Here is a 113588-nt window from a genome sequence, read left to right on the forward strand (position 1 = left end):
TAGCGGGGGTGGAACCAGGTTCCGGCGTCGAGGCGGCGTAGTTCGTTCCAGGTGAAGTCGGAGACGCGGTAGCGGGGGCGGTCGGGGTAGAGGTCCTCGATGTCGGTGGTGCGTTCCATGGTGCAGTCGTGGAAGTTGACGAGTTTGCCGTCCTTGGTGCGTTGGACGTCGATCTCGACGTGGTCGGCGCGTTGGCGGACGGCGAGGTCGATGGCGGCGGCGGTGTTCTCGGGTGCCATGCCGGAGGAGCCGCGGTGGGCGATGACGTCGGGGCCGGTCGCGGCGTGCGCACCGGTCGACGACAACGCCAGCACCACACCGCTCAGCACCGCCACGGCCAGCCCGGCCGCCCTGCCGCTCGCGCGCCTCACCGCGCCGTCCCCGACGCGGCCGGCCCCGAGGGCGCCGCAGCGGGCAGGGCGTCGAGCACCGCCGCCGCCATGGTCACCGGGTCCCCCGAAGGCGCGACCGGACAGGGATCGTGCCGCTCGTTCCAGGCGTTCTCCAGCCCGAACCAGTCGATGGCGGCCGGTGGCCGGCCGGTGACCAGCGCGGTGTCGAGGGAGTTCAGGAACTTCGTCCAGCGCACCGCGTAGAAGCCGGAGACCAGCCCGGACCACTCCCGGTTGGCGTAGTCCCGCAAACCGCCCGCGTCACTGCCGGAACGGTGGCCCCAGGTGGTGAGGATGGACCGGGCGTCGAACTCGGCGGCGGCCTTCTCCGCCGCGGTGCGTCCCCAGGACCTGGCGTCCTCGAGCCAGGGGCCGAGGAGGAAACGGGTGTCGGTGGCCAGCAGCCGGTCCAGCAGAGTCATGTCACTCTTCCATTCTGCGGCCCCCGCGCGGAAGCGCGGCAGGTCACCGGTGTCGTAGGCGGCCTTGATCTCCGGCAGCAGGGAGCGGCTGCGGTTGGCCAGCGCCTGGCGGGCCAGGTCGACCAGGTCGAAGCGGTAGGCGTCCGTCGTACGCGGCTCCGGCGCCACCTGAAGCAGCTCGGCCAGTGCCTCGCGCACCGCGGCCGGGTCGTACCGCATCGCGCCGGGACTCCAGCTGGCCGCCGAGGTGGCCGTCAGCCGGGGGCGGGCGGTGAAGAGGCTGTCCTGCGGCTCGCTCCAGGTGCCGGACGGCGTGCTGTACGGACCCGTGCGCAGCAGCTCCCAGGCCCGCGCCGCGTGCGGGTCGGGCCCGCCGTAGCGGCGTCGCGCGTACGCGGTGAACCACGCCGCATGGTCCACGGGGCCCGTACGCCAGGCCAGTTCGGTGAACAGCTCGTAGGCGACGGGATTGCCGCCGGTGCCCTCCGGCAGGTAGGCGATGCCCGACAGGGCGCTGCCGGGCTTGGTGCGCCACTGCTCGAAACGCTCGGCCCACACGGCGGTGTTGGCGCCGACGGTGGTGTGACCGCCGAAGTTGGGGATGGTGCCGAACGCGTACGGCGCGCCGTGCCAGGTGGTCTCGCGGTCGAGGCCGTCGTAGCGGTCGGACAGGCCGTCGACGATGAGCAGCCTGCGCTTGTCGACGGCGTCGATGATCTGCGCCGACGGGTTGTTCTGCCAGCCGATGAGGGTCCACACGGCGCCGGGACGCGCGCTCTGGAGCGCGTTCATCACGGCCCGGGCGGCGTCCCCGACGGGCACGTTCCCCGGCCGGCCGCCCTCGTGCAGGAGGTCCATCTTGTACATCGCGGAGTCGCCGAACAGCTCACGCTGGTGGCGGTAGAAGGAGGCGGCGACCCTGGAGAACACCGTCGTGCGGGGGTCCAGCCAGTCGGGCCGCTCGAAGCCGACCCAGGTTCCCTGCGGGACGACCGTGCCGCCCGGGTTGCGCTCCGTGAAGCCCGGGGGGACGGTGCCGTAGTAGCCGGGCAGCACGGGCGTCATGCCGAGCTGACGCAGGCGGTTCGCGATCCTGCGGCCGAGTGCCGCCCGGTCCTCGATCAGCCGCTGGGACACGGGGCCGGCGAAGCCGGACATGTTCTGCATCAGCCACCAGGGCTGGTGCGCCGGACCGGGAATCCAGGCCCTGAGTTCCCCGGCCGAGTAGCCGAACTCCCGGAGCGTCGCGTAGTAGACGGCGTCGGCGCCCATCTGGACGAAGACCTCGTTCACGCCGTGCAGGGCGAGGAGATCGATCTGCTTCTCGTAGGAGGCCCAGTCGCGGTAGGCGCCGGAGTAGCCGTCGTCGGTGTCGTTGAGGGCGAACCGGTGCGGCACCGAGGCCTGCCGGCGCACCGGGCCGTCGGGCGCGGGCAGGGTGCGCGGCAGCTTCGCCGTGCTGCGGCCGGGCCACCCGACGTCCACCTCTGCCGAGTACTTGAGGTACCAGTTGACTCCGCTGAGGAGCACGGCGGGGCTGGTCCCGGTGACCTGGACACGGCCGGCCCGGCCGGAGACGCCGAACCAGTCGCCGGAGGCGGGGCGGCCGACCGGGACCAGCGTGAACTGCGAGGCGTGCCGCGGCAGCAGCCGGGCGAGCGCCGCCCGGGCGGAGTGCGTGGAGAACGCCGGCCTGTCGGGCGGAGCCGCCGCCGCGGGGGTGAGTGTGGTGGTGAGAAGGGCGAGGGCGATGGCTGCGCAGACGGCAGCCCAGGGTCTGAGGCTTCTCACGGTCACCTCTGGGGAGTTGTCGAGGGGGTGTTGGTGAATATGGGGGCGGGCGAGCAACCAGTCAAGGGAGCCCCGCCGTGCGCGGGTGGGTCTTCGGCCACCGCCCCCCGCCGGCTGACGGGGCCGACGCCGACGCGTCCGTACCGTGCGTGAAGGACTGGCCAAGCCGTCACGGAAGGTAGTGCCGGTGTCTCAGGCCGGGCGTCATGGGGTTCTCCCGCTGTCACGGCGACCGCGCCGGAGATCCCTGCGCTGCGTGACAAGGGGGCGAACGGACGATCGACCGAGAGGGGAACCGGCAGGTCGGGCGACCGGACAAGGGACCCGCCGGTGTGTGCCGAGGACGCCTCCTGCGCACCGGCTCGGACGGCTCCGCCGTGCGGGTTCGGCCATTCGGGTCCATGCTGGAAGCCGGCCACGAAGCCCACAGACCGAGCCGCCGGGAGGTCCTGTGATCCTGCTCGCGCTGCTCATACCGGTCGTGATGATGGCCTTCCTCTTCGCCGCGGACGCGCTCGAGGACCTGATCTTCCCGCCCCCGGCGGCCCCGGACGAAGAGGCTCCCGGTACCGACGTCGCTCGGACGACCACGCCCTGAGACGACCGGGCATGCCGGGAGGAGCGCCGGCACGCGTCGCCCGGTCACAAAGCCCGTGAGGCCGTGGACCGGGCGACGCGCGCGGAGCGGGCGACGCGCGCGGGAGGCGCCGCCGGGGAGTGGCGCCGCCGTCGCTCGTCAGCCGCCGCTCGTGCTCACCTTCACCTCGTCGACCACCAGCTGCTGCGGGAAGGTGGTCGAACCGTCGGGGTCGCCCGGCCAGTAACCGCCGACCGCGAGGTTGAGGATGAGGAAGAACGGCTTGTCGAAGACCCACTCGTTGCCGTTGAGGTCGGCCGGCGTACGGGTCTGGTACGCCGTGCCGTCCACCGACCAAGTGATCTTGTCCGGCGCCCAGTCCACCGCGAAGGTGTGGAACGCGTCGGCGAACGCCTCACCGTTCGGCAGCGTGTAGCCCGCGCCGATGCCGCCCGAGCCGGAGTAACCGGGGCCGTGGAGGGTGCCATGGACCGTCGACGGCTCGAATCCGACGTTCTCCATGACGTCTATCTCGCCCGAGTTCGGCCAGCCGACCTCGCCGATGTCCTGGCCCAGCATCCAGAACGCGGGCCAGATGCCCTGTCCGCGCGGGATCTTCATGCGGGCCTCGACGTGCCCGTAGGTCGCGGTGAACTTGCCGGAGGTGTTGAGCCGCGCCGAGGTGTACTCGCACGTGCCGTACCAGCACCGGTAGTTGCCCGGGTTCTCGCGGCGGGCCTCGATCACCAGGTGGCCCTGGCCGTCGAGCTTCGCGTTGTCGGTGCCCGGGGTGTAGTACTGCCGCTCGTGGTTGTTGACGTTGTCACCGGTTTCGAGCTGCCACTTGGCGGAGTCGACGCCGGATCCGGCGGGTCCGTCGAAGGTGTCGGAGAACGTCACCGCCGCGGCGGACGCCGGCCGGTGTTCCGCCTGGGCGGGGGTCACCGCGGCGGCCGCGACGAGGGTGGCGGACAGGGTGGCGAGCAGACAACCGCGAAGCAGTCCTGGGGAGGTCATGTCTCTCCCTTTCGTGGGCCCGCTCCCACGGTGGGGGAGCGGGCGCCGAGGTGGGGGGAAGGGGGGTACGGCGCGGGTGGGGCCGGCCGGGGTCATTCGAAGGACTCGAGCGTGATCGCCGCGTCCCGGGGGTCGCCGTCGTGCACCAGCGACTCGTGGTTGCCGACGTCGTCGAAGGCGAAGGCGTACGCCTGACCGTCCCGCATCTGCGCGTGGATCAGACGGGCGTAGTGGTTGGTGACGTCGTCCTGGTAGAAGCCGGAGGCGTCGGCGTCCGGCTGCTCGGGGTTGACGAGCAGCGTGGAGCGGTTGTACGCGGCGCACAGGGTACGCGAAATGGGGCCGCGCACCTGGTCGTTGGGGGCGTCGAGCTTGTTGTAGCAGCCGAAGACCGAGTCGGAGTCGGGTTTCTCGAACGAGGTCACCACCGCGCCGCTGCCGTCGGTGAAGTCCATCCTGTCGCCGTTGACCCGGCCGAAGAACTTCGTGTCCGGCTGCTCCTTGAACGGCGTCACCGTGAGCGTCTCGCCGGCGTACTTGGACCAGACCCGGTCGATGTAGTCGTCCATCACGCCGGTGGGCAGGTCGCCGGAGCCGACGCCGTGCCCGGGTGCCAGGACGCGCAGGGGCGAGCCGTCGGCGCGGGTCTGCACCAGGCCTTCCCAGCCGCCGCCCTGCTGCACGAGACCGTCGGCGACCGCCTTGTACCCGCCGGGCTTGAGCGATCCCGTCTGCTTCGCCGAGCCGTCGCCCGCGGTCAGGCCGACGGAGTAGGGCGCCGAGAACATGTCCACCTGCGTGGAGTTGATCCACAGGCCGGAGTCGTTCAGCGTGTACTCGGTCCAGTTGAACAGCGTGTCGTGGTTGGGGTCGGCGGCGTTCTGCACCGCGGGCTGGACGAGGCCGCCCTCGGCGAGCCGGAAGTCGAGCTTCTCGCCGTACGAGAAGTAGACCCGTCCCGAGAACTTCGGAAGCTGAACGGTCTTTGACCCGCCGTTTGCGGGGCCGGTGAACGAGGCGTCGGGTGCCGGGACCGGCGGGGCGCCCCCGGCGGGCCAGGCGTGGAAGGCGCCGCTCTCGTCGGCGTAACCCTGCCGGCCCGAGGCGAGTTCGGTGCCGATCACGTACACGTAGACCTGTTCGCCGCTGCCCGAGTCGTTCTTCAGGGTGAGCGGGATGGTGTCCGGTACCGCCGAAGCCGGTTCGGCCGGCCCGACGACGACGGCGACGGCGCCGATCGACGCCGCGACGGCCAGGGACGCCGTCAGCTTGCGTGGGGAAAGCACACGGTCCTCCTTGGTGTGGGGGACTTGCAGCGTTGTAGTCCTTCCCTGTGCATGTCAACTAGTTGAACGAGATCAATCGGAAGAAGCCCCTCCAGGTTCGGAAGGTGAAGCAGGGGGAAGACGGCGCCTGCCGATTGCCGTGCGTGCGGGGAGCGTTGCGGTGGGTTCATTGACATGTCCGCCACTAGTGACGACCCTGGATCCGTTGCCTACTTCCATCGATGTACACCACGGCCCGTGGAAGCGGAGGGACATGCCGCGCCTGTCTGCAAGCCCACCGACCGGGACCGGGAAGCGCCTGCGCGGTGCCGTCGCCGCCCTGCTGTCCGGCGTTCTCGTCGCCCTTCTGCTCGTGGTGTCCTCGGCCGGGCCCGCGCAGGCGGACCGGACCGGCCTGCGGGCCGCCGACCCGAGCGTGATCCGGGTCGGTTCCACCTACGTCTCGGTGCAGTCCACCGGGGGCGGCATCGCCGTGCGCCGGGCCGCGTCCACGGCCGCCCTGGCGGCGGCGCCCGCCCGGCAGGTCTGGTCGGACACCCGTGGCCACGGCGAGGTGTGGGCCCCCGAGATCGTGCGGGACGGCGGCCGCTACTACATCTACTTCTCGGCCGGCCGCGGAGCCGCCCACCGGATGTACGTGATCAGCTCCGCCGCCGCGGACAGCGGATACACGGCCGAGACGAAACTGGCGCTGCCGGACGACAAGTGGGCCATCGACGGCACCCTGTTCACCTTCGAGGGGCAGCGGTGGTTCGTCTGGTCGGGCTGGGCCGGCGACACCAACGTCGAACAGAACCTCTACGTCGCGCGGATGAACAGCCCGACGGCGCCGACCGGCGCGCGGTACGTCATCTCGCAGCCGCGCGAGAGCTGGGAGCGGGTGGTCGGCGACCCGTTCGTCAACGAGGGCCCCGAGCCGGTCGAGGACCCGGACGGCCGGCTGCACATCGCCTACTCGGCCAACGGCAGTTGGAGCGACCAGTACTGCCTGGCCGACCTGAGGCTGCGGGCCGGCGGCGACCCGACGTACGTGTGGGACTGGTACAAGTCCAACGGCTGCCTGTTCGGGTCCCACCGCGAGACGATGATGTCCGGCTGGGACGTCACCCTGCACGTCGAGGGTCCCGGCCACCACAGCTTCGTCCTGCTCGACGGAGACATCGCCACGAGTCCGCCCGCCGGCCCGAGGTTCCCGCTGATGTTCCACGCCGTCGCCAAGGGGACGCCGTACGCGTGGGAGAACCGGTACTGGTACACCGGCACCTTCTGCTGGTGGGGCGGGACCACCTACAGCCGTGCCGGCGTCCCCGGTCCCGCCAGCGACACCGGCTGGAGCCTGAAGTACTTCGAGTAGGACCGTGCCGGCGGCGACGCCGGGGAGCCGAAGGGCCCGGGCCGGTACCGCACAAACGTCCACGTCGCAGGGGTGCCCCCGGTCGGCACCTCGGCCCGCGCCGAGGTGGTGCCGTCGACCAGACTGTCCGCCATGAACCGCTTCCTCTCGCCCCCGGCCCGCACCGCATCGGCCGTGACCGCTTCCGTCCTGGCGGCCTGTTGCCTCACCGCGTGCTCCGGGGACCGGGAGGAGGTGCCGGCGGTCATCCGCGTCAACCAGGTCGGATACGCGGCCGACGAGCAGAAGTACGCCTACGTCATGGGGGACCGGGACGCCTTGGCCGACGCCGGGTTCGAGGTCCTGGACGAGCACGGCGACACGGCAGGGCACGGCAGCCTCGGCCCCTCCCTCGGCGGCTGGAACGGCAGGTACACCGCCGTGCGCGGCGTCGACCTCTCCTCGCTGCACCGCACCGGCACCTACCGGCTGCGCCTGACCGGTGCGGACGGCGGCCCCGAGGTCCGCTTCCGGGTGGCGCCGGCCCGGCGGTTGCTGGATCCGCTGCGCGCGGACACCGTCCGCTTCTTCGGCACCCAGCGGGACGGCGAGGACGTCCTGACCGCCGAGACCGGGCGGGAGCCCTCGCACCTGACCGACCGGCGGGCCCGCGTCTACGAGCCGCCGCCGGCCGGTGCGTCGGCCGATCCGGCGACGGCCGGACCCGGGCTGAACGAGGTCGGCGGGCCCGTGGACGTCTCGGGCGGCTGGTTCGACGCGGGCGACTTCCTGAAGTTCACGCACACGGCGTCCTACGTGGTCGCGCAGATGCTGAGCGCCGTGCGCGACACGCCGTCGGTGCCCGGGCTGCGGGAGGAGGCACGGCACGGGCTGAGCTGGCTGGACAGGATGTGGGACGGGAAGACGGGCACGCTCCACGCCCAGGTGGGGCTCGGCTCCGGCGGCAAGGAGGCCCGCGGCGACCACGACGTGTGGCGGCTGCCGGAGGAGGACGACCGGCTCACCGTGCGGCCGGGGGACCCGGACTACCTGCTCAAGTACCGGCCCGTCTTCCGCGCCAACGAGCCCGGCGAGCCCATCAGCCCCAACCTCGCGGGCCGGGTGAGCGCGGCCTTCGCTCTCGCCGCGCAGACCGAGGCGGCGGACGACCCGGCGCAGGCCCGCGCGTGGCTGGACAAGGCGGCCGCGGTCTACGCCCGGGCGGACACCGAGCCGGACGGGGGAGACCTGGTCACCACCACGCCCCCGGACTACTACCAGGAGCACACCTGGCGCGACGACCTGGAGTGGGCGGCCGTCGAACTCGCCCGCGGCGCGGACGCCCTGGGCGACGCACGCTCGGCACGGTGGAGCGGCGAGGCGGCCAACTGGGCCCGCGCGGCCCTGCGGGAGGAAGACGGCGGCACCCTGGGCCCCGCCGACGTCAGCGCCCTCGCACACGCCGACGTGCTCACCGCGGCGGACCCCGACGCGGGCCTCGCCGCCGACCTCCGGGCGGAACTGAGGCGGCAGGTGGAGACGGGGAGGAAGCGCGCGGCCGCGGACCCGTTCCGGTCGGGCGTCATACCCGGTGACTTCGACGCGGTGCCGAACACCTTCGGCCTGCTCGCGACCGCCGAGCTGTACGCCCGCGTCACCGGGGACCACCGGTACGACGACTTCGCCGCGCGGCAACGGGCCTGGGTCTTCGGGGCCAACGCCTGGGGGACCAGCTTCGTCGTGGGCGCGGGCGACCTCTACCCGCACTGCCTCCAGCACCAGGTCGCCAATCTGGCCATGAGCCGCACCGGCCGCGGCGACATCCTGCGCGGCGCCGTCGTCAACGGTCCCAACGACGCGGCGCTGCTGAAGGAACGGGACACCTTCGACGGGGCCCGCGCCTGCTCCCACGCTCCGGACGGCACGGCGTGGGCGGAGTTCGACGGCCACGGCGCCGGGTACGTCGACGACGTCCGGGCCTGGCAGACGGTGGAGCCGGCCGACGACTTCACCTCGACGGCCCTGTACGCGCTCTCCCTCACCGTCGGGCGGCCCTGACGCGAAGGGCGGGTTGCCGCGGAGGCCGGGCCGCGGGTCGGGCCCCGTGGCGGGTCAGGACGTGGTCGGCCAGGTCCGGAGCAGCACGTCCAGCGCGTCGAGGATCTCCGTCCAGCTCTCCTGGGAATCGGGGGCGCTGTGGCTGAACCCCCCGGCGGCCTCCAGATTGACGTAACCGCTGAAGACACTGCCCAGCAGCCGTACCGCATGGGTCTGGTGCGGTTCCGCCAGGTGGTACCCGCGCAGGATGGCCCGCGACATCCGGGCGTGCCGGACTCCGGCGCTGGAGGCGGCCGCCTGGGGATCCAGGGGGAACTGGGTGGCGGCGAAGCGGCCGGGGTGTTCGCGCGCGTAGTCGCGGTAGACGTTCGCGAACGCGGTCAGCGCGTCCTTGCCGGCCCGGCCGGCCACCGCCTCGGACGCCCGGTCGGCCAGCTCCTCCAGGGCGAGCAGCGCGATCCCGGTCTTGAGGTCGTGGGCGTTCCTGACGTGCGAGTAGAGGCTCGCCGTCCTGACGCCGAAGCGCCGGGCCAGCTCCGTCGGAGTGGTGCGCTCGAAACCGATCTCGTCGGCCGTCTCGGCCCCGGCCCTGATCAGGCCCTCGGTCGTCAGCCCTACCCGAGCCACACCGTCCTCCACATCCGCTCACCTGGCAGCCGTGGAAGATTATGAGCGTGCCTAACCCCCTTAGGCAAGCCGTGGAGGAGCCGGACCGGTGACGGCCGGCCCGCATCGCTCCCGGCGGGGCGGCGCAGCGCTGCCGTTAGCATGTTCGAACTCGCGACGAACCGTACGAGCACCCTTGTACGTCCGACCCCTAGCAAACGGGCCAAACAGTTGAAGACCCTCCCCGCACGAATACCCCCGGGCAGAGACCGCGGCCCCCTGCTCGCCGCCCGGCCTCGGCCACGGACCCTGCTGTGGACCGCGGCCGGTGTGGTGACCGCCGGTTTCCTCGTCGCGTTGGAATACGCCGCACGTCACTACGGCGTACGGGGCCCGATCACCGAGCAGGCGCGGGAAGTGGTCTTCTCACCCCGCTCGGGACCGCTGCTGTACGCCGGTCTCGCCCTGACGATGGTGGTGCTGACCTGGCGGCAGCGCCTGATCGCGGCCGGTGCCGCGATCGGCATCGACGTCGTCTTCCTGCTGGTGCGCTGGGCGGTCGGCGCCGAGCTGAACTTCGGCAACGGCGCGCTGTGGGTGGTCCTGGGCTGTGCGGTGGTCGCCGTGACCCGCCGCAGAGGCGGCGAGCGCACCCTGCTGCTGAAGGGTGTCGGACTGGGGCTGCTGCTGGTGGCCGGCCACAAGACCGGCGACACCTGGCTGCTGATCACCTCGGAGACCCGCAAGACGGTGCTCGACCCGTACGTGGCCACCGCCGACCAGGCCCTGGGCAACCCCTCGTGGCTGGCCGGCCGGTTCGTCGAGGCCACCGCACCGGTCGGCGGTCACGTGCTCCATCTCGTCTACGGCCAGCTGCCCTTGGCGGCCGCCCTCGTCGGGCTGTACCAGCTGCGTCACGTGGCCGTCGAGCGCCGCTTCCCGAGCCACCACCTCGTGCGCACCTTCCTCGTCATCGGCCTGCTCGGGCCGGCCGTCTACATGATCTTCCCGGTGGTCGGACCGGTCTTCGCCTACGGCGCCGAAGGCGGCCAGTGGGCGGTGGCCAACCTGTGGCCGGGCACACCACCACCGGTGGGCGCACCGCACGCCGTCCCCTTCGACGACATCACGCCGCGCAACTGCATGCCCAGCCTGCACACGGCATGGGCGACGACGCTGTTCGTCCACTCCCGCAGGGGATCGCGGGCCGTGCGGGTCGCGGGCGCGTTCTGGCTGGTCGCCACCCTCACCGCGACACTCGGCTTCGGCTACCACTACGGCGCCGACCTCGTCGCCGGAGTCGTCTTCGCGCTCACCGTGGAGGCCGCGATGCGCGCGTTCGCGCGGGGCTGGGACCGCGCGGCCGTCCGGCTGGTCGCCCACGGCACGGCGGTCTTCGCCGCGCTGCTGGTGGCCTACCGGTACCTGCCGGCCGAGATGGCCGGGCACCGATGGGCCGCCGGACCGCTGCTCGTCCTGGCGATGGCCTCCGTGATCGCCGCCTACCTGCGGACCACGCGGCGGTGGGAGCCGAAGACCGTGCCGGTGCGGCAGCCGGAACCGCCGCGCCCCGCGGAGCCGCAGCCCGAGCTGGTCTGACGCCCGGGCCGGGGCCCCGCTGCGAGGCCGGCCCCGGGCTACTTGAAGTAGTGGCCCTGCTCCAGGTCCTCGACGAGCCCCGGCTGGACGGGCTCCCACGCCAGCAGCTCGCGGGTCAGGACGCTGGACGCCGCACGGTTGGCCGCGAAGGGGCCTGCCATCCAGCCGAAGTGGGCGTCCGCCTCCGAGACCGGGACCGACACCGCCGGCAGGCCGAGCTGCCGGCCGATCACCTCGGCGAGGTCCCGCGCGGGCAGCCCCTCCTCCGCGACGGCGTGCAGTGTCGAGCCCGCGGGGGCCTCTTCCAGCGCCAGTCGGAACAGGCGGGCGGAGTCCAGCCGGTGCGCGGCCGACCAGCGGTTGACGCCGTCCCCGAGGTAACCGGACACGCCCTTCTCGCGGGCGATGGCGATGAGCGCCGGGACGAACCCGTTGTCCCCCTCGCCGTGATTGGTCGGGGCCAGCCGGACCACCGAGGACCGGACACCGCGGGACGCGAGGGCCAGGGTGAGTTCGGCGGTCACGGCCCGCACGTGCTGGGCGTCGCCCCGGGCGGCCGCTGCCGGGTCCGGGTCGTGGCCGTCACGTTCGGTCGCCACCCGGCCGGCGATGGCAGGGGTCCCGGACGCGATCGTCAGGGGCCGTCCGGACCCCACGAGCGCCTCGCCCATCACCTCGACGGCCCGCCGGTCGGCCTCCCCGGCACCCTTGAAGTCCCCCGAGAACGCGATGTCGTGCTTGAAGGCCAGGTGTACGACTCCGTCCGCGTCCGCGGCGGCGCTCCGCAGCACGTCGAGGTCGTCCAGGGTGCCCCGGACCACGTCGGCCCCCGCCGCGGTGAGCGCCGCGGCCGAGGTGTCCGAACGGGCGAGGCCGACGACCTGATGACCCGCGCCGATCAGCTCGGGAACGACGGCCGAGCCGATCCAGCCTGAGGCGCCGGTGACGAAGACACGCATGAGATTCCCTCCAGATGTGCCCGTACGGGGCGACCGCCGACGACGCCGGCGGGGGCCACGAGCGGCGAGCGCAGGACCCCGCGAGCCCCGATGACAGCCGCTGTCATCGAAGGTAACACGCTATGTCAGTCACTGTCATCGCGAGAGGTCTGCGGGCGGGCGGGAGGGAAGGCCGCCCGGGGAAGGCGCGGAGGCGTCCGTTCACCGTCGACTGCGGCCGCGTCCCTCCCGGTGGGTTCCGCGCCGGGAGGGGGCGGTGGCGGTGGCGCGGGTCAGGACGCCACGAAGCGGGCGATCTGCCCCAGGACCACGGTGTCCGCCAGGTAGCCGATGTGGGTCTGGCAGAGCACGTTGTTGTTGGTCGCCCCGCTCAGCCGGGTGCTGGTGTAGGGGAGGATGATGCCGTCGCACGCCGAGTACCAGGTGGCGTACTCGGTGCTCCCCGGCGTCTCGTCGCCCGAGGTGATCTGGGCGATGAACGACGAGCCCGGATACATCTGCCGGCAGGTCGTGTAGATCAGGCACGCGCCGGCGTACGTCGTCCCGTGGTTCGCTCCGGCTATCGACGCGAGGTGGCTGACACTGGAGTTCCCGCCCAGCACCTTCAGGTAGTACTGGCTGACGAGACCGCCCATCGAGTGGTTGACGATCGCCACCTTGCTCGCGCCGGTCCGCGCCTTGACGTTGTCGACGAACGTGGCGAGGCCGCGGGCGTTGGTGACGTTGTCGCCGTAGGAGTCGTACTCGTAGGCGAAGAGGTCGGAGCTCGACCAGCCGTTGAGCCGGAAGACGCTCATGGCGGTGACCCAGTTGGCCGCGCTGCCGGTGTAGCCGTGGACGAAGACCACCGGCGTGCTGGTGGACAGGGGCTGGGCCGCGGTGCCGGCCGAGGAGGCCGCCGCGGTGCCCGTGGGGGTGAGCGCACCGGCCGCCGGTGCGGAGGAGAAGAGGCCGAACACGACCGCGGCGGCCGCGAGCACGCCGAGAAGCCGGCGCGGGGAACGACGACGCATGGAGCCCTCCAGGAGGGAATCGGGTAGCTGACCCGATCAGAGTCCTGGGGCGGGGCTCCGGAGCCATCGGCAGAATCACCAGCGCCGAAGAAGTGACGGAGAACGGGGCGTGCGCCGACCGGTGCACGCCCCGCGGGAGCACAGCATCACGGCAGGCGTCAGGCCTTGTCCTGCATCGACTGCCGGGCCGGGTTGCGCTGCTCGGCGGCCTTGAAGTCCTTTTCGCCCGCCTTGGCCCGCACCCCCTTGGCGATGCGCTCACCGATGGTCCTGTCGATGTTCGACCAGTACTCGAAGGCCCGCTGGAGCACGGGTTCGGTCACCCCGTTGAGGAGGTGGTCCACCACGTTGTCGACCAGCCGGTCCCGGGCGGCGTCGTCCAGCACCTCGCGCACCAGGGTGCCAGGCTGACCCCAGTCGTCGTCCTCGGCGTGGCTGACATAGGCGGTGCGGGTGATGGCCCCGTCCGTCTCCCAGCTGGGCGGGGTGCCGAAGCGCTCGGTGTCGGCGGCCGGCCCGCCCTTTGAGTTCGGCGCGTAGACCGGGTCGGTCGTCTTCCGGTAGGCCATCGCACCGTCCTTGGAGTAGGTGCGGACGTCGACGACCGGGGCGTTCACCGGGAGTTGCTGGTAGTTCGCGCCGATCCGGTAGCGGTGTGCGTCGGCGTAGGAGAAGAGCCGGGCCAGCAGCATGCGATCCGGGCTCGGACCGATTCCGGGGACCAGGTTGTTGGGCTGGAAGGCCACCTGCTCGATCTCCGCGTGGTTGTCCGTCGGGTTCCGGTCCAGCGTCATGCGGCCGACCGGGATGAGGGGGTAGTCGCCGTGCGGCCACACCTTCGTCAGGTCGAACGGGTTGAACCGGTAGCCCGCGGCTTCCTCGTACGGCATGACCTGCACGTGCAGGGTCCAGCTCGGGAAGTCGCCGTCGCGGATGTGCTCGAAGAGGTCCCGCATGTGGTAGTCGGTGTCGGCCGCCGCCATCTGGTCGGCCTCGTGCTGGGTGAAGCACTCGATGCCCTGGTCCGTCTTGAAGTGGTACTTCACCCAGAAGCGTTCGCCGGAGGCGTTGATCCACATGTAGGTGTGCGAGGTGTAGCCGTTCATGTGGCGCCAGGTGCGCGGGATGCCGCGGTCCCCCATGAGCCAGGTCACCTGGTGCGCGGACTCCGGCGAGAGGGTCCAGAAGTCCCACTGCATGTCGTGGTCGCGCAGGTTGCTGTCCGCCCGCCGCTTCTGCGACCGGATGAAGTGCTGGAATTTCATCGGGTCCTTGACGAAGAACACCGGCGTGTTGTTGCCGACCATGTCGTAGTTGCCCTGGCTGGTGTAGAACTTCACCGCGAAGCCGCGCGGGTCGCGCCAGGTGTCGGGGCTGCCGCGCTCGCCCGCGACCGTCGAGAAACGGGTGACCAGATCGGTGCGGGTGCCCGGCTGGAAGACCGCCGCCTTGGTGTAGGCGCTCACGTCGTGGGTCACTTCGAAGTGGCCGAAGGCACCGCTGCCCTTGGCGTGCGGCTGGCGCTCGGGAATGCGCTCCCGGTTGAACTGCGCCATCTGTTCGATGAGGTAGGCGTCCTGGAGGAGGACCGGACCCGCGGGGCCCGCGGTGAGCGAGTGTTCGTCGCTCTCCGCCGGTGCGCCGGAGTCCATGGTGGTGGCAGGCGGGGTGTCCGTCATGAGGCTGCCTTTCGTCGGGGAGTGGCTGACGCCGAGGGGCCGCGCGACACGCACTCGGGGCATCGGCCCCGCCCCGCCCGGTCCGGCACGGCGGTCCTGCCGGCGCCCGGGCCGTGCGCCGTCCTCCGGCCTCCGCGGTCCCCGGAGCGCGCGTGCCCCGCCGCGGCCGTGCCGGCCCGGAGCGGGTGCGGGAGCGGGTGCGGATGCAGGAGCGGGTGCGGATGCGGGCCGGGCCGGACGAAGCCGGGCCTCGGTCCATCGGCCCGCAGGCCGTGCCGCGTCCCGGCGCCGGGACGCACATCGTGCTCGCCCATCCGTCCAGGCCTCCGGAGTGCCGTCGTCCGTATCAGTCTCCGCCGCCGTCCGGTCCTCGCAAGCGGAGACGGCGCCGGAGGTGACGCGAACCGGCACCCCGGACGCCGCGGTGCCCTCACCGTCGTACCGCTGACGTACCGCCGACCCGCAGACGCGGCCGCCCCGTTCGCACACGGGCGGACGGCCGGGCACGCGGGGCGCGGTGGAACCGCGGCCGCGCTGCCAGTGATGTGTTCCGTCGGTGGTGCGCCGGACCATGCGGGTGGCCACGGGCGCAGCGGGAGGCCGGGGAGGTGCGGCCCGAGGGCCGGCGCTCCTCGGCACGCTTCCACGACACGGGTCTCCGCCGTCCGCGTCACCGGCGTCCGGGCAAACGAAAAGGCAGGGGGAACACTCTCCTCCTGCCACTATCAACCTATAGCGCATGGGGGGCCTTGCGGCAAGGCCCCCCACCTGGCGCAGAATCGTCGCTCTCGACCGCCGCTCGCGCACAGCGGGCGGCCTCACCCGACGTTTTCGCTCCATGGGGGACTCATGATCGACGTACTCGTCGTCGGCGGCGGACCGACCGGCCTGATGCTCGCCGCCGAACTGCGCCTGCACGGCGTACAGGTACGGGTGCTGGACAAGGAGACCGCGCCGACCCAGGTGGTCCGCTCACTGGGCCTGCACGTGCGCTCCATCGAGGTGATGGACCAGCGCGGTCTGCTGGGGCGCTTCCTCGAACACGGCAAGCGGTATCCGGTCGGCGGCTTCTTCGCCGCCATCGACAAGCCCGCGCCGACACTGGACACCGCACACGCCTACACCCTCGGCATCCCGCAGCCCGTCACCGACCGCCTGCTCGCCGAGCGCGCCACGGAACTCGGCGCCGAGATCGCCCGCGGGTGCGAACTGGTCGGCCTCAGCCAGGACGACCAGGCGGTCACCGCCGAACTCGCCGACGGCACGCGACTGCGCTCCCGCTACCTCGTGGGCTGCGACGGCGGCCGCAGCACCGTGCGCACACTGCTCGGCGTCGGCTTCCCCGGCGAGCCCTCCCGCACCGAGACGCTGATCGGCGAGATGCGCACGACCGCGGACCCGGAGACGGTCGCCGCCCGCGTGAGCGAGGTCCGCCGGACCCAGAAACGGTTCGGCCTCGGGCCCGTCGGGGACGGGATGTACCGCGTCGTCGTCCCCGCCGCCGGGCTCGCCGAGGACCGGTCGGTCGCACCGGCCCTGGAGGAGTTCAGGCAGGCGCTGCGGGAGTGCGCGGGCACCGACTTCGGTGTGCACTCACCGCGCTGGCTGTCCCGTTTCGGCGACGGCACGCGCCTGGCCGAGCGCTACCGTACGGGCCGGGTGCTGCTGGCCGGCGACGCGGCGCACATCCACCCGCCGGTCGGCGGACAGGGCCTCAACCTCGGCGTACAGGACGCCTTCAACCTCGGCTGGAAGCTGGCCGCCGAGGTGAACGGCTGGGCACCCGCCGGGCTGCTGGACAGCTACCACACGGAACGGCACCCGGTGGCCGCGGCCGTGCTGGACAACACCCGCGCCCAGATGGAACTGCTGTCCACCGAGCCCGGGCCCCTCGCGGTGCGCCGGCTCCTGACCGAACTGATGTGCTTCGAGGACGTCAGCCGCCACCTGACCGAGAAGGTCACCGCGCTCGACGTCCGCTACGACTTCGGACCGGGCCACGCACTGCTGGGCAGCAGGATGCGGGACGTCGAACTGGAAGGGGGACGTCTGTACGACCGGATGCACTCCGGTCGCGGGCTGCTCCTGGACCGGACCGACGCACTGTCGGTGAAGGGCTGGTCGGACCGGGTGGACCACGTCGTCGACGACGGTGCGAAACTGGCGGTGCCCGCGATGCTGCTGCGGCCGGACGGTCACGTGGCATGGGTCGGTGACGACCAGCAGGACCTGTACGACCGGCTGCCCCGGTGGTTCGGCGCCGCCACCGGCTGACCTCCCCGTCACGGGCCCTGCCCGACCCCGCTTCCCCACGGAGAACCCCATGAACCACGTCGCGGACCCCAGCCGCTACGACGGCACCATGCAGTACCGCCGCACCGGACGCTCCGGGCTCGACCTGCCGGCGCTGTCCCTGGGCTACTGGCACAACTTCGGCGACGACAAGCCGTTCGAGACCCAGCGGCGGATCGCCCTGCGCGCCTTCGACCTCGGCATCACCCACCACGACCTCGCCAACAACTACGGCCCGCCCTACGGTTCCGCCGAGACCAACTTCGGCCGGATCATGCGGCAGGACCTCGCGCCGTACCGCGACGAGCTGGTGGTGTCCACCAAGGCCGGGTGGGACATGTGGCCCGGTCCTTACGGCCAGGGCGGCGGCTCGCGCAAGTACGTGCTCGCCTCCCTCGACCAGTCCCTCAGGCGCACGGGTCTGGACTACGTCGACATCTTCTACTCCCACCGCCTGGACGCCTCCACCCCGCTGGAGGAGACCATGACGGCGCTGGACACGGCGGTGCGGCAGGGCAAGGCGCTCTACGTCGGCATCTCCTCCTACGACGCCGAACGCTCCCGGCAGGCCGCCGCGATCCTCCGGGACCTGGGCACCCCGCTGCTCATCCACCAGCCGTCGTACAACATGCTCAACCGGTGGATCGAGACCGAGGGCCTGCTCGACGCCGCGGCCGACGAGGGCTTCGGCGTCATCGGGTTCACCGCGCTGGCGCAGGGGCTGCTCACCGGCCGCTACCTCGACGGCGTGCCCGAGGGGTCGCGTGCCACCCAGGGGAAGTCCTTCGCCACCGACTGGCTCACCGAGGACACGGTCCGGCGGCTGCGCGCCCTGAACGACATCGCCGCCCGCCGGGGCCAGAGCCTGGCCCAGATGGCGCTCGCCTGGGCGCTGCGCGACCCGCGTGTCACATCGCTGGTGATCGGCGCCTCCCGGCCCGAGCAGCTGGAGGAGAACGTGGCCGCCCTGACCAACCTCTCCTTCGGGGACGACGAACTCGCCGAGATCGACAAGCACGCGGTCGTCGACGGCGACGTCGACCTGTGGCGGCAGGCCCGCACCGGCGACCTCGGCTGAGACACCGGGGCCGCCGTGGAGCCGGCCGGTCAGGACGGGGCCGCGCCGGTGACGCGCAGCATCCGGGGCGAGCGGCCGGCCGGCTCGGGCAGCCGCAAGGGCTCCCGCCCCGGCGTGACGGTGCCCAGCAGCGCGGCCCGGCGCGCCCCCGTCCCCGAGGGGATCGCGCCGGGCAGGCCGTTGACGGTCAGGAACCCCAGCAGGGCGAAGGCCAGGGCCTCCTTGGCGTCCGGCGGCAGCCCGAGCGCGTCGCTGGAGTCGAGGGTCACCCCGGGCAGCTCCTCGGCCAGCATGCCCATCAGGACGGGATTGTGCGCACCGCCGCCGGAGACGACGAGCCGCGTGACGCCGTGGGCGCGGCAGGCGCCGGCCACCGTGACGGCGGTGAGCCTGGCCAGGGTCGCCAGGACGTCGTCGGGCTCCGCGACCGGCGCCGCGGCGAGCGCGTCGAGCAGGTACGGCAGGTGGAACTGCTCCTTGCCGGTGCTCTTGGGAGCGGGCCTCGCGTAGTAGGGATCGTCCAGCAGCACCCTGAGCAGCGCCGGGTCGACCCGCCCCGCCCCCGCCCGGCGTCCGTCCTCGTCGTACTCGGCCGCGCCGCCGGTGAAGTGCCGTACGGCGGCGTCCATCAGGGCGTTGGCGGGCCCGGTGTCGAAGGCCAGCGGCTCGGCGCCGGGAGCGACGACGGTGACGTTGGCGATGCCGCCCAGGTTGAGGGCGGCGGGGACGCCGGGCAGCGCGGCCAGGGCGAGGACGTCGGTCATGGCGACCAGCGGCGCCCCCTGACCGCCGGCCGCGACGTCCCTGCTGCGCAGGTCGGAGACGACGGGCAGACCGGTCGCCTCGGCGATCCAGGCGGGCTGGCCGAGCTGGAGGGTGCCGTGCACGGTGCCGTCCTCGACCCAGTGGTACATGGTCTGCCCGTGCGAGACCACCAGATCCGCGGCGCCCCCGCACAGCTCGCGCACCGCCCGCACGGCCACGTCGGCGAACGCCTGCCCGACCCCGGTGTCGAGCCGGGCGACCGTCCGCATCGTCGCCGCCGACGGCGGCAGACTGCTCGCGATCAGATCGCGCAGCTCGTCCGGGTAGGGGGCGGAGAGATGGCCCAGCGGGCGCATCACCAGGACCTCACCCCGCAGTTCGAGGTCTGCGGCGGCCGCCTCGATGGCGTCGTAGGACGTGCCTGACATCAGGCCGATCACACGCACGGGGTACTCCTGCGGGGGTTGGACGAGCCGGACGGGATCCGCCCGGTCAGTTGCGGCCGGCCGTCGTGGTCAGCTGGTCGGGTCCGGCGCCGGGCTCCTCGTCGAGGGCCGGGCTCCCCGTGGCCTGCGGCGCCCGGTGGAACAGGCTCAGTACGCCGCCCACGAGCAGGGTGATCAGCACGCCGATGGGCACCAGCCACTGGGCCGCGATCGCCTGGGACACCGTGGTCCCGCCCGTGGTGACGTCGATCTTCACCTCGCGCACGATGTACGTCATCACCCCGATGGTGACCAGGAAGGCCACGATGGAGTCGACCTCGTTGGCCCGCTTGACCAGCCGCCCCAGCAGGAAGGCGCCGAGCAGCGCCCCGTAGGTGTACCCGGCGATGGTCAGACCGGTCAGGTACACGTTGCCCGTGCTCGCGCTGAAGGCGCAGGCGAAGACGGCCATGAGCGTCGCCCACACCAGCGTCATCCAGCGGGCGAGCCTGAGCAGCGCCTCCTCGGACGGTGTGGTGCGGAAGAAGCTGTGGATGATGTCGGCGACCGTCGAGTTCGACATGGAGTTCAGCGCCGAGGACAGCGACCCCATCGCGGCGCCCAGGATGCCGGCCACGAGCAGGCCCGAGACGATCACGGGCAGCCCGTGCAGGATGAACTCCGGGTAGAGGTTGTCCGAGCTGGACAGCCCCAGCTCCGAGAAGGACTTGCCCTGGTTGTACGACCACAGCAGCGCGCCGACGAGGGAGAAGGCGGCGAACTGGACGGTGACGAAGACACCCGAGGCGATCATGGCCTTCTGGCCCTCGCGCAGCGTCCTCGTCGCCAGCACGCGCTGGACGATCAGCTGGTCGGAGCCGTGCGAGGCCATGGCGAAGATGGCGCCGCCGATGATGGCGGTGGGCAGGGCGAACGGGCTGGTGAGGATGTGGGCGAGGTCGAAGTCGGTGTCGAAGAGGGTGAACTTCCCGGCGTCCAGCGCACGCGCGTAGCCGTCACCGCCGACGTGGGCGGAGAGCACCGCCACGGCGAGGACCGCGCCGCCGAGGTAGAGGACCATCTGGATGGCGTCGGTCCAGATGACCGCCTTGATGCCGCCCAGGTAGGTGTAGACGACGGTGATCAGCGTGATCACGATGATGATCACGCGGTAGCTCGCGTGCACACCGAACTCGTCGAGCAGCAGCTTGATCGGGATGGCGGAGGCGAACAGCCGCACGCCCTCGGCCAGCAGCCGGGTGAACACGAAGGTCACCGACGCGAGCCCCTGCAGCTTCAGCCCGAACCGGTCGCCCAGGTACTGGTAGGCGCTGACGAAGCCGCCGCGCTTGTAGAGGGGGATCAGCACGGTGGCGACGACGACGCGTCCGATGACGTAGCCGAGGGCGAGTTCGACGTTGCCGAAGGCCTGGCCGCTGTAGGCGCCGCCGGGCACGCTGATCACGGTCAGCACACTCGTCTCGGTGGCGACGACGGAGAAGGAGACCGTCCACCACGGCATGTGGCCTTCACCGACGAAGTAGTCCTTCGCCGACTTCTGCCGGCCTGCCTTCCGCAGGCCGATCCAGGCGATCCCGATCAGGTAGACCACGATCACCACGAGGTCGAGCTGGCGCACGCTTGCTCCTAGGCACTGGCCGGTGGGGTCGCCGGCGTGGGGAGAGGGGGGAGGGGAGAGGTCCGGCGGACGCGGACGACGAGGGAGGTGCGCGGGGTGCTGCGGTCCACGGCCAGCAGCCGGGCCCCGTCCAGGGGGTCGCCGAGCGGGGCCGTGAGCCGCACGGGCAGTCCGGAACCGGTGAGGGCGGCCGTCAACGGCGCCATCAGGGCCGGGCCGAGACCGGTCAGCCCGCCGGTGACGGCCAGCGGCAGCGGGGCGCCGCCACAGGTGATCCGGCCGGCCGCCGCGAGCGCGGTCTCGGCGAGGTCGGCGGCCGCGTCCCGGACGATGACCGCGGCCACGTCGTCCCCGGCCTCGGCGAGGCGGGCCACCTCGGGGGCGAACGAGGCGGCCGTGCGGGCGGGATTCCCGTCCCGTGCGACGGCCGCCGGAAGGCGTTCGAGGTCGCCGAAGAGGCCGGCGGCGGCGTCCAGCAGAGCGGTGGCCGGGCCCCGTCCGTCGTGGGCGCGCAGGGCCGCGCGCAGTCCGGCGGTGCCGATCCGGGCGCCGCTGCCGTCGTCGCCGAGCAGGGGACCCCACCCGTCGACGCGGGCGTAGGCCCCGTCGGCGCCGATGCCGACCGCGACCGATCCGGTGCCGATCGCCAGGACCACCCCCGCCCGGCCGCCGAGCGCGCCGGCGTGCGCGGTGACCGCGTCGCTGGTGACGGCGGCCTCCTCGACGGGCAGGTCGTCGAGGAGGGCATCGGCCAGGGAACGGGACGCCGCGGGGGCCGAAGCCGCTCCGGCGGCGCCCACCAGGACCGCTTCCGGCCGGGAGCCGTCCCGCTCCCCCAGGAGCGGCTCGACGGCGGCGCGCACGGCGGCACGGGCCGCCGCCACACCGTCGGGCGCGGCAAGACCCGGAGCACCGGCCACGGAACTGACGGCCCGTGACGAGTCGGCGCTGTTCCACAGCACGGCGCGGCAACCGGTCTTCCCGAGATCTACCGCCACTACTGAAGTCATACGGCTCGCCCTTTGCCCGAGGGACCCGGCACGTCGAGAGCCACCGGGTCGTCGGTGACCGGTGCGGATCGCCGTCCGAGTATGGGAACGCCGCCCTCCGTATGTCAATAAGTAACGTCGCGTCGTTCTCCACGTAACTTTTTGACCCCCTCGGGCCGCCCCATTACTCTGTGCGCATCACTCCCAGGAGGGGCCATGGTCCGCCAGTCCTCGTCCCGTGAGCCGGAGCCGTCCGCCCAGGACGCCCCGCTCGCCGACATCCTCACGCGCGTCCGCGCCGCCCGGCCCTCCCTGGCCCCCTCGGAACGCCGGGTGGCCGACGTGGTCCTCGCCGACCCGGGGCAGGTGGCGGAGCTGTCCATCCACGCGCTCGGGGAGCGGGCGAGCACCTCGGCGGCCACCGTGATGCGGTTCTGCCGCACCGTCGGCACGGGCAACTACCCGCAGCTGCGCCTGGCGCTGGCCGCGGCCGCCGCGCGGGAGCACGCGCTGGGCGGCGACCGGGCGGCGCAGGGCGGCACCGACATCAGCCCGACGGACTCGCTGGACCGGATAGTCAGCAAGATCATCTACAACGAGGTCCGGGCCCTGGAGGACTCGGGTGCCGAACTGGACATCGACGCGCTGGGCCGGGCGGTCGACGCGGTGGCCAAGGCCCGCAGGGTCGACATCTTCGGCGTGGGGGCCAGCGCGTTCGTCGGCCAGGACCTGCACCAGAAGCTCCACCGCATAGGCCGGATGGCCTTCATCTGGAGCGACCGGCACGCGGCGCTCACCGCGACGGCCCTGCTGGGGCCCGGCGACGTGGCCCTGGCCGTCTCCCATTCCGGGGAGACGGAGGACACCACCGAGCCCCTCCAGGCCGCGGGCGAACGCGGAGCCACCACCATCGCCCTGACCAACGACCCCGGCTCCACCCTCGCGACCAGCGCCGACCTCGTCCTCACGACCTGCGCCAGGGAAACGCCGTTCCGCTCCGGCGCGACCGTCAGCCGCATCGCCCAACTCGCCGTCATCGACTGCCTGTTCGTCGGCGTCGCGCAGCGCTCCTACGACGCGGCGACCACCGCCCTCGAAGAGACCTACGGGGCCGTCCAGCGCCGTCGGCGCCCCACCCGCCGCACCGGGTGACGGCGGGGCACGGCCGCACCGGGTGACGGAGGGGCACGGCCGCACCGTCCCCACGTCTCCCGTCAGACGGACCCGTCCTCGCGCAGACTCGTCACCAGGTCGCGCGGCAGACCGTGGGTGTCGTGGAGGTAGGCGAAGTCGTCCTCTCCCAGCGGGCCCCGGAAGCGGGGCCTGGCGAGCACGTTCCGGCCGCGTCGCAGCAACCGCCGGAAGCGGTGCTCCTCGTCCACCAGCAGGCGCCGTACGAGGTCGGGGTCGACGTCCTGCCGGAAGTGGTCCGAGGTGTGCGTGATCAGCTCGTCCGGCAGGTCGCCGATCCCGCGTGCGGGGTCGTCCCGCCACAGCACGGTGAGCAGCCGTCGCACCAGGCGGCGCAGCACGTAGCCCTGGCCGGTGGGGGAGGGGCGGACTCCGTCGCCGACGACCACGACGACCGACCGGAGGTGGTCGCAGACGATCCGGAAGGAGGGTTCGTCCAGCGGCCACAGGGTGGGCAGCACCCGCCGCCACGGCTCGAAGACGTCGCAGTCGAACACCGACGGCTTGCCCTGCAGCAGCGAGGCGAGGCGCTCCAGGCCCAGACCGGTGTCGACGTTGCGCTGCGGCAGTGGCACCAGACGGCCGTCGTCGAGCCGGCGGTGGCGCATCATCACGTGGTTCCACACCTCCACCCAGCGGTCGTCGCCCGTGGGCGTGGACCGGGGAGGGGTGTCACCGCTCCACAGGAAGATCTCCGAATCGGGCCCGCACGGGCCGACCGGCCCGTTGGACCACCAGTTGTCGTCCACCGTCAGCTCCACGGGAACACCCCGTTCCTGCCACAGCCGCAGGGACTCGGTGTCCGGCCCGACCTGCTCGTCACCTCCGAACACGGTGGCGTGCAGGAGGCCCGGGTCGACGCCGAGACCCTCGGTGAGCAGCCGGTGGCCCCAGTCGAGACTCCGGGTGCCCCCGTAGTCGCCCAGCGACCACGTGCCGAGCATCTGGAACACCGTCAGGTGGGTGCCGTCGCCGACCTCGTCCAGGTCCGTGGTGCGCAGGCAGCGCTGGACGTTGACCAGCCGCCGGCCCAGCGGGTGGGGGCGGCCCTCCAGGTACGGGGTGAGCGGGTGCATGCCGGCGCTGGTGAACAGCACGGGGCCGCCGGGTTCGGGCAGCAGCGTCGAGCCGGTGATCCGGCGGTGACCGTGGTCCTCGTAGTACTCGACGAACGTGCGGATGATCTGCTCGGTGTCCATGGGGTGACTCCTTCGCTGTGCGACGGGAGGGGCACCGGAGAACGGAACCCGGCGGTCGTCGCTGCGCGAGGCGAAGGCGTCGGAGCGCCACGCGGAACACCGGCGGGCCGTTTCCGGTCGCCGGTGGAAAGGGGGAAGGTCAGACGGCGGCAACCGGCGAGCTGGTCGCTCGCGCGGTCGCGGAGATGCTGCTGCCGGTGACGTTCATGCCACGAAGGTAACTCGTCGGGCGTCCGGACGCACGCGACTATGCGCGGGACAGCGTGTGTGGTCGCGCCCGGTCGGGAAGCGGGCGTTCCTCAGAAGCCGGGCCCGCCTTCGCCGGCGCCGTCCGGTGGCGAAGGCGCCCAGGTGGGGAGCCAGGTGTCCGCGGGCAGCGGGTCCAGGGTCGCGAAGTGGCCGACGACGGCCCGCAGGCCCGGGTGCGGATTCTCCCGGGGGAGGAGGAGGGAGAGCGGGTAGGCGAGTGTGGGACGCGCGACGGGGATGCGGCGCAGGTCGTGGCCGGCCGGCCAGGCGTACCGGTCGCGGGAGCCCACCAGGGTGGCCACGTCGTCGGAGTCGGCGAGGATGTCGAGGAGTACCTCGTTGCCGAAGTTCGGGCCCGCCGCGTCCACGCGGAGACCGAACGCGGCGGTGAGCTGATCGTAGAAGTCCGCCCATTCGCTGCCCGGTGCGATCCCCGGCACCCAGATCCGGTGCCCGCGCAGCCGCTCCGGGGTCAGCGTGCGTGCGGCGGCGAGCGGGTGCTTCGGGCCGACGAGGAGTTCCAGTGGGGAGTGGAACGCGTGGATCATCCGCACGTCGCTCGGCAGGGCGGCCGGGTCGGTGACCGAGCGGAACGAGGCGTCGACGTCGCCCGCCTGTACGGCGGCCACCGCCAGACGCGGATCGTCGACCCGGAGCGTCACCACGTCGAGTGCGGTCCCGGGGTGCGAGCGCCAGTAGTCGTGCAGGACGACGGCCTGAGCGCTCCGCAGACCGAGGACGTCGATCCGCAGGGCCCGCGAACCCCGCGCGATCGCGGCGACGGCGCGGTCGGCGTCCGCGACGATGTTCCGGGCGTGTGCCAGGAAGGCCTGTCCGTCGAGCGTCAGCTCCACTCCTCGGGCGGTGCGGGTGAACAACCGGACGTCGAGCGTGCGCTCCAGCGCGGCGATGCGCTTCGAGACGGCCTGCTGCGTCACACCGAGTTCGTCGGCCGCGTGCCGGAGCTGGCCCAGTTCGGCCGCGCGGACGAACGACCGCACCGCTTCGGTATCCATGGCGGTGAGCATAACGCTGCCCTTCGACAACCGATGGTTGTGGCCGGCCGGCAGCGGCCGTGGCCGGAGACGACAGGCCGCCGGCCTCGTCCCGTCCCGCGTGCCATAACCTCGTTGGTGGAAAGGTCAGTTGTCATGGGTGTCCGCACAAGGAGGCGACGGTGCTCACGAGGAGCGGCTCGCGATGGCTCGTGGGCGCCGTGGCGCTGGCCTGTCTGGCACTGACAGGACCCAGCGCCCCCGGTGGTGCCCTCTCCGGCAGGTCACTGCCCGCGGAACCCGTCAAGGACATCGTGCCGAACCGGGTCATGACCTGGAACCTCTGCAATCCCTGCGACGCGAGCAATATCGACCGGGCCGCCGAGATAGCCGCGCACGCGCCCCAGGTCATCGGCATGCAGGAGGCGTGCGCACGCGACGTCGACAAGATCCGGGACTACCTGGAGGCCTACCACGGGCTCGTCTACCACGTCGCGTACGGGACGGTCCTGCAGAACTGGCGCCGTTGCGGCGGGGCGCCGTGGAACCCGGGGGGCTTCGGCCAGGCCATCCTCTCGGCGGCACCGATGACGGACGCGGTCAAGGCCGAGTACCCCGAGGGCGGTTCCGAGGACCGTGGCTATCTCGCGGTCACCACCGAGGTGGGCGGTCGCTCCGTCCGCGTCTTCAACACGCACCTCGCGCAACGGCGGCAGGAGGAGTTTCGCGAGGGCCAGGTCCGCGCACTCGCCGGGGAAGTCGGCCGGCACGACCGCGCCATAGTCGTCGGCGACCTCAACGCCGTACCCGAGGCGTCCGAACTCGATCCCCTGTGGGCGCTGGCCACGGACGCCGACCCGCAGTGCCGGCCCGCACCCGTCGGCACCTGTGAGCCGACCACGGACTGGCGGAGCAAGTTCGACTACGTCTTCCTGCGCGGCATCGCCCCCGCCGAGCACCGGGTGGTCCGCACCCGGTACTCGGACCACGACATGCTGTACGCCGACCTGGACGTGACCTGAGCCACCACCGCCGGACGCCGCGCGGCCACGGGGCGGCGTCCCAGCCGGTGACTCGACTCGCCGCCCGTCCGGCCGACTTGGCCGGCGCCCTGCCCCCGCGGGGGCAGGCGGTCGCATAAGCGGTTGCCCGCAGGTGCCGCCGGCGGATGCAATGGCCGCATGGTCACCGAGGTGCGCCCGCCGGCGCGAGACGACACGAACGCCCCCGTCCGGATCGGTGCTCTCGCGCCGCTGAGCAGGCCCGGCTGGGACGAGGCGGGCCGGCACCTGCTGGCCGGGATGGAACTGGCCGTGCACGAGGTCAACGACACCGGCGGCATCGCGGGCAGACCTCTGGAACTGGCGGTCCGCGACACGGCGGCGGATCCGGACCGGGCCGTGGCGGCCGTGGACGAACTGGCCCGGCTGGGCGTGGCCGCCCTGGCGGGGGAGTACCACAGCGTCGTCGCCCGCGCCGCCGCCACCAGGGCCGACGCACGCGGTCTGCCGTTCCTGTGCTCGTCGGCCGTGCTCGACGCACTCACCGACCGGCCGACGCGCTGGGTCGCGCGTCTGCCTCCGGTCCAGTCCCGCGGCTGGCGGATCTACGCGGACTTCCTTCTCGCCGCGGGGCACCGTCGCGTCGCCGTGGTGGCCGCGCCGAGTCTCTACTGGGAGACCGGTGTGCGCATCCTGCGGAACCACCTCGCCCCGCGCGGCGGCACCGTCGTCGCTCTCGACGCGCGCGAGCCGGACCCCGCGTCGGTGTGCGACGCACTCGTCGAGCAGGACGCGACCGTCCTTCTCGTCCTGGTCGGCCACCCCGAGCCGGCCGTGCCGATCGTCAGGTCCGTCCGCCGGGACCCGCGCCTGACCGGCGTCCTGATCGGTGCTCCGGCGGGACAACCCGAGTTCGGGACGTGGGCGGCCTCGCTGGGCGCCGACGGTGCGGCGGTCCCCTTCCTCCGGTATCTGCCCGAGGAACTGGGCCCGCTCGGCGCGCGCGTCGGTACGGCCCTGCGCGAGCGGCTGGCCGGCGCACCCTCCTTCGTCGCCTTCGAGGGCTACGACACGGTGGCGGTCCTCGCCGACGTGCTGCGCTCGCACGGCGTCGACCGGTCGCGCACCGCCGAGTCATGGGCAGGCGTCTCGGTCGACGGCACCCGGGGACGCATCCGCTTCTCGCGGGCCGAGGACACCGGCGTGTGGCAGTGGGCCGGAGCGCCGGTCCAGGTCGTCGACCGGGATCCGGCGGACCCCGGTCGCTTCCGCGTCCTGCACACCGGCTGACGCGCGAGCCCGCGGACGGTCGGGGCACTGGCCGGCTCGGGGAACGTCAGCCGTACAGCGCCAAGCGGTGCAGCGCCGCGAGCGCGTCGTCGATGGGATGGCGCCGCGGCCTGCCCGAGGCGTCCAGCACGTTCCACCTCTGGAGGTTCACCGCGACGGCCATGCGGCGCCCGCCGTCGGCGCGGATCCCCGCCAGCGCTCCCGCACCCCAGGCGGTGCCGCCGTGGCCCCAGAACACGTCGGGACCGGTCGTCTCGATCGGATGCAGTCCGAGGCCGTACTCGATCGTCCGCCCCTCCTGCGACACCACCGGCACGGTGCGCCGCATCTCGGCCAGCGACGACCGGCTGACGATCTCACCGGCCAGCAGCTTCCCGAAGAAGCGGTTGAGGTCCGAGACGGTGGATGTCAGGGAGGCCGCCGGTCCCACCCACGACATGTCGAAGACGCTGTAGTCGCGGGGCGGGTCGATCATGCCGAACCAGGCCTCGTAGAGGCGCGAGTGCGGCTCGCCCATGTACGGACCGGTGGGCAGCTCGGTGTGCCGGAGCCCGGCGCGTTCGATGACCTCGCGGGTGATGTACCGCTCGGCGGTGGTGTCTGTCACCCGCTCCAGGAGCCGGCCCAGGAGCAGGTAGTTGGTGTTCGAGTACAGGCCCGGGGTGGCGCCGGGGGCGCCGACGGCGGGAGCGGTGACCCCCAGCCCGATCAGCTCGGCGGGGTCGAACCGGGTGAACCGGTGGTCGTCCAGGCTCTCGGGCCCGGTGTCCGCGAGGGCCGGGAACGCCTTGAGGGACGGGTAGGCCCGGGGAAGGTACTCGGCGAGGCCGCTGGTGTGGTTCAGCAGCATCCGGACCGTGACGGCCGCGCCGCGGTCACCGGGGAGCACCCCCGGGAGGTACTGGCCGACGGGCGTGTCGAGACCGATCCGACCGCGATCGACCTGTTGCAGGACCGCGGCGGCGGTGAACGTCTTGGTGATGCTGCCGACCCGGTGGCGCATAGCGGCGTCGGCCGGGCGGCCGGTGGCCGTATCGGCGACCCCGGCGGCGCCCCGCCAGACCTGATCGCCGTCGATCACCTCGGCGAACAGGCCCGGCATCCCGGCGCGGTGGACGCCCTCGAGGGCTGCGTCAAGTTTCTCCGGATCCAGTGAGGCATTCATGACGCGGGTCCTTCCCCAGCTCTTCGACTGCCCTTGTACCCATTATGCACGCACCGCGTGCAACACCAAGTGCTTCAAGGGGAAGAAGCGATCGGGAGCGCCGAGCACCGGGTATGGCCACCCCCGCCTCGGGTAGGACCTTCCGTACGAGGGGGATGGCCAGGGCCTTGAGAGCGAGGAGTGCCGGACGTGATTCGAAAGCTGCAGGCGGTCGCGCTGGACTGCGCCGACCCGCTACGGCTCGCGGAGTTCTACGCGGAGCTGCTCGGCGGGCGGGTGGTCGCGGACCCGGACGAACCCGAATGGGTCGAGGTGCACGGCTTCGAGGGGACGCCCCTGGCCTGCCAGCGGGTGGACGGCTACCGGGCGCCCGAATGGCCCGGTCAGGACCGGCCCCAGCAGCTTCACCTGGACTTCGACGTGGACGACCTCGAAGGCGAGGAGAAGCGGGCGCTGGCGCTCGGTGCGACCGTCCTGGAGCGGACGGACCAGCTCCGACCGGACGCCAACTGGCGTGTCTACGCCGACCCGGCCGGCCATCCCTTCTGCTTCTGCCTGCACTGAACCCGCCGGGGGCTCCCGAGCGCCACCGCCCCCGCCGGCTCCGCCCCTGCTCTCGATCACGGCCACGGCTACGGCTACGGCCACGGCTCCGGCTCAGACGGAACAGTGCCGGTCAGGGCGTCTCGGTGGCCGTGCTCGCGGCGCGCTTCACCGCCGCCGTGCCGAAGGCCCGCGACGCCCGCCCGCCGACGCCGTGAGGCGGCTTCCGGACTCGCCGCGGCCGAGCGCCCGTGCCCCGTGCCGTTCCCGCCCGCCGACGACTGCGGCCGGCGGGCGGGAACGGACTCAGGAGGAGCGGATCGCGGAGATGTCGAACTGGAGGCGTACCTTCTCGCTCACCATGCTCCCGCCCGCCTCGAGCCGCTGGTTGTAGACCAGGCCCCAGTCCCTCCGGTCGATGGTGGTCGTCCCGTCGAAGCCCGCCCGCTCGTAACCGAAGGGGTCCATGACCGAACCGAGGTAGTCCAGCTGCAGCTCGACGGGCCGGGTCGTGCCGCGGATGGTGAGGTCCCCGGTCATGCGGAACGCCTCCGCCGACTCCTGCGTGGTGGAGGTGGAGCGGAAGGTCATCTCGGGGTGGCGGCGCGCGTCGAAGAAGTCCTTGCCGACCAGGTGAGCGTCCCGCTGTTCCACCCCGGTGTCGACCGAGGCGACGCGGATGACGATCTCGGCCCGGGACTCGGAGGGGCGGGCTCCGTCGAAGTAGAGCGTGCTGTCGTAGTCGGCGAAGGCCCCGCGGACCGTGGTGACCATGGCGTGCCGCACCGAGAAGCCGATCCGGCTGTGCGGGCGGTCGATGGTCCAGTGCCCGGTCAGCGCGCGGAGGGCCGGGTCGGGCTCGGCCGGCGCCGTCGCCGACCGCGCGGCGAACCGGTCGTGGTCGGCAGCCGTGTGCGGCTCGGCGGTGGCGGTCTGGCGGCGGCTGAAGATACCCATGAGTCGTAGGCCTTTCGAAGTGATCACTTCGTGTTATCACGAAGCGGATCAGCCGCCCATGGCGAGATGGGCGGCCTCGTCCGGCTTCCATGACCCCAGCCGCAAAGCTGCACCGGTTCGACACGTGGTCCTTCACACCTGCGCGCGTGAAACCCCTATCCGAGGCGCCCGAGCGCCTCCCGCAACCGCCGCGCGTCCCGCAGCCGTTGCTCGTAGGTGGCGCCCAGCCCGAGCAGCACCAGACCCGCCAGGGCCAAAGGCGCCCACCGGGGAAGCGCGCCGACCACCTGGACGAGGTACGGGGCGAGTTCGTGCAGCGTGACCAGCGCCAGCACACCCCCGCCGACCACCAGCGGCGCCTGGAGCCGGTGCCGGGCCCCCACCAGAGTCACCGCGAGCGCGGCGGCGCCGAGCAGCAGGGGGCGCAGCCAGTACCGGTCGTCCCAGGCCGCGAGCAGGCTCGGCACGAGCGTCACGCTCAGCCCGGCACCGTACGCCGTCCACGAGGAGACCGCCGTGTCACGGCGCCGGCGGAGCAACCCCACGACCAGCGCGGGCACCGTCACCGGCAGGGTGTAGGCCTCCGGCACGACGACGTCCCAGGCGGCCAGACGCACCCAGGCGGCCAGCAGGAACAGTACGGCAGCCGCCCAGCCTGCCGGACGCCGCTCAGGACGCAGCGCGGTGCCGGCCGCGACGACACCGCAGACGGAGAGCACCAGCGCCAGCACGGGCAGATCCGTCACGGCGAGCGCACAGGCGAGCAGACCCGCGACCCCGCCCGCCACCTCGACCGGCACGGTCGCGCGCGGGCCGGTACGCCCGGCGCAGACGGCGGCGACGGCGGGCACCACGAGGACGAGCAACGCCGTGTGGTGCGGCGGCCGGTCGGCCCACGCACCGATCGCACAGGCCAGGGCCGTGGCGTGAGCGAGGGCGGCCGGCGCGGCGAACGGAGCGGGCCCGGGGCGGCAGGCCGCAGCACCGAACAGGACCGTCAGCGAGGCGAGTACACCGATCGTCGCCTCCGCGGAGCCCAGCGAGAGGAAGGCGAGCCCGACCGAGGAGAGGAGAGCCAGCAGGAGCGCGGTGAGGGCAGGTGGCGACGGCCACCGGTCGGCACGGCCGGCCCGCACGGCGAAGCCCAGCGCCGCCACGACCACCGCCCCCTGCGCCACCAGCCCGGCCCCGTACGGCAGCCGGAGCACCACCGGAAGCACGGTGACGGCGGCCCAGCCGAGGACGAGCGCCCCCACGGTGAGGGGAGACCGCCGGGCCGTGTTCCGTCCGGCGACGAGCAACACGCCTGTCACGGCGGCGAGGACGAGCGGCACGGTGCTCGCGTACGGAGGCCAGGACACGTCCGTGAACACGGCCTCCCGGATGTCCCGCGGTGTGCCGGACCACGGCCGCGCACCCAGGGCCGCCGGACCGGACACCGTGCCGGCCACCAGGGGCACCGCCCACAGCACGGCGCAGCACTGGACAGCGGTCGACGCATGGACCAGCCCGCGGACCAGGGGCCGGGGCAGAGGTGTCCGCTGGGCCGTCAGCAGGGCGATCCCGCAGGCCAGGCACCCCGGCACGGTCCACTCGCCGGGCAGCGAGACCCACAGCACGCCGCCGGTGCCCGCGACCAGGGACAGTCCCGCGGCCGAGGCGAAGGCCACGGCGACGTCCGGGTTCTTCACGAACCGGCCGGTGACGAGAGCGACCGCCGCGGCCACGGCCAGGAGACCCGCGGCCCGAGCGGCCGAACCCGGGTCGGACGCGCTCCAGCAGAGCCACCCGGCCGACAGGACACCGGCGGCGCCCATGCCCGACGCACCGGTCACGGCGACGACACGTACCGGCAGCGAGGCCGTGCGCAGGGCGACGGCGGTGCTCGCGGTGGCCGTCGCCAGCAGCACGGCCGTGAGGCCGTACGGGCCCGCGCCGGCGGCGACCGCCCACAGCAGGAGAGGAAGGTGGGCGGTCGCCACGGCGAGCGGGACGGGGTGCCGGAGCCCGGCGCGCGCCCTCCGGACTGCCGGGGCGGCCCCGGGGGCGGCGGACCCCTCGATGGCGGGCGGCACCGGCGAGCGCGTCGCCGCACCGTACGCACCCCAGAGCGCCGCCAGGACGGCGGACGCGGCCGCCGTGTACCCGACGGCGCCGGTGCCGGCCAACGCCACCTCGTGGAGCGCGTAGGCGTCGAGCACCGTCAGGGCCGTCCCCAGGGCGGCCACGGCCTCGGCGGTCGACCGCAGCCCGCGCCGCAGCAACACCACGGGCGCGCCCAGCGCCGCGACGGTCAGAGCGCCGAGGACCAGCGCGCGCCCGGCGATCCCCAGGTGGCCCCAGCTGACGAGGGTGAACGCGATCGCGGCGACCGTCAGCAGCACACCACCGAGCATCAGCAGTACGTTCTGCACGCCGGGGGCGGTGGCCTCCGGCCGCCGGGCGACGGCACCCGCACCGGCGCTCGGCGGGCCACCCTTCGGCGAGGCCCCGGAACCAGGGCCGGGCCCCTGGGCGGCGGCCCGCAGGACGTGGATCAGCCACGCGCGGCGGTGCAGCAGCGCGGCGCGGCGCAGGTCGAGTTGCCGCAGCTCGGCGTCGAGGAGCCGGAGTTCCTCGGCCGGAGGCGGAAGGTTCGTCATGACTCGGAGTGTGGCCCTCGCCACGCGCGGGGACATGAGCGCACATACTCACCCCGTACTCATTCAGCGCCCCGCGGTCACCCCCCGCGCGGTGGCGGCCGGGCCGGGTCCGGTCCCGGAGCCGAGTGCTTCCAGGATCCCCTCGACGCTCTGCCTGGCGTCCCCGAAGAGCATGCTGCTGTTCTCGCGGAAGAACAGCGGGTTCTGCACGCCCGCGTAGCCGGACGCCATCGAGCGCTTGAAGACGACGACCTGCTCCGCCTCCCAGACCCGCAGCACCGGCATACCCGCGATCGGACTGGCGGGGTCCTCGGTCGCCGACGGGTTGACCGTGTCGTTCGCCCCGATGACCAGCACGACCGAGGTGTCCGCGAAGTCGTCGTTGATCTCGTCCATCTCCAGGACGATGTCGTACGGCACCTTCGCCTCGGCCAGCAGCACGTTCATGTGCCCCGGCAGCCGGCCGGCGACCGGGTGCACGCCGAAACGCACCTCGATGCCGCGCTCGCGCAGCCGCCGGGTCAGCTCGGCGACCGGGTGCTGGGCCTGCGCCACCGCCATGCCGTAGCCGGGGGTGATCACCACGGACCGGGCCCGGGCGAGCAGTTCGGCCGCTTCCTGCGCCCGTACCTCGCGGTGCTCGCCCTGCTCCTCGGCACCGCCCTGCGGGGCTTCGATGCCGAAGCCGCCCGCGATGACGGAGAGGAAGGAACGGTTCATCGCCTGGCACATGATGTAGCTCAGATACGCACCGGAGGATCCGACCAGGGCACCGGTGACGATGAGCAGGTTGTTGTCGAGCAGGAACCCGGCCGCCGCCGCGGCCCACCCGGAGTAGCTGTTGAGCATCGACACGACGACGGGCATGTCGCCGCCGCCGATCGAGGCCACCAGGTGCCAGCCCAGTGCGAGGGCCAGGGCCGTGACCGCCACCATCAACGGGAGACTCGGGGCGAGGGTGAACCAGACGGTCAGCACCGCGAAGAGGGCCAGCGCGCCCAGGTTGAGGGCGTTCCTGCCGGGCAGCATCAGGGGCCGGGACTTGATCCGCGCCGACAGCTTCAGGTACGCGACGACGGAGCCGGTGAAGGTGACCGCGCCGATGAAGACGCCGATGAACACCTCGGCGTGGTGGATACCGATCAGGTCGGAGGCGATCCGGCCCCGCGAGCCGTGGGCCTCGACCTCCAGGTAGCTGTTCCAGCCGACCAGGACGGCCGCGAGACCGACGAAGCTGTGCAGAACCGCGATCAGTTCGGGCATCTGCGTCATCTCCACGCGCCGCGCCCGCCACAGGCCCGCCGCGGCGCCGATCACCATGGCGAGCAGGATCAGCGCGACCGGCCCGGCGGAGACGCTCCGCGCCGAGACCACGACGGTCGCCGTCAGGGCGAGGGCCATCCCGGCTGCGCCGTACACGACGCCGGCGCGTGAGGTCCGGTGCTGGGACAGACCGGCGAGGCTGAGGACGAAGAGCAGCGCCGCGACCAGGTCGGCGGCGCGCGAGGCGGTCAGGGACGTCATCGGGATCCGCCTCTCGAGAACATGGACAGCATGCGGCGGGTGACGGCGAAACCTCCGAAGATGTTCACGCTCGTCAGCAGGATCGCCACGAAGGACAGCAGGGTGACGAGGGTGCTCTCGTGTCCGATCTGTACGAGGGCACCGATCACCACGATGCCCGAGATGGCATTGGTCACCGACATCAGCGGCGTGTGCAGGGAGTGGTGGACCTTGCCGATCACGTAGTAGCCGATGACGACGGCGAGTGCGAACACCGTGAAGTTCTGCGCCAGTTGGGCCGGAGCGAAGGCGACCATGAGGAAGGTCGCCAGCATGCCGAGGCCGATGAGTGCGAAGCGCCCCGCCGGGGTGAGCCGGGGCGGCCTGGCGCCCACCGGCGGGGCGGAGGCCGCCGGCGGTTCGGTGGCGGGCGGGGCCGCCGACACGGCGACCGGGGGAGGCGGCCAGGTGACCGTGCCCGCACGGACCACGGTCACGGTCCGCTGCACCACGTCGTCGAAGTCGAGCACGAGCCGGCCGTCCTCGCCGGGGGTGAGCAGCCTGAGCAGGTTGACCAGGTTGGTGCCGAAGAGCTGCGAAGCCTGGGCCGGCAGCCGGGACGCGAGGTCGGTGTAGCCGATGAGGGTCACACCGTTGCCGGTCACCACGGTCCGGCCCGCGACGGTCCCCTCGACGTTGCCGCCCTGGGCGGCCGCCATGTCGACGACGACGCTGCCGGGTCTCATCGCCGCGACGTCGGCGGCGCTCAGCAGCCGCGGAGCGGGGCGTCCGGGGATCAACGCGGTGGTGATGACGACGTCCACGTCCCGGGCCTGCTCGTGGTACAGCTCGGCCGCGGCGCGGTCGTAGTCGGCCGAGGTGGCCCTCGCGTAGCCGTCGGCGCTCTCCTCCTGGGCCACGTTCACCGCGAGGTACTCACCGCCCAACGACCTCACCTGATCGGCGACTTCGGGCCGGGGGTCGGTGGCGCGGACGATCGCCCCCAGACTGGACGCGGCCCCGACGGCGGCCAGCCCCGCGACACCGGCCCCGGCGACGAGGACCTTGGCCGGCGGCACCTTGCCCGCCGCGGTCACCTGTCCGGTGAAGAAGCGGCCGAAGGCGTGCGCGGCCTCGATCACCGCCCGGTACCCGGCGATGTTCGCCATGGAGCTGAGCACGTCCATCGACTGCGCCCGAGAGATCCGCGGCACCGCGTCCAGGGCGAGCACCGTGACGTCACGTGCGGCCAGCGCCTCCAGCAGCTCGGGACGCTGCGCGGGAGCGACGAGAGCCACCAGCGTCGTCCCCGCGCGCAGCGTGGCGATCTCCTCGGCGGTCGGGGCGTTGACCTTCAGGACGACGTCGGCGGCCCAGGCCTCGCCGAGACGCGCGCCCGCCTCGGAGTAGGCCCCGTCGCCGAAGCCGGAGGCGGCGCCCGCCCCCGGTTCGACGACGACCTCGTAACCGAGGCCGAGCAGCAGGCGCACCGTGGAGGGCGTCGCGGCGACGCGAGTCTCCCCGGGCAGGGACTCGGCGACGACGCCGACGCGCTGGGGTGGTTGGTGATCGAGTTGCTGTCCAGTCATGTCCAGTCTCTCGTCGAGGCGTTGTTGCCGGGTTCCGTACCCAAAGGAGGGGGCGCGGCACCGAAAACGCGGATGCCGGACCGCCGCCCGGCCGCGTTGCGACGGACAGCGCAGGCGCCGGTGGGGGAGAGGTCCGCGGACGTCGCGCGGACACCCTGGTCAGAGTCCGGTCCGCCCCAGGACCTGCGCGACGAGCCGCCCGGCGTACGCGGCGTCGAGTCCGTCCGGGCGGAAGAGAATCCGGTACATCAAGGGGGCGACGACCCGGTCCATGACGGTCTCGACATCCGGTGTGTCGTCCCCGCGTCCGGCCGCGCGGGCGAGAACGATCCCGAGCTGTTCGGCAGCGTAGGCGGAGCACTGGCCGGCATTGCCGCCGTCCGGGTCGCCGAGCAGGGCGTCGCGGACGTAGGCGCGGCCGGCGGGGGAGGCCATCTCGTCGAGGAACTGCTCGGCCCAGGCCGTCAGATCGGTGTCCAGGGCGCCGTGGTCCCCGGGTGCGGTGTCCGGGCGGAGGCGCTCGACCGCGACGTCCGACAGCAGCTCCTGCAGGTCGCCCCAGCGCCGGTAGATCGTCGACGGCGTCACACCCGCACGTCGGGCGACCAGCGGTACGGTCAGGGCGTCCCGCCCCACCTCCGACACGAGCTCGCGCACGGCGGCGTGCACGGATGCCTGGACCCGGGCACTGCGCCCGCCGGGGCGCACCATCTGCCTGCTCATGGAAGCCACCTTAAAGCAACGACATTGCCTCTATGGGGCGGTGCTCACGCGGCGTGCGCGAGCCCGCGGGCCGGCCGGGTCCGCTCGTAGGCGTGACCGGCCCGCAGGAGCACGTGTTCTCCGAGCGGCGGACCGAGCAGCTGCATGCCGATGGGGAGGCCCCTCGTGTCGTGGCCGACCGGCAGGGACAGCGACGGTATGCCGGTGATGTTGGCGGGAGACGACAGGCGTACGTAGGCGTCGGACACGCCCTCGGTGGTGCCGTCGGACCAGGTGATCGTCTCCTGGCCGGCCCTGGCGGCGGTCGCCGGGACGGTGGGGGCGGCGATCAGGTCGACCTTTCGCAGCAGGGCCGCCCACTCCCGGCGCATGAGGGTGCGGGCCCGCTGGGCGCGCAGGTAGTCCCCGGCACCCATCAGTTCACCGGCCTCGAGCAGGATGCGGACGTCGGCCTGGTAGAGCTCGGGGACGGTGCGCAGCGTGCGCTCGTGGTACGCGGTGGCCTCGGGCACCATCAGTCCCCACTGGGTGGCCTGGAGGTAGCGGGTCATGGGGATCTCGACCTCGACGAGACGTGCGCCGAGTGCCTCCAGCCGGTCGATCGCGCTCCGGACGGCGGTCTCCACCTCCGCTTCGACGTGGTCGAAGTAGTAGTTGCGCGGCACGCCGACGCGCAGCCCCGTCAGGTCGGTGTCCGCGGCCGGCCGGTACCGCGCCGCCGGTGGGGCCGGCGAGGCGGGGTCCCGGGGGTCGTGTCCGGTCAGGGCGCCCAGGACCAGGGCGGCGTCCTCGACTGTGCGGGTGATCGGGCCCACGTGGTCCAGTGACCAGGACAGGGGCGTGACGCCGTGCCGGGGGACGAGGCCGTAGGTCGGCTTGAGCCCGACGACCCCGTTCAGCGCGGCGGGCACCCGGATCGAACCGCCGGTGTCGGTGCCCAGGGCGAAGGTCGCGGCACCCGCGGCGACGGCGACGGCGGACCCGCCGCTGGAACCTCCGGCGACTCGCCCCGTGTGCCACGCGTTGCTGGTCTGCGGGGTGGTCAGCCCGTAGGCGAACTCATGGGTGTGGGTCTTGCCGACCAGGACCGCGCCGGCCGCCTCCAGTCGGGTGGCGACGGTGCTGCTGGCCTGCGCGCGGTGACCTGCGCGGACCCGCGAACTGGCCGACGTCGCGATACCGACGACATCGATGAGGTCCTTCAGGCCCATCGGGACGCCGTGCAACGGGCCGCGGTGGCGGCCGGCCGCGATGTCCTTCGCCGCGGCACGAGCGGCCCGGCGGGCGTGTTCCGCGGTGACGGTGACGTAGGCATTGAGCTGCGGATCCGTCTGTCCGACGCGTTCCAGTACGGAGTCCACCAGGTCGACGGGGGACAGGCGCCGGGTCCGGATGGCGTCGGCGGCCGCGGCGAGGGGCAGTTCATACGGCTGCATCGTGCGTCTCCTGGTCCGCGCGGTAGGCGGGGGCGGGCGGGGTGTCGGCGAAGTCCAGCTCCCGCAGGACGGCGACGACCGAGTGGATGTGACGGGCGGTGGCCGCGACCGCGGCGTGTCGTTCCTCGGGCAGCAGGAGTCCGGCGCGGGCGGCCCAGCGGGCCGCCTCCGGCGGAGTGGGTTCGGGGGCGAGCACGGGCTCTCTCCTCTGGATCGGGCGACGGGACAGGACGCGACACTCAAACGCTAAGTGTTTGCGTTAGCTGGACTGTAGGTTCTACTGTGCTCAAAAGCAAAAAGATTGCATTAGTGCGCCAGGTCCCGCCCCGCGCCCACCGGAACGAACGCGAAGGAAGCGAACGAGCATGAGCACCGCCCCGGCCACAGCCCGGACCGCCGTCCCGTACTGGACGGTGGGAGACGTCCGCGTCCACCGCATCGACGAGGTGGCCCTGCCGGCCGCGACCGGAGCCTGGCTGCTGCCCGGCGCCACCCCGGACCTCGTCGCCGGGCAGTACTGGCTGAGTCCCGACTTCGCCGACGACGAGGGCGGCCTGCGCATCGACAGCCACAGCTTCGCGTTCACCGTCGGCGGCTCCCGCGTTCTGGTGGACACCGGCATCGGCAACGGCAAGGAGCGGGCCAACCCGGCCTGGCACGGCCTGCACACGGAGTACCTCCAGCGCCTCACCGCCGCCGGATACCCCCCGGACGCCGTCGACCTGGTGGTCCTCACCCACCTGCACGCCGACCACGTCGGCTGGAACACGCGGCGCGAGAACGGGAAGTGGGTCCCCACCTTCCCCAACGCCCGTTACCTGACGTCCCGCACGGAGCGGGAGTTCTGGGCCGGGTACGACATGGATCAGGCGCGCAGGCAGATGTTCCGGGACTCCGTGTTCCCGGTGGAGGAGGCAGGGCTGCTCGACCTCGTGGACGTCCCCGCCGAGGGCATGGAGGTGGTCCCGGGCCTGCGCCTGATCCCCACTCCCGGGCACACGCCCGGCCACCTCGCCCTTGAGCTGACCAGCCGCGCCCGGACGGCAGTGATCACCGGCGACTGCATCCACCACCCCGTTCAGCTCGCCCACCCCGCCGTAGGAGCCTGCGTCGACATCGACCCGGAAGCGTCCGAGGCCTCCCGCCGCGAACTGCTCGGCCGGCTGGCCGACACGGACACCCTCCTCCTGGGCACCCACTTCGCGCCGCCCACCGCCGGCCGCGTCGTCACAGACGCGGACACCTTCCGGCTCCTGCCCGTCCCCGCCGGTGCCGCTCGGCTCCGATGAGAGGGGGCACGTCGCAGGTTCGGTCCATGACGACCGCCGACGACACGGCCTGCGAGTGCCGCGCGGCCCGGCCGGAGGGACGTCGAGGCGCTCCACGCCCTCGACGGGCCCTTCACCTCCGGCACCGCGCCATCGCGCCCTCGTCCGGCGAAGCGGGATCTTCACATGGCCATGCCGGTCAGCCGAGTCTGGCGGCCACGGCGTCGAGGACCCAGTCGAGGCCGGTCGTGAAGGACTCCTCCGCGTCCACGTGCGTCCCGTCGTGCACGGCCCTGGCCAGTGCCGGGTAGCGGCCCGTGGCCAGCATCCGTGTCACATGGGGCCCGCGTGCGCGCTGCCACTCGCTCTTGGACAGGCCCGTGGCCCGCTCGGACCGCAGGTCCGTGATCTCGCGCCTGATCGCGCCGGTCTGGAACGCCGCGTGGGTCCGGACCCGGCCGAAGCGCTCGCGCTGTTCGACCGGGTCCAGCCGTCCCGTTGAGCGGTGTCCCCCGGGCCGCCGGAGGGTGTGTCAGCCGGTCGGCTCGCCGAACCAGCGGGCCAGGTGCCCGTCCAGGTCCCGCTGGTCGTCGCCGGTCCAGGCCACGTGGCCGTCGGGACGTACCAGGACGCACGGAACGTCCAGCGCCGCGCCCGGGTCGGCGAGGTGGTCGACGCGGTCCGACCAGGGGCCCGCGGTCAGGTGCCCCGTGCGGTCCAGCAGCAGGCCGCGACCGCGGTGCAGCAGACCGTAGAGGCGGCCCTGTTCCACCTCGACGTCCTCGATACGGCGGCCGAGCAGGTCGGGGCCCTCGCCGAAGTCGTACCGGATGCCGGTCGCGGTGATCTTCTCGGTGAGGCGGCGGTTCACCTCGTCGAAGCCCATCAGCTCGGTGAGCAGTCTGCGCACGGCCTGCGGGCCGGGCTCGGTGGAGTGCAGTTCCATCTGGGCCCGGGTGTTCTCCAGCACGTCCTCGGCGACCGGTCGGCGTTCGGCCTGGTAGGTGTCCAGCAGGGTGTCCGGTGCCCAGCCGCGGATCCGCGCGGCCAGCTTCCAGCCGAGGTTGAACGCGTCCTGGACGCCCAGGTTGAGGCCCTGCCCGCCGGTGGGCGGGTGGATGTGTGCCGCGTCGCCGGCCAGCAGCACCCGTCCGACCCGGTAGTGCTCGGCCAGCCGGGTGGCATCCCCGAAGCGGGACAACCAGCGCGGCGAGTGGACTCCGAAGTCGGTCCCGGCGACGGCGCGCAGCCGCTCCTTGAAGTCCTCCAGGGTGGGCGCCGCCGTACGATCGCCGACTCCCGCACCGGGGACCACGACGCTGTAGATCTCCGGGCCGAAGGGGCGCAGCCAGAACCGGTGCCGGGTCTCGCTGACCCGGGCCACCCGGGCGGCGACCTCCTTCGGTGGCAGACCCACCTCCATCTCGCCCATCAGCGTCTCGTTGCGCGAGGGCTCGCCCGGGAAGCCGACGCCCAGCAGCTTGCGCACGGTGCTGCGCGCGCCGTCACAGCCCACGAGGTAGCGCGAGCGCAGCCGTTCCCCGCCCGCCAGCTCCACGGTCACACCCTTGTCGTCCTGCTCGAGACCGGCGACCGCGCCCCCGTGCCGGACGCGCGCCCCCAGCGCCACCGCGTGCTCCTCCAGGAGCCGGACGACGACCGGCTGCGGAATGCCCAGCAGAAAGGCGTACTCGGAGTCCGGGTTCGCGGGCGCGGGCGCCGGGATGGCGGCGAAGAGTCCGCCGATCGGGCGCCGCCTGCCGTGCTGGAGGAGGCGGTCCAGGAGTCCGCGCATGGCCATCAACTCGATACTGCGCATGTGCAGGGCCACGATGCGGACGTACGACGCGGGCTCGGTCTCCCGCTCGAGAACGAGTACCCGCACACCGTGCAGCCGCAGCTCGGCGGCCAGCACCGCGCCGGTCGGACCGCAGCCGGCGACGATCACGTCGAAGTCGTGCGCGGCCGTCCCGTCGGATGACGGCGCGGGGGTGAACTGCCCAGATTGCATGGGTGTTGCCTTTCGGGAGTGCCTTCAGTTCGAGGCGCTCCCGGCGACGTCTGCGTCAGTCGCCGGCCATGACGGGAAGGGGGAGCACCCACGTCGATACAGCGTTCATGGGTCTCACCTCCTCAGGCGGTGTCACGGTCGACCGAAAGGTACAAGTACGGGCGTCACCGCGTCCAGTCGTCATCCGCGGCGAACCGTTCGGGCGCCAGCGTGCCCAGCAGCGAGCGGATCACCAGATCCGTGGACGCGGCCATCTCGACGGCGCAGGGATCGAGGAGCCACTGGACCTGGAGGCCGTCCATGACCGCGATGATCGCGTTGGCCGCCTGCCCCGCACGGGCCGTGTCGGCCCCGGTCAGCCCGCAGGCCTCGGTCAGCGCGTCGGTGACGAACGCGCGCAGTCCGGTGTAGCGGTCGCGGAAGTAGGCCTGCGCGGGATGCTCGTCGGTGACGGATTCGGCGGACAGCACGGCGTAGAGCCGGACGATGCCCTCCCGTTCGGCGTTGCGCCCGGCCGTGTCGACGAGGTGGCGCAGGAAGGCCAGCCCGTGCGGGCGCTCGGCGCCCAGCTGTTCGATGTCCTGCTGGTCGCGGAGTTCGAGCACGCTGGTGAGCAGCAGCGCCTTCGACCGGAAGTAGTGCAGGACACCGGCCTGGGTCAGCCCCGCCCGGTCGGCGATCTCCGCGAGGGAGGCGTTGTTGTACCCGCGGGCGGCGAAGGTGTCCGTGGCGATGCTGAGGATCTCCTGCTGCCGCCGGACGGCTTCGGGACTGCGCGGGGTGCGGGGCCCGGCCTTCGGTCTGCGCGTGGGCCTGCCCACTGATCGGTCGCTCACGGCGACAGCCTACGGTCTGTCCCGCCGTCCGCTCCGTGCTCCGCCGACCCGCCGACCGGAGTGACGCAGACCACTTACTAAGTACTTAGTAAGTGTGCTTTCATGGCGCCGTCGTCCCGCGCTCCACGGTCTCGGTACCGACCGGACCGGAGACCGGCTCCGTACGCCGCTCCGGGTCGCCCGGTACACCCCGCCCCGCACCGAAGCGAAGGAGTACCACCATGCCGACCAGTACGAGATCCCGCCCCTCGACCGCCCGGCCCGCCACCGCGGGCGTCGTCGCCCTGGCCCTCACGGGTCTGACCGCCCTCGGTCTCGGCCTGGCGGGCACCGGAACCGCCCGGGCCGCCGATCCGGTCGCCCAGGTGTGGGTCACCACACCGGACGGCTCCAAGAGACTCACGGCCGAGGGCGACATCCCCTTCACCGGCAGCCCTCAGCCCGTCGACATCCGGATCGACGGCGGGGCCGAGGGGCAGCGGTTCACCGGCGCGGGCGCCTCCGTGACGGGTGCGTCGGCCCACCTCGTCCAGAGCCTGCCCGCGGACCGGCGCGGTGAGCTGATGCGGTCGCTGTTCTCCACCGCCGGGGACGGCATCGGCCTGAACTACCTGCGCCAACCGCTCGGCAGTACCGACTTCGACGCGACCTACGACCCCCACTCCTACGAGGACACCCCCGGCCGGTTCTCGATCGACCGGGACAAGGCCGAGATCATCCCCGTCCTCGAACAGGCCACCGCGGTCAACCCGCGCATCCGCTTCATGGGGACACCCTGGTCCCCGCCGGCCTGGATGAAGAGCGGCAACTCCCTCAACGGCGGGAGCCTCGCGCCGGAGAACTACGGGGCGTACGCCGACTACCTGGTCAAGGCGATCAAGGCGTACGGCCAGGAGGGCATAGCGCTCTCCGACCTCACCGTGCAGAACGAACCGGAGTTCGCGACCACGTACCCCTCGATGTCGATGACGTCGGCGCAGCAGGCCGACTTCCTGAAGGTGCTGGACCCGAAGCTGACCGCGGCCGGACTGCCCACGGAGATCCTGGCCTTCGACCACAACTGGGACCACCCGGGCTACCCCCTCGACGTCCTCTCCCGCACCGCGGGCATCGACCGTGTCGTCGGCGCCGCCTTCCACTGCTACGGCGGCCAGGTCTCCGCGCAGCAGCAGGTCGCCGACGCGGGCGAGCGCGTCTTCTTCACCGAGTGCTCCGGCACCGACAGCGCCGACGCCTCCCGGACCTTCGCCGACACCCTGCGCTGGCAGGCCGAGAACCTCGTCGTGCAGAACTTCCGCCACGGCGGCGAGACCGTCCTCACCTGGAACCTCGCCCTGGACCAGAGCGGCGGTCCCCACCAGGGCCACTGCGCCGACCGCTGCAACGGGGTGGTCGAGATCGCCGGCGGCAACGTGACCCGCAACGCCGAGTACTACGTGCTCGGCCACGTCAGCAAGTTCGTCCGGCCCGGCGCCACCCGCATCGGCTCCAGCAGTCAGGGACCCGGGGGTGTGCAGAACGTCGCCTTCCGGAACCCCGACGGCTCCCGCGTCGCCTACGTGGTCAACACCGCCTCCGGCTCCCAGCGCTTCTCCGTCACCGACGGCGGCAGGTCGCTCGCCTACACGCTCCCGGCCGGCGCGGTCGCCACCTTCGTGTGGAGCGGCACCGGTGGCGGACCGACCGGCCCGATCGACCCCGGCGCCTGGTACCACGTCGTGAACGGCGGCAGCGGCGCCTGCCTGGACGCAGCCGACTGGGGCACCGCCAACGGCACCGCCCTGCAGCAGTGGGCCTGCGGCGGCGGCGCCAACCAGTCCTGGCAGTTCCGCCCCACCGGCGACGGCTACTACCAGGTGGTCAACCGGCACAACGCCAAGGCGTGGGACGTCGACGGCGGACCCGGCGCCGGCGCCGACGGCACACGCGTCCAGCTGTGGGACTACGTGGGCGGCACCAACCAGCAATGGCGCCCCGAGCAGGCCGGCACCACGGGCGGGTACCGCTTCGTCGCCCGGCACAGCGGCAAGTGCCTCGACGTCGACGGCGCCTCCACCGCGAACGGGGCCCGCCTGTCCCAGCGCCCCTGCGCGTCGTCCGCCGCGCAGACCTTCACCCTGACGGCAGGCTGACCTCGCCGGACCCCCTCCCGCCGGGCCGATGACTTTCGGGCCCGGCACCGGTCGTATCCGGTGGACACATCACCGCAGGAGGGACAGACCGATGCCCGACCTCATGATCGACTTCATCGTCTCGCTCGACGGGTACGCGGCCGCGGAGGGCTGGCCCGGCTTCTGGGGCATGGAGGGGCCCGAGTACCTGGCCTGGCTCGACGGGGACGCCGAGAAGCAGCACACCACTCTCATGGGCGCCACGACGTACCGGCTGATGTCGGGGGTCGCCCGTGACATGCCCGACGACGCCGGCATGGCCGGACTGACCGCGATGCCGAAGGTGGTGTTCTCCTCGACGCTCGCCTCCCCGTTGTCCTGGGACAACGCGGAACTCGTCCACGGGGACCCGGTCCCGGCCGTCCGGGACATGAAACGGGACGGGACGCGGCCGCTGCGCACCCTCGGCAGCCTCACCCTGTGCCGGTCGCTGCTCGAGGCCGGTCTGGTCGACCGCTTCCGCGTGGTCGTCTTCCCGGTCATCACCGGCGCGACGGGCCGGGACAGGATCTTCGACCAGTACCCGGACGTCAGCCTCGACCTCGTCGAGAGCCGCGTCTTCGACGGGCGGCTCCAGCTCCTCGAGTACGCCCCCACGGTCCTGGACGGGCCGCCGCCGGCACAGGCCCGCTGAACCGCCGGGCGCCCTCCGGGGCGTCAGGCACTCCGCCCGGTGGCACGCACCACGAACCGCAGCGACTCGTCGAACACGGCCTCGACCTGGGCGCCGGACAGGCCGTACCAGCCGTGGTCGGCGCCGGGCACGGTACGCAGGCGCACCGGTGCGCCCAGCCCGTCCAGTCGCGCCGCGAGATCCCGGCTGTGCGAACACGCGACCATGCTGTCCTCCTCGCCGTGGAAGAGGAGGAGGGGAGGTGCGCCCCGGTGGGCGTGGGCGAGGGGGCTGGCCTCCCGGGCGAGGTCCGGTGAAGCCGCCGGGGGTCCGCCCAGCAGCAGGGCTTCCGGCGTGGTGGGGGAGTGCGGATCGAAGGGGCCGCGGGCGGCGGTCAGATCGGCGGGCCCGTACCAGACGACGCCCGCGACGGGGGCCGGCTCCGTGCGGGTGAGGGCCAGGAGCGAGGCCAGGTGCCCTCCGGCCGACTCGCCCCAGACCACCGTCCGGTCGAGGTCCAGGTGCAGCTCGTGGGCGCGCAGCCCGAGCCAGCGCAGTGCCGCACGAAGGTCCTCGACGGGCGCGGGGAAGGGCGCTTCGCCGCTGAGCCGGTAGTCGGCACAGGCGACGGCCACGCCGGCCGCGGCGATCCGCGCGAACGGTCCGGGGTCCCAGTCCCGGGTCAGCATCCCCATGTCGTCGCGCCGGCCGCGGAGCCAGGCACCGCCGTGCACGAAGAGCACCAGGGGGAGGGGGCCCCGGCCGGTGTCCTCGGGCAGCCAGAGGTCCAGTTCCAGCGGCCGGCTCCCCACGCGTTCGGCGAAGGGGACACCCCGCAGCACCCGTGTGCCCGACGCGCCGCGGGCCGCGGGCGGCAGGGGTGCGACGTCCGGGTGGGGCGCGGCGATCAGCTCGCGCAGCGGGCGGAGGCCGGGGGTCACGGGGTGTGCCACCGGTGGTCGGGGAGGAACCGCACGTCGTACTCCTCCGCCACGGTGGCGAACCGCTGGGGCTCGGGCACATACGGCTCCGGCGGCAGCCCCAGTGCTTCGGCGGGGGTTCCGAGGGTCTCGAAGAAGCGCTCGAAGGTGTGGCCCGGCCCGGCGGCGACGCCGACGACCTGGCTGTGGTGGCGTTCCATGCGGTAGGCGTGCCGGCAGTTCTTGGGCACGAAGCCGAAGTCGCCGGGGGTGAGCAGCTTCTCCTGCTGGTGGCCCTCGGTGTCCTCGACGAACAGCCGGACCGCGCCCTGAGTGATGTAGAAAACCTCGTGGGTGTCGGTGTGCAGGTGGGCCGGGATGATGTCGCCCTTGGGTCCCTCGACCGTGAAGAAGTTGAACGTGTTCTCGGTCTGCTCGCCGCCGGCGTAGACCGTGATCAGATCGCCGAAGAGGTGGGCCCGGTCCCCTTCACCCTTCTCGATGAAGTAGGGCTTGCCCGGGTCGGCGGGGATGCGAGAGGCGCGCCGGTAGCGTGTGGCGTACTCGATGGTCATGGCTCTCCCGGGTCGGCGTCAGTGCAATGTCAGGTAGCCTGACACAAGGGGGCGCCGACCGCCAAGTGGGCCGACGCGTGACCCACCGTCCACCGTGAGGAACCGATGCACACCGGCGACCGAAACCTCCCGCAGTTGCTGGGCGACGCCCGGCGCTGGTTCGACGAGGCCCTGCTGGCGGCTCTGGAAGCGGCCGGTGCCTCGCAGGTCTCCCTGACGCAGCTGGGTCTCTTCAGCGTGCTGGACGAGGACGGCACGACCGTGTCCGAGCTGGCCCGCCGGATGGGCGTCACCCGGCAGACGGCACACCAGGCCGTTCACGGCCTGGTGCACCTCGGGCTGCTGGAACAGGCACCCGACCCCGCCTCGGCCCGGCGCCGGCTGATCCGGCGGACCCCCTCGGGAAGGCGTGCGCACCAGGAGGCCAACCTCGTCCTGGAGCGGCTGGAGGGCACCCTCGCCGAACGGATCGGCTCCGAGGCGGTCGGTGCGCTGAGGGCCGCCCTGGAGGCGCCGTGGGGACCGGTGCCCGCCCCCGGCCCGGGCGCCGGCCCCTCGCACCCGTGACGGGCTCGCCGACCGGCCCGCCTACGGCGTGTAGTGAGCCTCGCTGCCGTACAGCTCCCTGGTGAACGCGGAGATGTCCGCGCTGCGATCGCCGCCGTCGAGGTTGTACGTCAGGAACACCCCGTACCCCTCGTCGACGGTCCGGCGGGCGAGGCCGGCCGCCGTGCCCTGGGAGGTCCGGCCGATCTCGACGGCCGCCGGAGACAGCTGCGTCCTCGGCAGCCGGGCGCCGGGGACCCGCCAGGTGCCGTAGTACGGATTCCAGGAGTAGTCGAACGCGGAGGAGACGTCGACGCCGCCGTACGACAGCCGCGACGCGGCCGGACCGATGTCGTAGAGGCTGATGATCTTGTCCGGCATGTTCGCGCGCAGCGCCGTCACCAGGTGCACGAAGGAACCGTCGTTGGGCTGACCGGTGCCGTTGTTGCCGTACTCGGCGTATTCGTCGTCGAAGTCGACGCCGTCGAGGCCGTACCGGGCCACGGCGTCCGAGAGCTGCTTCGCGAACGCCGAAGCGGCCTGCTGGGACGGGAAGTTGGCGAATCCCGCGCCCTGGTGGTTGCCGAGCACCGAGAGGAGGACCTTGATGCCCTTCTGCTGCAACGGCCGCACCTGGGTGGCAACGTTGTCGAGCACGCGCTGCACGTTCTCGTTGAAGTGCAGGTACGCCGACTTCGTGCCGGTGTCGTAGTTGATGTTCGCCGCGAAGATCACGGCGACGTCGAAGACGTTGCCGCCCCCGTCCGCCAGGGTGTACTTGCCGACGTTGAGCATGCTGTTGTTGTTCACCTCGATGTAGGCCACCGAGGTCGGACCCTGCTTGGCGGGGGCGGGGGCGGGGGCGGGGGCGGGGGCGGGGCCGGGGCCGGCCGGCGCGCCGGCCGCCGCGGTCGCACCGAGGACGAGGGCCGCGACGGCCGCGAGCGCCAGCGTCGCCCTCCGCACTCTTCTCCGTACCGGAGTGAACATGGGTGTTTCCTCCCAACGCGGGTCGGCGCCCCGCCTGTTCGGAAACGCCGAGCGAGTGCTTCCAGTCTTCCCCCGTGGTGACCGGAGCCCGGGGGGTGTGCCGGAACTCTTCACGGCTTCCCCGCACGGCGCGGTGCGGACGAGTGCCCGGGCGGTGCGGACGAGTGCCCGGCCGTCGCGGAACGGCCGGTGCGGCCCGGCCCCCGGGAGGGCCGGGCCGCACTGGTTCCGGGCCGGCCGTCCTCGCCGCCGGCTCAGCAGGTGCGGCCGGTGTACCAGGCGCCGTCGATGTCGGAGCTGGAGCCGATCCAGGTCACGCCGGGCACCACGCACCGCTCGCTGTTGGGCCCCCAGTCGTCGATCTCGATGACGATGTGGGAGCCGTCCGAGGTGCAGTGGTTGTAGTAGGCGTCGGAAGCGGTCTCGTAGAAGCCGCAGGGATTCGCGGCGGCCGGGCCGGCACTCAGGGTGAGGGCGCCGACGGAGGCGAGCGCCAGGGAGAGCGAGGCGAGCGCGCTGGTCACGATGCGACGAAGGGGCAAGGTGAGCTCCTAACAGTGGGGGACCGGCGGCGGGGACCGCGGTGCCCGTCGATCCGTTGTCGATGCGCGCCCAGACTCACAGTTCGCCGGAGGCCGTGGTGATCGGCGGCGGCACCGTTCACCCGGCGAAACGATTAGGTGCTGCGCCGATCAGTTGATCCCGGCCGGTTTCCCGGAGAGCGTCGCCCGTGCCGTGGAAGAGCGGCCCCCGGGGACACTTGCCGGTCCGGGGCCGTCCAGGGTCCGTGCCGCCGGTCCCGCAAGTGGCTCAGCCCGACGCCACCGAAGTGGCCCACACGGGGGGAGCGGCCCGGGCATACGGTCGAGATCACGATGTGCGGCGTGCCCACCGGACCGCCGGTGGGCACCGTGTGCTCGACGCCCACGCTTCTTCCGAGGACTCCTTATGCAAGCCATCACCGTCCACGACCGCGACGCAGGAGCCGGCGGGCTCGCCCTGACGGAACTGCCCCACCCCCATGCCGCCGAGAACGACGTCGTCGTGCGGGTGCACGCCGCCGGCTTCACGCGCGGCGAACTCGACTGGCCCGGCACCTGGACGGACCGGGCCGGCCGCGACCGGACCCCGAGCGTCCCCGGGCACGAACTGTCGGGGGTGGTCGTGGAACTCGGCTACGGCACCACCGGCCTCACCGTCGGCCAGCGGGTCTTCGGCATGGCCGACTGGACACGCAACGGATCACTGGCCGAGTACACCGCCGTGGAGGCGCGCAATCTGGCGCCCCTCCCGGCGGACGTCGACCACACCGTGGCCGCCGCGCTGCCCATCTCGGGACTGACCGCGTGGCAGGGTCTCTTCGAGCACGGGCGACTCGCCGCGGGCCAGACCGTCGTCATCCACGGCGCCGCGGGAAGCGTCGGGTCGGTCGCGGTCCAGCTCGCCCGCGAGGCCGGTGCCCGGGTGATCGCCACCGGCCGGTCGGCCGACCGGGAGACCGGTCTCGCCCTCGGCGCCGACGTCTTCCTCGACCTGGAGTCGGAACGACTGGAGGACGCGGGACAGGCCGACGTCGTGTTCGACGTCATCGGCGGTGAGGTCCTCGACCGCTCGGCCGCGCTCGTCTGCGCCGGTGGCACCCTCGTCACCATCGCCGCGCCACCCGAGGTCAGGCCCGTGGACGGCCGCGCGGTCTTCTTCGTCGTGGAACCCGACCGGGCCGGCCTCACGGCCCTCGTGCAGCGGGTGCGGGACGGGCGGCTCAAGCCGGCCGTCGGGGAGGTGCGTCCGCTCGCCGAAGCGCCCGCGGCCTTCGCCCCCGGCGGCGGCAGGCGAGGCAGGACGATCATCCGGGTCGTGCCCGACGGTCCCGCGGCGGAGGGCTCCCGGTGAACGGCATCTCGCTCGGGACCCTTCCCGTGCCCGATGGTGCGACGGCGGCCGCCGCACTGGACGTGGCCAGCGCCTACCTGTCCCCGGCGCTGCTCAACCATTCACTGCGCGCCTACCTGTGGGCGGCGGCCCGCGGCACGGCGGACGGCCTCGCCTTCGACGCGGAACTCCTCTACGTCGCGGCGCTGTTCCACGACATCGGGCTGGTCCCGGTCTTCGACAGCCACACCGTCGCCTTCGAGGAGGCGGGCGGGCACGTCGCCCGGGTCTTCGCGGCCGGGGCCGGCTGGCCGGCCGAGCGCCGCGAGCGCCTCTCCGAGGTCGTCGTCCGCCACATGTGGCCGCAGGTGGACGCCGCCACCGACCCCGAGGGCCATCTGCTGGCCCGCGCCACCGCCACCGAAATCGTCGGCAAGGAAGCGGACACCTACCCGTCCCGCTTCCGCGACGAGGTGCTGGACCGCTACCCCAGGCTGGACCTGGCCGCACCGTTCCTGGCCTGCTTCCGGGACCAGGCGGCGCGCAAACCCGACAGCGCGGCGGCCGGCGCGGTGCGGTCGGGGCTCGCCGGCAGAATGGCCGCCAATCCGCTCGACTCCGACCGGGGCCGGCGGCGTGCGTGACGGCCGGCCGGTCTCGTCGTGACCGCCGTACATCGGCCCGCCCGCCCCTCGGGCGGGGGCTTTTCACCCGGCCGGAGCTGGGCACACGGTCGCTGACCGCGCCGTAACGAGACACGGGAGATCGACGTGGCGGACGACCAGCATCGCCAGCAGGACCCCACCGACCAGTACCCTCGCCCGGACTTCGCCGGTCAGGACCAGCCGCACCCGGGATGGACCGGTCCGATGGACCCGCCGCCCGACCACGGCGAGGAGTCGTACCGCGGGTCGGGGCGCCTGGCGGGCCGCAGGACGGTGGTGACGGGTGGTGACTCCGGCATCGGCCGGGCGGTGGCCCTGGCTTTCGCGCGGGAGGGCGCGGACGTGCTGTTCACCCACCTGGAGGAGGAGCAGGACGAAGCACGGGAGACCTGCCGCCTGGTGGAGGACGCCGGGCGCAAGGCCGTGGCCGTCTCGTGCGACATCCGCGAGGAGGGCAACTGCCGGTCGCTCGTCGAGCGGGCCGTGGCGGAGTTCGGCGGCATCGACGTCCTGGTGAACAACGCGGCCTATCAGATGGCCCAGCCGGACGGCATCGAGGCGATCACGACGGAGCAGTTCGACCGGGTGATGCGGACGAACCTGTACGGCATGTTCTGGCTGACCAAGTTCGCGCTGCCGCACATTCCGGCGGGCGGCAGCGTCATCAACACCACCTCCGTGCAGGCGTACAAGCCCAGTCCGCCCCTGCTGGACTACGCGATGACCAAGGGCGCGATCGTGACCTTCACCCAGGGACTCGCCCAGATGGTCGCGGAACGCGGTATCCGGGTGAACGCGGTGGCGCCCGGGCCTGTCTGGACGCCGTTGATCCCGGCGACGCTGCCGGACACGGCCGAGTTCGGCAAGCAGAGCCCGCTGGGCCGGCCCGCGCAGCCGGCCGAGCTGGCCCCGGCGTACGTCTATCTCGCCTCCCAGGAGGCCGGGTACGTCACCGCGGAGATCCTGAACGCGACCGGCGGGACCCCCCTGCCCTGAGCGGGACGCCGGTCCGGGCGCCGGGTGGCGGCCGTCGGCCCGCGGTGCGCGCCGGGCTCAGGCCGCCTGGACGAGTTCCGCGCGGCCGAAGAGGATCGCGTAACCGGAGGGCAGCTGGGCGAGGACGCGGTCGAGCAGGGCGGGGCCGGCGAGGCGGCCGACGACGCCCAGGACCGAGCCGACGTCCCACCGCGTGGTGGCGAGGGAGCCGCCGGTGCGGGTGGCCAGGTCCCTGACGAAGGCCCAGCCGGTGATCGGGTCGGTCTCCGGGATCTGGTCGGCGAAGATCCGCGCCGCCTCACGCGGGAGACGGGCGGCCAGCTCGACGCGTTCCTCGCCGGTGACGCGACGGCCGAGCGCGGCCAGGACGGCGGACACGACGTCTTCGGCCCGTTCCCGGGTGGAGTAGGCGCCGTGGTAACGGACCTGCTCCAGCATCTCGGCGAACGACATGGCCGACGCGGTGGTGGTCGTCGCCGAAGCCGTCTTGGTGTGCATCGGTGAAGGGCGCCTTTCTGGATCGTCGGGTGGCACGGCCGGGTCGGCCGGCTGTCGGGGGGTGGGGGCGGGTCCCGGTCCATGACGGCCCGCCCCGATGTCCCGGGCGGTGGGCGGAGGGCGGGAGGCACGGGGCGTCTCGCCCTCCGCCGCCCGGAGCGCGGCTTCCGCCTCAGGCGGAGATCTCCTTGTGGTCCTGGCCGTCACCGATCGAGATCTTGCGCGGCTTGGCCCGCTCGGCGATCGGGACACGCAGGGTGAGCACGCCCGCGTCGTAGTCGGCGCTGATGCGCTCGGTGTCGAGGGTGTCCGCGAGCATCACCTGGCGGGAGAAGACCCCGAAGGGGCGTTCCGCGAGTTCCATCTGGGCCTCGCCGCCGGCGGAGACGGGACGTCGCTCGGCCCGGACGGTCAGCATGTTGCGCTCGACGTCGATGTCGATGGCCTCCCGGTCGACTCCGGGAAGGTCCAGGGCGATCACGTACACGTCGCCATCGCGGTACGCGTCCATGGGCACCGCCGACGGACGCGACCAGGTGCCGGACGTGCTCGGGAACAACTGCTGGGCGAGCCGGTCGAACTCACGGAAGGGGTCGGTGCGCATCAGCATGGTGAAACACCTCCAGTGCGAGTAGATCCGCTCATGCGCTGGTCTTGCACATTTATGTAGCATGTCATCGGAACGATGACAACTGCTGGTGTCGTCCACTGGACGACACCGTGTCGGGAGGTGACCATGACCGCAGATCAGCCGGGGTCCGCACCCCGGTCCGTGTCCTTCCTCGCCGCCGAGGCGGCACTGGCGTCGATCGAGGAGGCCGTCCACGGCGCCCAGGCACCGGCGCCCGGCCCGCGGACCGACGGTGAGGTCAGCTCCGACCAGGCGCTCGCCGCCCTGCTGCTCCTGCGGGAGATGCGGGACCAGCTCGCCGGGTGGGAGACGGGCCTGATCGAAACCGCCCGTGAGGCAGGGGCGAGCTGGGCCGAGCTCGCCCGCACCCTCGGCGTCGCCAGCCGGCAGGCCGCCGAACGCCGCTATCTGCGCCTGCGTCCCGGCGCCCCCGGCAGCACCGGCGAACAGCGTGTCCGGGCCACCCGCGACCGCCGTGCGGCCGACCGGGCCGTCACCACCTGGGCCCGGGGCAACGCCGCGGACCTGCGTCAGCTCGCCGGGCAGGTCACCGCACTCACGGCGCTCCCGGCGCACGCTCGCACGCCGCTCGTGAACGCGCTGGGCCGGGACGACGCCGCCGGCCTCATCGGACCGCTGTCCGGCGCCCGTGAACACCTCGGCGCGGACCATCCCGAACTGGCCGACCGCATCGACCGCGTCGTCCGGCGCACCGACCTGCTCCGCGGCACGCCCGGCGACGGCGGCCGGCCGCCCGGGAAGACCGTGTGAGCGCTGAGCCGGACCGGGGGAGACAGGGGGCGTACCGACCACCGCGCGGTGGTCGGCGTCACCGCGGGGACGCGGCGGCCGAGTCCGGCCCCGCCGCCGGGCGGGGAGTCGGCGACGAGCATGATCCCGCCCGTGTCGTTGACGACCAGGGCCGACGCGTAAAAGGGTGGCCGTGGCCGGGTGTCCCGCTCGCACGGGCGGGGCACCCAGGCCGGTCGTGGAACGCCTGACCGCCGCTTCCGAACCCCGAGGACGGGACCCCGTGAAGATCACCGCCGCCGATGTCGTCGTCACCAGCCCGGGTCGCAACTTCGTCACCCTGCGCATCACCACCGAGGACGGGCTCACCGGTCTCGGGGACGCCACCCTCAACGGACGCGAGCTGGCCGTCGAGGCCTACCTGCGGGAGCACGTGGCCCCCCTGTTGCCCGGACGGGACGCCCACGCCATCGAGGACACCTGGCAGTACCTGTACCGCGGAGCGTACTGGCGCCGGGGCCCGGTCACGATGGCTGCCATAGCGGCCGTGGACATGGCGCTGTGGGACATCAAGGGCAAGGCCGCCGGCCTGCCGGTGTACCAGCTCCTCGGCGGTGCCTGCCGCACCGGCGCACTGGCCTACGGCCACGCGTCCGGCCGGGACGTACCCGAACTGCTCGACTCGGTGCGCGAGCACCTGGCCGACGGTTTCCGGGCCGTCCGGATCCAGAGCGGCATCCCCGGCCTCGACTCCGTCTACGGCGTCGCCGCCTCCGCCGCGGGACAGGGGGAGCGCTACGACTACGAGCCCGCCCGGCGCACGGGCACCGCCCACCCGCGTCCCACCGAGGAGACCTGGGACACCCGCGCCTACCTGCGTCACATGCCCACGGTGTTCGAGGCCGTGCGGCACACCTTCGGCCCCGAGCTCCCGTTGCTGCACGACGGGCACCACCGCATGACGCCCGTCCAGGCGGCGCGGCTCGGCAAGGACCTGGAGCCCTACGACCTGTTCTGGCTGGAGGACGCGACGCCGGGGGAGGACCAGAAGGCCCTGCGGCTGATCCGCCAGCACACCACCACCCCGCTGGCCATCGGGGAGGTCTTCAACTCCGTCCACGACTACGCCACGCTGCTCCAGGAACGGCTGATCGACTACGTCCGCTCCGCGGTGACGCACACCGGCGGCATCACCGCCGTACGGAAACTCCTCGACATGGCCGCCGTGTACGGGGTCAAGTCCGGCATGCACGGTCCGACCGACATCTCACCCGTGGGCATGGCGGCCGCCCTGCACCTCGATCTCGCCGTGCACAACTTCGGCATCCAGGAGTACATGCGCCACGCCCCGGAAACCCTTGAGGTCTTCCGCACGTCCTACCGCTTCGAGGACGGCCTCCTGCACCCCGGGGACGCCCCCGGCCTCGGGGTCGAACTCGACGACGAGGCAGCCGCCCGCTTCCCCTACGCCCCCGCCTATCTGCCCGTGAACCGCCTCCGCGACGGTACCGTCCACGACTGGTGAGGCACTCGGGGACCGGGCGGGGCCCGCCGCGTCCCGCCCGGCCGGCCCCCCGGGGACGGCCCCCGGGGACGGGACCGCGGGCCGCGGGCGGGGCGTGGCAGAGTGGAGATGCCCCGTCGCCTTCCGGAAAGTCCCCTCGCATGCGTCTCCTGCTCATCAGGCACGGCCAGACTCCGTCCAACCTCAAGCACCTCCTGGACACCGCCGAGCCCGGCCCCGGACTGACCGCGCTCGGCCAGGAACAGGCAGCGGCGCTCCCCGGCGCACTGGCGTCGGAGGAGATCGACGCGCTGTACGCGTCGACGCTCGTACGCACCCAGCTCACCGCGGCACCCCTGGCCGCCGCCACGGGACTGGAGGTCCGGATCCGGCCGGGACTGCGGGAACTGGTCGCCGGTGATCTGGAGATGCGCGGCGACGACGAGGCGGCGCACACCTACATGCACACCGCCTTCGCCTGGTCCGCGGGGGACGTGCGGCGCCGTATGCCCGGCGGCGAGACCGGAGCGGAGGCGCTGGCCCGCCTCGACGCCGTCGTCGCCGAGGCGCACGACAGTGGTGCGCGGACGGTGGCGATGGTCAGCCACGGCGCCGCGATCCGGATGTGGGTGGCGGCGCGGGCCGACAACGTGGACATCGACTACGCCGCGCACCACCCCCTGGCGAACACGGGCATCGTCGTCCTGTCCGGGTCTCCCGACCAGGGGTGGCGGGCGCTGCTCTGGGAGGGCAGCTCCCTGGGCCCCCGCCCCCGTACGCCCGACCCGGAGGATCCCACGGGCTCGGCCGTGCCCACGCCCTGACCCGGGCCCGTCGGCGCTCCGGAGCCTCCTCGCGCCCCGACCCGCCCGAGAGACGCCGACTCGGGCCGCGACCCCGCGGGGCCGGTGTACAACCGTGCCATGACAGCGCACTCGGGCAAGGTGGTCTGCGACCTCACGATCTCGGCCGACGGATACGCGGCCGGCCTCGACCAGACGGAGGAACGCCCTTTCGGAAGCGACGGAGGCGACGGCACGGGCGAAAGGCTGCACGCATGGATGTTCGACCATGCCGACGAGAACCGTGCCGAGGTCGCCGGGATGGCCGCGGCCGAGGCGTTCATCATGGGACGCAACATGTTCGGCCCGGTACGGGGCGCCTGGGACCGGCAGTGGAACGGCTGGTGGGGTGAGACTCCGCCCTTCGGCGCCCCCGTCTTCGTGCTCACCCACCACGCGCGCGAGCCGCAGCCGATGGGCGGCGGGACCACGTTCCACTTCGTCACCGACGGCATCGAGTCGGCGCTGGCACGCGCACGCGCCGCGGCGGGGGGCGGCGACATCGCCGTCCTGGGCGGAGCGACCACCGTCAACCAGTACCTCGCCGCCGGGCTGATCGAGGAGCTGCGGCTGCACATCGTGCCGTTCACCCTCGGGGCGGGCACGCGCCTGTTCGACGGCGTTCCGCCGCTGACGTTCGAGCAGACGGCCGTACGGGCGGCGACCTCGGTCACCCACCTGACCTACCGCGTGGTGAGCTGAGCCGGCGGCCGGGAACAGCGAGCCCGGCACGCGCCGTTGCACAGGCGGAGAGACCGGCCGCCGGCCGCACGCCGCCGTACCCGGAGTCCGACCTAAGTCTGATGGAGGACAGTTTCATGACCGACCGACCCTTGACGCTCATGGCCGTGCACGCCCACCCCGACGACGAGGCCACCGGCACGGGCGGCGTCCTCGCGCGATACGCGGCGGAGGGCGTCCGCACGGTGCTCGTGACGTGTACCGACGGCGGATGCGGTGACGGACCGGGGGGTGTGAAGCCGGGCGACCCGGGCCACGATCCGGCGGCCGTCGCCTCCATGCGCCGTCGTGAACTGCAGGAGAGCTGCGAGGTCCTGAAGATCAGCGCCCTCGAGACGCTGGACTACGCCGACTCCGGCATGATGGGCTGGCCGAGCAACGACGCCCCCGGGTCCTTCTGGCGGACCCCCGTCGAGGAGGGCGCCGCGCGACTGGCCGAACTCATGCGGCACTACCGGCCCGACGTGGTCGTCACCTACGACGAGAACGGCTTCTACGGCCACCCCGACCACATCCAGGCGCACCGCATCACCATGGCGGCCCTCGAGATGACGGGGCTGACGCCGAAGGTGTACTGGACGACGATGCCCCACTCGATGATGCGGCGTTTCGGCGAGATCATGCGCGAGTTCAACGAGGACATGCCGGAGCCGGACCCCGCCGAGGTCGCCGCGATGGCCGAGATCGGCCTCCCCGACGACGAGATCACCACCTGGGTGGACACCCTCGCCTTCAGCGGCCAGAAGTTCGACGCGCTGGCCGCGCACGCCAGCCAGGGCGAGAACATCTTCTTCCTCCGGATGGGCAAGGAGAGGTTCGGCGAGTTGATGGGCACGGAGACCTTCCTGCGGGTCCGGGACACCACCGGCGCGGACGTACCGGAGACCGACCTCTTCGCCGGACTGCGCTGACCCCCGGCCGACGGAGACCGTGAGGAACCCCGGGTCCGGCGCTGCCCGGGCTGCTAGCCTGCGGCCATTGCCAGACCTGGGACCCGCCGCCCGGCCACCGGATCCCAAGGGCGCGCGGATGCCCTGCACTTGGCCCACAGGTTCGCAGCTCTGTGTGAAGCTTTGCCCATGAGTCATCCGAGTGAAGAAGTCAGGGCCAGACTGCAGACCGACCGTCCGCACTCCGCCCGTGTCTGGAACTACCTGCTGGGCGGCAAGGACAACTATCCCGTCGACAGCGAGGCCGGCGAGGTCATCCTGACGACGTTCCCCGAGTTCGCCGCCGTCGCCCGGCTGCAACGACGGTTCCTGGCACGCGCGGTGCGCTTCCTTGCGGGCGAGGCCGGCATCCGCCAGTTCCTCGACATCGGCACCGGACTGCCCACCGCGGACAACACGCACGAGCTGGCCCAGCGCATCGCGCCGGAGAGCCGCATCGTGTACGTGGACAACGACCCGCTCGTCCTCACCCACGCCCAGGCCCTCCTCACCAGCAGCCCGGAGGGTGCCTGCGCCTACATCGACGCCGACGTCCGGGACCCGGAACGCATCCTGGCCGAAGCCGCCAAGACCCTGGACCTCAGCCGTCCCGTCGGGCTGACCATGCTCGGGATCCTGGGGCAGATCTCCGACGCCGAGCGTCCCGCGGAGCTGGTCGGCGCGCTGCTCTCGGGGCTGCCCACCGGCAGCTACCTGGCCCTGAGCGACGGAACCAACGGCAACGAGGCCCTCAACAGGGCGGTCGAGGTCTACAACGGGCAGTCGGCCAACACCTACCACCTGCGCTCACCGGAAGAGATCGCGACCTACTTCGCCGGACTCACCCTGGTAGAGCCGGGCGTCGTCTCCACGGCCACCTGGCGTCCGGACACCGACCCGTCCGAGGAGTCCACGGCCGACGTGTCCGTCTGCGGAGTCGCGGTCAAGAACTGATGTGCCCTGCCCCGCGGCGCCGACCGGGGCGGGACTCCGGATCCGACCGGAGCCCCGCCGCGGGGCGGCTCAGCTCGTCGGGAAGTTGTCCGCGGTGCTGATCCGGCTCTTCAGCAGGGACCCGGACTCCGTCAGCACGCCGCTGCTGCTGTAGTCGGTGCCGTTGCAGGTGCCGGGCTTGAGGGCCGCGCTGCCCTCGTCGGCGTCGGAGTACGTCCAGTTCGCGTAGCTGATCTGCAACCGGTCGAGCAGGTCCAGCCACGCGGTGCTGCTCGACCGGTCCACCGCACCGCCGCCGGTGGCGCTCACCGTGCCGAACTCCGTCACGAACAGGGGCAGCTGGGAGGCCGCCCGGCTCACGGCCGCGCGGTAGTTGTCCTTGTGGCTCGCGGCGTAGAAGTGGAACGTGTACATGATGTTGGTCGCGTTCACGGGGTTGTTGACCACCTCGGTCTCGCTGGAGCCGTCCGAGACGCCCAGCGAGGACCAGCCCCGGGTGCCGACGATGACGACGGCGTCCGGGTCGGCGGCCCGGATCACCGGGATGACCTGTTCGGCGTAGTTCTTGATGGCCGACCAGCTCACGCCGTTGGGCTCGTTGGCGATCTCGTAGATCACGTTCTTCTTGTCCGCGTTGCGGGCGGCGACGGAGGAGAAGAACGTCTTGGCGCGGTCCAGGTTGAAGTTCGGGTCACCCGGCGTCAGCGTGTGGAAGTCGATCACCGCGTACATGCCGCGTTCCTCGGCCTCGTCCACCAGGCCGTTCACCCGGCTGGTGAACCCTGCCGGGTCGGTCTCGTAGCCGTCCTCCTGCACGTACATGGCGATGCGGAGCAGGTCCGACTTCCAGTCCTCGGCCAGTGCGTCCAGGGAGGCGTCGTTGTAGCACTGGCTGAACCACTGGATGCCGTGCGTGCTCATGCCGCGGAGTTGCACGGGCCGGTTGTACTGGTTGCACAGGTGCACGCCGCAGACGTGCAGCTGCCCGTTGACGGCGACCGGGGTCCCGGTCGCGGGCGGGTCGGTCGGCGGGTCCGTCGGCGGATCGGTGACGGAGCCGGTGCAGGTGACGCCGTTGAGGGAGAAGGACGTGGGGACCGGGTTGGAACCCGAGAAGGACCCCACGAATCCCAGGTCGGCCGATGCGCCGGTGGACAGGGTGCGGTTCCAGTCGACCCCGTTGGCCTGGACGGTGGTGCCGGACTGCGACCAGGTCGCGTTCCAGCCCTGGACGACCTTCTGCCCGGCGTTCGGCATGGTGAACTTGAGCGTCCACCCGCTGACGGGAGCACCCAGGTTGGTGATCTTCACGCCGGCCTGGAAGCCGCCGTCCCACTGGCTGGTGATCGTGTATGCGGCCGTGCAGCCGGCCGCCGCCTGCGCCGGAGGTCCGGCGAGCGCGGTGAGGCCGACGACCGATGCGGCGGTCGCGAGTAGGGCCAAGAGGCGTTTCAACGCTTCCTCCTTGAGTGGCATGAGCATGTCAGGACATGATGGGAGCGCTCCCAAAGGCCATCGGGCCGAGACCGTACACCTGCGTGCCGGTGTGCGACAGGTGTTGAACCGTCGAACTGTTCCCGATCCGCCACGGACCGCGGGCCGCTACGGCGCGGACACCTCGGCGGCCGTGCCCGGAGGGCCCCTACATGTGCCGATCGGTGTAGTGCCCGCGGAGCAGGTCCGCCCCCCAGTCGTGACGGACGTGGCGCCAGACGGAGTGGGCGTGGTTGCCGTCGTCCTGCGTGTTGTCGTACTCGATCAGGAAATCCGGGGCGCGCACGCAGTAGTAGTGGCGGTCCCCGGGTTCGAGCCCACCGGCCCAGGCGAAGGAGAGGGTGTCCAGCCCGCGGGTCACCGCGTCGGACCAGCACTCGTCCGCGTACGCCGCCGGCGCGCGGTCCAGATAGCGGCGCACCAGCCGCTCCAGGAGGCGCTGTCGGCCGGGCGCCATGCGGGCGTAGGGGAGACCGTCCGGCAGCAGCCCCGGGTCGGCGAACGGATCGTCTCGGGTCAGGATGTCGTCCGGCGGCGTGGCGGCGAAGACCGCGGTGGCCCGCGCGGTGCCCCGCAGACCGGTGATCAGCTCCCTGGCCAGGTCCTCCTCCGGGCCGAGGAGGCGGAAGCCCGCCCGTGGGCCGCTGTCGATGCGCGCCGGTTCCGAGCCGACGAAGTGCGGTGTCACGCGGATCCCGGCCGCCGTGACCAGCACGTGTACGGCGAGGTGGTGGCCGTTCATGCGCCAGCCCCACGGGCCTTCCCCGTCCGGGTCGCCGAGCAGCCGTACCCAGTAGCGGTCCGCGCCCGGGGACCCCGGCCGGCCACGACGGTGCCGCTCCACCTCGATCGCCCCGCGCACCAGCTCCGCGCCCGTCGCGCTGTGCGCCGTGGCCAGGAGGGCGTCGAGCGCCTCGCGCTGCCGGTCGTCCAGACCTTCCGTGCGGAGCCCGGGGCGCGGCCCCGGCAGATAGGTCCACTCGCGCAGCTCGGGCGCGTCCAACCGGCCGGGTGCCGTGCGCAGTTCACGCACCTGCTCGGGCTCCAGGACGGCGAGCAGCGCACGTACCGCCTCCCGCGTCGCACGGGACACGTCCTGCGCAGGGATCCCGGTCACGCCTCTCCTTCCGCCGACGGCCACGGTGCCGGCGGCGGGGTTCATTCTGCGCGGGACACCGCGCGGTGTCATGCGTCCGGGCTCAGTGTGGCGCCGGTGCGGGGTGGAGGGCGTTGGCGACGGTGCAGCCGCCCTCTCCGGGCATCCGCTGGATGCGGGGTGGCGCCCACACCTCGGTGGCGCCGGGCGCGACGCGGGCCAGCAGGCAGTCCTGCGGGTCGAAGTGGTTGCCCTCGACCGAGAGCAGGACGCCCACCCGGTCGCCCTCCGCCTTCACCTCGGTGCGGATTCCCGCATCGAGGTCGAGCGAGGCGAGTGCGCGCCGCACTTCGGCCTCGTCCGCCCGGCCGCCCGACGGGACCCGGGGGAGCGCCGCCCGCAGTTCCCCGTCGGGCAGCCGGGGCGGCTCGGGCGGCGGGGCGAAGGTCATCGGGGGGCCGTCCGGGCAGTCCACGTCTTCAGGTCGCGCACGCCACCGCGACGTGGGGGACACCCGCACCGTGAAGCAGCGCCGCACGGTGATCTCCTCGATGTCGAACCAGCTGTTGTAGGCCGAGCCTGACGTACGCAGGACCAGGTGGACGCCGTCCCCGTCGTGCGTGGCGGCACCCGTCACCCGCATCACCTCCACCCCGTCGATGAGGGAGGCGGCACGCCCGACCTCCTCCGCCGTGCGGGGGCGCTGACCGTACAGCTTCTCGCCCGCCCGCTGCGCGACCTCCCGGGCGGCGTCCGTCGCCTCGGCCTCCGAGGACTGGGCCGGCCCGCAACCGGCGACGCACAGCAACAGCGGGACGGCGAGCAGTGTGCGACGCATGTGTACACCCTCTCCGGTGTCCCGTGCGGCGGGCCTCCGACCGCGTGTCGACCGGGCCACGTGATCGTACACACCTTCGATGCGGGGCCGAGCGGCTCTCGGGCCGGAACGTCGTCCCCGTCTGTAGGGTGCGGCGATGACACGTAGCGAGCGGCTCGCGGAGCAGCTGGACTGGTACTGGCACAAGAACCTGCGGCCGCGGCTGGACGGCCTCACCGACGAGGAGTACTTCTGGGAGCCGGTGCCCGACTGCTGGAGCGTCCGCCCCCGCGGTACGTCGGCCGCACCGATGCCGGCGGGTTCGGGGGAGTGGACGATGGACTTCGCGTCCCCCGAACCGGTGCCGGCGCCGGTGACCACGATCGCCTGGCGGCTGGCGCACGTCATCGTCTCGTGCCTGGGTTACCGGGTCGGGTGGTACTTCGGCGGCCAGGACGTCGACTCCGACACATTCCCCTACGCGGGGACCGCTGACGAGGCGCTGAAGCAGCTCGACGAGATGTACGGGAGATGGAACGCGGGCGTCCGCGAACTCTCGGACGCCGACCTGGAGAATCCGCCCGCGGTGGGTCCCGAGCCGTATCCCATGGAGAACAGGGTCCTGCACGTCAACAGGGAACTGATCCATCACGGCGCCGAGATCTCCCTGTTGCGCGACCTCTACAGCCGGCAGGAGGGAGCAGTGACGCGATGAGATCGGCACTCCGGTATCCGCACGTCACCCCCTTTCCGGCCGCGGCAATTCGCAGCAGGAGCAGGGAATGTGACGAGCCGTAGGTGTGAAAGGACACCCAGGGGCAACACGAAGGTCACCGAAGGAGAAACTCAACCGATCTACGACAGCCCGGGAGAAAACATGGCGACCTACAGCAGAACAGACACCCGAAAGGGCGGCAGGACCAGCGGACTGGCGATCGCCGGACTGGTCTGCGGCATCGTCGGACTCTTCATCCTGCCGATCGTCCTGGGCCCGCTCGCGATCGTCTTCGGTGCCGTGGCACTGCGGCAGACCGGTTCCGCGATGGCCAAGTGGGCGATCGGCCTGGGCGTGGTCGACATCCTGCTCATGATCGTGATGTTCGCTGTCGCCGCCAACAACGGAGGCAGCTTCTCCTGGCACATCGGCTGACTCAGCTCCACCGGCCTTCACCACGGGGCCCGCGCCGCTTCCCGGAAGCGGCGCGGGCCCCGTGGTGTGCGTCGGTGCGGCACCGGTCCTCCGGCTTCCGCCGGGCTGCCGAGGTCGGTGTTACTTTCGGCCGCCAAGTACGCCGTACTGCGCCCCGGCAGAACCTCCCCGGGTGACATCTCCGAGGCCCCGTCCGGGGCCGCGTTAGGGTGCGGGCCATGCACTCCACCACCCTGCGCGGCATCACCGTCCGCTACGAGGACTCCGGGCCCGGGGACGGCCTGCCGGTGCTCCTGATCCACGGCCACCCCTTCGACCACACCCTCTGGGCACCGCAGGCCGACGCGCTGGCCGACGCCGGGTACCGGGTGATCACCCCCGATCTGCGCGGTTACGGCGGCAGCGGGGTCACTCCGGGCAAGGTGCTCCTCGCCGACTTCGCGGACGATCTCGCCGCGCTGCTCGACGAGTTGGCAATCGAGCGGGCCGTGGTCGGCGGGGTGTCCCTGGGCGGTCAGATCAGCATGGAGTTCCGTCTCCGGCACCCGGGGCGGGTGCTCGCCCTGGTCCTCTCCGACACCTCCGCCCCCGCCGAGACCGAGGAGGGCAAGGAGGTCCGCAACCGGATGGCCGACCGGCTGCTCGCCGAGGGGATGAGCGGTTACGCGGACGAGGTGATCGGCAAGATGCTCGCGTCGTACAACGTGGCCGCGCTGCCGGAGGTCGCAGAGCGGGTGCTCCGGATGATGCGCGCCACCGACCCCGAGGGCGCTGCGGCGGCCCTGCGCGGACGGGCCGAACGGCCGGACTACCGGCCGGTGCTGACGGAAGTGGGCGAGCCCGTCCTGATCCTGGTCGGTGCCGACGACGTGTACACGCCGGTCTCCGCGGCGGCGGCGATCCGCACGCTGGTCCCGCACGCCGTCCTGACGGTGATCGAGAAGGCCGGCCACCTCCCCGGCGCGGAGCGGCCCGCCGCGTTCAACGCGGCCCTGCTCGACTTCCTGGGCACGGTCGCGGACCGCGGCTGACCCAGGAGAGGAGACAGACCGTCCGGCCACCCTCGGGAGGGGACGGCCGGACGGCGTACACGGCTCCCGTGAGGTCCACTGGCGATGCCTCAGCTCCTCCCGGCCCCGGCCGAACCGGCACATGCTCCGCCGGGCAGAACCTAGCGCTGTGCGATCGCCTTCACGGCGGTCAGGTCCTCCCCGGTCAGCTCCGCGACGCGGTGGGCGGGCACGCCTGCCGCCAGGGCGCGGACGAGCAGTGCCTCCCGCCCCTCGACGCGGGAGCGGTAGGCCAGCAACTCCTCCTCCAGAGCCCCGACGTCCTGGGGAGCGGCGTGCTGGCGGACCCGGCTCAGCTCCTCGTCACCGAGGGGGACCGGGAGCCGTTCGGCCCCCTCGGGGATGGCCGAGGTCTCCTCGGGAGGCAGGAGGCGAAGATCCGGGGACGACACCGTCACCCCCTGGGCGTCCAGCCACCCGCGCACCGCGGGCGTGTCCAGGCAGGCGATGTCCGCCATCGCCGCCAGGGGCACGCCGAGCGTCGAAGCCGTGCCGTTCAGCAGCACAAGGTAGGCGTCATCGGTCATCCTCGGTTCCTCACGGGAGTAGGGGGTGGTGTCCTCACGGCCACACCTCTACCCTGTGCCGGCGGTCTCACCGGCTCCCACACGCCGGACACGGGCGTCGCACCCGGGCCCGGGACGGAGCCCCGGCCGGGTAGAGGGCGAGCGAGGTTCTCCTCCGCGACAGCGGGGCCCGCCGGGTGCGGCCGATCCTGCCGTGCTGTCGTGGCGCCGGGCAACCGTCCCGGTCATCGGCCGGGTGTACCGCGTGTATCCGGGGGTAAAGGCTCTCGATGTGACTGGGGAACGAATGACGGCCGTCGTGATGGAGCCCGATCCGGCGGCGTGGGGCGGCACAGCACCGGAGCGCGGCTCGCTGCGTACGAGCGTGGCCCTGGAGGGGACCGCCGGCATCGCCGAGGCTCGTCGGACGGCCGACGCCTTCCTCGACCGGGCGCGGAGCGAGCACGGCGTGTTCGTCGCGCAGCGCGCCCGGGACCTGACCCGGCTGGTGGTCAGCGAACTCGTCACCAATGCCCACAAATACGCCCCCGGCCCCGCGCTGATGGATCTGCACCTGCACGATGGCACGGTGGAGGTCGCCGTGTGGGACTCGGGACCGGCGCTGCCCATCGCCCGTGCCGCGGACGCCGGCCGGGTGGGACAGCACGGTCTCGAGATCGTGATGGCGGTCGCCCAGGGCTTCGAGGCGCGGCGGGAACCGGTCGGCAAACGGATCATCGTTCGCCTCTCCCTGGAAGACGACCCGCACGACGTCACCCCGGCACGCCGCCTGGGGTAGGACTTCGGCCCGGTGGGCGACCGTCAGTCCCCCTGATGACGAAAAGGAGGCATGAACGGCCCCGAACGGAGCAGACGAGGTTCGTCGGCGTGGGCCGGCACACCGCGGGGTGGGTTTCACCGGGAGGGCACATCATGACGACGACGACCGCACGGGCCACTGAGCACGCCACTACGGCCATGCCGGAGATCTCGGACCCGTCCAAGGTGGCGCCCAAGGACGCGCGGGAGTTGTCGAAGCTGTTCTTCGGGCAGCTGACGGTGCTGGAGGAGGGCACGCCCGAGTACCAGTACGCGCGCAACACGCTGATCGAGATGAACATGTCCCTGGTCCGCTTCGCGGCCGGCCGGTTCCGCAGCCGGGGCCCGGAGGAGATGGAGGACATCGTCCAGGTCGGCATGATCGGACTGATCAAGGCCATCGACCGGTTCGAGCTGACCCGCGAGGTCGAGTTCACCTCCTTCGCGGTGCCCTACATCGTCGGCGAGATCAAGCGGTTCTTCCGGGACACCTCCTGGGCGGTGCACGTGCCCCGCCGTCTGCAGGAGGCCCGCGTCCAGCTGGCCCGGGCCACCGAGGAGCTGCGCACCCGCCTGGGCCGCACCCCCACCACCCGCGAGCTGTCCGAGCTGATGAGCCTGCCGGAGGACGAGGTGGTCGAGGCGCGGCTGGCGGCCAACGGCTACAACTCCGCCTCCCTGGACGCGGCCATCAACGGCAGCGAGGACGGCGAGTCGGCCCTCGCCGACTTCATCGGCACCGAGGACGCCGCGCTGGCCCTGGTGGACGACTTCCACGCCCTGGCCCCGATGATCGCGGAGCTGGACGAGCGCGACCGGCAGATCATCCACTGGCGGTTCGTCGAAGAGCTCACCCAGAAGGACATCGGCGAGCGCCTCGGCGTCTCCCAGATGCACGTCTCCCGCCTGATCTCGCGGCTGCTGACCCGCCTGCGGGAAGGCATGCTCACCGAGGGCTGACGACCCCGGCCGGGGCCGCGGGCCCTCCGACCCGACCGCCGCGCGTCCGCCAGGCCGGTCCGAACAGACCGGGCCGGCTCCGCCCCGCTCACTGCTGTCACTCCACGATCGCGCATGCGCGTGCACACGTAAGAAAGGGAAGTGCGATGACGACTGTCCAGGAGGCGTCGTCGGCCTCGGTTGCCTCCGCGGACGACCACGGACGCCCGGACGAGCGCGCCGTACGCATACGGCGCCGGCTGGAGCGTCTGATCGGTATCGCGGCGACCGAGGGGAACGCCCTGTCCGCCCTGCGCAACGGGAACGAGATCTTCCCGGCCATGCTCGACGCCATCCGGTCCGCCGAGCACACCGTGGACATGATGACGTTCGTGTACTGGAAGGGCGACATCGCCCGCGACTTCGCCCACGCGCTGGCGGAGCGCGCGCGAGCGGGGGTGCGCGTACGCCTGCTGCTGGACGGCTTCGGCAGCAGGCTCATCGACAGCGACCTGCTGGCGGAGATGGACCGGGCGGGCGTCCTGGTGTCCTGGTTCCGCAAACCGGCACACCTGTCGCCCTTCAAGCAGAACCATCGCTGCCACCGCAAGGTCCTGGTCGTCGACGAGGAGGTGGCCTTCACCGGCGGTGTCGGCATCGCGGAGGAGTGGTGCGGCGACGCCCGCAACCCGCAGGAGTGGCGGGACACCCACGTCGAGGTCCGCGGGCCGGCCGTCGACGGTGTCGCGGCCGCCTTCGCACAGAACTGGGCCGAGTGCCACGACGAACTGTTCGACGCACGCGACCGGTTCACCGGCCACCGCCCCCAGGGTGACGCGGTGGTCCAGGTCGTGCGCGGATCGGCGAGCTTCGGCTGGCAGGACATGCAGACGCTCGTCCGGGTCATGATCGAATCGGCCGAGGAGCGCTTCCGGCTGGCCACCGCCTACTTCTCCCCGGACGCCTACTTCGTCGAACTCCTGTGCGCCGCCGCACGGCGCGGGGTCGAGGTGGAGATCCTGCTGCCCGGCCCGCACACGGACAAGCGCGTCTGCCAGCTGGCAGGGCAGCACCACTACGAGGAACTGCTGGCCTGCGGAGTGAGGATCCACCACTATCAGCCGACGATGATGCACGCCAAGGTGATGACCGTCGACCGTACGGCTGCCCTGGTCGGTTCGACCAACTTCAACCGGCGCTCCCTCGACCACGACGAGGAAGTCATGCTCGCCGTGCTCGACGCGGAGTTCACCGCCACCCTGGACCGGCACTTCGAGGCCGACCTGGCGGTCAGCGAGCCGATAGAGGGCGGCCGCTGGAGACGGCGGGCCGCGCTGCAACGCGTTCGCGAGGCCGCCGTCCAGCCCATCCGCCGGTTCCTGTAACGGTCTCCCGCGGCACTCCGCCCCCCGGGGAGGCCCCGGCGGGCGTCGAGCGGGTCAGCGCCCCAGGGAGGAGATGGCGGCCTCGGCGCTGTCGTGGAAAGTGAAGACCTGGTCCAGCCCCACCACTTGGAAGATGCGCATCTGGTCCGGTCCCACGCCCGCCAGGCTGAGTGGCGTGGCGGTCGCCTGCGACCGCTGGTAGGCGGTGAGGAGAACCGTGATGCCGGTGGAGTCGCAGTAGGTCAGACCGGCCAGGTCGAGGACCACGCCGTTCTCCTCGAACGGCGCGTCCTTCACGGCGCGGTTCAGGTAGTGAGCGGTGTGGTGGTCCAACTCGCCCGACACCTCCAGCACGTACGGCCCCCCGGACGTCTGGTGCGGGGTGACGGTCAAGAGGTGGTCGGAGTCGGTCACCGGGTCTCCTGGATCCTGTTAGCTGGGGCACGAACGTGGTGGCCCTGACGAACTGCTATTCGGGCAGCATACCGATGACCTGCCGGAAACCTCCGGTGCCGTCGACGGGCGGGGGCCGAGCGGCTCAATCGGGGGCCGGAGAGCCGCCGGGTTCCGGGCCGCGGACCGTGGCCATGTCGCCGAGCCCCGAGACCGTCAGGACCGGTTCCAGCAACGGGGGCGCGATCAGTTCGAGGCGGGCCGCGTGGGCGAACAGCACGCTCAGCCCCGCACTGTCCAGGTACTCGACCGAGGTCAGGTCGACCACGACCGGTCCCGGTGTCTCGTCCAGTGCCCTGGCGAGGACCCCACTGTTGCTCATGTCGATCTCACCGGCGGCGGTCAGCCGGGGACGGCCGTCGGAGTACCGGCCGGAGGTGATGGAGAGCGGAGTGGTCATCAGGCGATCCTCGTGTGCATGTCGACGACGGTGCCGGACGGGCCGGGAGTGATGGTGACATGTTGCATCAGGGCGCGCATCAGCTTGACCCCGCGGCCGCGGTGCGCGTTCTTCTCCGGACGGGGGGTCTTCCAGCGGCCGCTGTCGGCGACGGTCAGGCGCAGATCGTCGACGAGGGCCTCGGCCCGGAGGTGGATGGTCTCGCCGGGGGCGTCGCGGTGGCCGTGCTCGATGGCGTTGGCACACGCCTCTCCGACCGCGACCAGGACGTTCTGCACGGTGCGGGGCGGCAGGTCGCATCGGCCGAGCCAGGTGCGCAGGGCGTGCCGGACGGGGGCGAGACGGGACGACTCGGCAGGGAAGGACAACTCCAGCGGAGCGGGATGGCGGTACAGGAGCAGGGCCACGTCGTCGTCGAACCCGTCTTCGGGCGCCAGCCGGTACATCAGGTGCGCGGCGAGACCGTCCACGGCGGTGCCCCGTCCTTCCCGGACGGCTTCGCAGGCCTGCTCGATGCCCTCGGTGAGGGCGTGGCGGCGTCGTTCGACGAGGCCGTCCGTGTACAGCAGCAGGGTGGCGCGGGCGGGTACGGTGCACTCGCCCTCCGGCCGGGCCCGGCCCGGGCGGACGGCCAGCGGAGTGGAACGGCCTTCCTCCAGGAGCACGGTGGTGCCGTCGGCACGGGCGAGTATGCCGGGCGGATGCCCGGCGCTCGAGTAGACCAGACGTCCGCTCTGCGGATCGAGGACCCCGCAGAAGACGGTGGTGCACGGTGCGCCGGAGATGCCCGCGGCGAACGTGTCCAGCGCCGTCAGGGTCCGCCCGGGACTCCCGTCCTGCAGCAGCAGGGCCCGGCAGGCGCTGCGCAGTTGGCCCATGACCGTCGCCGCCTGCAGACCGCGTCCGACGCAGTCGCCGACCACGATGCCGATGCGGCCGTCGGGCAGGGACACGGTGTCGTACCAGTCACCGCCCACTTCGAGGGGCCGGGTCGCCGGCTCGTACCGGACGGCGAATCCGTCCGGCAGCCGGGAGGGCCCGAGGAAGGAGCGCTGCAGGGTGATCGCCGTCTCGCGCTGCTGGTCGATCTGGTGGGCCCGCGTCAGCCCCTGGGCGAGGTGACCGGCCAGCAGGGTCAGCAGCAACTGGTCCTCGTCGGTGAACGACCGGCTGCCGCCCAGGTCGACCCAGAGGGCCATGGTGCCTTCGGGATGCTCCAGGAGGATGCCGGCCCCGGTGCCGTCGGTCGTCGGGCTCAGCAGGGCCCCCGTACACAACTCGGCCAGCCACACGCGGCGCTCGGCGCTCAGCTCCTCCCACGACGAACCGTCGGTGGCGGTGAGCGAGGGAACGTCGCCGTGACCGAAGACCGCGGCCGTCGCGCACTCGGCGCGCCACAGGGTCCGCAGCTCGTTCAGGGCGGCGGTCAGCGCCTCGGACAGACTGGTGGCCCGGGACAGGCCGGTGGTCAGCGCGGCCACCGCCGTCTCGCGCTGCACCGCGTAGTGCTCGGCCGTCACGTCGCGGAACGTCCCCACGACGACGGTGCGCCCCGTGTCGGGATCCTGCGCCTGGGCGAAGGTGGCGGTGACCCACAGACGGTGCCCGTCCCGGTGGGTGACCGGAATCGTGTACGTGCCCCGGGAGTTGCCCATGAGCTGCCCGAAGGACTCGCCGACCAGCCGGTGTGCCTCGGGGTCGGTTGCGGCGTCCGGCCACCACGGGTGGGACGGCGGGTAGGGCAGGCCGTCGGCGCCGTAGCCGATGATGTCCGTGAACGCCGCGTTGATCTCGATGACGGCGCCGTCCTCGTCGCAGACGAAGAACGCCTCCTGGAGCGATTCCACGAGCGCGGTGCGCCAGCGCGCCTGGTGCCCGCGCAGCCGCGCCAGTTCGATGTTGGCCCGGACCCGGGCCAGCAGTTCGGCTGCGGCGAACGGCTTGACCAGGTAGTCGTCGGCACCGGCGTGCAGCCCCTCGACGGAGTCCTCCTGCCCGGCCCGCGCGGACAGGAGCAGCACCGGGACCGACGCGGTGCGCGGGTCGGCGCGCAGCGCGCCGACGAGTTGCAGACCGTCGAGACGCGGCATCATCACGTCGCTGATGACCAGGTCGGGTGCGTCCGAGCGGACGGCCTCCAGCGCCTCACCACCGTCGGTCACCTCCTCGACCCCGTACCCGTCGGCGGTCAGCAGCCGGGCGAGGTACTGCCGCATGTCGGCGTTGTCGTCGGCCACCAGTACACGCGCCGGTGCGGCCGGCGACACCTGAGGGGTGCCGGCCCCGGCCGGAGCGGCCGGGTACGAGCCGGACAGAGCCTCCGGGGCTTCCGCGGGCAGCCAGCGCAACGCCTCCTCCAGGTACGGATCCGCCGCGGCGGACACCCTGGAGCCGGCCGCCCCGGTGACGATCGACTCGGCCGGGAGGTGGGCGGTGCCGAAGGGGAGGCGGACAAGGAAACGGGTGCCCTCGCCCTCGGTGCTGTGGGCGGTGATCGTGCCGCCGTGCAGCGAGACCAGCTCCCACACCAGTGCCAGGCCGATTCCGCTGCCCTCGTTGGAACGCGACCGCACCTTCTCGATCCGGTGGAACCGCTCGAACAGCCGCGGCAGTTCGGCTTCCGGCACCCCGATCCCGGTGTCGGCGACCGTGACGACCGCCTGGCCGTCCTCCGCCCCGACGCCGATGCGCACGGAGCCGTCGAAGGTGAACTTCAGCGCGTTGCTGAGGAGGTTCAGCACCACCTTCTCCCACATGCCGCGGTCGATGTACACCGGTTCGGGCAGGGGGGCGCAGTCGACGTGGAAGGCAAGTCCGGCCCGGTCGAACGCGGACCGGAAGAGACTGGCCAGCTCGGTGGTTGCCGCGGCCAGGTCGACCGGCTCGTAGGCGGCCTGCATCCGGCCCGCCTCGATCCGGGAGAAGTCCAGCAGCGTGTTCACCAGCCTGCCCAGCCGCATCCCGTTGCGGTGGATCACCTCCACCTCCTCCCGCAGGCGGGCGTCGGCGTCCGCCAGCCGGCCCCGCAGTTCCTCCGCGGGGCCCATGATCAGGGTGAGCGGGGTGCGGAACTCGTGACTGATGTTGGAGAAGAACGTGGTCTTGGCCCGGTCCAGCTCGGCCAGCTCCTCCGCACGCCTGAGCTGCGCCCGATAACTGCGGGCGGAGGCGATGCCGGTGGCGAGGTGCCCGGCGGTCAGGGCGATGAACCCGCGGTAGTGGTCGTCCAGTGCGCGGTACCGGTTCAGACCCGCCACCAGGAAGCCGTACGGCATGTCTCCCTGCCGCAGCAGCGGGACGACGAGGGCCTGGGTGGGCGGCCTCTCCCAGTCGCCGCACGGCAGGTCGGAGAAGGGGGCTCCGTCCAGCTCGACCACCACGGACTCGGCACGGGCCAGACTCGCCGCGGGCCACACGGTGTCGGAATCGGCGAGGTCCAGCCAGGCGGGAGCGGCGGGATGCGTTCCGGTGACGCCGGTGGTGGCCACCAGCCTGGCCACTGCGCCGTCCTCGAAGAGGTAGGTCAGGGTGAAGGGCAGGTCCCGCCGGTTGCGGTCGAGCTGCCGGGCCGCGAAGGCCAGCATCTCGTCCTCCGTGCGGACCAGGTTCGGCTCGGAACCGAGGTCGCGCAGCGTCGCCATGCGGCGCTCGCCGAGGACCCGCTCCGTCTCCTCGCTGACCACGCACAGCATGCCGACCACCGCGCCGTCGTCGTCGCGCAGCGGGCTGTAGGAGAACGTGTGGTAGCTCTCCTCCGGGTAGCCGGAACGCTCCAGGAACAGGAGCAGTGCCTCGTCCCAGGTGGCCGAGCCGCTGCTGAGCACGGTGTCGATCCGCGGGCCGATGTCGTGCCAGATCTCCGCCCAGACCTCGCTCGCCGGCCGGCCCAGCGCCCAGGGGTACTTCTGGCCGAGCGTGTCACGACGGTAGGCGGCGTTGCAGAAGAACGTCAGGTCCGGTCCCCACGCCATCCACATCGCGAAGCGCGACGACAGCAGGATGCTGACCGCCGTCCGCAGACTCTGCGGCCAGCCGGACGGCGGCCCCAGCGGCGTCGACGCCCAGGCCACCGCCGCGAGGTCACGGCCCACCTCCGGGTCCGCCCCGAACACGGCGTGCCCGGCCGCCGTCGGGGTCCCGTGCTCAGTGCCCTCGGGTCGTACCACGCGACACCCTCCCATCCATGTCCGGCCGTCCCGCACCGCGGTGCGACTCAAGGCTTCCACCCCATCGGTCACGGCGATGACGGAGGCGAGGCCATCGTCGCAGACGGCTGTCCGCGATCGACCGGGACCTCGTCTTCCCGCCCCCGTCCGGCGCCGTGGGCGTCACTCCCGGGACCTGGGCGGTGTGCGCACGGCGAGCATGGCGACGTCGTCGTCGTTGTCGTCCGGCCGCACTCCGTCCAGCAGGGCGTCGCAGAACCGGGGGAGCGGACGGCGGGCGAGGGACGCCGCGTGCCGGCGCAGCCGGTCCAGCCCGCGGTCGATGGAACGGTGCGGAGACTCGACGAGGCCGTCGGTGTACAGCAGCAGCGTCGCCTGGGGCGGCAGAACCGTGACCATGTCGGGGCGCGGCCGGTCCGCCCCGGTGCCGAGGAGGATGCCGTGGGCGTCGTCCAGATAGCGGGCCTGGCCGTCATGGGTGACGAGCAGGGGCGGCGGATGGCCCGCGTTGGTCCACCGCAGGAGCCACAGACCGTCCTCACCGCGCGAGATCCTGCCGAGGATCATCGTCACCATGGGGACCTCGACGATGTGCATCACGGCCTCGTCGAGCTGCTTGACCACGGCACTGGGGTCGGCGGAGGGCTGGGACCAGGCGAAGGCGCGCAGCATGTTGCGTACCTGCGCCATGCCGGCCGCGGCGTCGAGATCGTGGCCGACGACATCACCGATGGCCAGCGCGTGGGAGCCGGGGGACAGGGTGAACGCGTCGTACCAGTCTCCGCCCACGGACGAGGCGTGCGGCGCGGGGAGGTACCTGGTCATCATCTCGAGCCCGGGCACGCTGGGGAGCTGGGGCAGCAGATGGCGCTGCATGGTCTCGGCGACCTTGCGCTGGCGCTGGTACAGGCGGGCGTTGTCCAGGGCGAGACCCGTGCGGCGGGTCAGGTCCTCCAGCAGCGGCAGGTCCCCCGCGGTGAACGGGGCAGGACGCTGGGAGCGGCCCAGGGTCAGGGCGCCGAGTACGTCCCGCAGACCCCGGATGGGCGCGATGATCGCCGAGTGCATGCCCGTCGCGGTGAAGAGACGGCGCTGTTCGACGGCGATCCCCGAGTCGGGCTCGCCCTGGTAGGTGGAGGGACCGGCGAGTGAGGAGGCGGCACCGCGCAGAGCCCTGGACAGCGGCATGGGGGACTCTTCCGGGACCGGCGGCATGGGACCTTGCAGATCCTCCCGCGCGATCAGGACGCCGTCCTTGTGCTCCATCACCAGCGTGCGCGTCACCTCGTCACGTTCGGTGAGCAGGTCGAACACCGCCCAGTCCGCCAGCCGGGGGACAGTCAGGGCCACCATCCGGTGCAGCGCCTCGTCCACGTCCAGCGTCGACGTGAGCCGCGTGGTCGTCTCCGCCAGCAGGGCCAGCCGCTCCAGTTCCGTCAGGGGAGCGGTGTCCTCTCCATCGTTCTTGGCGAGTTCCACCTTGGGCTGCTCGTACAGGAGCACGAGCCCGCCCGGCGCCCCGGCGTCGAGTGCGAAGGGCGTGACGAACCAGGAGAGCGGGGCGAGGGAGCCGTCCCCCAGGACGAACCACCCGGAGTCGCCGTGCTCCGTGCAGCCTTCGAGCAGCGCCTTCCTCAGCGGGCAGCGGGTGCGGGGCATGGTGTGTCCGTGGTCGTCCCGGTGCAGCAGGTCGTGGAAGTCCTCCCCGACGAGCTCCACGAGGCTCCTGCCCAGCAGCCCCAGAGCCGCGTCATTGGCCGCGACGATGGCGCCGTCGTCGTCCAGCACGATGGCCGACGCCCTCATGGCGTCCAGCGGGATGCGGAACAGGGCATCGGGCCGCGGCCGGTTCCTGGGCACGGTGTAGTCGTCTTGCGTCCGGCCGTCGCGCCGCCGAGGACCGTCCATGACGGCATGCTGTCAGGGCATGCGGTGCCGTCGCAACAGGCGCCGGGGAGCGAGGCGCGCTCCGGAGGCGTCCTCCGGCACCGCGAGGCCTGCGGCGGCGCCGGTCCGTCACCGTTGTCCGCACTTCTCTCCCTATGCGCCTGGTGTGAAGAAGGTGGGCGGGACGGGAGATGATCCGCCCTCCTCGACGTGCGGTCGCCACGACCTGCGACAGTGGAGTGATGAACATCGAGCGCAGGAACAACGTCAGGGTCACCGGCAACCCGCTCGGGCGCACGGTGGTGCTGGCCCACGGATTCGGTTGTGACCAGAACATGTGGCGGCTGACGGTGCCGGCCCTCGTCGAGGACTATCGGGTGGTCCTGTTCGACTACGTGGGGTCGGGCCGCTCCGACCTGTCCGCGTTCACGGCGGACCGCTACTCCTCCCTGGAGGGGTACGCGCGCGACGTGGCGGAGGTCTGTGAAGCACTGGACCTGCGCGACGCGGTGTTCGTGGGCCACTCGGTGAGCGCGATGATCGGTGTGATGGCGGCCGGACTGGCCCCGTCGCGGATCGGTGCCCTGGTGATGGTCGCGCCGTCCCCGCGCTACATCGACGACGAGGGTTACCGGGGCGGGTTCAGCGCCGAGGACATCGAGGAGCTGCTGGCCTCCCTGGAGTCGAACTACCTGGGGTGGTCGGCGACGATGGCGCCGGTCATCATGGGCAACGCCGACCGGCCGGAACTGGGCGAAGAGCTGAAGAACAGCTTCTGCGCCACCGACCCGGACATGGCGCGCGTCTTCGCCCGGACCACGTTCATGTCGGATTCGCGGGACGACCTGAAGGGCGTGAGCGTGCCGACCCTGGTGCTGGAGTGCACGCAGGACGTCATCGCACCGCGGGAGGTGGGCGCCTTCGTGCACGGTGCCGTCCGGGGCTCGTCCCTGGTCACGCTGGACGCCACGGGACACTGCCCGCAGCTGTCCGCGCCCGAGGCCACCAACGCCGCGATCCTCGACTTCCTGGCGCGTGTGAAGTGATGTGCCGCACAGGGCAGCAACCCGAACCCTTCGAATCCGACAGCGGAGGGACGTCGGGAGAGGTCTTCGCCTCGCTGCTGGAGGACAGCGCCGACGACCTCTACGAGAGCGCGCCCTGTGGGTACCTGTCCACCCTGATGGACGGCACGATCGCCAAGATCAACAGCACGCTGCTGGGCTGGCTGGGCCTGGATCGGCAGAGTGTGGTGGGCCGGATGCGCTTCACCGACCTGCTGACCGTGGGCGGCAAGCTCTACCACGAGACGCACTTCGCGCCGCTGCTGCGGATGCAGGGCGAGATCGGCGGTATCGCCCTGGAACTGAAGGGTGCCGACGGCAGCCGCATACCCGTGCTCGTCTCCTCCGCCGTCAAGCGCGGCACGACCGGCGAGCCCCTGCTGATCCGGACCACCGTGTTCGACGCGCGGGACCGCCGGGCCTACGAGGAGGAACTGCTGCGGGCCCGGAAGGCGGCGGAGGAGGCGCGCGAACAGGCAGAGGCGGACCGGGCCCGGCTCCAGGACGCCCTGGCCGTGCTCCAGCAGTCACTGCTTCCCGCCAGCCTGCCGTCCGTACCGGGGATGGAGTCGGCGGTGCACTACCGCACGGCCTCTCCCGATCGTCTCGGAGGCGACTTCTACGACCTCTTTCCGAGCGACGGCGAGAGCTTCGCCTTCTTCCTCGGCGACGTCTGCGGGAAGGGACCCCAGGCCGCGGCAGTCACCTCGCTGACCCGCTACACCCTGCGTGCGGCCGCCCTGCACGATCCGGATCCCGTCGCCGCCCTGACCACCCTCAACAAGGTGCTCAACGAGCGGTACAACGGTGGGGACCCGCGCTACTGCACGGTCGTCTTCGGTCTCCTGGAGCCGGACCCGGAGGCCGGCACGGTCACCGTCCGCCTGGCCTCCGGCGGACACCCCTCCGCCCTGGTCCTCCGCGCCGACGGCACGGCCGAGTTCCTGCCGACGCCGGGCGGGCTGCTCGTCGGCGTCCTGCCCACGGCTTCCTTCACCGCAGCCACCACCGTCCTCGGCCCCGGGGACACCCTCCTGCTGTACACCGACGGTCTGACCGAGGCGCGGACCGGCGAGGACCGCACCAGCCTGTACGGCGAGGAGGCCCTGCTCGACTTCGCCGCCGGCCACGCCGGTGAGCCGCCGCACGCCGTGATCAAGGCGCTGACCGACCTGCTGGACGGCTTCGGGGACGGCCTCGACGACGACACGGCCCTGCTCGCCCTCGGTGTCCCCGCCGCCGGCCGCGAGGGTGACGACGCCGCATGAGCCAGCTGGAGATCATCACGCGAGAGGCCGCCCCCGGGCCCGTTCTGGAACTGCTCGGCGACCTCGACTACGACACCGCCGGCCGACTGCGGGCACTGCTCGCGACGCTTGCCCTGCGGCAGGGCAGCCGCCTGGTCCTGGACCTGGGGGGAGTGACGTTCTGCGACTCCAGCGGCATCACGGCGCTGATCGTCGCCCGCAACCACGCACTGGCCGCCCAGGCAGAGGTCGCGCTCGCCGACGTCCCCGACCACATCATGCGCGTGCTGCGCATCGTCGGCCTGGACCAGATCTTCCCCATCGAGCCCGGCAGCGCCGCCGCCATGTGACCCCGGTCAGAGCGTGGCGCCCCGTGACGGGAGCGCCGCGCTGCCCCTAGGGGGTGTCGTTTGGATCTTGCCGCGGTCGCGGGGTCCGGCACGCGTATCTGCGGCGTTGTCGTCACTCGCCGACGCTCCGCGTCGACTCCCTCCTCCGCCTTGCAGCTGCACGCACCAGACCCCCCGCTCGGGTCGACGACAGGGACCGCCGGCCTGATCCGAACGACACCCCCTAGCGCGCGCCGCTCGTCTCCGCGTGGCGGGAGAGGGTGGCGCCGTGCGACGGCCGTCCGCGATCGGTCTCGTCCTGTACGAGCAGGGACAGGAGCGAGGCCACGGTCAGGCCGGCTTCGGCGGGGTGGCGCAGCACCCTGTCCGGCTGGATGCGGTAGGTGTTGGTGCGGCCGTCGCGGGTGTGGGAGAGGTATCCGTCCTGTTCCAGGTCGGAGATGATCCGCTGGACGGCGCGCTCGGTGAGCCGGCAGTGGGCGGCGATGTCGCGGATCCGGATGTTCGGATTGTCGGCGATGGCCGCCAGCACGCGGGCGTGGTTGGTGACGAACGTCCATCCGAAGTGAGAATCACGTACCTCTGCCATGTACGGCATTCTACTAATCATCCCAGTGGGAAAATAGCCGGTCCTCCGCGATGCCGGCAGGACCGGCTCCGCGTCTCAGGCGGCCCGCATGCGCCCGCGTCCACCGCGGCGCTGTCGCGGGCGCCGGGGGACCTGCGCTTCGTCGAGAGCGAGGTCCTCGCCGGCCTCGGGATCACAGGCGGGGGCCATGAAGAGGTTCTGCCACTGCGGCTTGGCGGGAGGCATCCCGCCGTCGGCCTGCTCTCCGCGGTGGACCTGGGGGTGGTGCTGCATTCCTTGTTCCTTACTTCGCTGCTTCTTCGTGCTTGCGCTGCGCGCGGTTCCCGTCAACGGGCCGCACGGCGGGCGGACCGGTGGCGAAGCCACAGGGGCAGGGCGTACCAGGACAGCGCGAACCAGACCATCACGCCGCCGACGAGCAGTTTCGCCATGAACCCCGGCACCACGACGTGCAGGATCAGGAGCAGGGTGCAGCCGATGGTCACGGCCATCAGGAGCATCCCGCACATCATCAGCCGGTGTGCCACCTCGACCATCTCGTCCTTCATCCGCTGCCCCGAGAGGAAGCGGTGGATGGAGACCGGGGCGATCAGGCACGCGGTGGCCGTGGCGCCGGAGACGACGGTGGTGACGTAGACGGCGTGGTCGAAGGTGTCCAGGTCGTGGAAGAGGGGGGTGAAGGCGACGCTGAGCAGGAAGCCGAAGAGGATCTGGACTCCTGTCTGAGCGACGCGCGTCTCCTGCATGATCTCGTTCCAGCGGCGGTTGACCCGCTCGCGCGGCGTCTCCGGTGCTTCGTCCGCGGCCGTACCGCCGTGTCCTTCGCACGCGCAGCATCCGTCGGCCCTTGCCTCCGGTGTCTCGATCGACTCCGTCGTCATGTTCGTGTTCCCCCTCCCTTTGTGGACCGTTCATCTGCCCGTTGAAGCCGGTCGCATGCCGGACGCGGCGACGATGGCCGGGAAAGAGGTGCCTACCGCCCGTCCGTCGCCTTGTCGCCGGTGCCGGTCTTCCACGCCGGTCTGCTCGTGGACCCTCCGCGGTCGGTCTCGTCCTGTACGAGCAGGGACAGGAGCGAGGCCACGGTCAGGCCGGCTTCGGCGGGGTGGCGCAGCACCCTGTCCGGCTGGATGCGGTAGGTGTTGGTGCGGCCGTCGCGGGTGTGGGACAGGTATCCGTCGTCTTCGAGGTCGGAGATGATCCGCTGGACGGCGCGCTCGGTGAGCCGGCAGTGGGCGGCGATGTCGCGGATCCGGATGTTCGGATTGTCCGCGATGGCCGCCAGCACGCGGGCGTGATTGGTGACGAACGTCCATCCGGGGCGAGCTTCGGGCACTTCAACCATGCACGCATTCTACGGACCGTCTTTGCGTGAACCCTGCTACATGACATACTTTTCGTGTAACGGATAACAGGACCTGTGTAGCGCGGGAGGGACCCGAAGTGTCTTTGCATGAGGCGGTCACTGGGTGCACGGACGCTGCCGACGCGGGCCGGACACAGGACCTCGGCCAGGCTGCGGTGACGCAGTACGAGTGGGGCGGCGTCTGTGTCGTCGGTGCGAGCGGCTCGTACGATCTGTACTCGATCACCCCACTGTCGGAAGCCTTGGACGCGGCGGTGAGGGAGTACTCGAAGGTGGTGCTGGACGCCTCCGGCATCACCTTCGCCGACTCGACCCTCCTGAATCTGCTGATCCTCACCCAGCGATCCGTCGACCTCCGAGTGGCCGCGCCGACGCAGCAGTTGCGCCGCCTGCTCGACATCACCGGGGTCGACACGGTCCTCAAGGTGCGGGAGACGGTGCAGGAGGCCGTTACGTGTTGAGTCCCGCGGTCGTGACCGGGAGATCGGATTAGACCTTTCGGAGCGGGGCATTCGGGATTCTGTTCGACGCGGTCCCGCCCGAGTCGCGGGAGCCGCGGAATCGACGGAGACAGTCACCGCCTCGCGGTGCGGCGGCAGGCCGCCGCGCAGGCGGGATTCACCAGGGGAGAGGTAACACGATGATCCTTCCGGCGGAGAAGGAACTGCGTGCGGTGCTGGCCCGGTTCGCCCACGCGCGCATGGAGCACGACGTGTGTCCCACCGGCCACACCAGCAGGGCACTCGAGGACGCCACCTACACGCTGTGTGTGATCACCGGAGCCCGCACCGCCGAGGACGCCCTGGTCACCGCGGACGCCCTGCTCGAGCGGTACACCGACCGTACGAGCGTCTCCCAGGACGAGGAAACGCTGGCCGCCTAGTCGCCGCGCGGGAGAACGGAGAGTTGGGCGTCACCCCACAGGTCACGCTCGGCTTTCGCTCCCCTCGGCGCCCGGTCGGCGGAGCGTGGAGGGTGTCCGGAACCGGGGCGGCGTCGCCGTCGTTGTCGAGCGCGGTCGGTCCGGGCGTCCGGTCGCCGAACGCACCCGCGGTGCGACCGGCCCCCGTTCACCGACCCTGCGTGTCGGCCGCCGCTGTCGGCTTCTGTGTGGCGTGCAAGTGCTCGTAGGTGCCGGTGAGTTCGAGCAGCCGCCGGAGCGCCGGGCCGATGTTGTCCAGGTGGAAGCCGATGCCGTCCTGGCCGGCCGTGCGGTGGATCTGCAGAAGCGTGGACAGCCCCATGGAGTCGACCGTTTCGAGCTCCCGGCAGTCGAGGCGCAGATGCTCCGTGCCCTCGTGCTCCCGCAGGGCCCGTCGCACCCGGTCGAGCAGGTCCTCACAGGTGTCGTAGTCCAAGTCACCGGTGAGAGCCATGCGTACGGTGTGCGGCGGGCAGGAGGTCGGCGACGGAACGTCGGATTCCGAGTCCGGAGTCGTAGTCACGGTGGTGTCCAGGGTCACGGGTCAGAGGCGGGCGGTGAGGGTGCTGCGTCCGGCGTCGATGAAGTCACGGGCGCGCGGGAAGTCGCGCAGCTGCTCCTCCAGCAGGTCGAGGGCGGGCGCGAGGGCGCGCGCGGGTACTCCTCGGGCGGTTAGGACGTCGGCGGTCCAGGCGATGAACTCGGTGAATATCTGGGGGGCGTCGACGTAGAGGGACGCGGTCAGGAAGTCGACGATGTGGGCCAGGTCCTCGGCGGTGCGTTCGCGCTGTTCGTCGGTGTAGTCGCGCATGAACGCGGAGCGCTCGCGCAGGGCGTGGAAGGTGTCGCGTACCAGTCGGGCGGAGGAGCGGGCGACCATGGTGTACTCCTGGTCGCCCAGGTGGGGCAGGTCGTCGATCACCTGGTGGGCCGGTGACGGCCTCGGGAGTGGGCCGGCGGCGAGCCTGTCTGCGGCCGCCCGCGCATCGGGTGCCCAGGCGTCCGCGCCCAGCAGGTGGGCGTAGCGGCCGTCGGCGCCGAAGGCGAGACCGCCCGTCATGACGGGTGCCCCGGCGGCCTGGACTGCGGTGATCGCGCGGTGGGCGAGCGGGAGACGGGTGGCCAGGGAACTGGACAGGCACACCGCGTCCGGACCGGTGCGGTGGATGTGGCCGATGAGATGCGCCGTGGGCACCTGCGCGCCGAGGTAGTCGACCTGCCACCCCCGCAGGCGCAGGGTCTCCGCCACCAGACGCGCCGGCAGCGCGTGCCACTCCTGGTCCACGCAGGCGACCACGATCCGACCGTGCGGTGTGCCGGTGCGGCGCACGGGCAGGACCGCGATCGCGCGGTCGTTGATGGCCGTGGCGGCGTGCTCGCCGGCCACGCTCAGGCGGTTGGCGGCCCATTCCACGCCCACCCTGCGCTGGACGGCCCCGATGACGTCCAGCAGCACCGTCTCGGGTTCCAGGCCCGCGCCGAGGGCGTCGTCGACGACGTCGAGGGCCGCGTAGCTGTCCCCGGCGAGCACGGTGGACCAGAGCCGGTCCACCCAGGGCGCGGCCTGCGCGTCGCGGTGGGGCGTGGTGGGGCGGGCGTCGACGCCGTGCTCGCCGGTTCGCTCGCCGACGTCGGTGATGCGGAGGGTCATGCCGTGTACCTTCCCCGCGTCGTCCCGTCCACCGCACTGAGATGGGAGCCGCGAGGAGCGGTGATGGCCATGACGGCGATGTCGTCGTGGCGTCCGTCACCGAGCCACTGCGAGGTGACCATCTGGATCCGCTCGACGACGGCCTCGGCAGGCATGCCGACGCACTCGGCCGCGGCGCTCTTGAGGCGCTGGTCGCCGAAGAGGGTGTCACCCAGCGGCCCGCCTCTGGCTTCGGTGACTCCGTCGGTGAACAGCAGGCACGTGTCGCCCGGCGCGAGCCGCACGTGCGCGGTGTGGGCGCTGATGGCGGGCAGCACGCCGATCAGGCTTCCGTGGGTGTCGACCTCCTCCACGGTCCCGTTGCCGCGCAGGACGAGCGGTGGGGGATGGCCCGCGGCGGTGAGGCGGAGGACCACGTCGCGTTCCTCGCGGCGGACCGAGGCCAGCACGAGGGTCGCGAAGCGGGTGTGGTGGCTGGTGCGCATCGCGTTGTTCAGCAGCCGCAGCATCCTCGTGTGGTCGTCGGCCATGGGGAGCAGGGCCTGCAGCGTGTTGCGGATCTTGCCGGTGAGCACGGCGGCTTCCAGCCCCTTGCCCGCCACGTCCCCGAGGACGGCGAGGGTCTCGGGAAGGTCCTCGCCGGGCGGGTGGACGTCGTAGAAGTCACCGCCGACGCGTTCCGTGTCCTTGCTCGGCCGGTAGCCGCCCGCGAAGTCCACCCCCTCAAGCTGCCGCAGGGTGGGCGGCAGCAGTTCCCGCATGAGGGTGTCGGAGATCATGTTCTGCTCGGCGTAGAGACGGGCGGCCGACATGGCCGCGCCGGCCCGGGCGGCGAAGAGCCTGGCCAGCATCTCGTCCCCGTCGGTGAAGGCCGCCTCCTTGCCGCGGCGCAGAAGCACCAGCGCGCCCGCCGACACGCCGTGGCCAGGCAGCGGGGTGACCGCCAGGGAGCCGACCTCTCCGAAGCCCTCGGGGACCAGCCACCGGGGCGCGGACGCGGGGTCTATCCACTGCGCGGGCACCGGCGGGAAACCGCGCAGGGCCTCGGTGAGACCGGGCACCGTGTCCGGGGACTCCACGACGGTGCGCCGGGAGACCTCGCCCCGGTGGTCGCAGAACACCAGCGGCAGCTTGCCGGTCGTGGTGGGGGAGACGACCAGCGCCGCGTCCGCCAGGTGCTGGGTGGACAGACGCGCCGTGACCTCCATGCAGCGGTCCAGATTCAGTGAGGACAGCAGCGCGGTGGACGCCTCGTTGAGGAACTGGGTCCGCGCCCGTTCCGCCTCCAGCTCCGTGCGGAGCGACTGGCGCTCCGTCTCGTCGACCAGCCACCACGCGGTCCGGTCCCCGGCCGCCGCCGACGGATGCGCGGAGAAGAACCGGTCACCGACCGGACCCCGCACGGACTCGGCCAGGGGGGCTCCGCTCGCTGCGGCGAGCCAGGCGGGGGACCGCAGCCGCCGCCCGTAACGGGCGGCAGGCAGGAGGCCGGAGGCCGCGGCATTGAGTTCCACGACGTGCCCGTCTGCGCCTATGACCACCACCGGGTACGGGGCGGTGGCGGCGCTCACCGTGCTGGCAGCACCGGTGCGGGGGCGGGCGGGGGTAGAAGTCATGCAACGGGGCCCCTACGCGTGGACCCTCACCTCACTCAGCGAAGAAAACAGATGTCTAACGACAACAGTCCCGTAGTGCGGTGGTTTCGTGCAACCACCGCAGTCACCCACATCCGTCACACCCGGCCGGGCGAGGGCGGAAAACCCTGGATTTCGCGGGGATTCCGGGCTGCCCGCACGACGGCGAACCCGCTCAGACCTTCACGATCCGTCCACACTACGCGGGAAGGGCCGGCGGTGGGTCAGCGTCCCAGCCAGTCCAGGCAGACCACCAGGGCGTCGTCGACCGAGGACGACGGGCCGCGATGGCCGGACAGTTCACGCAGGACGGCACGCGGGACCTCCGCGGAGGGAAGCAGGCGGGTGGCCTGGATGGCGCGGCTCAGCGCGGCGTCGCCGTACGCCTCCCCCTCGGGCGAAGCCACTCCGTAGACGCCGTCGCTGACGAAGACGAGCCGGTCACCGGGCTCGGCCCGCATCTCCTGGTGCACGTAGTCGGTCTCCTCGAACATCCCCAGCGGCAGCTGCGCCTCCAACTCGACGCGCTCGACGACACCGTCGCGCAGCCGCAGCAGCCGAGGTGAGCCGGCGTCCACGACGGACACACGCCCGGTGGCCAGCTCGAAGTCCAGCATCAGCACCGACAGGTAGCAGCGGCCCCGGTAGTGCGCGTACACGGCCTGGTCCGCGAGGGCGGCCTGGTCGGCCAGGGAGAGGCCGGCCCGGCGGGCGTTGCGCAGCGCGCTGATGGCCAGATTGGTCAGCAACGAGGCTTCTGTGCCCTCGCCCATGCCGTTGGTGACGTACAGCATCAGGCGGTCCGCGGTGGCGGACCAGTCGAAGTTGTCGCCGAAGATCGCGTAGGCGGGCTCCAGCTGGGCGCCCAGCTCGTACTCCGGCCGCACGCAGGAGCGGCCGGGCAGCAGCTGCCACTGCATCTCCGCGGCCAGCGTCAACCGGTCCCGGCGCCGCGCCTGCATGTACACGTCGGTCTCGCGCTCCGCCACGACGACCTCGTGTGCGAGCACCTGGGCGACGTCGGCCAGTTCGGCCAGGGCCCCTTCGGCCTGTTCGCCGTCGAGCAGCGTCACCGACAGCACGCCGAGCCGGTCACCGCGCACCGTGACCGGAAGATGCTGGCGCACCAGGCCGTCGGGCAGCGCCTCGACGTGCGGTTCCTGGGTGGCGAAGGCGCGGCCCGCGGCACTGTCGTGCACGGGGACCGGTTCGGTGGTGTGCGGCAGCACGGACACCGGCTGCAGCACGGTCAGGCCGTAGTCGGCCATGAACAGGTCGACCGACCGGGCCGCGTACTGCTCCGTCAGCACGTCGCGGACGGCGTCGAGCAATTCATGGGGCGCCGCCGTACGCAGAGCGCGTTCAGCGGCCACGAATCTGTTCACGAGGAAGAACACCAATCTCTTGCCGGGCCCCGTGCGGAGCCTCGTCGAATATGCGTGAGCCGAGTGTGCCGGATGCGCCGGGCGTGCCCGGTGTGTCGTCGCCGGTCAGCCGAGTCATCCGCCTGCCGCGGCGGCGCCTAGTAAGCTGACAGCGTCCCAGCGTCTGCGAGAGTGTGACCGTGACTGCTTCCCGTCCCAGCCCCGACGAGGTCGCACGCGTGACCTCCACGGCCGCGGAGCTGCTGGAAGTGGTCTGGGGCCGGGCTTCGACCGCGCCCGCCTCCGTCTCCCAGCTGCGCGTGCTGTTCATCCTCGAGCACCACGAGGGGATCAACCTGCGCACGCTCGCCGGTTCCCTCGCGTCCACGCCGCCGTCGACCAGCCGGTTGTGCGACCGCCTGCAGGCTGCCGGCTTCGTCGAGCGCACGGTCAGCTCGACCAGCCGGCGAGAAGTGCGCCTCTACCTCAGCAAGAGGGGGCGTGCCTTCCTCGACGACCTGCGGGAGCGAAGGGAGCGGGAGCTGCGAGCGGTGCTGGACCAGATGCCCGCCGCCAAGCGGACCGCCCTGCTGACCGGTCTTGAGGCCTTCTGCGAGACCGCCGCAAGCCAGCTCCACCACGACGCCGGCCCCGGAACCCGCTCCGCCTGAACCCCGCAGCGGAGCGGCACGGCTCCCGGCACCGCCCCGGCGGGAACCGGCGCTCGACCCGGCCGCCCCCTCCACCGAGACATGCGGCGTCGTCCTCCCCATGGCCCCTCCCCTTGTTCCCTGCTCCTTCGCGAGCGTCGCCCCGGCTGTCTGTGCACCGCATACCCCGCTTGCCCGCGTCGAACGGAACCGTGGCGTTCATCTCGTACAGAACACCCAAACGTGCGTATAGCGCACGCCGCGCCCGGGCCGCGCGCACCACCGCGGGGGAGTGGGGTGGTGCCGGCACCACCGGTGATCCGGTGCCTGGGCCCCCTGCCTCGCGGGCGACCGCGGAGGAGGGTTGGTCCCGTCACCACGGACCCGGCCGGAGCACCGGGCACCGACAACGGAACGAGGGATCACGATGGCCAGTCACACGCGGCGGAGAGTTCTCAAGGGCGCGGCGGTCGCGGCAGCGGGCGGTGTGGTGGGGAGTGGACTCGGGCCCGGGTCCGGCTTCTTCACTGCCGCGGCGCAGGCGAATCCCGTGGCGCCGAAGTGCGTCGAAACCGGGGAGACCCCGTTCCTGGAAGGGGCCTTCGCGCCGGTCACCGAGGAGCTGACCGCCTTCGGCCTGAACGTCGTCGGCCGTGTCCCGCGCGACCTGGACGGCCGGTACCTGCGCAACGGCCCGAACGCGCTGGGTCTCGAGGACGTCCGCGCCCACCACTGGATGATCGGCGACGGGATGGTGCACGGAGTCCGGCTGCGCGGCGGGCGCGCGGAGTGGTACCGCAACCGCTGGGTGCGGTCGTCGCAGGTGAGGGCGAAACTGGGTGAGCCCGGGTCCGGGCATGCACCGCCGGACGACTTCGCCTGCAACACGCACGTGATCCCGTACAAGGGACGCATACTCGCGCTGCAGGAAGGCGGGCCACTGCCGTACGAGCTGGACGGCGAACTGGGCACCGTGCGCCCGTACGACTTCCGCGCCACGATCGAGGGCGCCTTCACGGCACACACCAAGTACGACGCGGCGGCCGACGAACTGCACGCGATCGCGTACTACCCCACCTGGGACCACGTGCGGCACATCGTGATCGACCGCACCGGCCGGGCGAGGGCCGCGCGGCGGGTCCCCGTCGCGGACGCGCCGATGATGCACGACTTCGCCCTCACGGAGAAGTACGTGGTCATCGTGGACGTCCCGGTCACCTTCGACGGCGCCGCCGCCGAGGCGGGCGCGATCGTGCCGTACGTGTGGAACGACAGGCACCCCATGCGCATCGGGCTGCTGCCGCGCGCCGGCGGCACCACGCGCTGGTTCGAGATCGACCCGGTGTACTACTCGCACACCCTCAACGCCTACGACCAGGGCGACACCGTCGTGGTGGAGTACACCGGATTCCCCGCCCCCTTCCACGCGGCCGGGCGCGGCCTGGGCGGACCCTCCGCCACCGGCTCCCCGACGCTCGACCGATGGACGATCGACCTGCGCGCGGACCGGGTCCGAGCCGCGCGGCTGGACGACCGGCCGCAGGAGTTCCCGCGTATCAACGAAGCCCTGGTCTCGCGTCGCCACCGCTACGCCTACACCGCGAGCGCGGCCGAGATGTGGCGCGCGTACGAGGCCGTCGACGGGGCGTGTCCGGACGACAAGTTCACCAACTGTTTGGTGAAGCACGACATGGCACGGGGCAGCCGGCAGGTCCACCGCTTCCCGCGGGGTGCCGCGGCCAGCGAGCCGGTGTTCGTCCCGCGGCGCGGTGCGCGGGACGAGGACGACGGTTACGTCCTGTCGTACGTGAACGACCCCGACCGGGGTGCGACCGACCTGGTGATCCTCTCCGCACAGGACTTCACAGGCCACCCACTGGCCCGCGTCCAGCTGCCCGGACGCGTTCCGCTGGGGTTCCACGGCAGCTGGATCCCGGACGCCTGAGGCCTTTGGCCGCCCGGGAGCCCCGGCGGGTCGTCGCGCGAGCACCCGCCGCGGCGGCCGGCCTTCAGCCGAGCTGCTCGGCGAGTCCGACGACGATGTTCTCGGGGCCGCGGACGTAACAGAGCCGGTAGACGTTCTCGTACTGCACGATCTCACCGACGAGTTCGGCCCCGCCGCGGTCCCGCAGCCGGGCCACGACGTCATCGACGTCGTCGACGGCGAACATGACCCGACGAAGGCCGAGGGTGTTCGCCGGTGCGTCGTGCGGCTCGGGAACGACGGCCTCCGGGCGGTGGAACTTCGCCAGCTCCACCCGGCCCTGACCACCCGGGACCCGCAGCATGGCCACGTCCTGCCGGACGTCGCGGAGGCCGATGACCAGCTCCGCACCGGGCCATTCGAGCGGTCCCCTGCCCTCCAGCTCCAGGCCCAGCTCGACGAAGAACGCGATGACGGAGTCGAGGTCGTCGACGACGATGAGGACGTTGTCCAACCGCTGGACGGTCATGGGGAGCCTCCTTCGAGTGACGCGGTCACCGTAGCGTGTGCCGGAGCCGCTCGTCGGCCGCCGCGGGACGCAGACCCCGACACGCCGCAGCCGTACCGACGCCGCGCCGGACCGGCGCCCGTGACGCGGTGCCGGACCGCCGAAGTCGACCCGCGCCGCGTCCCGGACAACTGGCTGCAGGACCGGCCCGTGCCGTGCTCCTGGCCGCAGGCCGCCGATCCCGCTTCAGGCGTAGCGCGCGAAAAGCGCCTGGAGGTACCCCTCCAGCCGCCTGGTCAGCAGGGCGGGGGTCAGATCGGTACGGCCCACCTCGCGCCACGGGACGGCGACCTTCTCGGCGTCCGGAGCGAAGGCCAAGGCGTCCAGCAGACGCCAGTAGAGATGAGAGGCGTGATCTTCAGCCAGCGTCCCTCCCGCCGCAACGTAGAGGTCGGCGAACCGCATGCCCGCGGAGACCCCGTGCAGCAGGGCGAGGGCCGTCGAGCAGTGGGCCACGTCCAGGTCGGCCGGTCCCCACGAGGTCTCCACCCAGTCGACGACGCCGCTGATCCGCAGCCCGTCTACGTCGCCTGTGAAGAGGACATTGCCGGGATGGAAGTCCCGGTGCAGGAAGCAGGCCGGGTACTCCGGGGGCTCGCGGCGGATCACGTCCACGGCCCATTGCCACAGCTCAGGCCGCTCGGTGTCTTCGGGCGGGCTCACCCGCTCGGGAGATGCCCACGCCTGGTACGCGCGCGGCCGTGTCTGGGCGGTCACCGACACCCGGTGGATACGCAGCAATTGGCGGGCCAGCAGTTCGGCACGCCGACCGGCTCCCTCGTCGCTCAGGCGCACGGCCCCGGGCAACAGGGACATCAGCAAGGAGGGGTGATCGCAGTACTGCGCTGTGGCGTCCACGGCCACCAGCGCGGCCGCGGGTACGTCCGTGCTGCCGAGCAGACGCAGGATGGCTGCCTCGCGGTTCAGCAGGCCCTCCGCGTGGCGAACGTAGAAGGGTTTGACGAAAGAACGCAGGACCAGCGACCGTCGACCGTCCCGCCCGCAGATGTCCAGACGGCGCATCTCCGACGTCCAGCCGCCACGCAACCGTGCAACATCCTCGATGCGTTCTTCCTCGGCCAGCCCCTTCTCCACCCAGGCGCGCGTCACATCCCAGCTCTGGCCCTCGCGATCGACACCGACGTGCTCAGTTCCCTCGCCCGCAACCATGAAGGCAGGCTATCGATCTCATCGACGAACACATGTGGCTCCGCCCTCGGATCAGGGAGAGCCAGCGAGGCGAGACGTATCGTATTGCCAAGTCGCCCGTCATGGCGTACTGTCCTTCGCATGGGTTCCCTGTGAGATCACCGGCACCGACGGCGTAGAGCACCGCTCCGCCGTCGCCGCGCCCCGCCGTGCAGCCATTCACCCCGATCCGGCCCCCGGGAATCCCGTGCGGCCAGGAGGGAACCGATCTTGCACACCGCACAACTCACCCTCTGTCACGTCACCAAGCGCTACCCCGGCCGCACCGTTCTGGACCAGGTCTCCTTCACGCTCAAGCCGGGCGAGAAGGCCGGGCTGATCGGCGACAACGGCGCGGGGAAGTCCACCCTGCTCAGGATCCTCGCCGGGCAGGAGCGCCCGGACAGCGGCGAGGTGACCGTGACCGCCGCCGGCGGGATCGGCCATCTCCCGCAGACCGTCCCGCTGCCCCCGACCGCCACCGTCCAGGACGCGGTCGACCTGGCCCTCGCGGACCTGCGCGCTCTGGAGGCGGAGCTGCGCCGGGCCGAGCGGGCACTCGGTGACGGCGACGATCCGGCGGCGCTCTCGGCGTACGCCGTGCTCCTCGCACGCTACGAGGCCCGGGGCGGCTACGACGCCGATCACCGGGTGGACATCGCGCTGCACCACCTCGGGCTGCCGGCGCTCCACCGGGAGCGCCTGCTCGGCACCCTGTCCGGGGGCGAGCGCTCCCGTCTCGCCCTGGCCGGGGTCCTCGCCGGCCGCCCGGAGGTCCTGCTCCTGGACGAGCCGACGAACGACCTGGACGACCGGGCCGTGGAATGGCTGGAGGCGCAACTGCGGGCGCATCGCGGCACGGTGCTCGCGGTCACCCATGACCGGGTCTTCCTTGAGCGCCTGACCACCACGGTCCTGGAGGCCGAGGCGGGAAGGATCACCCGCTACGGAGACGGCTACACCGGCTACCGCACGGCGAAGGCTGCCGAGCGCCGTCGTCGGCTCCAGGAGTACGAGGAGTGGCGGTCCGAACTGGCCCGCAGCGAACGGCTGGCCACCGGCCACGCCGCCCGCCTCGGAGCCATCCCGCGCAAGGCGGCGCTGGCCAACTTCGGCCACGGCGGCTTCCGGGCCCGAGGCCGGGCGCACGGGGCGATGGCTCGCGTCCGCAACGCCCGTGAGCGGGTCGAGCGGCTGAACGGGAACCCGGTGGCGCCGCCGCCGGACCCGCTGGCCTTCACGGCGTACGCGAGGGCGGCGGGGGAGGCGGCGGCAGGCGTCGAGACTCCTTCCGCGGAGCCTGTGGCGGTACGACTGGCGGACGTGCGTGTGGGTGACCGTCTTCGCCTGGGGTCCCTCGTCCTCGGCAGCCGCGGCCGGCTTCTCGTCACCGGCCCCAACGGCGCGGGCAAGACGACGCTGTTGAAGGTGCTCGCGGGTGAACTGGGTCCGGACGAGGGCACGGTGCGGGTTCCCGGCCGGGTCGGTCATCTGCGCCAGAGCGAGACGCCGTGGCCGGCCCATCTGAGGGTGGTCGAGGCGTTCGGGCTGGGCCGCCCGGGCACCGCCGACGAGCACGCCGACGCCCTGCTCGCCCTCGGCCTCTTCCGCGCGGCGGAACTTGGGCTGCGCATGGGCGAGTTGTCGTACGGCCAGCGCCGCCGCGTGGACCTGGCCCGGCTGGTCTCGGAGCCCGCCGACCTCCTGCTGCTGGACGAGCCGACGAACCACCTTTCCCCGGCCCTGGTCGAGGAACTGGAGGAGGCGCTGACGGGTTTCCCGGGCGCGATCGTGCTGGTCACACACGACCGTGCCCTGCGCGGACGCTTCCAGGGCGAGCGTCTGCGGCTGCCGGTGGCGGCGGGCGTCCCGACGGGGTGAAGCCCGTCGAGTCCGTGCCGACCGCCGCCCGTCATCGCCGGGCGGCGGTCGCCCCGTCGTCGACCGACGACCGATGCACTCCTGGCGGAGTACCGGAATGCTTCCGGAGAGGCGTGGCGGCCGTCGGCGCACTCACCCGTGGACACCCCGGCGAGCGGCCCGGGTCAGACGCGTTCCAGCCGCCAGAGCTGTGGTTGCAGCCCGTTGCACGTCCACTGCTGGACATTGGCGCCCGGCTCCCGCGACCCCAGCGCGACGTCCAGGCACTGGCCGCTGGAGCGGGCGACCAGCCGGTAGTAGCCCCGGCCCGCGTTCTCCAGCCGCCAGTCCTGCGCCGCCGCCCCGTTGCAGTACCACTGCCGGACGTTCGCACCCGGGGCGGGGGAGCCGTTCTCCACGTCCAGGCAGTGGCCGCTGTTGCGCGCCGTCAGCGTGAACCGGCTGCCGCCGTGGGCGCGCACCGTCCAGTCCTGCGGACCGAGACCGTTGCACGTCCACTGCTGGACATTGCCCCCGGGCTCGCGCGCATCGGCCGCGACGTCGAGACAGTGCCCGCTGCCCGCGTTGACCAGCCGGTAGCGGGCACCGTCGACGACACCGGCCGCGTCCCCGGTGCCGGTGACGCTCCCGGTGGCGAAGTACGGCCTGCACACCGAGCCGTCCCAGTCGGTGGCGATCTCAAGGACGCGGCGGCCGTCCGCGGACGGCAGGAGGGGCGAGCTGTAGTTCTGGCAGTAGTTGACCTCCGGCGCGGGTACGGTGACCGGCGCCTCGATCTCGTACCACGGCCCGCTGCCGTTCTCCGTGTTGGCGAGGATCGTGCGGCCGCTCTCGGCGGCGGGCGTGCCGTCCCTGTCGAGGAGCCGCTGGCCGATCAGCAGCAGCCGCCCGTTCGGAGCGCCGTCCGGTGACGGTGCCCAGGCGACGGTCGGTGCCGCGCGGAAGTACTTGCCGTCCACCGTCTCGGGCCGCTGTCCGAGGAAGGCGGGGTCTCCCCAGTTCCAGCCGTCCGTGGACGTGCGGAAGTGCACCACGCACTGGTACTGGCCGCCGGGGTTGCAGATCTCGTAGCTCATGAAGTAGCCGCCGTTCGGCAGTTTCCGCACCACCGGCATCCCGGGCCGGTCCTCGGCCCGGGCGCTCGCCACGGTGGCGTGGTGGTCCTGCCAGTGGACGCCGTCGTAACTGCGTGCCGCGACCAGCTTCTGACTGTGCCCGGGGTCGGTCTCGTCGGAGTAGTGGCAGACCAGCGCGCCGTCCGCCGCCACGGAGAACTCCGGCTCCCACAGACCGCCGGTGCCGCCCGCGACGGCACAAGAGGACAGGTAGGACCAGGTACGTCCCACGTCGTCGCTCCGCCAGATCCGCAGCGCCATCCGGCGGTCCTGCTGGTCCTGGCCTGCGGACGAGGCCCACAGCAGGGTGCCGGCACGCAACCCTCCCACCTGCCGGGGCAGTTCGAACAGGGTGGTGCAGCACAGGCCCTGGCCCGCCGCCGACGCGGGGTCGACGACTCGGCCGACCTCGCGGAAGCTCGTACCCGCGTCGGTGCTCTCGTGGATGGCGCCCACACCGCCTGCGCCGTCGAAGGTGACGACGCTCGCGAGGACACGGCCGTCGGCCGCGCCGTTGTGGGCGAGCCGGACGGCACGGGGGTAGAGGCCCGTGCCGTCGCGCAACGGCGTCCCGGTGGCCGCGGGGGAGGCGGCCACCGCCGCGGCGGAGTCCGGAGAGGAGTGGGGCGACGGCGCATCGGCGCCGGCCGGACCGGCCACGGCCAGGCTGAGGACGCCGGTCAGAGCGCACAGCGTGGCGCGGTTCCGGGAGCGTTGGAGGAAGTGGAACAGGCGGAGGAACACGACGGTCTTCCTTCCTGCGAGGAGGAAATCCGCGCCAGGTTAGAGGAGCGTGTACATCGATGTAAATACATCGATGTACACGGGGTGTGCGGGTGATCCCGAGGCGTTCGTGCGGCAGACTTCCTCCGCGGCCGGGTCCGCCTCGTCGCCGGTCTTCCGTTCGGCCGGGCGAACGTCGGTGCGGCCGGAAGGCGTACGGCCGAGCATGCCTTGTCAGTGCGGCGGCAACGGATGTATAACGTTGCAAAATCAGCGCACGGGCTCGGCGCACGGCTCAGGGGGACGACACCGGACCCGCACCGACCACCCGAGTCGGGCCGCTCAGGGAAGGGAACGCCGTGCGGGTCAGCCTCAAGGACGTCGCCGCGCACGCGGGGGTCTCGATCAAGACCGTCTCCAACGTGGTGAACAACTACCAGCACGTCGCTCCCGCCATGCGGGAACGCGTGCAGCGTTCCATCGACGAACTCGGCTACCGGCCCAATCTCACCGCCCGGCACCTTCGGGCGGGACGCACGGGCATCATCGCGCTCGCCCTGCCCGAGCTGGGCAACCCCTACTTCGCGGAACTGGCCGCGGCGGTCATCGACACGGCGGCCCAGCACGACTACACCGTGCTGCTCGACCACACCGGCGGGCGCCGTGAGCAGGAGCTGCTGGTGAGCCAGGGCTTCCGGGCGCGGGTCATCGACGGACTGATCCTCAGCCCCATCGAGCTGGAGACCGAGGACCTGCGCGATCGCGCCGGGAACGTGCCGCTCGTGCTGCTGGGCGAGCGGGACTACGACCTGCCCTACGACCACATCGCCATCGACAACGTCGCCGCCGCCCGCGAGGCCGTCGCGCACCTGGTCGCCCTCGGCCGCCGGGAGGTGGCCTTCATCGGCGCCCGGCGCGGGAGCAATCAGCCGGCCCAACTCCGGGTGCGCGGCTGGCGCGAGGAGCTGGCCGCGGCCGGGCTGCCCGTCGACGAGGGACTCGTCGCGGCCACGGACGGCTGGGGACACGCGGACGGCGCGGCGGCCATGACCCGTCTCCTCGACGAGGGCAGGCGTCCCGACGCCGTCTTCGCCTTCAACGACCCCATGGCGATCGGCGCGATGCGGGTGCTTCACGCGCGGGGACTGCGGGTGCCCGAGGACATCGCGGTGGTCGGATTCGACGATGTCGTCGAGGGGCGCTTCGGAGCCGTGTCCCTCACGTCCGTCTCGCCGGACAAGGCGGCCATCGGCCGGCTCGCGGTGGAGTCGGTCCTCGCCCGGCTCGGGGGCGCCGCTCCGGAACCCCGGCGTGTCTGGGCCGGCTACCGACTGGTCGAGCGGGAGAGCACGTTGGGGCGCCGCGCCGCCGACGAGGCACCGAGCGGCTGACGGCGGGACCGCCCTCCCGGGGAGGCAGGAGACACCGGCGTCCGGCCGGGGGAGCGCGACCGCCGAAGGCGCTGTGACAGCGTTGTCAGCCGCTGACGCGCATCAGTTTTCACGCACCCCCGGTGACGAGTCAAGAGGTGGGTGCCGTCCCGGTCGCCGGGAGACCCGGCGCCGTCGCCGGGAACTCCCCGTCGACGGCCGGACCGACGCCGAGACCGTGGCCCGCCCTCACGTCCGCCGGGCCGCGGTCACCCGGTCCGCCGCGTGCACCCGCCGGTCCCGTGGCCCGCCCGCGTCTCCTGCGCAGGGGGTTTACAGGTCCCTTGCAACGATGTAAAACCCTCTTGCGGCGCACCGGACACAGGGCCGGCGCCCAGGGGGTCGGCCGGTTCTGCTCGTCGTTCGGTTCCCCCATTCCCTTTCAGCGTTCGCCCGGATCGGGGTCACCACCATGCAGCGCACCACTCCTCGCCGTTCTCTCCTCGCCCGTCCCGCGGTCGTGGCCCTGGCCGCCGCCGTGGCCCTGACCGCGACCGCCTGCGCGAAGACGGAGGACGACAGTTCGGACAACCAGCAGTCGGAGACGGCCGCGGGCGCCGAGCAGAAGGTCGTCACTCCGAAGCCCGGCAGCAAGACCTGCACCATCGACGCCTACGGCGCGAAGAAGATCGATCTGAAGAACGCCACCGTCGGCTTCTCGCAGTCCGAGAAGGAAGCCAACCCGTTCCGCATCGCCGAGACCCGGTCCATCAAGGACGAGGCGAAGAAACGGGGCGTCAGGCTGCTGACGGCCAACGCCCAGTCGCAGTTCTCCAAGCAGATCAGCGACGTGCAGAACCTGCTGGCCAAGGGTGCCGACCTGCTGGTGATCGCGCCGCTCAACTCCGACGGCTGGGACCCGGTGCTGCAGGCGGCCGCCGCCAAGAAGGTGCCGATCATCACGATCGACCGCAAGATCAACGCCGAGCCCTGCAAGGACTACGCCTCCTTCATCGCCTCCGACTTCGTCGAGCAGGGCCGACGCGCCGCCGACCAGATGATCGAGGCGACGGGCGGCAAGGGGGAGGTCGCCATCCTGCTCGGCGCGGCCGGGAACAACGTCACCACCGAGCGGACCAAGGGGTTCAAGGAGCGGATCGCCGAGAAGGCCCCGGACCTGAAGGTCGTCTTCGAGCAGACCGGTGACTTCGCCCGCGAGAAGGGCCAGCAGGTCACCGAGCAGCTCATCCAGTCCAAGCCGGGCATCAAGGGGATCTACGCCGAGAACGACGAGATGGGTCTCGGCGCGGTGACCGCGCTCAAGGGCGCGGGCAAGAAGGCCGGCGACGTCAAGATCGTCACGGTGGACGGCACCCGCAACGCCGTACAGGGCGTCGTGGACGGCTGGATCAGCGGCGTCGTCGAGTCCAACCCGCGGTTCGGTCCGCTGGCGTTCCAGACGCTGGACACCTTCACCAAGGGCGAGGAAGTCCCCCAGGACATCATCATCGAGGACGGCGCCTACAACGGGGACAACGCCGAGCAGGACATCGGCAAGGCCTTCTGACCCTCCTCCGGGCCCGGACACCGGGCCCCGGCCCCCTCTCACCCCTTCCTTCCTGGAGGCACAGGTGGCACCCCCCGCCGAAGTCCTCGCCGTCCGCGGACTCAGCAAGACCTTCCCCGGCGTCCGGGCCCTGGACGACGTGGACCTCACCCTGCACCCCGGCGAGGTGCACGCCCTGATCGGCGAGAACGGCGCCGGCAAGTCGACCCTCATCAAGCTCCTCACCGGCGTCTACCGGCCCGACGCGGGTGACATCACCTTCCAGGGCCGCAAGGTCTCCTTCGCCACTCCACTGGAGGCCCAGAAGGCCGGCATCTCGACCATCTACCAGGAGGTCAACCTCATCCCCCTGCTGAGCGTGGCCCGCAACCTCTTCCTGGGCCGCGAGCCACGCAACCGCTTCGGCCTGCTGGACGTCGCCCGCATGAACCGCGAGGCCGAGCAGGCACTCGGCACCTACGGCGTCCGGGTGGACGTGCGGCAGCCCCTGCGCACCCTCGGGGTCGGCGCCCAGCAGATGGTCGCCCTGGCCCGCGCCGTGGCGACCGACGCCCGGATCGTCGTCATGGACGAGCCGACCTCCTCGCTCGAACCCCGCGAGGTCGAGACCCTGTTCTCGGTGATCCGGCGCCTGCGCGACGCCGGCATCGCCGTGGTGTACGTCAGTCACCGCCTGGACGAGCTCTACGCGATGTGCAGCACCGTCACCGTGCTGCGCGACGGGCGCCGCGTCCACCACGGCCGGCTGGCCGACCTGGACCGCCTCGCCCTGGTCTCCACCATGCTCGGCCGGGACCTCGGCGACGTCCGCGAGGAGGGGGCGACGAAGTTCTCCGGCGACCACCAGGCCGCCGGCACCAGGCCCGTGCTCCGGGCCGAGGGCCTCACGGTCCCGCACAAGCTGCACGAGGTCTCCGTGAGCATCCGCCCGGGCGAGGTCGTCGGGCTGGGCGGCCTGCTCGGCTCGGGACGCACCGAGACGGCGAAGGCCATCTCCGGTGCCCTCGCGAGGAGTTCGGGCGAGATCACGGTGGCCGGCGCTCCGCTGCGCGGCGGTTCCACCCCGGCGGCCATCCGCGCGGGGATCAGCCTCCTGCCCGAGGACCGCAAGAGCGAGGGCATCGTCCCCGGCCTGTCGGTCCGGGAGAACATCGCCCTCGCGGCGCTGCCCCGCCTCTCCCGCTTCGGCCTCGTCTCCGAGGCCCGCGTCGACAGCATCGTGGACACCTTCGTCAAGCGGCTGCGCATCAAGGCGTCCTCCCCACACCAGAAGGTCGGCGAGCTGTCCGGCGGCAACCAGCAGAAGGTGCTCCTCGCCCGCTGGCTGGCCATGAACCCCAAGGTGCTGCTCCTGGACGAGCCCACCCGCGGCATCGACGTCGGTGCCAAGGCGGAGGTCCAGAAACTCGTCGACGAACTGGCCGAGGACGGCCTGGGCGTCCTGCTCATCTCCTCCGACCTGGAGGAACTCATCGAAGGGTCCGACCGCGTGGTCGTACTGAAGGACGGTGCGGTCGTCGGCGAGCTGACCGGCGACGACGTCACCGAGGACAAGCTGATGCGCACCATCGCCGGCGGTGGCGAGCCGGTGCACGACGCGGTGAAGGAGGCGGCCACCGATGGCTGAGGCCACCCTCCGCACCCCGGCCCTGGACCGGGCCCGCGTCCTGCAGTGGCTGCAGACCTACGGCGTGTACGCCGGCGTGGCTCTGCTGCTGGTCGTCAACATCGTCATCACCCCGCACTTCATGTCCGCGGAGAACTTCCGCACCCAGGCCGTCCAGGTCGCCCCCGTCATCATCGTCGCGCTGGGCATGGCCCTGGTCATCGGCACCGAGGGCGTCGACCTGTCGGTCGGCGCCGTGATGGCCCTGGCCGCCTCGGTGACGGCCCTCTACCTCGGCTACGGCCTGGTGCCCGCGCTGCTGGTGGTGGCCCTGTTCGCCGCCGGAGTGGGACTGGCCAACGGGGCGCTGGTCGCGTTCATCGGCGTCCAGCCCATCGTGGCCACGCTGGCGCTCATGGTCGGCGGCCGGGGTCTGGCCCTGGTCCTGCTGCCGCAACTGGAGGACCTGCACAACCCGGCGCTGGCCTCTCTCGGCTCCGGTGACATCGCCGGCGTCCCGTACCTGATCCTGATCGCCGCCGCGCTGGCCGTGCTGGTCGCGTTCGTCGTCCGCCGCACCACCTTCGGCCGCCAGCTCCTGGCCATCGGCGACAGCCGTCCCGCGGCCCAGCTCGCCGGCCTGCCGGTGCGGCGCGTACTGATCATCGTGTACGTCGCCTGCGCGCTGCTCGCCGCAGTCGCGGGGGTGCTGGCCACCGCCCGCCTCCAGGCCAGCGACCCGACGTCGCTCGGCAACCTGATGGAACTGTCCGCCATCACCGCCGTCGTCGTCGGTGGCACCCCGCTGACGGGCGGACGCGTCAACATCGCGGGCACCGTGGCGGGAGCGGTCCTCATCCAGCTGCTCACCGCCACCCTGATCAAGCACGATCTGCCCCCCTCGTGGACCCAGATCGCCCAGGCCATAGTGATCGTGTGCGCGGTCTACGCGGCACGGGGACGGGGGAAGCGATGACCGCCACCGGGACGGACCGGCCCGTGACCACCGCGAGCAACGAACCGACCGACGCCACCGCACCGGTGGGTTCCGCGCGCTCCGAGCGGCTGAGCGCCCTGGTCCAGCAGCACGGCGCGCTCGCGGTGCTGGTCCTCGTCTCGGTCGTCGCCTCCTTCAGCTTCGACTCGTTCGCCACCGGCGACAACGTCTCCAACATGGCCACCGGTTCGGCGTTCCTCGCGATCGTCGCCCTCGGCATGACCTTCGTCATCATCACCGGCGGCATCGACCTGTCCGTCGGATCCCTGTTCGCCCTCGGCGGCGTCCTGGCGGCCTGGGGGTCCCGCCACGGCACCCTGGTGGCGCTGCTGCTGCCCCTTCTGGTCTGCGGCCTGATCGGAGTCGTCAACGGCCTGCTGGTCGCCCGCTCCCGGCTGGCCCCCTTCATCGTCACACTGGCCGCCATGCTGGGGGCGCGCGGACTGATGCTCGCCCTCACCGACGAGGGCGCCAACACCTACCTGATCGGCAAGGGTTCGTTCCTCGCAGAACTCGGGCAGGGCAGCACCCTGGGCGTGGGCAACCCGGTGTGGATCACGCTGGTGCTGTTCGTGGCGGGGGCCGTGGTGCTGCGCCGGACCCGCTTCGGACAGCACGTGTACGCCGTCGGCGGCAACGAGGACGCCGCCGCGCTGATGGGCGCGCCGGTGGCCCGCACCAAGATCGCCGTCTACACCCTGTCCGGGGCGCTGGCGGGTCTGGCCGGAGCGCTCAACGCCGCCTGGCTCGCCTCCGGGGTGACCATCCTCGGCAACGGCATGGAACTGGACGCCATCTCCGCCGTCGTCATCGGCGGCACCCTGCTCACCGGGGGTCTCGGCTACGTCAGCGGTTCACTGGTCGGTGTCCTGCTCCTGAAGGTCATCCAGAACATCATCAACCAGATCGGATCGCTGGACTCCTCCTACCAACTCGTCGTCAGCGGCGCCTTCCTGGCGCTCGTCGTGATCGCCCAGACCTGGCTGGGACGGAGACGGCAACTGATGTGACGGTGTCCAGGACACGCGGCGGCCGGTGCCCGGCAAAGGCACCGGCCGCCGCGTTGTCTGCCGGTGGTGCCGTGTGCTCGTAGTGCCGTGTGCCGTGAGCAGGCAGCGTGGTGAGGCTCCAGCGTCGTGTAGTGCGGCACCCGGGTCGGGGGTCCGTGCGGGCGTCGCCGTGCCCTGGTCCCGGAAACACGCGGTCCCGGCGAGTGCGCCGATCGGCACTCGCCGGGACCGTCACCGGAGCCCGGGCTACGGCTTCTCCTGCGCGTGGAGCGTGCTCACCTCCTCGGCGGTGAGTGCCCGGTCGTAGGCGTGGACCTCGTCGACCGCGCCGTTCCAGAAGTCGGTGTCGTCTCCGTTCCACTGGGCGCGACCGACCGCGAGCGGCCCGGAACCGACGTAGTTCGCGCCGCCGGCCGCGGTCGCCGCCAACTGCCCGTCTACATACAGCGCGATCTCGTCGTTCCCGCCGTCGCGTACCCCGACGAGGTGGTACCAGCGGCCCGTCTCCGGGGTGGTGACCAGCCGGGCACGGTGCTCGCCGGGCGTGCTGAAGGCGAAGGCGCCCTGGCCGTACTGCAGGTAGAACGGGCTCGCCCGGAACCGGCCGTCCTGGCTCACGGCGGTGGCGTAGTTGCCGGGGAGCGCGTCGAGCCTCACCCAGGCGGAGACCGAGTAGCTTCCGGTGGTGTCGAGCACGGGGCCGTCCGTCTCGGCGGACTGCCCCTGACCGTCGAACTTCAGCGCGCTGCCGCTGACACCGGGCGTCCAGGTGGTGCCCTCGGAGAGCCGCAGAGGCCTGGAGTTCGGGCCGTCGTCCCGCGCGGTGGTGCCGGCGCCCTCGTCGAGGGCCCAGTGCCCGCCGCCCTTCAGCTCCGGCCGCTCACCCGCGGCGGCGCCGGCCGCCAGGACCCTGCGGTTGACCTCACGCACCCGGTCAGGGTCGACCTTGATCTCCCGGCGGTCGTACGTGTACAGGCCGTTGAGCTCGTTCTCCAGGTCGGTGATCTGCGTGTACACCGAGCCCGACAGCTCGGCGCCGGCCTGTTCCAGGTAGAACTTCTCGGTGTTCTCGACGTACTTGCGGGTCAGCGCCTCCTTGTCGGCGACGCCGCTGTAGATCACGGTCGGGGCGCCCGGCCACATGTGCCCCGGTGTGCGCAGCGTGAAGCCGCCGTGCTCACCGTCGAACGCGGCACGGTGGTCGGGGAACGGCGGGTCCTCGTTGTTGTAGTCGTGGTGGTCGACGATGTCGCCCTTGCCCGAGTCGCCCTTGGAGTTGCAGCAGTTCACACCGCTGTGGGCGTTGACGACACGGGACGGATCGGCGGCCTTGACGGCCTCGGCGATACGGCCGCTCTCCTCGCGGTCCCACTCGCCCCAGCCCTCGTTGAAGACGATGTTGCCGATGACGGCGGGGGAGTCGTGGTGCTGCCGCATCGCCTCCATGCCCTGGTCGACGAAGGCCTTCTGCCCGCTCGTGCCGGTGATGTTCCCGGAGACGAAGTCCTGCCAGACCAGCAGGCCCAGGCGGTCCGCGTGGTAGAACCACCGGGCCGGCTCCACCTTGATGTGCTTGCGCACGGAGTTGAAGCCCAGTTCCTTGTGCGCCTTCAGGTCGAAGGCGAGTGCCTCGTCGCTGGGGGCCGTGTACAGGCCGTCGGGCCAGAAGCCCTGGTCGAGTGTGGCGAGCGAGAAGACGGGCTTCCCGTTCAGCACCAGCTTCTGGTATCCGCCGACCTTCTCGACGCCTACCTCGCGCATGCCGAAGTAGCTGCCGACCTTGTCGGTGGACCTGCCGTCGGTGAGTTCGACGTCGAGGTCGTACAGGTAGGGGTCGTCCGGGCTCCACAGGTGCTGCTTCGCCACCGGCAGCCGCAGCTCCTCGTTGGCGGGCCCGCGCACCCGGCCGACGACCTTGCCGCGCTTGTCACGGGCGACGGCCTCGACGCGCGCCTCGGGGGAGGCGCCCTCGGACTCGACGGTCACCGCGAGACTGCCGGAGTCGATGTCGGGGGTCGTGACCACGTCGTCGACGGAGGTGCGGGCGACCGGCTCCATCCACACCGTCTGCCAGATTCCCGACGACTGGGTGTAGAAGATGCCCCCCGGGTTCCGGGACTGCTTGCCCATCGGCTGGTCGGCGCCACCGGTGTCGGTGACCGCGACGACGATCTCCTGCGGTCCCTTGTCCTTGAGTGCGTCGGTGACGTCGGCGCTGAACGCGTTGTAGCCGCCGGTGTGTTCGGCGACCTTCCTGCCGTTGACCCAGACGGCGGCCTCGTAGTCCACGGCGCCGAAGTTGAGCTTCAGCCGCTGGCCCTTGCCACCCTTGCCGACCTTCCAGCTCCCGGGCACGTCGACGAGCTTGCGGTAGAACATGTGGTCCTCGTGCCGCTCGATCCCGGAGAGCTGGGACTCGACCGGGAACGGCACGACGATCCTCTCGTCGAGATCCTTGCCGAAGACCGGCGGTTCGCCGGCTTTCGCGGCGGCGAACTGCCAGGGCCCGTTCAGGTTCTTCCACTTGGCACGCACCTGCTGCGGGCGCGGGTACTCCGGCAGCGGGTGCCTCTCGTCGAGCCGGTCGCCCCACATGGTGGTGAGCCGGTGAGCGGAGTCGTTCTGCGCGTAGCGGTGGATGTCCGGCACGGTCTCGCCGCCGGAGGTCAGCCCGCCCTCGCCGTCGTAGGCCACCCGGACCTGCTGGCCCTTCTGGATCGGCTCCCCGAGGGTGACCAGCAGGGTGTTGCGGTCCCCCGGGGCCACCGAGACCGAGTCGATCGGCATCGGGGTGGTGTCGGCCTCGATCTCCAGGTGGTCCGCCAGCGCCTTGCCGGCGCCGCGGACGCTGCCCTCGAACCGGGCCCGCACCTGCCGGCCGTTCTCCGGGACCGACGGCTCGACCGGGTAGACCTCGAACCCGTCCGGCGGTGTGAACGCCGACATGGGAACGGCCTGCCTGGGCAGGGTCGGGGTCGACCAGCGCAGGAACATGTTGGCCCCGCCGGTGTCCTGGAACATCTCCAGGCGGAAGTCGTGCTTCTCACCGGCGGCCAGCCTGACCGGCGCACTGGTCTGCTCGTTGTCCCAGTCGGGCTCCCAGTGATCGATGACCGGTTCGCCGTCGACGAAGAGCCGGAAGCCGTTGTCTCCGCTGGCGTAGAAGGTGTAGTCACCGGTGGCCGGTGCTTCGAGCTGCCCGGTCCAGCGGGCGGTGGTGTGTTCCGTCCGGCCGGTCAGTTCCTGGAAGACGCCGGTCAGCCCGGAGAAGTTGATCTGCGGGTCCAGCAGGGTGCCGCCCAGCTGCGCGAAGTCCCGTGCGCCCGGCGCCGACATGCTGAAGTACTCGCCCTTGAGACCGTGCACCGCGACGGCGGCCTGTTCCGACGCGGTGGCCGCCGTACCGGTGGGCACCGCGGCGGCCGAAGTGCCGGTCACCAGGCCGGTGGTGGGGAGTGCCAGGGCCGCGGCGGTGAGCAGGGCCCAGGCTTTCGCTCTTGGGCGGGTGTGTCTTTGTCTCATCGAACCTTCCTCGCGCAAGGGCCCCGTCCCGGGGCCTTTCGGCAGGCGGCGGCACCGGCTGGGCAGGCGCCGGACGACGATTCTTCCAACGTTGGAAATTCTTGACAGCGGAATGACAACACGTCCGTCGGTGGCTGTCCAGACCTCGGACAACGCCGCCGCGCCGGCTCCCGGGGGAGGTGTCCGGGCCCTCGGGGAGGTCGGACGTCCGGCAGGCTGCGCAGGGCCGAGACGGTGCCCAACCGCCGTTCGCGGCGGGCCTGGACCGACTCCGTCGGATCCGCCGCGGCTCCTTCCGGCCGGGCGGGCCGTCCGGAGGCCGTCATGCCGCCGGACCCGAGGCGGCTCACCGTCGCAGCCGGTCCAGTTCACCGCCGATCGCGTCCCGCAGTACGTCGTGTTGCGGACCGAGCCTGAACCGGCTGTCGCTCCACCGCTCGGGCGGGTGGAGCCACACGGGCTTGCCCACCACATCGGCGGGCTCCCACGCGAACCGCGGCCACACGTGCGCGTGCAGGAACGGATCGGTGTTCCCCAGGATCTCCAGGTTGACCCGGCGGAAGGCGGGGTCCAGCCGCCGACAGGCACGCTCGACCGCCTCACCGAGCTGGTCCATGTCCGACAGGAAGGACAGCCGCTTCGCCCTCGGCAGGTCCGACAGCCGCTGCACATCCGGTTCGTCCACGAGCAGGACCGAGTAGCCGGGCAGGAACTGGACGTCCCCGATCACCGCGAACCCTGCCGTCAACCGCCGCAGCACGGTGGGGTTCTCGCCCCGCAGCGCCGTCCCGATCCGATCCGCCCGCCAGTCACCGGCCATGGGCGGAACATACCGGCGTGCGCCGTCGGGCGTCGTTCGGGTAGCGTGCGGAGCATGTCGAGCCCCGAAGCATCCAGGGTGGGGGCTTTCGGTCACGCCGTCAGCCCCCTGCACCACTGACTCCGTAGCCCTGCCGTCCCGTCGCGCACCGCGGCCGGACGCCGGTGCCCGTGGGTGGCCCGTGGGTGCTGACCGCGGTGACGAGAACGCCTTCCTCGCTGTTTCTCATCGCCTCGGAGCCACTCGATGCCTCTTCCGCTGTACCTGCTCGCCCTGGCCGTCTTCGCCATGGGCACCTCCGAATTCATGCTCGCCGCCCTCCTGCCCGGCATCGCCCGCGACCTCCACGTGACGGTCGGGACGGCGGGCTCGCTCACCTCGGCCTTCGCACTCGGCATGGTCGTCGGCGCACCCCTGGTGGCCGGGCTCGCCCGCAACCGGCCCGCGCGGTCCGCTCTCCTCGGATTCGTCCTCGTCTTCGCCGCGGCGCACGCGCTGGGCGCCACCACCACGCACTTTCCCGTCCTGTTCGCCACCCGGATCGTCGCGGCGCTCGCCAACGCGGGCTTCGTCGCCGTGGCACTGACCACGGCCGCCCGGCTGGTGGCAGCGGACAGGAAGGGGCGCGCGCTGGCGGTGCTGCTGTCCGGAACGACGGCGGCCACGATCGCCGGGGTCCCGGCCGGGTCGGTGGTCGGCACCATGCTCGGCTGGCGAGCCACCTTCTGGGTCGTCGCGGCCCTCTGCCTGCCCGCGGCCATCGGCATCCTCAAAGGCGTCCCGGCAGACCCCGTCCCGGACGACGCGCCGCACCGGCCGGCCCTGCGAGCGGAACTCCGGCAGCTCAGGAGCCCGCGTCTGGGCCTCGTGATGCTGCTCGGCGCCCTGGTGAACGCGGCGACCTTCGCGAGTTTCACCTTCCTCGCCCCCGTCGTGACCGACACCGCAGGCCTGGGAGACCTCTGGATCCCGGTCGCCCTGGTGCTCTTCGGCCTCGGTTCCTTCGTCGGCATCACCGTCGCCGGAAGGGTGTCGGACACCCGCCCCGGTCTGGTCGTCACCTGCGGCGGTCCGCTGCTCCTCCTCGGCTGGCCGGCCCTGGCCGTGCTGTCCGACCGGCCGGCCGCTCTGTTCGCCCTCGTGTTCCTGCAGGGCGCGCTGTCGTTCGCGCTCGGCAGCACCCTGATCACGCGGGTCCTCTACGAGGCGGCGGGAGCACCCACCATGGGCGGTTCGTACGCGACCGCGGCCCTCAACACCGGCGCCGCGCTCGGACCGCTCGTCGCGGCGGCCTCCCTCGACACCTCCCTCGGAGATCTCGGGCCCCTGTGGGTCAGTGCCCTGCTCGTCGCGACCGCGCTGCTCGTCGCCTGTCCCTTCCGCAGCGTGCTCGCCGTCGGTCGCGGGACGAGGGTGCCCCGGTGACCCCGATGTGCCGGGCGCGGATCGCGGACGCCTGACCGACGGTTCAGCGGTGCAGGGTCATTCCTCGGTGCGCGTGCTGCGGACCGGTTGTTTCGCGGCCGCTTCCGCGGGGGCCCCGATGTCGCTTCGGGAGCGGTGCGACGTGTGGCGGCCGGCGGCAGGGGCGGCCAGGGTTGCCGTGGCGACGAACGCCAGCACCACGACCATCGCCGACCGCAGGCCGTAGTGGTCGCCCAGGAAGCCGAGGGTGGGCGGTCCCACCAGGAAGGCGAGGTAACCGATCGTCGCGACGAGACCGACGCGGGCGGTCTCGTCCGGCCCCGAGTCGCCCGCCGCCGACAGGGCCACCGGGAAGCCCAAGGACGCGCCCAGTCCCCAGAACAGCACGGCGGCCGCGGCCACGACGGTGTTGTCGGAGAAGATGACCAGGGCCAGGCCGAGGGCTCCGGAGATCGCACTGGCCCGTATCACCGTCGCCCGGCTGTGGCGACCGAGGAGGAACGTACCGCTGAAGCGCCCCAGGGTCATCGCGGCGGCGAACCCCACGTAGACGAGGGAGCCGACGGCGGCGTCGAGCCCGTGGCCGTCGACCATGAGCAGCGGCAGCCAGTCGTTGGCGGCGCCCTCGGCGAGAGCCATGGCCAGGACGATGACCCCGATCATCAGGAGCCTCCTGTCCCGCCACACCCGCGGCCTCGCACTCCGCGCGGTGTCCGAAGCGGGCGGTGCGCCGCGCATACCGGTCCCGGCGGGGACGGCGCCGATGGCGTACGCGAAGATCGCGGCCGCCACCACGGCCGTGGCCCACAGATGCCAGTGGGCGGGGAACGCCGCGGCGGTCGCGACCATGCCGGCCAGGCCCCCGACGACGGTGCCCAGACTGAAGCAGCCGTGGAGCGTGGGCAGTACCGCCGTGCCGGTGATCCGCTCCACGTGCGCACCGTCCACGTTGATCGCGACCTCGCCCGCCCCGACCCCGCCGCCGAACAGGCACAGCCCCGCCGTGACCAGGGGAGCGGAGGCGAGCGCGGTGCCCACGCCGACGACGACCACGCTCGTGATGACCATCAGGGTGGCCACTGCCGTCACCGGCCTGGTCCCCCACCGCGACACCAGGCGGCCCGAACACAGGATGCCGGCCATCGAGCCGACCGACAGGCCGAACAGCACCAGCCCCATCTGCCCTGTGGAAACGCCCAGTCGGTCACGGATGTCCGGGGTGCGGGTGACCCAGGAGGACATGACGACGCCGTTGAGGAAGAAGAACAGGAACAGTGCCCGACGGCGTCGGCTCACGGCGTGGTCGTCCAAGGAGGGGCTCCGCCGGTGTTGGGGACCATGGGGGACAGGCAGGCGACGTCTCCGCGCACCCACCGAGTATGCACAAATGTACACACCGGGCGGAAGGCCGAGAAGACGAGACCATGAAGACGAGACAGTGAAGACAAGACAGTGAAGACAAGACCGGGAAGGCAAGGCGGACAACGGCGATGACAGGCAGCACCCGCGGCCCCAACGACCCCCGGCGCCGCGAACGCATTCTCGACGCCGCGCTCGACGTCGTCGCCGAGCACGGCGCCATCAAGGTGACCTTTCGCAGGATCGCCGAGACGGCGGGTGTGCCGCTCGGTTCGCTCACCTACTACTTCGACGACATGCAGCACCTGCTCACCGAGGCGTTCACCCGGCACGCCGAGTCCGTCTCCACGCGCTACGGCGCCCTTCTGGAGGCGGCGAGGACCCGTCAGGAGGCCCAGGAGGCAGTCGTCGAGATCATCTGCGGCAAGGTGTGGGGGACCGACCGCAACCTGCTGCTCGGCTACGAGCTCTACGCCTTCGCCACCCGTCACCCCGAGGTGCGTACGGTCATGCGGTCCTGGATGCGAGCGAGCCGGGACTCGCTGGCCAGACACTTCGACCCGCTCACCGCACGCGCCCTCGACGCCCTGATCGAAGGGCTCTCCATCCACAACTCGGTCGACCAGCGGCCCACCGACCGCGCGGAGGTGGTCGCCATCGTCGAAGCCGTCGTCGACCGGCGCCGCTGAGTCCGCCCGCGGCCCGGCGGACGCGGTGGACACAGGGGATGCAGCCCCCTTCCGCGTGGAGGTGGCCGTTTCCGCCACACCCCTCCCGCACGCGGGCGTCAGGACCCGGCCGTCAGATTGCGCCGCAGCGAGCCGGGCGCGCGCAGGGCCTTCTCGATCTGCTCCAGCGACTTGTTGCGGGTCTCGGGCACCTTCAGGAGGACGAAGGCCACGCACAGGACGTTCATGGCCGCGTAGACGAAGAACGTCCCCGACCGGCCGATGGCGTTGACGGTGCTCAGCGCGGTGACCGCGATCAGCAGGTCGAACCCCCACACGGTGAGCGTGGCGAGACTCGTCGCCGGACCGCGCACGCTCAGGGGGAGGATCTCGGGAGCGATGAGCCACACGACCGACTGCATGCCGATGCCGTTGAAGAGGATGTAGGCGAACAGTGCCGCGATCACGGTCCAGCGCTGGGCGGGGGAGTCGTCCATCAGGAACGCCGCTCCCAGTACCGTCATGGCCAGCGCGGACAGCGGCACGAAGTACAGCATCGTCCGGCGCCGGCCGAGGGAGTCCACGGCGATCGCGCCCGTGACGCCCGCGACGACGAGCATCGCTCCGATACCGATTCCGGTCAGAAGCGCGACGGAGTCGCCGAATCCCGCGTCGGACAACATGGTCGGGGCGTAGTAGACGACGGCGTTGATACCGGTCAGCTGGGAGAAGGCGGCCACCCCCAGGGCGACGACCAGGGCGGGCCGGACCCACGGCCGGGTCAGGGCGCGGCGGTCGGCCGGGGGAGCGGAGGCGGAGACCTCGCGGATACTGGCGATCTCGGCCGTGACATCCGCGTCCTTCGGCCGCAGGCGCCGCAGAACCGACTCGGCCAGCTCCTCCCGGTCGTGCTCGACCAGCCACCGGGGGCTCTCCGGCAGCCTGAGCATCCCGGCCGCCAGTACGGCCGCCGGGACGACGGCGAGCCCGAACATGATCCGCCACCCGCCACTGCCCGCGAACAACCAGCCGCAGAGGTAGGCGAGCAACTGGCCGATGGCCACCATCAGTTGGAACAGCACCATGAGACGGCCGCGGATGGCCGCTGGTGCGACCTCCGCGATGTAGACCGGGACCATGTTGGACGCCCCGCCCACGGCCAGGCCGAGTACGAAGCGTGCCGCGATCAGGGTTCCGGTACCCGGCGCCAGAGCGGCTCCCAGGGCGCCGGCCGCGAAGACCGCCGCGACCCAGACGACCACCCGGCGGCGCCCGAAGCGTCCGGCGAGCCGGCCCGAGCACAGCGCGCCGGCCATCGCGCCGACCAGGATCACGCTCACCACCGTCTCCTGGCCCCGGGACGACAGTCCGAGGTCCTCGCGGAGGTAGAGGAGCGCACCGGAGATGATGCCCGTGTCGTAGCCGAAGAGCAGACCACCGAGGGCGGACACCGCCGCCACCGCGTAGACCTGGGCCGGCTGCCGGCCGGACGAGCCCGCGGCGGTGCCCTTGGTCTCGGCGACGGCCACCGCGGCGGCGCTCTCAGGCATCGCCCATGACCAGACCCTCGATGGTGTGCTTCTGCGTCACCGGCGTGAGCTCCTCCACGACCGGGCAGTCGAGGTGGCGACGGACCCGCTCGGGCAGTGCTTCCCAGAACGGGCGGGAGACGGCCGTGTCGTGCCGGTCCCCGTTCGTCGCCTCCGGCCCGTCGACGCCGAGGACCAGCACGGGCCGTGACTTCGCGGAGTCGTTGGTCGTGCCGCGGTGGATCGTCAGCGCCGTCCGGGCCGATATGTCGCCGCGCCGCGGGTACTTGCGTACCGCTCGCTCCGCATAACGGTCGTAGTGCGACCGGGGCGGGAACATGCCGTGCTCGAACTCCTCGTCGTCGTCCCACTGCGTGCCGGGGGCGATCTCGAAGGGACCCATGTCCTCCTCGGTGTCGACCGTGGTCACGTTGAAGGCGAGCGAGGTGAGGCGCCGGTCGCGACGGGTCTCCTCGGGCATGGGGAAGTCGCGGTGCCAGGGCTGGTTGACGGCGCCTTCGAGGGGGACGTCGAAACCGAGCTCGACGATCCGGTAGTCCGGGCCGAGCGCCGCGGTGCACAGGGAACGCACCCAGGGGTGGTCGACCAGCTCCACGAAACCCCTGATCTGCTCGGGATGGATCTCGACGTAGTACCGGTTCGGTCCACGGCCCACCGCGCCGCCGGGCCGGGACCTGGCCTCCGCGAACGCCTTGGCGACGTCCTCGCCGAGCCGGTCCGCCCACTGCGGGGTGAAGGCGCCCCTGCGCGCGGTGATGCCGTCCGCGTACAGGGCCGCCACGTCCGCCGTCACGTCGACGTCCAGGCCGGCGGCGTCGACACCGGGAAAAACAGACACGCTCATGGTGCGCCTCCTCGCGCTGTGCTGACTGCGACCATGTTGCGACGTTGAATGCGACGTTGCAATAGCTTCCCGGGAGATTCTGGTGACCGTTACCCGGGCATGCGAGGATGTCGGCTGTGAGCAGTCGCCTGAAGGACGTCGCCGCCCTCGCCGGGGTGTCGACCCGTACCGTTTCCAACGTCGTCAGCGGCTCGGGCTCGGTGGCCGAGGAGACACGGGCGCGGGTCCAGGCGGCCCTGGACGAGCTGGGCTACCGGCCGAACGTCGCCGCTCGCAACCTGCGCGCCGGACGCACCGGGCTGATCGGCCTGGCCATTCCCGAGCTCTACTCGCCGTACTTCGGCGAACTCGCGAGCCAGATCGTGCACGCCGCCCAGGAGCGCTCGTGGACGGTCGTGATCGACCAGACCTTCGGGGACCCCGACGCGGAGCGGCGGCTGCTCGACGGCACCGGCGGGCGCCTGGTCGACGGTCTCATCATCAGCCCGTGGGCGCTCGGGCCGGAGGAGCTGACCAACACGTCCCGTGACGTGCCCGTCGTCCTCCTCGGTGAACGGCAGCCGCACGGTCTCGCCGACCGCGTCGCCGTCGACAACGTCCTGGCTGCCGAGGAGGCGACGTCCCATCTGCTCGCCTCCGGCCGCAGGCGCATCGCCGCGATCGGTCCGCAGCCGCACCTGCGCAACGAGACGGCCCGGCAGCGGCTGGAGGGATACCGCAACGCCCTGCGAGGCGCCGGGCTGCAGCCGGACCGGGCCCTCGAGCAGGCCGTGACGACGCTGCACCGCAAGGACGGAGCGGAAGCGATGACCGCTCTGCTGGACGCGGGCACCCGCCCGGACGCCGTCTTCGCCTTCACCGACGAACTCGCCCTGGGCGCTCTGCACGTGGCGCACCAGCGAGGCGTGAGTGTGCCGCGTGAGCTGGCCGTCGTGGGCTTCGACGGCATCGAGGACGGGCAGTACGCCAACCCGCCGTTGACGACGGTCGTCCCGGACAAGCGGCAGATCGCCGAGCGGGCCCTCCAGTGCCTCGCCGACCGCATATACAGCCCGGCCTCGGCGGTGCCGCCCCTCGACATCGTGATCCCGCACCACCTCGAGGTGCGCGGGAGCAGCGCGCAGGCCGACTGACGCCCCGGACCGGGGAGTTCGGGGCCCGGTGCCGCTGCCGGGTCCGGAACCGCCCGGTCCGCCATCGCCCACGTCCGGCCTCCGGGGCGGCTCGCTCCTCGCCCGGCACGGCACGCGTACGCCGACGGGCCGCCGGCCGACCGCGGACCTCGGACCTCGGACCTCGGACCTCGGACCTCGGACCTCGGACCTCGGACCTCGGACCTCGGGGCGAGGATGGCGTGATGTCGTGCACGGGACCGATAAACCGCATCGGGGCGATTGTCACCGCTTCGAGGTAAGCCCGCCGTGACCCCGGCGGACACCGCCGTTCCAGCGGCTAGCTTTCTGAGCACGGACGGATCCCCGTGATCCGTCCGGCCCGATGCCCACGCCTCTCCGCCTCTCCGTCTCCCGTCGACGCACCCGCGTGCGCCGGTCGGTCCGTCGTGCAAGGAGAACGTCTCCCGATGTCCGTCGACAGCCTCCCGGAAGCTCAGACCCGCTCCGACGCGCCGCAGCAGTCCCTGAGCACCGCCGCCGCCCGCAACCTCGCCACCACCACCAAGTCCGCCCCGCAGATGCAGGAGATCACCTCCCGCTGGTTGCTGCGCATGCTGCCCTGGGTCGAGGCAGGGGGCGGCGCCTACCGGGTCAACCGGAGGCTGCGGCACACCCTCGGCGACGGGCGCATCGACTTCGTCCAGGACGGCGCCACGGTCCGGGTGATCCCCCGGGAGCTCACCGAACTGGCCGTTCTGCGCGGCTTCACGGACACGGACGTCCTCAGCACCCTCGCCGACCGCTGCGCGCAGCTCGACTTCACGGCGGGCGACGTCCTCGTCGAGCGCGGCAGTCCCGCGGACCGCATCCACCTCATCGCCCACGGCCGGGTGAGCCAGACCTCCGAGGGCAAGTACGGCGAGCGGGTATCCGTCGCGGTGCTCGCGGACGGCGGCCACTTCGGCGAGAGGGCCCTGACCGACCCCGACGCCCGCCACGACTGCACCTTCACCGCCGAGACCTCGGGCACTCTGCTCACCCTCTCCCGCGCCGACTTCACCGCGGTCCAGGCCTCGGCACCGCAGCTGCGGGCCCATGTCGAGGCCGTCGGCTCCCGTACACGGCAGCCGCAGACCAAGCACGGAGAGGCGGAGATCGCCGTCAAGGCCGGCCACGTCGGCGAGGCGGAACTGCCCGCCACCTTCGTGGACTACGAGCTGCGGCCGCGGGAGTACGAGCTCGCCGTCGCCCAGACCGTTCTGAGGATCCACACCCGGGTCGCGGACCTCTACAACGACCCGATGGACCAGAGTGCGGAGCAACTCAGGCTCGTCGTCGAGGCATTGCGGGAGCGGCAGGAACACGAGCTGATCAACAACCGGGAGTTCGGGCTGCTGCACAACGTCGACTTCAAGCAGCGCATCCAGCCCCGCAGCGGTCCGCCGACGCCGGACGACATGGACGAGCTGCTCTGCCGTCGGCGCGGCACCAAGATGTTCCTCGCGCACCCCAGGACCATCGCCGCCATCGGACGCGGCCTCAACGCCTGCGGTCTCTACCCCGACCACGTCGACCTCGGCGGACAGTCCGTCCCCGCCTGGCGCGGCGTCCCCATCCTGCCCTGCAACAAGATCCCGATCAGCGAGGAACAGACCAGTTCCATCATCGCGATGCGTACCGGTGAGAAGAGCCAGGGCGTCATCGGCCTGCGGCAGACGGGACTGCCGGACGAGTACGAACCGGGCCTGTCCGTCCGGTTCATGGGCATCAACGAGCAGGCGGTCACCTCCTACCTCGTCAGCACCTACTACTCCGCCGCGGTGCTCCTGCCCGACGCCCTCGGCGTGATGGAGAACGTCCAGATCGCCCCCGTGTCGCGCTGAGGGCCCCGAGCGGCCCCAGGGCCGCCCCTCGACGCCTCCCCTCCGCCACCCAGCGTTCCACCCCACTGCAGCAAGGAGCCGCCGATGCCCGACTCCCGGCCCCTCGGACCACGCCCCCCTGAACCGGGGCCGACGCCGCCCACCGCCGTGCCGGACCCACCCGCCCCGGCGACCCCGGGCGTCCCGGTCGCACCGACCGTGTCCGACTTCCTGGCGGCACTGCACCCGCCGGTCACGGTCACCGGCCCGGCACCGTCCCCGAAGCCCGCCGCCGCGGCGCCGCCCCCGACACCCGCCCCCTCCACGCCGGCCACGTCCGCCCCGGATGCGGCCGCCCCGAATGCGGCCGACACCGCTCTCCAGCGGGTTCTGCGCGGCCCGACCGGGCTGGGCACGACCGGACTCGCCCTGGCCGGCAGATACGAGCAGCACCCGGAGCCGGTGGTCCCGGCACAGGCCACACCCGCGGCCGGACGCGCCGTTCCCGGCCTCTACCACCACCCCGTCCCGGAGCCCGACCCCGCGCGCGTCGAGGAGGTGAGCCGCCGGATCAAGCGCTGGGCCGAGGATGAGGTCCGGCTCTATCCCGAGGAGTGGGAAGGACAGTTCGACGGCTTCTCCGTCGGCCGCTACATGGTCGGCTGCCACCCCGACGCCCCGTCCGTCGACCATCTGATGCTCGCCACCCGCCTGATGGTCGCGGAGAACGCGGTGGACGA

Annotated in this window: 100 protein-coding genes and 1 pseudogene (1 of these 101 running past the window's edge); 47 read left to right on the forward strand and 54 right to left on the reverse strand. The window is 72.1% G+C overall.

All coding sequences use genetic code 11. The features are described from left to right. Together EV562_RS27795 and EV562_RS27800 are read right to left on the reverse strand one after the other, a co-directional pair. The coding region (locus tag EV562_RS27795) for a glycerophosphodiester phosphodiesterase family protein (protein WP_279588516.1) at positions 1–371 on the reverse strand (371 nt) is incomplete at its 3' end. Beyond that, positions 368–2605 (reverse strand): alpha-N-acetylglucosaminidase, encoded by a 2238-nt coding sequence (locus EV562_RS27800; protein WP_243860199.1) that lies wholly within the window; start codon positions 2603–2605, stop codon positions 368–370. The genes EV562_RS27800 and EV562_RS27795, both read right to left, overlap by 4 nt. A gap of 451 nt (positions 2606–3056) precedes the next feature. On the opposite strand from EV562_RS27800, the gene EV562_RS27805 reads away from it, so the two are divergent. Then, positions 3057–3203 (forward strand): hypothetical protein, encoded by a 147-nt coding sequence (locus tag EV562_RS27805; protein ID WP_133889613.1) that lies wholly within the window; start codon positions 3057–3059, stop codon positions 3201–3203. A gap of 138 nt (positions 3204–3341) precedes the next feature. On the opposite strand, the gene EV562_RS27810 is transcribed toward EV562_RS27805, so the two are convergent. Both EV562_RS27810 and EV562_RS27815 read right to left on the reverse strand, forming a co-directional pair. Further along, on the reverse strand, positions 3342–4199 hold the full coding sequence (locus EV562_RS27810; protein WP_133889614.1) for a glycoside hydrolase family 16 protein: 858 nt from the start codon (positions 4197–4199) through the stop codon (positions 3342–3344). Between the two features lie 92 nt (positions 4200–4291). After that, on the reverse strand, positions 4292–5485 hold the full coding sequence (locus EV562_RS27815) for a glycoside hydrolase family 64 protein (RefSeq protein ID WP_133889615.1): 1194 nt from the start codon (positions 5483–5485) through the stop codon (positions 4292–4294). A gap of 253 nt (positions 5486–5738) precedes the next feature. Between EV562_RS27815 and EV562_RS27820 the strand changes: the two genes are divergently transcribed. Both EV562_RS27820 and EV562_RS27825 read left to right on the forward strand, forming a co-directional pair. Continuing rightward, a complete protein-coding gene (locus tag EV562_RS27820; protein ID WP_133889616.1) occupies positions 5739–6839 on the forward strand; it encodes a glycoside hydrolase family 43 protein in 1101 nt (366 codons plus the stop codon). 132 nt (positions 6840–6971) lie between these two features. Next, positions 6972–8876: a glycoside hydrolase family 9 protein gene (locus EV562_RS27825; protein ID WP_166662029.1), complete on the forward strand. Its 1905-nt coding sequence runs from the start codon at positions 6972–6974 to the stop codon at positions 8874–8876. A 54-nt stretch (positions 8877–8930) separates the two neighbouring features. Here EV562_RS27825 and EV562_RS27830 read toward each other — a convergent pair whose 3' ends face one another. Beyond that, a complete protein-coding gene (locus EV562_RS27830; RefSeq protein WP_133889617.1) occupies positions 8931–9503 on the reverse strand; it encodes a TetR/AcrR family transcriptional regulator in 573 nt (190 codons plus the stop codon). Positions 9504–9791: 288 nt separating this feature from the next. Between EV562_RS27830 and EV562_RS27835 the strand changes: the two genes are divergently transcribed. Continuing rightward, the gene (locus EV562_RS27835; RefSeq protein ID WP_243860235.1) at positions 9792–11081 is read left to right on the forward strand and encodes a phosphatase PAP2 family protein; all 1290 of its coding nucleotides are present in this window, start codon (positions 9792–9794) and stop codon (positions 11079–11081) included. A 38-nt stretch (positions 11082–11119) separates the two neighbouring features. Here the strand turns inward: EV562_RS27835 and EV562_RS27840 are convergent, their stop codons facing one another. The 3 genes from EV562_RS27840 to EV562_RS27850 all read right to left on the reverse strand — a co-directional run bounded on the left by EV562_RS27840 (position 11120) and on the right by EV562_RS27850 (position 14732). Next, positions 11120–12040 (reverse strand): SDR family oxidoreductase, encoded by a 921-nt coding sequence (locus tag EV562_RS27840; protein WP_133889619.1) that lies wholly within the window; start codon positions 12038–12040, stop codon positions 11120–11122. A 272-nt stretch (positions 12041–12312) separates the two neighbouring features. Beyond that, positions 12313–13053: an alpha/beta fold hydrolase gene (locus EV562_RS27845; RefSeq protein ID WP_133889620.1), complete on the reverse strand. Its 741-nt coding sequence runs from the start codon at positions 13051–13053 to the stop codon at positions 12313–12315. Between the two features lie 158 nt (positions 13054–13211). After that, the gene (locus EV562_RS27850) at positions 13212–14732 is read right to left on the reverse strand and encodes a catalase (RefSeq protein WP_133889621.1); all 1521 of its coding nucleotides are present in this window, start codon (positions 14730–14732) and stop codon (positions 13212–13214) included. Positions 14733–15581: 849 nt separating this feature from the next. Between EV562_RS27850 and rox the strand changes: the two genes are divergently transcribed. Together rox and mgrA are read left to right on the forward strand one after the other, a co-directional pair. Further along, positions 15582–17006, forward strand: a complete 1425-nt coding sequence (gene rox / locus EV562_RS27855; protein ID WP_133889622.1) for a rifampin monooxygenase — start codon at positions 15582–15584, stop codon at positions 17004–17006. Positions 17007–17055: 49 nt separating this feature from the next. Continuing rightward, a complete protein-coding gene (mgrA, locus tag EV562_RS27860; protein ID WP_133889623.1) occupies positions 17056–18102 on the forward strand; it encodes an L-glyceraldehyde 3-phosphate reductase in 1047 nt (348 codons plus the stop codon). 29 nt (positions 18103–18131) lie between these two features. Here mgrA and EV562_RS27865 read toward each other — a convergent pair whose 3' ends face one another. From EV562_RS27865 to EV562_RS27875, 3 genes are read right to left on the reverse strand one after another with little or no spacing between them, the layout of a single operon-like run. Continuing rightward, on the reverse strand, positions 18132–19313 hold the full coding sequence (locus EV562_RS27865; protein WP_133889624.1) for an anhydro-N-acetylmuramic acid kinase: 1182 nt from the start codon (positions 19311–19313) through the stop codon (positions 18132–18134). Positions 19314–19359: 46 nt separating this feature from the next. After that, positions 19360–20931 carry a sodium:solute symporter gene (locus EV562_RS27870; RefSeq protein WP_133889625.1) on the reverse strand — a complete coding sequence of 524 codons (1572 nt, stop codon included), beginning with the start codon at positions 20929–20931 and terminating at the stop codon, positions 19360–19362. Between the two features lie 8 nt (positions 20932–20939). Continuing rightward, complete coding sequence (locus tag EV562_RS27875; RefSeq protein WP_243860205.1) at positions 20940–21929, reverse strand: BadF/BadG/BcrA/BcrD ATPase family protein; 990 nt, start codon at positions 21927–21929, stop codon at positions 20940–20942. A gap of 207 nt (positions 21930–22136) precedes the next feature. Here EV562_RS27875 and EV562_RS27885 point away from each other — a divergent pair, with 207 nt between their 5' ends. Then, positions 22137–23072, forward strand: a complete 936-nt coding sequence (locus EV562_RS27885; RefSeq protein ID WP_133889627.1) for a MurR/RpiR family transcriptional regulator — start codon at positions 22137–22139, stop codon at positions 23070–23072. Between the two features lie 62 nt (positions 23073–23134). Here the strand turns inward: EV562_RS27885 and EV562_RS27890 are convergent, their stop codons facing one another. Both EV562_RS27890 and EV562_RS27900 read right to left on the reverse strand, forming a co-directional pair. Further along, on the reverse strand, positions 23135–24310 hold the full coding sequence (locus EV562_RS27890) for an alanine--tRNA ligase-related protein (protein WP_133889628.1): 1176 nt from the start codon (positions 24308–24310) through the stop codon (positions 23135–23137). A 299-nt stretch (positions 24311–24609) separates the two neighbouring features. Then, positions 24610–25575 carry a LysR family transcriptional regulator gene (locus EV562_RS27900; protein ID WP_166662030.1) on the reverse strand — a complete coding sequence of 322 codons (966 nt, stop codon included), beginning with the start codon at positions 25573–25575 and terminating at the stop codon, positions 24610–24612. 161 nt (positions 25576–25736) lie between these two features. On the opposite strand from EV562_RS27900, the gene EV562_RS27905 reads away from it, so the two are divergent. Together EV562_RS27905 and EV562_RS27910 are read left to right on the forward strand one after the other, a co-directional pair. Further along, positions 25737–26576, forward strand: a complete 840-nt coding sequence (locus EV562_RS27905) for an endonuclease/exonuclease/phosphatase family protein (RefSeq protein WP_166662031.1) — start codon at positions 25737–25739, stop codon at positions 26574–26576. Between the two features lie 159 nt (positions 26577–26735). Continuing rightward, positions 26736–27845 carry an ABC transporter substrate-binding protein gene (locus EV562_RS27910; protein WP_133889632.1) on the forward strand — a complete coding sequence of 370 codons (1110 nt, stop codon included), beginning with the start codon at positions 26736–26738 and terminating at the stop codon, positions 27843–27845. Positions 27846–27891: 46 nt separating this feature from the next. On the opposite strand, the gene EV562_RS27915 is transcribed toward EV562_RS27910, so the two are convergent. Beyond that, positions 27892–29010 carry a serine hydrolase domain-containing protein gene (locus tag EV562_RS27915; RefSeq protein WP_133889633.1) on the reverse strand — a complete coding sequence of 373 codons (1119 nt, stop codon included), beginning with the start codon at positions 29008–29010 and terminating at the stop codon, positions 27892–27894. Positions 29011–29199: 189 nt separating this feature from the next. Between EV562_RS27915 and EV562_RS27920 the strand changes: the two genes are divergently transcribed. Next, complete coding sequence (locus EV562_RS27920) at positions 29200–29574, forward strand: VOC family protein (RefSeq protein WP_133889634.1); 375 nt, start codon at positions 29200–29202, stop codon at positions 29572–29574. A 285-nt stretch (positions 29575–29859) separates the two neighbouring features. Here the strand turns inward: EV562_RS27920 and EV562_RS27925 are convergent, their stop codons facing one another. The 7 genes from EV562_RS27925 to EV562_RS27955 form a co-directional block, all read right to left on the reverse strand. Then, positions 29860–30510: a YceI family protein gene (locus EV562_RS27925; protein WP_133889635.1), complete on the reverse strand. Its 651-nt coding sequence runs from the start codon at positions 30508–30510 to the stop codon at positions 29860–29862. A gap of 155 nt (positions 30511–30665) precedes the next feature. Continuing rightward, positions 30666–33152, reverse strand: coding sequence for a hypothetical protein (locus EV562_RS27930; RefSeq protein ID WP_133889636.1), 2487 nt, complete (start codon positions 33150–33152; stop codon positions 30666–30668). A 63-nt stretch (positions 33153–33215) separates the two neighbouring features. Next, entirely contained in the window at positions 33216–34676 is a 1461-nt protein-coding gene (gene pntB, locus EV562_RS27935) for a Re/Si-specific NAD(P)(+) transhydrogenase subunit beta (protein ID WP_166662032.1), read from the reverse strand. Then, positions 34673–36244: a Re/Si-specific NAD(P)(+) transhydrogenase subunit alpha gene (locus EV562_RS27940; protein WP_133889637.1), complete on the reverse strand. Its 1572-nt coding sequence runs from the start codon at positions 36242–36244 to the stop codon at positions 34673–34675. The genes pntB and EV562_RS27940 overlap by 4 nt, the downstream gene beginning before the upstream one ends. A 159-nt stretch (positions 36245–36403) precedes the next feature. After that, complete coding sequence (locus EV562_RS27945; protein WP_133889638.1) at positions 36404–36967, reverse strand: TetR/AcrR family transcriptional regulator; 564 nt, start codon at positions 36965–36967, stop codon at positions 36404–36406. Between the two features lie 44 nt (positions 36968–37011). Continuing rightward, a complete protein-coding gene (locus EV562_RS27950; protein WP_133889639.1) occupies positions 37012–38403 on the reverse strand; it encodes an amidase in 1392 nt (463 codons plus the stop codon). Beyond that, positions 38390–38599, reverse strand: coding sequence for a hypothetical protein (locus tag EV562_RS27955; RefSeq protein ID WP_133889640.1), 210 nt, complete (start codon positions 38597–38599; stop codon positions 38390–38392). Before EV562_RS27955 ends, EV562_RS27950 begins: the two co-directional genes overlap by 14 nt. Positions 38600–38768: 169 nt before the next feature. On the opposite strand from EV562_RS27955, the gene EV562_RS27960 reads away from it, so the two are divergent. Then, positions 38769–39692, forward strand: a complete 924-nt coding sequence (locus EV562_RS27960) for an MBL fold metallo-hydrolase (protein WP_133889641.1) — start codon at positions 38769–38771, stop codon at positions 39690–39692. A gap of 178 nt (positions 39693–39870) precedes the next feature. On the opposite strand, the pseudogene EV562_RS27965 reads toward EV562_RS27960, so the two are convergent. The 3 genes and pseudogenes from EV562_RS27965 to EV562_RS27975 all read right to left on the reverse strand — a co-directional run. Beyond that, positions 39871–40113, reverse strand: a pseudogene (locus EV562_RS27965) (TetR/AcrR family transcriptional regulator C-terminal domain-containing protein); the annotation flags it as partial. Positions 40114–40203: 90 nt separating this feature from the next. Further along, on the reverse strand, positions 40204–41682 hold the full coding sequence (locus EV562_RS27970) for an FAD-dependent monooxygenase (protein ID WP_133889642.1): 1479 nt from the start codon (positions 41680–41682) through the stop codon (positions 40204–40206). 164 nt (positions 41683–41846) lie between these two features. Further along, positions 41847–42518: a TetR/AcrR family transcriptional regulator gene (locus tag EV562_RS27975; RefSeq protein WP_133889643.1), complete on the reverse strand. Its 672-nt coding sequence runs from the start codon at positions 42516–42518 to the stop codon at positions 41847–41849. Between the two features lie 221 nt (positions 42519–42739). Here EV562_RS27975 and EV562_RS27980 point away from each other — a divergent pair, with 221 nt between their 5' ends. Next, the gene (locus EV562_RS27980) at positions 42740–44650 is read left to right on the forward strand and encodes an RICIN domain-containing protein (RefSeq protein WP_133889644.1); all 1911 of its coding nucleotides are present in this window, start codon (positions 42740–42742) and stop codon (positions 44648–44650) included. A 91-nt stretch (positions 44651–44741) separates the two neighbouring features. Next, positions 44742–45323, forward strand: coding sequence for a dihydrofolate reductase family protein (locus tag EV562_RS27985; RefSeq protein ID WP_133889645.1), 582 nt, complete (start codon positions 44742–44744; stop codon positions 45321–45323). 23 nt (positions 45324–45346) lie between these two features. On the opposite strand, the gene EV562_RS27990 is transcribed toward EV562_RS27985, so the two are convergent. Together EV562_RS27990 and EV562_RS27995 are read right to left on the reverse strand one after the other, a co-directional pair. Further along, positions 45347–46243 carry an alpha/beta hydrolase gene (locus EV562_RS27990; protein ID WP_243860206.1) on the reverse strand — a complete coding sequence of 299 codons (897 nt, stop codon included), beginning with the start codon at positions 46241–46243 and terminating at the stop codon, positions 45347–45349. Beyond that, on the reverse strand, positions 46240–46797 hold the full coding sequence (locus EV562_RS27995) for a quercetin 2,3-dioxygenase (protein ID WP_133889646.1): 558 nt from the start codon (positions 46795–46797) through the stop codon (positions 46240–46242). The genes EV562_RS27990 and EV562_RS27995 overlap by 4 nt, the downstream gene beginning before the upstream one ends. Positions 46798–46902: 105 nt before the next feature. Between EV562_RS27995 and EV562_RS28000 the strand changes: the two genes are divergently transcribed. Beyond that, complete coding sequence (locus EV562_RS28000; protein WP_133889647.1) at positions 46903–47364, forward strand: MarR family winged helix-turn-helix transcriptional regulator; 462 nt, start codon at positions 46903–46905, stop codon at positions 47362–47364. A 21-nt stretch (positions 47365–47385) separates the two neighbouring features. Here the strand turns inward: EV562_RS28000 and EV562_RS28005 are convergent, their stop codons facing one another. Further along, positions 47386–48333, reverse strand: a complete 948-nt coding sequence (locus EV562_RS28005) for an endo-beta-N-acetylglucosaminidase H (RefSeq protein WP_133889648.1) — start codon at positions 48331–48333, stop codon at positions 47386–47388. Between the two features lie 254 nt (positions 48334–48587). Then, entirely contained in the window at positions 48588–48875 is a 288-nt protein-coding gene (locus EV562_RS35200) for a DUF6355 family natural product biosynthesis protein (protein WP_166662033.1), read from the reverse strand. Positions 48876–49281: 406 nt separating this feature from the next. Here EV562_RS35200 and EV562_RS28015 point away from each other — a divergent pair, with 406 nt between their 5' ends. The 3 genes from EV562_RS28015 (at position 49282) to EV562_RS28025 (ending at position 51866) form a co-directional block, all read left to right on the forward strand. After that, positions 49282–50226 (forward strand): NADP-dependent oxidoreductase, encoded by a 945-nt coding sequence (locus EV562_RS28015; protein ID WP_133889649.1) that lies wholly within the window; start codon positions 49282–49284, stop codon positions 50224–50226. Continuing rightward, positions 50223–50849, forward strand: a complete 627-nt coding sequence (locus tag EV562_RS28020) for an HD domain-containing protein (RefSeq protein WP_243860207.1) — start codon at positions 50223–50225, stop codon at positions 50847–50849. The genes EV562_RS28015 and EV562_RS28020 overlap by 4 nt, the downstream gene beginning before the upstream one ends. A 126-nt stretch (positions 50850–50975) precedes the next feature. Beyond that, a complete protein-coding gene (locus EV562_RS28025; protein WP_133889650.1) occupies positions 50976–51866 on the forward strand; it encodes an SDR family oxidoreductase in 891 nt (296 codons plus the stop codon). Positions 51867–51923: 57 nt separating this feature from the next. Here the strand turns inward: EV562_RS28025 and EV562_RS28030 are convergent, their stop codons facing one another. Both EV562_RS28030 and EV562_RS28035 read right to left on the reverse strand, forming a co-directional pair. Beyond that, positions 51924–52364, reverse strand: coding sequence for a DUF2267 domain-containing protein (locus tag EV562_RS28030; protein ID WP_133889651.1), 441 nt, complete (start codon positions 52362–52364; stop codon positions 51924–51926). 172 nt (positions 52365–52536) lie between these two features. Beyond that, on the reverse strand, positions 52537–52974 hold the full coding sequence (locus tag EV562_RS28035) for an Hsp20/alpha crystallin family protein (RefSeq protein ID WP_133889652.1): 438 nt from the start codon (positions 52972–52974) through the stop codon (positions 52537–52539). 126 nt (positions 52975–53100) lie between these two features. Between EV562_RS28035 and EV562_RS28040 the strand changes: the two genes are divergently transcribed. The 6 genes from EV562_RS28040 to EV562_RS28065 all read left to right on the forward strand — a co-directional run bounded on the left by EV562_RS28040 (position 53101) and on the right by EV562_RS28065 (position 58715). Then, on the forward strand, positions 53101–53766 hold the full coding sequence (locus EV562_RS28040; RefSeq protein WP_133889653.1) for a type III effector protein: 666 nt from the start codon (positions 53101–53103) through the stop codon (positions 53764–53766). Between the two features lie 262 nt (positions 53767–54028). Further along, positions 54029–55270, forward strand: a complete 1242-nt coding sequence (gene manD, locus EV562_RS28045) for a D-mannonate dehydratase ManD (RefSeq protein ID WP_133889654.1) — start codon at positions 54029–54031, stop codon at positions 55268–55270. A 140-nt stretch (positions 55271–55410) separates the two neighbouring features. After that, positions 55411–56073, forward strand: a complete 663-nt coding sequence (locus tag EV562_RS28050; RefSeq protein WP_133889655.1) for a histidine phosphatase family protein — start codon at positions 55411–55413, stop codon at positions 56071–56073. Between the two features lie 99 nt (positions 56074–56172). Continuing rightward, positions 56173–56793: a dihydrofolate reductase family protein gene (locus tag EV562_RS28055; protein WP_133889656.1), complete on the forward strand. Its 621-nt coding sequence runs from the start codon at positions 56173–56175 to the stop codon at positions 56791–56793. Positions 56794–56909: 116 nt separating this feature from the next. Next, positions 56910–57743 carry a PIG-L family deacetylase gene (locus EV562_RS28060; RefSeq protein WP_133889657.1) on the forward strand — a complete coding sequence of 278 codons (834 nt, stop codon included), beginning with the start codon at positions 56910–56912 and terminating at the stop codon, positions 57741–57743. Positions 57744–57911: 168 nt separating this feature from the next. Continuing rightward, positions 57912–58715 carry an SAM-dependent methyltransferase gene (locus EV562_RS28065; RefSeq protein WP_133889658.1) on the forward strand — a complete coding sequence of 268 codons (804 nt, stop codon included), beginning with the start codon at positions 57912–57914 and terminating at the stop codon, positions 58713–58715. 69 nt (positions 58716–58784) lie between these two features. On the opposite strand, the gene EV562_RS28070 is transcribed toward EV562_RS28065, so the two are convergent. From EV562_RS28070 to EV562_RS35205, 3 genes are all read right to left on the reverse strand, one after another. Next, entirely contained in the window at positions 58785–60170 is a 1386-nt protein-coding gene (locus tag EV562_RS28070; RefSeq protein WP_166662034.1) for a cellulase family glycosylhydrolase, read from the reverse strand. Positions 60171–60357: 187 nt separating this feature from the next. Continuing rightward, on the reverse strand, positions 60358–61326 hold the full coding sequence (locus tag EV562_RS28075; RefSeq protein WP_133889660.1) for a DUF3500 domain-containing protein: 969 nt from the start codon (positions 61324–61326) through the stop codon (positions 60358–60360). An 82-nt stretch (positions 61327–61408) separates the two neighbouring features. Beyond that, positions 61409–62143, reverse strand: a complete 735-nt coding sequence (locus tag EV562_RS35205) for a translation initiation factor IF-2 (RefSeq protein ID WP_166662036.1) — start codon at positions 62141–62143, stop codon at positions 61409–61411. Positions 62144–62279: 136 nt separating this feature from the next. Between EV562_RS35205 and EV562_RS28085 the strand changes: the two genes are divergently transcribed. From EV562_RS28085 to EV562_RS28095, 3 genes are all read left to right on the forward strand, one after another. After that, the gene (locus EV562_RS28085) at positions 62280–62837 is read left to right on the forward strand and encodes a DinB family protein (protein ID WP_133889661.1); all 558 of its coding nucleotides are present in this window, start codon (positions 62280–62282) and stop codon (positions 62835–62837) included. Positions 62838–62999: 162 nt separating this feature from the next. Then, on the forward strand, positions 63000–63272 hold the full coding sequence (locus EV562_RS28090) for a DUF4190 domain-containing protein (RefSeq protein WP_133889662.1): 273 nt from the start codon (positions 63000–63002) through the stop codon (positions 63270–63272). 218 nt (positions 63273–63490) lie between these two features. Continuing rightward, positions 63491–64303, forward strand: coding sequence for an alpha/beta hydrolase (locus EV562_RS28095; protein ID WP_133889663.1), 813 nt, complete (start codon positions 63491–63493; stop codon positions 64301–64303). A 140-nt stretch (positions 64304–64443) separates the two neighbouring features. On the opposite strand, the gene EV562_RS28100 is transcribed toward EV562_RS28095, so the two are convergent. Further along, entirely contained in the window at positions 64444–64869 is a 426-nt protein-coding gene (locus tag EV562_RS28100) for a DUF6003 family protein (protein WP_133889664.1), read from the reverse strand. A 301-nt stretch (positions 64870–65170) separates the two neighbouring features. On the opposite strand from EV562_RS28100, the gene EV562_RS28105 reads away from it, so the two are divergent. The 3 genes from EV562_RS28105 (at position 65171) to EV562_RS28115 (ending at position 67991) form a co-directional block, all read left to right on the forward strand. After that, entirely contained in the window at positions 65171–65647 is a 477-nt protein-coding gene (locus EV562_RS28105; RefSeq protein WP_133889823.1) for an ATP-binding protein, read from the forward strand. Between the two features lie 134 nt (positions 65648–65781). Next, positions 65782–66627 (forward strand): RNA polymerase sigma factor SigF, encoded by an 846-nt coding sequence (locus EV562_RS28110; RefSeq protein ID WP_133889665.1) that lies wholly within the window; start codon positions 65782–65784, stop codon positions 66625–66627. Between the two features lie 146 nt (positions 66628–66773). Then, positions 66774–67991, forward strand: coding sequence for a phospholipase D-like domain-containing protein (locus tag EV562_RS28115; RefSeq protein ID WP_133889666.1), 1218 nt, complete (start codon positions 66774–66776; stop codon positions 67989–67991). A 54-nt stretch (positions 67992–68045) separates the two neighbouring features. Here EV562_RS28115 and EV562_RS28120 read toward each other — a convergent pair whose 3' ends face one another. The 4 genes from EV562_RS28120 to EV562_RS28135 all read right to left on the reverse strand — a co-directional run bounded on the left by EV562_RS28120 (position 68046) and on the right by EV562_RS28135 (position 74918). Next, positions 68046–68405 (reverse strand): STAS domain-containing protein, encoded by a 360-nt coding sequence (locus EV562_RS28120; RefSeq protein WP_133889667.1) that lies wholly within the window; start codon positions 68403–68405, stop codon positions 68046–68048. A gap of 124 nt (positions 68406–68529) precedes the next feature. After that, the gene (locus EV562_RS28125) at positions 68530–68844 is read right to left on the reverse strand and encodes an STAS domain-containing protein (protein WP_133889668.1); all 315 of its coding nucleotides are present in this window, start codon (positions 68842–68844) and stop codon (positions 68530–68532) included. Then, on the reverse strand, positions 68844–72821 hold the full coding sequence (locus EV562_RS28130) for a SpoIIE family protein phosphatase (protein ID WP_243860236.1): 3978 nt from the start codon (positions 72819–72821) through the stop codon (positions 68844–68846). Before EV562_RS28130 ends, EV562_RS28125 begins: the two co-directional genes overlap by 1 nt. A gap of 351 nt (positions 72822–73172) precedes the next feature. Continuing rightward, positions 73173–74918: a SpoIIE family protein phosphatase gene (locus EV562_RS28135; RefSeq protein WP_133889669.1), complete on the reverse strand. Its 1746-nt coding sequence runs from the start codon at positions 74916–74918 to the stop codon at positions 73173–73175. Between the two features lie 221 nt (positions 74919–75139). Here EV562_RS28135 and EV562_RS28140 point away from each other — a divergent pair, with 221 nt between their 5' ends. The 3 genes from EV562_RS28140 to EV562_RS28150 are packed head-to-tail and all read left to right on the forward strand — an operon-like array spanning position 75140 to position 77558. Then, a complete protein-coding gene (locus tag EV562_RS28140; RefSeq protein ID WP_133889670.1) occupies positions 75140–75943 on the forward strand; it encodes an alpha/beta hydrolase in 804 nt (267 codons plus the stop codon). After that, on the forward strand, positions 75943–77229 hold the full coding sequence (locus tag EV562_RS28145; RefSeq protein WP_133889671.1) for a SpoIIE family protein phosphatase: 1287 nt from the start codon (positions 75943–75945) through the stop codon (positions 77227–77229). The genes EV562_RS28140 and EV562_RS28145 overlap by 1 nt, the downstream gene beginning before the upstream one ends. After that, on the forward strand, positions 77226–77558 hold the full coding sequence (locus EV562_RS28150) for an STAS domain-containing protein (protein WP_133889672.1): 333 nt from the start codon (positions 77226–77228) through the stop codon (positions 77556–77558). Before EV562_RS28145 ends, EV562_RS28150 begins: the two co-directional genes overlap by 4 nt. Positions 77559–77781: 223 nt before the next feature. On the opposite strand, the gene EV562_RS28160 is transcribed toward EV562_RS28150, so the two are convergent. The 4 genes from EV562_RS28160 to EV562_RS28175 all read right to left on the reverse strand — a co-directional run bounded on the left by EV562_RS28160 (position 77782) and on the right by EV562_RS28175 (position 79492). Continuing rightward, the gene (locus tag EV562_RS28160; protein ID WP_166662037.1) at positions 77782–78147 is read right to left on the reverse strand and encodes a helix-turn-helix domain-containing protein; all 366 of its coding nucleotides are present in this window, start codon (positions 78145–78147) and stop codon (positions 77782–77784) included. A 75-nt stretch (positions 78148–78222) separates the two neighbouring features. Continuing rightward, positions 78223–78420 carry a hypothetical protein gene (locus tag EV562_RS28165; protein WP_133889674.1) on the reverse strand — a complete coding sequence of 66 codons (198 nt, stop codon included), beginning with the start codon at positions 78418–78420 and terminating at the stop codon, positions 78223–78225. 53 nt (positions 78421–78473) lie between these two features. Continuing rightward, a complete protein-coding gene (locus EV562_RS28170) occupies positions 78474–79028 on the reverse strand; it encodes a DUF6328 family protein (RefSeq protein WP_133889675.1) in 555 nt (184 codons plus the stop codon). A gap of 92 nt (positions 79029–79120) precedes the next feature. Then, positions 79121–79492: a helix-turn-helix domain-containing protein gene (locus tag EV562_RS28175; protein ID WP_133889676.1), complete on the reverse strand. Its 372-nt coding sequence runs from the start codon at positions 79490–79492 to the stop codon at positions 79121–79123. A gap of 176 nt (positions 79493–79668) precedes the next feature. On the opposite strand from EV562_RS28175, the gene EV562_RS28180 reads away from it, so the two are divergent. Together EV562_RS28180 and EV562_RS28185 are read left to right on the forward strand one after the other, a co-directional pair. Then, a complete protein-coding gene (locus EV562_RS28180; RefSeq protein ID WP_243860208.1) occupies positions 79669–79974 on the forward strand; it encodes an STAS domain-containing protein in 306 nt (101 codons plus the stop codon). Positions 79975–80153: 179 nt separating this feature from the next. Further along, positions 80154–80396, forward strand: coding sequence for a DUF5133 domain-containing protein (locus EV562_RS28185; RefSeq protein ID WP_133889678.1), 243 nt, complete (start codon positions 80154–80156; stop codon positions 80394–80396). 187 nt (positions 80397–80583) lie between these two features. On the opposite strand, the gene EV562_RS28190 is transcribed toward EV562_RS28185, so the two are convergent. The 4 genes from EV562_RS28190 to EV562_RS28205 all read right to left on the reverse strand — a co-directional run bounded on the left by EV562_RS28190 (position 80584) and on the right by EV562_RS28205 (position 85093). Continuing rightward, positions 80584–80889 (reverse strand): STAS domain-containing protein, encoded by a 306-nt coding sequence (locus EV562_RS28190; protein WP_133889679.1) that lies wholly within the window; start codon positions 80887–80889, stop codon positions 80584–80586. A 90-nt stretch (positions 80890–80979) separates the two neighbouring features. Further along, a complete protein-coding gene (locus EV562_RS28195) occupies positions 80980–82086 on the reverse strand; it encodes a cobalamin-dependent protein (RefSeq protein WP_133889680.1) in 1107 nt (368 codons plus the stop codon). Then, positions 82083–83702: a PP2C family protein-serine/threonine phosphatase gene (locus EV562_RS28200; protein WP_133889681.1), complete on the reverse strand. Its 1620-nt coding sequence runs from the start codon at positions 83700–83702 to the stop codon at positions 82083–82085. The genes EV562_RS28195 and EV562_RS28200 overlap by 4 nt, the downstream gene beginning before the upstream one ends. A gap of 242 nt (positions 83703–83944) precedes the next feature. Then, positions 83945–85093, reverse strand: a complete 1149-nt coding sequence (locus tag EV562_RS28205; protein WP_243860209.1) for a PP2C family protein-serine/threonine phosphatase — start codon at positions 85091–85093, stop codon at positions 83945–83947. 185 nt (positions 85094–85278) lie between these two features. On the opposite strand from EV562_RS28205, the gene EV562_RS28210 reads away from it, so the two are divergent. After that, complete coding sequence (locus EV562_RS28210; protein WP_208298439.1) at positions 85279–85755, forward strand: MarR family transcriptional regulator; 477 nt, start codon at positions 85279–85281, stop codon at positions 85753–85755. Between the two features lie 406 nt (positions 85756–86161). Further along, positions 86162–87679 carry a carotenoid oxygenase family protein gene (locus tag EV562_RS28215; protein WP_133889683.1) on the forward strand — a complete coding sequence of 506 codons (1518 nt, stop codon included), beginning with the start codon at positions 86162–86164 and terminating at the stop codon, positions 87677–87679. A 64-nt stretch (positions 87680–87743) separates the two neighbouring features. Here EV562_RS28215 and EV562_RS28220 read toward each other — a convergent pair whose 3' ends face one another. Continuing rightward, a complete protein-coding gene (locus EV562_RS28220) occupies positions 87744–88187 on the reverse strand; it encodes a VOC family protein (RefSeq protein ID WP_133889684.1) in 444 nt (147 codons plus the stop codon). Positions 88188–88412: 225 nt separating this feature from the next. Then, complete coding sequence (locus EV562_RS28225) at positions 88413–89396, reverse strand: aminoglycoside phosphotransferase family protein (protein WP_133889685.1); 984 nt, start codon at positions 89394–89396, stop codon at positions 88413–88415. 249 nt (positions 89397–89645) lie between these two features. On the opposite strand from EV562_RS28225, the gene EV562_RS28230 reads away from it, so the two are divergent. Next, positions 89646–91295 carry a TlrC/CarA/OleB/SrmB family ABC-F type ribosomal protection protein gene (locus tag EV562_RS28230; protein WP_133889686.1) on the forward strand — a complete coding sequence of 550 codons (1650 nt, stop codon included), beginning with the start codon at positions 89646–89648 and terminating at the stop codon, positions 91293–91295. 164 nt (positions 91296–91459) lie between these two features. Here EV562_RS28230 and EV562_RS28235 read toward each other — a convergent pair whose 3' ends face one another. Continuing rightward, complete coding sequence (locus EV562_RS28235; protein WP_133889687.1) at positions 91460–93154, reverse strand: RICIN domain-containing protein; 1695 nt, start codon at positions 93152–93154, stop codon at positions 91460–91462. A 338-nt stretch (positions 93155–93492) separates the two neighbouring features. On the opposite strand from EV562_RS28235, the gene EV562_RS28240 reads away from it, so the two are divergent. From EV562_RS28240 to EV562_RS28260, 5 genes are all read left to right on the forward strand, one after another. Beyond that, positions 93493–94524 carry a LacI family DNA-binding transcriptional regulator gene (locus tag EV562_RS28240; protein ID WP_133889688.1) on the forward strand — a complete coding sequence of 344 codons (1032 nt, stop codon included), beginning with the start codon at positions 93493–93495 and terminating at the stop codon, positions 94522–94524. A 451-nt stretch (positions 94525–94975) separates the two neighbouring features. Then, positions 94976–96070 carry an ABC transporter substrate-binding protein gene (locus tag EV562_RS28245; RefSeq protein ID WP_133889689.1) on the forward strand — a complete coding sequence of 365 codons (1095 nt, stop codon included), beginning with the start codon at positions 94976–94978 and terminating at the stop codon, positions 96068–96070. Positions 96071–96134: 64 nt separating this feature from the next. Further along, positions 96135–97697 carry a sugar ABC transporter ATP-binding protein gene (locus EV562_RS28250; protein WP_133889690.1) on the forward strand — a complete coding sequence of 521 codons (1563 nt, stop codon included), beginning with the start codon at positions 96135–96137 and terminating at the stop codon, positions 97695–97697. Continuing rightward, complete coding sequence (locus tag EV562_RS28255; protein ID WP_133889691.1) at positions 97690–98652, forward strand: ABC transporter permease; 963 nt, start codon at positions 97690–97692, stop codon at positions 98650–98652. The genes EV562_RS28250 and EV562_RS28255 overlap by 8 nt, the downstream gene beginning before the upstream one ends. Next, complete coding sequence (locus EV562_RS28260; RefSeq protein ID WP_133889692.1) at positions 98649–99683, forward strand: ABC transporter permease; 1035 nt, start codon at positions 98649–98651, stop codon at positions 99681–99683. Before EV562_RS28255 ends, EV562_RS28260 begins: the two co-directional genes overlap by 4 nt. 246 nt (positions 99684–99929) lie before the next feature. Here EV562_RS28260 and EV562_RS28265 read toward each other — a convergent pair whose 3' ends face one another. Continuing rightward, positions 99930–103205: a LamG-like jellyroll fold domain-containing protein gene (locus EV562_RS28265; RefSeq protein ID WP_133889693.1), complete on the reverse strand. Its 3276-nt coding sequence runs from the start codon at positions 103203–103205 to the stop codon at positions 99930–99932. Between the two features lie 346 nt (positions 103206–103551). Continuing rightward, a complete protein-coding gene (locus EV562_RS28270; RefSeq protein WP_133889694.1) occupies positions 103552–104025 on the reverse strand; it encodes a diadenosine tetraphosphate hydrolase in 474 nt (157 codons plus the stop codon). Positions 104026–104271: 246 nt separating this feature from the next. Between EV562_RS28270 and EV562_RS28275 the strand changes: the two genes are divergently transcribed. Continuing rightward, a complete protein-coding gene (locus tag EV562_RS28275) occupies positions 104272–105450 on the forward strand; it encodes a Cmx/CmrA family chloramphenicol efflux MFS transporter (protein WP_133889695.1) in 1179 nt (392 codons plus the stop codon). A gap of 57 nt (positions 105451–105507) precedes the next feature. On the opposite strand, the gene EV562_RS28280 is transcribed toward EV562_RS28275, so the two are convergent. Further along, the gene (locus EV562_RS28280) at positions 105508–106803 is read right to left on the reverse strand and encodes an MFS transporter (protein ID WP_347877080.1); all 1296 of its coding nucleotides are present in this window, start codon (positions 106801–106803) and stop codon (positions 105508–105510) included. 137 nt (positions 106804–106940) lie between these two features. Here EV562_RS28280 and EV562_RS28285 point away from each other — a divergent pair, with 137 nt between their 5' ends. Further along, positions 106941–107498 carry a TetR family transcriptional regulator gene (locus EV562_RS28285; protein WP_133889697.1) on the forward strand — a complete coding sequence of 186 codons (558 nt, stop codon included), beginning with the start codon at positions 106941–106943 and terminating at the stop codon, positions 107496–107498. Between the two features lie 98 nt (positions 107499–107596). Here the strand turns inward: EV562_RS28285 and EV562_RS28290 are convergent, their stop codons facing one another. Continuing rightward, positions 107597–109027: a sugar porter family MFS transporter gene (locus EV562_RS28290; protein WP_133889698.1), complete on the reverse strand. Its 1431-nt coding sequence runs from the start codon at positions 109025–109027 to the stop codon at positions 107597–107599. Continuing rightward, entirely contained in the window at positions 109020–109871 is an 852-nt protein-coding gene (locus EV562_RS28295; RefSeq protein WP_133889699.1) for a phytanoyl-CoA dioxygenase family protein, read from the reverse strand. Before EV562_RS28295 ends, EV562_RS28290 begins: the two co-directional genes overlap by 8 nt. A 116-nt stretch (positions 109872–109987) precedes the next feature. Here EV562_RS28295 and EV562_RS28300 point away from each other — a divergent pair, with 116 nt between their 5' ends. From EV562_RS28300 to EV562_RS28310, 3 genes are all read left to right on the forward strand, one after another. Further along, positions 109988–111004, forward strand: a complete 1017-nt coding sequence (locus EV562_RS28300) for a LacI family DNA-binding transcriptional regulator (protein ID WP_133889700.1) — start codon at positions 109988–109990, stop codon at positions 111002–111004. Positions 111005–111453: 449 nt separating this feature from the next. Then, entirely contained in the window at positions 111454–112869 is a 1416-nt protein-coding gene (locus EV562_RS28305) for a family 2B encapsulin nanocompartment shell protein (RefSeq protein WP_133889701.1), read from the forward strand. An 84-nt stretch (positions 112870–112953) separates the two neighbouring features. Next, on the forward strand, positions 112954–113588 hold the 5' end (the start) of the coding sequence (locus EV562_RS28310) for a family 2 encapsulin nanocompartment cargo protein terpene cyclase (RefSeq protein WP_133889702.1). Its footprint extends 730 nt past the window's final position; only the first 635 of its 1365 coding nucleotides appear in the window; the start codon lies at positions 112954–112956; its stop codon lies beyond the right edge, outside the window.

Source organism: Streptomyces sp. BK208 (genome assembly GCF_004364245.1).
GTDB lineage: Bacteria > Actinomycetota > Actinomycetes > Streptomycetales > Streptomycetaceae > Streptomyces.

Bases quoted from the DNA above. Each gene is read 5' to 3' on its own strand.
- EV562_RS27820 (WP_133889616.1), top strand. From the start codon at position 5,739: ATGCCGCGCCTGTCTGCAAGCCCACCGACCGGGACCGGGAAGCGCCTG.
- EV562_RS27885 (WP_133889627.1), top strand. From the start codon at position 22,137: ATGGTCCGCCAGTCCTCGTCCCGTGAGCCGGAGCCGTCCGCCCAGGAC.
- EV562_RS28015 (WP_133889649.1), top strand. From the start codon at position 49,282: ATGCAAGCCATCACCGTCCACGACCGCGACGCAGGAGCCGGCGGGCTC.
- EV562_RS27970 (WP_133889642.1), bottom strand. From the start codon at position 41,682: ATGCAATCTGGGCAGTTCACCCCCGCGCCGTCATCCGACGGGACGGCC.
- EV562_RS28185 (WP_133889678.1), top strand. From the start codon at position 80,154: ATGATCCTTCCGGCGGAGAAGGAACTGCGTGCGGTGCTGGCCCGGTTC.
- EV562_RS28195 (WP_133889680.1), bottom strand. From the start codon at position 82,086: ATGACCCTCCGCATCACCGACGTCGGCGAGCGAACCGGCGAGCACGGC.
- pntB (WP_166662032.1), bottom strand. From the start codon at position 34,676: ATGACGTCCCTGACCGCCTCGCGCGCCGCCGACCTGGTCGCGGCGCTG.
- EV562_RS28215 (WP_133889683.1), top strand. From the start codon at position 86,162: ATGGCCAGTCACACGCGGCGGAGAGTTCTCAAGGGCGCGGCGGTCGCG.
- EV562_RS28160 (WP_166662037.1), bottom strand. From the start codon at position 78,147: ATGGCAGAGGTACGTGATTCTCACTTCGGATGGACGTTCGTCACCAAC.
- EV562_RS28055 (WP_133889656.1), top strand. From the start codon at position 56,173: ATGACAGCGCACTCGGGCAAGGTGGTCTGCGACCTCACGATCTCGGCC.
- EV562_RS28270 (WP_133889694.1), bottom strand. From the start codon at position 104,025: ATGGCCGGTGACTGGCGGGCGGATCGGATCGGGACGGCGCTGCGGGGC.
- EV562_RS28290 (WP_133889698.1), bottom strand. From the start codon at position 109,027: ATGCCTGAGAGCGCCGCCGCGGTGGCCGTCGCCGAGACCAAGGGCACC.
- EV562_RS27845 (WP_133889620.1), bottom strand. From the start codon at position 13,053: ATGCGTCGTCGTTCCCCGCGCCGGCTTCTCGGCGTGCTCGCGGCCGCC.
- EV562_RS27900 (WP_166662030.1), bottom strand. From the start codon at position 25,575: ATGGATACCGAAGCGGTGCGGTCGTTCGTCCGCGCGGCCGAACTGGGC.
- EV562_RS28095 (WP_133889663.1), top strand. From the start codon at position 63,491: ATGCACTCCACCACCCTGCGCGGCATCACCGTCCGCTACGAGGACTCC.
- EV562_RS27945 (WP_133889638.1), bottom strand. From the start codon at position 36,967: ATGAGCAGGCAGATGGTGCGCCCCGGCGGGCGCAGTGCCCGGGTCCAG.
- EV562_RS28090 (WP_133889662.1), top strand. From the start codon at position 63,000: ATGGCGACCTACAGCAGAACAGACACCCGAAAGGGCGGCAGGACCAGC.
- EV562_RS27950 (WP_133889639.1), bottom strand. From the start codon at position 38,403: ATGCAGCCGTATGAACTGCCCCTCGCCGCGGCCGCCGACGCCATCCGG.
- EV562_RS28125 (WP_133889668.1), bottom strand. From the start codon at position 68,844: ATGACCACTCCGCTCTCCATCACCTCCGGCCGGTACTCCGACGGCCGT.
- EV562_RS28295 (WP_133889699.1), bottom strand. From the start codon at position 109,871: ATGAGCGTGTCTGTTTTTCCCGGTGTCGACGCCGCCGGCCTGGACGTC.
- EV562_RS28285 (WP_133889697.1), top strand. From the start codon at position 106,941: ATGACAGGCAGCACCCGCGGCCCCAACGACCCCCGGCGCCGCGAACGC.
- EV562_RS27840 (WP_133889619.1), bottom strand. From the start codon at position 12,040: ATGCGTGTCTTCGTCACCGGCGCCTCAGGCTGGATCGGCTCGGCCGTC.
- EV562_RS28225 (WP_133889685.1), bottom strand. From the start codon at position 89,396: ATGGTTGCGGGCGAGGGAACTGAGCACGTCGGTGTCGATCGCGAGGGC.
- EV562_RS28050 (WP_133889655.1), top strand. From the start codon at position 55,411: ATGCGTCTCCTGCTCATCAGGCACGGCCAGACTCCGTCCAACCTCAAG.
- EV562_RS28145 (WP_133889671.1), top strand. From the start codon at position 75,943: ATGTGCCGCACAGGGCAGCAACCCGAACCCTTCGAATCCGACAGCGGA.
- EV562_RS27825 (WP_166662029.1), top strand. From the start codon at position 6,972: ATGAACCGCTTCCTCTCGCCCCCGGCCCGCACCGCATCGGCCGTGACC.
- EV562_RS28110 (WP_133889665.1), top strand. From the start codon at position 65,782: ATGACGACGACGACCGCACGGGCCACTGAGCACGCCACTACGGCCATG.
- EV562_RS27850 (WP_133889621.1), bottom strand. From the start codon at position 14,732: ATGACGGACACCCCGCCTGCCACCACCATGGACTCCGGCGCACCGGCG.
- EV562_RS27915 (WP_133889633.1), bottom strand. From the start codon at position 29,010: ATGAATGCCTCACTGGATCCGGAGAAACTTGACGCAGCCCTCGAGGGC.
- EV562_RS28040 (WP_133889653.1), top strand. From the start codon at position 53,101: ATGACCGCAGATCAGCCGGGGTCCGCACCCCGGTCCGTGTCCTTCCTC.
- EV562_RS28260 (WP_133889692.1), top strand. From the start codon at position 98,649: ATGACCGCCACCGGGACGGACCGGCCCGTGACCACCGCGAGCAACGAA.
- EV562_RS28085 (WP_133889661.1), top strand. From the start codon at position 62,280: ATGACACGTAGCGAGCGGCTCGCGGAGCAGCTGGACTGGTACTGGCAC.
- EV562_RS28275 (WP_133889695.1), top strand. From the start codon at position 104,272: ATGCCTCTTCCGCTGTACCTGCTCGCCCTGGCCGTCTTCGCCATGGGC.
- EV562_RS28030 (WP_133889651.1), bottom strand. From the start codon at position 52,364: ATGCACACCAAGACGGCTTCGGCGACGACCACCACCGCGTCGGCCATG.
- EV562_RS28255 (WP_133889691.1), top strand. From the start codon at position 97,690: ATGGCTGAGGCCACCCTCCGCACCCCGGCCCTGGACCGGGCCCGCGTC.
- EV562_RS28245 (WP_133889689.1), top strand. From the start codon at position 94,976: ATGCAGCGCACCACTCCTCGCCGTTCTCTCCTCGCCCGTCCCGCGGTC.
- EV562_RS28150 (WP_133889672.1), top strand. From the start codon at position 77,226: ATGAGCCAGCTGGAGATCATCACGCGAGAGGCCGCCCCCGGGCCCGTT.
- EV562_RS28175 (WP_133889676.1), bottom strand. From the start codon at position 79,492: ATGGTTGAAGTGCCCGAAGCTCGCCCCGGATGGACGTTCGTCACCAAT.
- EV562_RS27930 (WP_133889636.1), bottom strand. From the start codon at position 33,152: ATGACGAACCTTCCGCCTCCGGCCGAGGAACTCCGGCTCCTCGACGCC.
- EV562_RS28005 (WP_133889648.1), bottom strand. From the start codon at position 48,333: ATGTTCACTCCGGTACGGAGAAGAGTGCGGAGGGCGACGCTGGCGCTC.
- EV562_RS28105 (WP_133889823.1), top strand. From the start codon at position 65,171: ATGGAGCCCGATCCGGCGGCGTGGGGCGGCACAGCACCGGAGCGCGGC.
- rox (WP_133889622.1), top strand. From the start codon at position 15,582: ATGATCGACGTACTCGTCGTCGGCGGCGGACCGACCGGCCTGATGCTC.
- EV562_RS28000 (WP_133889647.1), top strand. From the start codon at position 46,903: ATGCACACCGGCGACCGAAACCTCCCGCAGTTGCTGGGCGACGCCCGG.
- EV562_RS28200 (WP_133889681.1), bottom strand. From the start codon at position 83,702: ATGACTTCTACCCCCGCCCGCCCCCGCACCGGTGCTGCCAGCACGGTG.
- EV562_RS27980 (WP_133889644.1), top strand. From the start codon at position 42,740: ATGCCGACCAGTACGAGATCCCGCCCCTCGACCGCCCGGCCCGCCACC.
- EV562_RS28100 (WP_133889664.1), bottom strand. From the start codon at position 64,869: ATGACCGATGACGCCTACCTTGTGCTGCTGAACGGCACGGCTTCGACG.
- EV562_RS28060 (WP_133889657.1), top strand. From the start codon at position 56,910: ATGACCGACCGACCCTTGACGCTCATGGCCGTGCACGCCCACCCCGAC.
- EV562_RS27940 (WP_133889637.1), bottom strand. From the start codon at position 36,244: ATGACTGGACAGCAACTCGATCACCAACCACCCCAGCGCGTCGGCGTC.
- EV562_RS28165 (WP_133889674.1), bottom strand. From the start codon at position 78,420: ATGCAGCACCACCCCCAGGTCCACCGCGGAGAGCAGGCCGACGGCGGG.
- EV562_RS28065 (WP_133889658.1), top strand. From the start codon at position 57,912: ATGAGTCATCCGAGTGAAGAAGTCAGGGCCAGACTGCAGACCGACCGT.
- EV562_RS27985 (WP_133889645.1), top strand. From the start codon at position 44,742: ATGCCCGACCTCATGATCGACTTCATCGTCTCGCTCGACGGGTACGCG.
- EV562_RS28140 (WP_133889670.1), top strand. From the start codon at position 75,140: ATGAACATCGAGCGCAGGAACAACGTCAGGGTCACCGGCAACCCGCTC.
- mgrA (WP_133889623.1), top strand. From the start codon at position 17,056: ATGAACCACGTCGCGGACCCCAGCCGCTACGACGGCACCATGCAGTAC.
- EV562_RS28035 (WP_133889652.1), bottom strand. From the start codon at position 52,974: ATGCTGATGCGCACCGACCCCTTCCGTGAGTTCGACCGGCTCGCCCAG.
- EV562_RS28170 (WP_133889675.1), bottom strand. From the start codon at position 79,028: ATGACGACGGAGTCGATCGAGACACCGGAGGCAAGGGCCGACGGATGC.
- EV562_RS27810 (WP_133889614.1), bottom strand. From the start codon at position 4,199: ATGACCTCCCCAGGACTGCTTCGCGGTTGTCTGCTCGCCACCCTGTCC.
- EV562_RS28305 (WP_133889701.1), top strand. From the start codon at position 111,454: ATGTCCGTCGACAGCCTCCCGGAAGCTCAGACCCGCTCCGACGCGCCG.
- EV562_RS27960 (WP_133889641.1), top strand. From the start codon at position 38,769: ATGAGCACCGCCCCGGCCACAGCCCGGACCGCCGTCCCGTACTGGACG.
- EV562_RS27995 (WP_133889646.1), bottom strand. From the start codon at position 46,797: ATGACCATCGAGTACGCCACACGCTACCGGCGCGCCTCTCGCATCCCC.
- EV562_RS27925 (WP_133889635.1), bottom strand. From the start codon at position 30,510: ATGGGTATCTTCAGCCGCCGCCAGACCGCCACCGCCGAGCCGCACACG.
- EV562_RS35205 (WP_166662036.1), bottom strand. From the start codon at position 62,143: ATGCGTCGCACACTGCTCGCCGTCCCGCTGTTGCTGTGCGTCGCCGGT.
- EV562_RS28130 (WP_243860236.1), bottom strand. From the start codon at position 72,821: ATGTGGATGGCGTGGGGACCGGACCTGACGTTCTTCTGCAACGCCGCC.
- EV562_RS28220 (WP_133889684.1), bottom strand. From the start codon at position 88,187: ATGACCGTCCAGCGGTTGGACAACGTCCTCATCGTCGTCGACGACCTC.
- EV562_RS28265 (WP_133889693.1), bottom strand. From the start codon at position 103,205: ATGAGACAAAGACACACCCGCCCAAGAGCGAAAGCCTGGGCCCTGCTC.
- EV562_RS28115 (WP_133889666.1), top strand. From the start codon at position 66,774: ATGACGACTGTCCAGGAGGCGTCGTCGGCCTCGGTTGCCTCCGCGGAC.
- EV562_RS28135 (WP_133889669.1), bottom strand. From the start codon at position 74,918: ATGGACGGTCCTCGGCGGCGCGACGGCCGGACGCAAGACGACTACACC.
- EV562_RS27910 (WP_133889632.1), top strand. From the start codon at position 26,736: ATGGTCACCGAGGTGCGCCCGCCGGCGCGAGACGACACGAACGCCCCC.
- EV562_RS28190 (WP_133889679.1), bottom strand. From the start codon at position 80,889: ATGGCTCTCACCGGTGACTTGGACTACGACACCTGTGAGGACCTGCTC.
- EV562_RS27890 (WP_133889628.1), bottom strand. From the start codon at position 24,310: ATGGACACCGAGCAGATCATCCGCACGTTCGTCGAGTACTACGAGGAC.